Annotated in this window: 116 protein-coding genes and 1 tRNA gene (2 of these 117 only partly in view); 56 read left to right on the plus strand and 61 right to left on the minus strand. The window is 37.6% G+C overall.

What is annotated here, in order from left to right:
* Positions 1–142 carry the final stretch of a sulfite exporter TauE/SafE family protein gene (locus ACMAYS_RS02850; protein WP_146037819.1) on the plus strand. 572 nt of this gene lie to the left of the window's left edge, so 142 of the gene's 714 nt are visible here — the last part of the coding sequence; its start codon lies off the left edge, out of view; the stop codon is at positions 140–142.
* Entirely contained in the window at positions 133–264 is a 132-nt protein-coding gene (locus ACMAYS_RS02855) for a hypothetical protein (protein ID WP_255407611.1), read from the plus strand. Before ACMAYS_RS02850 ends, ACMAYS_RS02855 begins: the two co-directional genes overlap by 10 nt.
* Before the next feature lie 22 nt (positions 265–286).
* Here ACMAYS_RS02855 and ACMAYS_RS02860 read toward each other — a convergent pair whose 3' ends face one another.
* Entirely contained in the window at positions 287–7,906 is a 7,620-nt protein-coding gene (locus ACMAYS_RS02860; RefSeq protein ID WP_412462699.1) for a beta strand repeat-containing protein, read from the minus strand.
* 228 nt (positions 7,907–8,134) lie between these two features.
* The gene (locus ACMAYS_RS02865) at positions 8,135–8,602 is read right to left on the minus strand and encodes a hypothetical protein (protein ID WP_103217473.1); all 468 of its coding nucleotides are present in this window, start codon (positions 8,600–8,602) and stop codon (positions 8,135–8,137) included.
* A 157-nt stretch (positions 8,603–8,759) separates the two neighbouring features.
* On the opposite strand from ACMAYS_RS02865, the gene ACMAYS_RS02870 reads away from it, so the two are divergent.
* Together ACMAYS_RS02870 and ACMAYS_RS02875 are read left to right on the plus strand one after the other, a co-directional pair.
* Positions 8,760–10,085 (plus strand): cation:proton antiporter, encoded by a 1,326-nt coding sequence (locus ACMAYS_RS02870; protein WP_412462700.1) that lies wholly within the window; start codon positions 8,760–8,762, stop codon positions 10,083–10,085.
* Positions 10,086–10,122: 37 nt separating this feature from the next.
* Positions 10,123–10,839, plus strand: coding sequence for a diacylglycerol/polyprenol kinase family protein (locus tag ACMAYS_RS02875; protein ID WP_412462701.1), 717 nt, complete (start codon positions 10,123–10,125; stop codon positions 10,837–10,839).
* Positions 10,840–10,858: 19 nt separating this feature from the next.
* Here ACMAYS_RS02875 and ACMAYS_RS02880 read toward each other — a convergent pair whose 3' ends face one another.
* The gene (locus ACMAYS_RS02880) at positions 10,859–11,146 is read right to left on the minus strand and encodes a hypothetical protein (RefSeq protein ID WP_146037820.1); all 288 of its coding nucleotides are present in this window, start codon (positions 11,144–11,146) and stop codon (positions 10,859–10,861) included.
* 36 nt (positions 11,147–11,182) lie between these two features.
* Here ACMAYS_RS02880 and ACMAYS_RS02885 point away from each other — a divergent pair, with 36 nt between their 5' ends.
* Complete coding sequence (locus tag ACMAYS_RS02885; protein WP_412462702.1) at positions 11,183–11,851, plus strand: acyl-CoA thioester hydrolase/BAAT C-terminal domain-containing protein; 669 nt, start codon at positions 11,183–11,185, stop codon at positions 11,849–11,851.
* Here ACMAYS_RS02885 and ACMAYS_RS02890 read toward each other — a convergent pair.
* Positions 11,837–12,880 carry a metal-dependent hydrolase gene (locus ACMAYS_RS02890; protein ID WP_412462703.1) on the minus strand — a complete coding sequence of 348 codons (1,044 nt, stop codon included), beginning with the start codon at positions 12,878–12,880 and terminating at the stop codon, positions 11,837–11,839. The two genes, ACMAYS_RS02885 and ACMAYS_RS02890, sit on opposite strands and share 15 nt — an antisense overlap.
* Positions 12,881–12,928: 48 nt before the next feature.
* Between ACMAYS_RS02890 and ACMAYS_RS02895 the strand changes: the two genes are divergently transcribed.
* The 3 genes from ACMAYS_RS02895 to ACMAYS_RS02905 all read left to right on the plus strand — a co-directional run bounded on the left by ACMAYS_RS02895 (position 12,929) and on the right by ACMAYS_RS02905 (position 14,405).
* A complete protein-coding gene (locus ACMAYS_RS02895) occupies positions 12,929–13,666 on the plus strand; it encodes an NAD-dependent deacylase (protein ID WP_392991645.1) in 738 nt (245 codons plus the stop codon).
* Positions 13,667–13,754: 88 nt separating this feature from the next.
* Entirely contained in the window at positions 13,755–14,111 is a 357-nt protein-coding gene (locus ACMAYS_RS02900) for a hypothetical protein (protein ID WP_412462704.1), read from the plus strand.
* 18 nt (positions 14,112–14,129) lie between these two features.
* Positions 14,130–14,405: a hypothetical protein gene (locus ACMAYS_RS02905; protein WP_021266765.1), complete on the plus strand. Its 276-nt coding sequence runs from the start codon at positions 14,130–14,132 to the stop codon at positions 14,403–14,405.
* Positions 14,406–14,464: 59 nt separating this feature from the next.
* On the opposite strand, the gene ACMAYS_RS02910 is transcribed toward ACMAYS_RS02905, so the two are convergent.
* The 5 genes from ACMAYS_RS02910 to ACMAYS_RS02930 are packed head-to-tail and all read right to left on the minus strand — an operon-like array spanning position 14,465 to position 19,098.
* Positions 14,465–15,736, minus strand: coding sequence for an acetyl-CoA C-acetyltransferase (locus ACMAYS_RS02910; RefSeq protein WP_412462705.1), 1,272 nt, complete (start codon positions 15,734–15,736; stop codon positions 14,465–14,467).
* Positions 15,737–15,764: 28 nt separating this feature from the next.
* Positions 15,765–17,123, minus strand: a complete 1,359-nt coding sequence (locus ACMAYS_RS02915; protein ID WP_412462706.1) for a hypothetical protein — start codon at positions 17,121–17,123, stop codon at positions 15,765–15,767.
* Positions 17,123–17,947 carry an ABC transporter permease subunit gene (locus ACMAYS_RS02920; RefSeq protein WP_103217484.1) on the minus strand — a complete coding sequence of 275 codons (825 nt, stop codon included), beginning with the start codon at positions 17,945–17,947 and terminating at the stop codon, positions 17,123–17,125. Before ACMAYS_RS02920 ends, ACMAYS_RS02915 begins: the two co-directional genes overlap by 1 nt.
* A complete protein-coding gene (locus tag ACMAYS_RS02925; RefSeq protein WP_158246834.1) occupies positions 17,940–18,677 on the minus strand; it encodes an ABC transporter ATP-binding protein in 738 nt (245 codons plus the stop codon). The genes ACMAYS_RS02920 and ACMAYS_RS02925 overlap by 8 nt, the downstream gene beginning before the upstream one ends.
* A gap of 10 nt (positions 18,678–18,687) precedes the next feature.
* Complete coding sequence (locus ACMAYS_RS02930) at positions 18,688–19,098, minus strand: acyl-CoA thioesterase (RefSeq protein WP_103217486.1); 411 nt, start codon at positions 19,096–19,098, stop codon at positions 18,688–18,690.
* Positions 19,099–19,167: 69 nt separating this feature from the next.
* Between ACMAYS_RS02930 and ACMAYS_RS02935 the strand changes: the two genes are divergently transcribed.
* The 5 genes from ACMAYS_RS02935 to ACMAYS_RS02955 all read left to right on the plus strand — a co-directional run bounded on the left by ACMAYS_RS02935 (position 19,168) and on the right by ACMAYS_RS02955 (position 23,800).
* Positions 19,168–19,923, plus strand: coding sequence for a MotA/TolQ/ExbB proton channel family protein (locus ACMAYS_RS02935; RefSeq protein ID WP_103217487.1), 756 nt, complete (start codon positions 19,168–19,170; stop codon positions 19,921–19,923).
* An 11-nt stretch (positions 19,924–19,934) separates the two neighbouring features.
* A complete protein-coding gene (locus ACMAYS_RS02940) occupies positions 19,935–20,786 on the plus strand; it encodes a VWA domain-containing protein (RefSeq protein ID WP_103217488.1) in 852 nt (283 codons plus the stop codon).
* 127 nt (positions 20,787–20,913) lie between these two features.
* Positions 20,914–22,131, plus strand: a complete 1,218-nt coding sequence (locus tag ACMAYS_RS02945; protein WP_103217489.1) for a transglycosylase SLT domain-containing protein — start codon at positions 20,914–20,916, stop codon at positions 22,129–22,131.
* Positions 22,106–22,873 (plus strand): PilZ domain-containing protein, encoded by a 768-nt coding sequence (locus tag ACMAYS_RS02950; protein WP_158246835.1) that lies wholly within the window; start codon positions 22,106–22,108, stop codon positions 22,871–22,873. The genes ACMAYS_RS02945 and ACMAYS_RS02950 overlap by 26 nt, the downstream gene beginning before the upstream one ends.
* A gap of 186 nt (positions 22,874–23,059) precedes the next feature.
* Positions 23,060–23,800 (plus strand): endonuclease I family protein, encoded by a 741-nt coding sequence (locus ACMAYS_RS02955; protein WP_158246836.1) that lies wholly within the window; start codon positions 23,060–23,062, stop codon positions 23,798–23,800.
* A gap of 4 nt (positions 23,801–23,804) precedes the next feature.
* Here ACMAYS_RS02955 and ACMAYS_RS02960 read toward each other — a convergent pair whose 3' ends face one another.
* From ACMAYS_RS02960 to ACMAYS_RS02970, 3 genes are all read right to left on the minus strand, one after another.
* Positions 23,805–24,635: a thioredoxin domain-containing protein gene (locus ACMAYS_RS02960; RefSeq protein WP_412462707.1), complete on the minus strand. Its 831-nt coding sequence runs from the start codon at positions 24,633–24,635 to the stop codon at positions 23,805–23,807.
* 138 nt (positions 24,636–24,773) lie between these two features.
* Positions 24,774–25,463 (minus strand): response regulator transcription factor, encoded by a 690-nt coding sequence (locus ACMAYS_RS02965; protein WP_103217493.1) that lies wholly within the window; start codon positions 25,461–25,463, stop codon positions 24,774–24,776.
* 2 nt (positions 25,464–25,465) lie between these two features.
* The gene (locus ACMAYS_RS02970; protein ID WP_103217494.1) at positions 25,466–27,034 is read right to left on the minus strand and encodes a sensor histidine kinase; all 1,569 of its coding nucleotides are present in this window, start codon (positions 27,032–27,034) and stop codon (positions 25,466–25,468) included.
* A 120-nt stretch (positions 27,035–27,154) separates the two neighbouring features.
* On the opposite strand from ACMAYS_RS02970, the gene ACMAYS_RS02975 reads away from it, so the two are divergent.
* Both ACMAYS_RS02975 and ACMAYS_RS02980 read left to right on the plus strand, forming a co-directional pair.
* Positions 27,155–27,925 carry a 3'-5' exonuclease gene (locus tag ACMAYS_RS02975; RefSeq protein ID WP_103217495.1) on the plus strand — a complete coding sequence of 257 codons (771 nt, stop codon included), beginning with the start codon at positions 27,155–27,157 and terminating at the stop codon, positions 27,923–27,925.
* Positions 27,926–28,002: 77 nt separating this feature from the next.
* On the plus strand, positions 28,003–28,401 hold the full coding sequence (locus tag ACMAYS_RS02980; RefSeq protein WP_412462708.1) for a DUF309 domain-containing protein: 399 nt from the start codon (positions 28,003–28,005) through the stop codon (positions 28,399–28,401).
* Here the strand turns inward: ACMAYS_RS02980 and ACMAYS_RS02985 are convergent.
* Both ACMAYS_RS02985 and ACMAYS_RS02990 read right to left on the minus strand, forming a co-directional pair.
* On the minus strand, positions 28,324–28,743 hold the full coding sequence (locus ACMAYS_RS02985; RefSeq protein WP_199177527.1) for a group II truncated hemoglobin: 420 nt from the start codon (positions 28,741–28,743) through the stop codon (positions 28,324–28,326). The genes ACMAYS_RS02980 and ACMAYS_RS02985 overlap by 78 nt on opposite strands.
* A gap of 49 nt (positions 28,744–28,792) precedes the next feature.
* Positions 28,793–30,058, minus strand: a complete 1,266-nt coding sequence (locus ACMAYS_RS02990; protein ID WP_412462709.1) for a S8 family peptidase — start codon at positions 30,056–30,058, stop codon at positions 28,793–28,795.
* Between the two features lie 197 nt (positions 30,059–30,255).
* Between ACMAYS_RS02990 and ACMAYS_RS02995 the strand changes: the two genes are divergently transcribed.
* From ACMAYS_RS02995 to ACMAYS_RS03010, 4 genes are all read left to right on the plus strand, one after another.
* Positions 30,256–30,963, plus strand: coding sequence for a VC0807 family protein (locus tag ACMAYS_RS02995; RefSeq protein WP_392991627.1), 708 nt, complete (start codon positions 30,256–30,258; stop codon positions 30,961–30,963).
* Positions 30,964–30,982: 19 nt separating this feature from the next.
* The gene (locus tag ACMAYS_RS03000; protein WP_412462710.1) at positions 30,983–32,035 is read left to right on the plus strand and encodes an NADP(H)-dependent aldo-keto reductase; all 1,053 of its coding nucleotides are present in this window, start codon (positions 30,983–30,985) and stop codon (positions 32,033–32,035) included.
* 90 nt (positions 32,036–32,125) lie between these two features.
* A complete protein-coding gene (locus ACMAYS_RS03005; protein ID WP_392991623.1) occupies positions 32,126–32,734 on the plus strand; it encodes a hypothetical protein in 609 nt (202 codons plus the stop codon).
* A 95-nt stretch (positions 32,735–32,829) separates the two neighbouring features.
* Positions 32,830–33,387 (plus strand): hypothetical protein, encoded by a 558-nt coding sequence (locus ACMAYS_RS03010; RefSeq protein ID WP_103217501.1) that lies wholly within the window; start codon positions 32,830–32,832, stop codon positions 33,385–33,387.
* Positions 33,388–33,425: 38 nt separating this feature from the next.
* Here ACMAYS_RS03010 and ACMAYS_RS03015 read toward each other — a convergent pair whose 3' ends face one another.
* The 4 genes from ACMAYS_RS03015 to soxR all read right to left on the minus strand — a co-directional run bounded on the left by ACMAYS_RS03015 (position 33,426) and on the right by soxR (position 36,055).
* Complete coding sequence (locus ACMAYS_RS03015; protein ID WP_412462711.1) at positions 33,426–33,764, minus strand: cyclophilin-like fold protein; 339 nt, start codon at positions 33,762–33,764, stop codon at positions 33,426–33,428.
* A gap of 1 nt (position 33,765) precedes the next feature.
* Entirely contained in the window at positions 33,766–34,290 is a 525-nt protein-coding gene (locus ACMAYS_RS03020) for a cupin domain-containing protein (RefSeq protein WP_412462712.1), read from the minus strand.
* 18 nt (positions 34,291–34,308) lie between these two features.
* Positions 34,309–35,505 (minus strand): MFS transporter, encoded by a 1,197-nt coding sequence (locus tag ACMAYS_RS03025; protein ID WP_412462713.1) that lies wholly within the window; start codon positions 35,503–35,505, stop codon positions 34,309–34,311.
* A gap of 103 nt (positions 35,506–35,608) precedes the next feature.
* Positions 35,609–36,055: a redox-sensitive transcriptional activator SoxR gene (soxR, locus tag ACMAYS_RS03030; RefSeq protein ID WP_393090599.1), complete on the minus strand. Its 447-nt coding sequence runs from the start codon at positions 36,053–36,055 to the stop codon at positions 35,609–35,611.
* An 84-nt stretch (positions 36,056–36,139) separates the two neighbouring features.
* Between soxR and ACMAYS_RS03035 the strand changes: the two genes are divergently transcribed.
* Entirely contained in the window at positions 36,140–36,877 is a 738-nt protein-coding gene (locus ACMAYS_RS03035; protein WP_412462714.1) for an SDR family NAD(P)-dependent oxidoreductase, read from the plus strand.
* Between the two features lie 43 nt (positions 36,878–36,920).
* On the opposite strand, the gene ACMAYS_RS03040 is transcribed toward ACMAYS_RS03035, so the two are convergent.
* A complete protein-coding gene (locus ACMAYS_RS03040) occupies positions 36,921–37,496 on the minus strand; it encodes a superoxide dismutase (protein ID WP_412462715.1) in 576 nt (191 codons plus the stop codon).
* Between the two features lie 82 nt (positions 37,497–37,578).
* Positions 37,579–38,646, minus strand: coding sequence for an alpha/beta hydrolase (locus ACMAYS_RS03045; protein WP_412462716.1), 1,068 nt, complete (start codon positions 38,644–38,646; stop codon positions 37,579–37,581).
* 95 nt (positions 38,647–38,741) lie between these two features.
* Here ACMAYS_RS03045 and ACMAYS_RS03050 point away from each other — a divergent pair, with 95 nt between their 5' ends.
* Positions 38,742–39,647 carry a LysR substrate-binding domain-containing protein gene (locus ACMAYS_RS03050; RefSeq protein ID WP_412462717.1) on the plus strand — a complete coding sequence of 302 codons (906 nt, stop codon included), beginning with the start codon at positions 38,742–38,744 and terminating at the stop codon, positions 39,645–39,647.
* 58 nt (positions 39,648–39,705) lie between these two features.
* On the opposite strand, the gene ACMAYS_RS03055 is transcribed toward ACMAYS_RS03050, so the two are convergent.
* Positions 39,706–40,725, minus strand: a complete 1,020-nt coding sequence (locus ACMAYS_RS03055; RefSeq protein ID WP_412462718.1) for a 3-oxoacyl-ACP synthase III family protein — start codon at positions 40,723–40,725, stop codon at positions 39,706–39,708.
* A 218-nt stretch (positions 40,726–40,943) separates the two neighbouring features.
* On the opposite strand from ACMAYS_RS03055, the gene ACMAYS_RS03060 reads away from it, so the two are divergent.
* Both ACMAYS_RS03060 and ACMAYS_RS03065 read left to right on the plus strand, forming a co-directional pair.
* Positions 40,944–41,840 (plus strand): endonuclease I family protein, encoded by an 897-nt coding sequence (locus tag ACMAYS_RS03060; RefSeq protein ID WP_103217508.1) that lies wholly within the window; start codon positions 40,944–40,946, stop codon positions 41,838–41,840.
* On the plus strand, positions 41,821–42,249 hold the full coding sequence (locus ACMAYS_RS03065; protein ID WP_412462719.1) for a hypothetical protein: 429 nt from the start codon (positions 41,821–41,823) through the stop codon (positions 42,247–42,249). Before ACMAYS_RS03060 ends, ACMAYS_RS03065 begins: the two co-directional genes overlap by 20 nt.
* Before the next feature lie 146 nt (positions 42,250–42,395).
* Here the strand turns inward: ACMAYS_RS03065 and ACMAYS_RS03070 are convergent, their stop codons facing one another.
* Positions 42,396–42,557 carry a hypothetical protein gene (locus tag ACMAYS_RS03070; RefSeq protein WP_158246838.1) on the minus strand — a complete coding sequence of 54 codons (162 nt, stop codon included), beginning with the start codon at positions 42,555–42,557 and terminating at the stop codon, positions 42,396–42,398.
* A 196-nt stretch (positions 42,558–42,753) separates the two neighbouring features.
* Here ACMAYS_RS03070 and ACMAYS_RS03075 point away from each other — a divergent pair, with 196 nt between their 5' ends.
* The 3 genes from ACMAYS_RS03075 to ACMAYS_RS03085 are packed head-to-tail and all read left to right on the plus strand — an operon-like array spanning position 42,754 to position 44,526.
* Positions 42,754–43,209, plus strand: a complete 456-nt coding sequence (locus ACMAYS_RS03075) for a hypothetical protein (RefSeq protein WP_103217510.1) — start codon at positions 42,754–42,756, stop codon at positions 43,207–43,209.
* A gap of 3 nt (positions 43,210–43,212) precedes the next feature.
* Positions 43,213–43,800 carry a tRNA-uridine aminocarboxypropyltransferase gene (locus ACMAYS_RS03080; RefSeq protein WP_392991612.1) on the plus strand — a complete coding sequence of 196 codons (588 nt, stop codon included), beginning with the start codon at positions 43,213–43,215 and terminating at the stop codon, positions 43,798–43,800.
* 15 nt (positions 43,801–43,815) lie between these two features.
* The gene (locus ACMAYS_RS03085) at positions 43,816–44,526 is read left to right on the plus strand and encodes an arginyltransferase (protein ID WP_412462720.1); all 711 of its coding nucleotides are present in this window, start codon (positions 43,816–43,818) and stop codon (positions 44,524–44,526) included.
* On the opposite strand, the gene ACMAYS_RS03090 is transcribed toward ACMAYS_RS03085, so the two are convergent.
* Together ACMAYS_RS03090 and ACMAYS_RS03095 are read right to left on the minus strand one after the other, a co-directional pair.
* Complete coding sequence (locus tag ACMAYS_RS03090) at positions 44,523–45,137, minus strand: alpha-ketoglutarate-dependent dioxygenase AlkB family protein (protein WP_412462721.1); 615 nt, start codon at positions 45,135–45,137, stop codon at positions 44,523–44,525. The genes ACMAYS_RS03085 and ACMAYS_RS03090 overlap by 4 nt on opposite strands.
* 37 nt (positions 45,138–45,174) lie before the next feature.
* On the minus strand, positions 45,175–45,981 hold the full coding sequence (locus ACMAYS_RS03095; protein WP_392991608.1) for a hypothetical protein: 807 nt from the start codon (positions 45,979–45,981) through the stop codon (positions 45,175–45,177).
* A 288-nt stretch (positions 45,982–46,269) separates the two neighbouring features.
* Here ACMAYS_RS03095 and ACMAYS_RS03100 point away from each other — a divergent pair, with 288 nt between their 5' ends.
* Positions 46,270–48,036: a hypothetical protein gene (locus ACMAYS_RS03100; RefSeq protein WP_412462722.1), complete on the plus strand. Its 1,767-nt coding sequence runs from the start codon at positions 46,270–46,272 to the stop codon at positions 48,034–48,036.
* 4 nt (positions 48,037–48,040) lie between these two features.
* Here ACMAYS_RS03100 and ACMAYS_RS03105 read toward each other — a convergent pair whose 3' ends face one another.
* The 4 genes from ACMAYS_RS03105 to trmFO are packed head-to-tail and all read right to left on the minus strand — an operon-like array spanning position 48,041 to position 52,409.
* Positions 48,041–49,117, minus strand: coding sequence for a hypothetical protein (locus ACMAYS_RS03105; RefSeq protein WP_392991606.1), 1,077 nt, complete (start codon positions 49,115–49,117; stop codon positions 48,041–48,043).
* Between the two features lie 15 nt (positions 49,118–49,132).
* On the minus strand, positions 49,133–50,098 hold the full coding sequence (locus ACMAYS_RS03110) for an NAD-dependent epimerase/dehydratase family protein (protein WP_103217517.1): 966 nt from the start codon (positions 50,096–50,098) through the stop codon (positions 49,133–49,135).
* Between the two features lie 17 nt (positions 50,099–50,115).
* Positions 50,116–51,042, minus strand: coding sequence for a DMT family transporter (locus ACMAYS_RS03115; RefSeq protein ID WP_103217518.1), 927 nt, complete (start codon positions 51,040–51,042; stop codon positions 50,116–50,118).
* A complete protein-coding gene (gene trmFO, locus ACMAYS_RS03120) occupies positions 51,039–52,409 on the minus strand; it encodes a methylenetetrahydrofolate--tRNA-(uracil(54)-C(5))-methyltransferase (FADH(2)-oxidizing) TrmFO (RefSeq protein ID WP_199177528.1) in 1,371 nt (456 codons plus the stop codon). The genes ACMAYS_RS03115 and trmFO overlap by 4 nt, the downstream gene beginning before the upstream one ends.
* Positions 52,410–52,523: 114 nt before the next feature.
* On the opposite strand from trmFO, the gene ACMAYS_RS03125 reads away from it, so the two are divergent.
* From ACMAYS_RS03125 to ACMAYS_RS03140, 4 genes are all read left to right on the plus strand, one after another.
* Positions 52,524–54,278 (plus strand): NAD+ synthase, encoded by a 1,755-nt coding sequence (locus ACMAYS_RS03125; protein ID WP_412462723.1) that lies wholly within the window; start codon positions 52,524–52,526, stop codon positions 54,276–54,278.
* 23 nt (positions 54,279–54,301) lie between these two features.
* The gene (locus tag ACMAYS_RS03130; protein WP_103217520.1) at positions 54,302–54,901 is read left to right on the plus strand and encodes an outer membrane integrity protein; all 600 of its coding nucleotides are present in this window, start codon (positions 54,302–54,304) and stop codon (positions 54,899–54,901) included.
* A 58-nt stretch (positions 54,902–54,959) separates the two neighbouring features.
* Positions 54,960–55,229, plus strand: coding sequence for a hypothetical protein (locus tag ACMAYS_RS03135; protein ID WP_103217521.1), 270 nt, complete (start codon positions 54,960–54,962; stop codon positions 55,227–55,229).
* Between the two features lie 81 nt (positions 55,230–55,310).
* The gene (locus ACMAYS_RS03140; RefSeq protein ID WP_392991601.1) at positions 55,311–57,476 is read left to right on the plus strand and encodes an amino acid permease; all 2,166 of its coding nucleotides are present in this window, start codon (positions 55,311–55,313) and stop codon (positions 57,474–57,476) included.
* Here the strand turns inward: ACMAYS_RS03140 and ACMAYS_RS03145 are convergent.
* From ACMAYS_RS03145 to ACMAYS_RS03160, 4 genes are all read right to left on the minus strand, one after another.
* Positions 57,473–58,927, minus strand: coding sequence for an ATP-binding protein (locus ACMAYS_RS03145; protein WP_412462724.1), 1,455 nt, complete (start codon positions 58,925–58,927; stop codon positions 57,473–57,475). The genes ACMAYS_RS03140 and ACMAYS_RS03145 overlap by 4 nt on opposite strands.
* A gap of 18 nt (positions 58,928–58,945) precedes the next feature.
* Entirely contained in the window at positions 58,946–60,211 is a 1,266-nt protein-coding gene (gene tyrS / locus ACMAYS_RS03150; protein WP_392991597.1) for a tyrosine--tRNA ligase, read from the minus strand.
* The gene (gene gltX, locus ACMAYS_RS03155; RefSeq protein WP_412462725.1) at positions 60,211–61,635 is read right to left on the minus strand and encodes a glutamate--tRNA ligase; all 1,425 of its coding nucleotides are present in this window, start codon (positions 61,633–61,635) and stop codon (positions 60,211–60,213) included. The genes tyrS and gltX overlap by 1 nt, the downstream gene beginning before the upstream one ends.
* A gap of 118 nt (positions 61,636–61,753) precedes the next feature.
* Positions 61,754–62,113, minus strand: a complete 360-nt coding sequence (locus ACMAYS_RS03160; RefSeq protein ID WP_146037823.1) for a hypothetical protein — start codon at positions 62,111–62,113, stop codon at positions 61,754–61,756.
* Positions 62,114–62,157: 44 nt separating this feature from the next.
* Between ACMAYS_RS03160 and ACMAYS_RS03165 the strand changes: the two genes are divergently transcribed.
* Positions 62,158–62,436, plus strand: coding sequence for a barstar family protein (locus ACMAYS_RS03165; RefSeq protein ID WP_103217527.1), 279 nt, complete (start codon positions 62,158–62,160; stop codon positions 62,434–62,436).
* Here the strand turns inward: ACMAYS_RS03165 and ACMAYS_RS03170 are convergent.
* The 3 genes from ACMAYS_RS03170 to ACMAYS_RS03180 form a co-directional block, all read right to left on the minus strand.
* Positions 62,426–63,526, minus strand: a complete 1,101-nt coding sequence (locus tag ACMAYS_RS03170) for an esterase/lipase family protein (RefSeq protein ID WP_412462726.1) — start codon at positions 63,524–63,526, stop codon at positions 62,426–62,428. The two genes, ACMAYS_RS03165 and ACMAYS_RS03170, sit on opposite strands and share 11 nt — an antisense overlap.
* A 1-nt stretch (position 63,527) precedes the next feature.
* The gene (locus ACMAYS_RS03175; RefSeq protein ID WP_412462727.1) at positions 63,528–64,643 is read right to left on the minus strand and encodes a hypothetical protein; all 1,116 of its coding nucleotides are present in this window, start codon (positions 64,641–64,643) and stop codon (positions 63,528–63,530) included.
* A 165-nt stretch (positions 64,644–64,808) separates the two neighbouring features.
* On the minus strand, positions 64,809–64,949 hold the full coding sequence (locus ACMAYS_RS03180; RefSeq protein WP_158246840.1) for a hypothetical protein: 141 nt from the start codon (positions 64,947–64,949) through the stop codon (positions 64,809–64,811).
* A gap of 161 nt (positions 64,950–65,110) precedes the next feature.
* Here ACMAYS_RS03180 and fliL point away from each other — a divergent pair, with 161 nt between their 5' ends.
* Positions 65,111–65,581: a flagellar basal body-associated protein FliL gene (fliL, locus tag ACMAYS_RS03185; RefSeq protein ID WP_103217530.1), complete on the plus strand. Its 471-nt coding sequence runs from the start codon at positions 65,111–65,113 to the stop codon at positions 65,579–65,581.
* 164 nt (positions 65,582–65,745) lie between these two features.
* Positions 65,746–66,024 (plus strand): hypothetical protein, encoded by a 279-nt coding sequence (locus tag ACMAYS_RS03190; protein ID WP_412462728.1) that lies wholly within the window; start codon positions 65,746–65,748, stop codon positions 66,022–66,024.
* Between the two features lie 80 nt (positions 66,025–66,104).
* Here the strand turns inward: ACMAYS_RS03190 and ACMAYS_RS03195 are convergent, their stop codons facing one another.
* A complete protein-coding gene (locus ACMAYS_RS03195; RefSeq protein WP_103217532.1) occupies positions 66,105–66,527 on the minus strand; it encodes a hypothetical protein in 423 nt (140 codons plus the stop codon).
* 158 nt (positions 66,528–66,685) lie between these two features.
* Here ACMAYS_RS03195 and ACMAYS_RS03200 point away from each other — a divergent pair, with 158 nt between their 5' ends.
* Positions 66,686–67,588 (plus strand): LysR family transcriptional regulator, encoded by a 903-nt coding sequence (locus ACMAYS_RS03200; protein WP_412462729.1) that lies wholly within the window; start codon positions 66,686–66,688, stop codon positions 67,586–67,588.
* Positions 67,589–67,642: 54 nt separating this feature from the next.
* Here the strand turns inward: ACMAYS_RS03200 and ACMAYS_RS03205 are convergent, their stop codons facing one another.
* From ACMAYS_RS03205 to ACMAYS_RS03230, 6 genes are all read right to left on the minus strand, one after another.
* On the minus strand, positions 67,643–67,819 hold the full coding sequence (locus tag ACMAYS_RS03205) for a hypothetical protein (protein WP_158246841.1): 177 nt from the start codon (positions 67,817–67,819) through the stop codon (positions 67,643–67,645).
* Between the two features lie 110 nt (positions 67,820–67,929).
* Positions 67,930–68,673 (minus strand): rhomboid family intramembrane serine protease, encoded by a 744-nt coding sequence (locus tag ACMAYS_RS03210; RefSeq protein WP_103217534.1) that lies wholly within the window; start codon positions 68,671–68,673, stop codon positions 67,930–67,932.
* Positions 68,674–68,682: 9 nt separating this feature from the next.
* A complete protein-coding gene (mce, locus tag ACMAYS_RS03215; protein WP_103217535.1) occupies positions 68,683–69,093 on the minus strand; it encodes a methylmalonyl-CoA epimerase in 411 nt (136 codons plus the stop codon).
* An 87-nt stretch (positions 69,094–69,180) separates the two neighbouring features.
* Entirely contained in the window at positions 69,181–71,061 is a 1,881-nt protein-coding gene (locus ACMAYS_RS03220; protein WP_103217536.1) for a hypothetical protein, read from the minus strand.
* 189 nt (positions 71,062–71,250) lie between these two features.
* Positions 71,251–71,919 carry a hypothetical protein gene (locus ACMAYS_RS03225; protein WP_103217537.1) on the minus strand — a complete coding sequence of 223 codons (669 nt, stop codon included), beginning with the start codon at positions 71,917–71,919 and terminating at the stop codon, positions 71,251–71,253.
* Positions 71,920–71,937: 18 nt separating this feature from the next.
* Positions 71,938–72,471: an asparaginase domain-containing protein gene (locus tag ACMAYS_RS03230; RefSeq protein WP_392991584.1), complete on the minus strand. Its 534-nt coding sequence runs from the start codon at positions 72,469–72,471 to the stop codon at positions 71,938–71,940.
* A 167-nt stretch (positions 72,472–72,638) separates the two neighbouring features.
* Here ACMAYS_RS03230 and htpG point away from each other — a divergent pair, with 167 nt between their 5' ends.
* The 3 genes from htpG to ACMAYS_RS03245 all read left to right on the plus strand — a co-directional run bounded on the left by htpG (position 72,639) and on the right by ACMAYS_RS03245 (position 75,521).
* Positions 72,639–74,534 carry a molecular chaperone HtpG gene (gene htpG / locus ACMAYS_RS03235; protein ID WP_103217539.1) on the plus strand — a complete coding sequence of 632 codons (1,896 nt, stop codon included), beginning with the start codon at positions 72,639–72,641 and terminating at the stop codon, positions 74,532–74,534.
* Positions 74,535–74,686: 152 nt separating this feature from the next.
* On the plus strand, positions 74,687–75,115 hold the full coding sequence (locus tag ACMAYS_RS03240) for a hypothetical protein (RefSeq protein WP_103217540.1): 429 nt from the start codon (positions 74,687–74,689) through the stop codon (positions 75,113–75,115).
* Positions 75,116–75,128: 13 nt separating this feature from the next.
* Positions 75,129–75,521 carry a hypothetical protein gene (locus ACMAYS_RS03245; RefSeq protein WP_103217541.1) on the plus strand — a complete coding sequence of 131 codons (393 nt, stop codon included), beginning with the start codon at positions 75,129–75,131 and terminating at the stop codon, positions 75,519–75,521.
* A 70-nt stretch (positions 75,522–75,591) separates the two neighbouring features.
* Here the strand turns inward: ACMAYS_RS03245 and ACMAYS_RS03250 are convergent, their stop codons facing one another.
* From ACMAYS_RS03250 to tatC, 5 genes are all read right to left on the minus strand, one after another.
* Entirely contained in the window at positions 75,592–76,095 is a 504-nt protein-coding gene (locus ACMAYS_RS03250) for a TraR/DksA family transcriptional regulator (RefSeq protein WP_103217542.1), read from the minus strand.
* Between the two features lie 245 nt (positions 76,096–76,340).
* The gene (locus tag ACMAYS_RS03255; protein ID WP_412462730.1) at positions 76,341–76,769 is read right to left on the minus strand and encodes a FliG C-terminal domain-containing protein; all 429 of its coding nucleotides are present in this window, start codon (positions 76,767–76,769) and stop codon (positions 76,341–76,343) included.
* Complete coding sequence (gene rfaD, locus ACMAYS_RS03260) at positions 76,753–77,739, minus strand: ADP-glyceromanno-heptose 6-epimerase (protein WP_103217544.1); 987 nt, start codon at positions 77,737–77,739, stop codon at positions 76,753–76,755. The genes ACMAYS_RS03255 and rfaD overlap by 17 nt, the downstream gene beginning before the upstream one ends.
* The gene (locus tag ACMAYS_RS03265; protein ID WP_392991576.1) at positions 77,736–78,248 is read right to left on the minus strand and encodes a DUF4149 domain-containing protein; all 513 of its coding nucleotides are present in this window, start codon (positions 78,246–78,248) and stop codon (positions 77,736–77,738) included. Before ACMAYS_RS03265 ends, rfaD begins: the two co-directional genes overlap by 4 nt.
* Before the next feature lie 16 nt (positions 78,249–78,264).
* Complete coding sequence (tatC, locus tag ACMAYS_RS03270; protein WP_233189707.1) at positions 78,265–78,996, minus strand: twin-arginine translocase subunit TatC; 732 nt, start codon at positions 78,994–78,996, stop codon at positions 78,265–78,267.
* An 82-nt stretch (positions 78,997–79,078) separates the two neighbouring features.
* Between tatC and ACMAYS_RS03275 the strand changes: the two genes are divergently transcribed.
* A complete protein-coding gene (locus ACMAYS_RS03275) occupies positions 79,079–79,678 on the plus strand; it encodes a hypothetical protein (RefSeq protein ID WP_412462731.1) in 600 nt (199 codons plus the stop codon).
* Here the strand turns inward: ACMAYS_RS03275 and ACMAYS_RS03280 are convergent.
* Both ACMAYS_RS03280 and map read right to left on the minus strand, forming a co-directional pair.
* The gene (locus ACMAYS_RS03280; protein ID WP_103217548.1) at positions 79,671–80,369 is read right to left on the minus strand and encodes a (2Fe-2S)-binding protein; all 699 of its coding nucleotides are present in this window, start codon (positions 80,367–80,369) and stop codon (positions 79,671–79,673) included. The genes ACMAYS_RS03275 and ACMAYS_RS03280 overlap by 8 nt on opposite strands.
* 2 nt (positions 80,370–80,371) lie before the next feature.
* A complete protein-coding gene (gene map / locus ACMAYS_RS03285) occupies positions 80,372–81,139 on the minus strand; it encodes a type I methionyl aminopeptidase (RefSeq protein WP_103217549.1) in 768 nt (255 codons plus the stop codon).
* A 162-nt stretch (positions 81,140–81,301) separates the two neighbouring features.
* Here map and ACMAYS_RS03290 point away from each other — a divergent pair, with 162 nt between their 5' ends.
* Genes ACMAYS_RS03290 through aat form a run of 4 tightly spaced genes read left to right on the plus strand, consistent with a single transcriptional unit; the run spans position 81,302 to position 85,721 of the window.
* Positions 81,302–82,930 carry a YiiX/YebB-like N1pC/P60 family cysteine hydrolase gene (locus tag ACMAYS_RS03290; RefSeq protein ID WP_103217550.1) on the plus strand — a complete coding sequence of 543 codons (1,629 nt, stop codon included), beginning with the start codon at positions 81,302–81,304 and terminating at the stop codon, positions 82,928–82,930.
* Positions 82,931–82,962: 32 nt separating this feature from the next.
* Positions 82,963–83,916: an NAD(P)-dependent oxidoreductase gene (locus ACMAYS_RS03295; protein WP_412462732.1), complete on the plus strand. Its 954-nt coding sequence runs from the start codon at positions 82,963–82,965 to the stop codon at positions 83,914–83,916.
* 16 nt (positions 83,917–83,932) lie between these two features.
* The gene (locus ACMAYS_RS03300; RefSeq protein ID WP_412462733.1) at positions 83,933–85,036 is read left to right on the plus strand and encodes an arginase family protein; all 1,104 of its coding nucleotides are present in this window, start codon (positions 83,933–83,935) and stop codon (positions 85,034–85,036) included.
* Positions 85,023–85,721, plus strand: a complete 699-nt coding sequence (gene aat, locus ACMAYS_RS03305; protein ID WP_412462734.1) for a leucyl/phenylalanyl-tRNA--protein transferase — start codon at positions 85,023–85,025, stop codon at positions 85,719–85,721. The genes ACMAYS_RS03300 and aat overlap by 14 nt, the downstream gene beginning before the upstream one ends.
* A 74-nt stretch (positions 85,722–85,795) precedes the next feature.
* On the opposite strand, the gene ACMAYS_RS03310 is transcribed toward aat, so the two are convergent.
* Positions 85,796–87,328 (minus strand): hypothetical protein, encoded by a 1,533-nt coding sequence (locus ACMAYS_RS03310; protein WP_412462735.1) that lies wholly within the window; start codon positions 87,326–87,328, stop codon positions 85,796–85,798.
* 16 nt (positions 87,329–87,344) lie between these two features.
* Positions 87,345–88,694, minus strand: coding sequence for a hypothetical protein (locus ACMAYS_RS03315; RefSeq protein ID WP_103217555.1), 1,350 nt, complete (start codon positions 88,692–88,694; stop codon positions 87,345–87,347).
* A gap of 32 nt (positions 88,695–88,726) precedes the next feature.
* On the opposite strand from ACMAYS_RS03315, the gene ACMAYS_RS03320 reads away from it, so the two are divergent.
* Positions 88,727–88,813 (plus strand) — tRNA-Leu (locus ACMAYS_RS03320).
* 94 nt (positions 88,814–88,907) lie between these two features.
* Here the strand turns inward: ACMAYS_RS03320 and ACMAYS_RS03325 are convergent.
* Positions 88,908–90,491, minus strand: coding sequence for a PilZ domain-containing protein (locus ACMAYS_RS03325; protein WP_412462736.1), 1,584 nt, complete (start codon positions 90,489–90,491; stop codon positions 88,908–88,910).
* Positions 90,492–90,657: 166 nt separating this feature from the next.
* Here ACMAYS_RS03325 and ACMAYS_RS03330 point away from each other — a divergent pair, with 166 nt between their 5' ends.
* Positions 90,658–91,572: a hypothetical protein gene (locus ACMAYS_RS03330; RefSeq protein WP_412462737.1), complete on the plus strand. Its 915-nt coding sequence runs from the start codon at positions 90,658–90,660 to the stop codon at positions 91,570–91,572.
* Between the two features lie 20 nt (positions 91,573–91,592).
* Here the strand turns inward: ACMAYS_RS03330 and lpdA are convergent, their stop codons facing one another.
* Genes lpdA through ACMAYS_RS03345 form a run of 3 tightly spaced genes read right to left on the minus strand, consistent with a single transcriptional unit; the run spans position 91,593 to position 97,019 of the window.
* Entirely contained in the window at positions 91,593–92,996 is a 1,404-nt protein-coding gene (gene lpdA / locus ACMAYS_RS03335; protein WP_103216934.1) for a dihydrolipoyl dehydrogenase, read from the minus strand.
* A 31-nt stretch (positions 92,997–93,027) separates the two neighbouring features.
* Positions 93,028–94,260: a 2-oxoglutarate dehydrogenase complex dihydrolipoyllysine-residue succinyltransferase gene (gene odhB, locus ACMAYS_RS03340; RefSeq protein WP_103216933.1), complete on the minus strand. Its 1,233-nt coding sequence runs from the start codon at positions 94,258–94,260 to the stop codon at positions 93,028–93,030.
* Positions 94,261–94,274: 14 nt separating this feature from the next.
* Positions 94,275–97,019: a 2-oxoglutarate dehydrogenase E1 component gene (locus ACMAYS_RS03345; protein ID WP_392991556.1), complete on the minus strand. Its 2,745-nt coding sequence runs from the start codon at positions 97,017–97,019 to the stop codon at positions 94,275–94,277.
* A gap of 163 nt (positions 97,020–97,182) precedes the next feature.
* Between ACMAYS_RS03345 and ACMAYS_RS03350 the strand changes: the two genes are divergently transcribed.
* The 4 genes from ACMAYS_RS03350 to ACMAYS_RS03365 all read left to right on the plus strand — a co-directional run bounded on the left by ACMAYS_RS03350 (position 97,183) and on the right by ACMAYS_RS03365 (position 99,436).
* Entirely contained in the window at positions 97,183–97,575 is a 393-nt protein-coding gene (locus ACMAYS_RS03350; RefSeq protein WP_103216932.1) for a nucleoside triphosphate pyrophosphohydrolase family protein, read from the plus strand.
* Complete coding sequence (locus tag ACMAYS_RS03355; RefSeq protein WP_412462738.1) at positions 97,575–98,594, plus strand: FAD:protein FMN transferase; 1,020 nt, start codon at positions 97,575–97,577, stop codon at positions 98,592–98,594. The genes ACMAYS_RS03350 and ACMAYS_RS03355 overlap by 1 nt, the downstream gene beginning before the upstream one ends.
* 32 nt (positions 98,595–98,626) lie before the next feature.
* Positions 98,627–98,839: a (Na+)-NQR maturation NqrM gene (nqrM, locus tag ACMAYS_RS03360; protein ID WP_103216930.1), complete on the plus strand. Its 213-nt coding sequence runs from the start codon at positions 98,627–98,629 to the stop codon at positions 98,837–98,839.
* Between the two features lie 237 nt (positions 98,840–99,076).
* The gene (locus ACMAYS_RS03365) at positions 99,077–99,436 is read left to right on the plus strand and encodes a hypothetical protein (protein WP_146037773.1); all 360 of its coding nucleotides are present in this window, start codon (positions 99,077–99,079) and stop codon (positions 99,434–99,436) included.
* Between the two features lie 25 nt (positions 99,437–99,461).
* On the opposite strand, the gene ACMAYS_RS03370 is transcribed toward ACMAYS_RS03365, so the two are convergent.
* Both ACMAYS_RS03370 and ACMAYS_RS03375 read right to left on the minus strand, forming a co-directional pair.
* Positions 99,462–100,085 carry a class I SAM-dependent methyltransferase gene (locus ACMAYS_RS03370; protein WP_158246789.1) on the minus strand — a complete coding sequence of 208 codons (624 nt, stop codon included), beginning with the start codon at positions 100,083–100,085 and terminating at the stop codon, positions 99,462–99,464.
* Positions 100,086–100,088: 3 nt separating this feature from the next.
* Complete coding sequence (locus ACMAYS_RS03375) at positions 100,089–100,694, minus strand: YiiX/YebB-like N1pC/P60 family cysteine hydrolase (RefSeq protein ID WP_158246788.1); 606 nt, start codon at positions 100,692–100,694, stop codon at positions 100,089–100,091.
* Positions 100,695–100,824: 130 nt separating this feature from the next.
* On the opposite strand from ACMAYS_RS03375, the gene ACMAYS_RS03380 reads away from it, so the two are divergent.
* Together ACMAYS_RS03380 and ACMAYS_RS03385 are read left to right on the plus strand one after the other, a co-directional pair.
* Positions 100,825–102,744 (plus strand): hypothetical protein, encoded by a 1,920-nt coding sequence (locus tag ACMAYS_RS03380; RefSeq protein WP_103216926.1) that lies wholly within the window; start codon positions 100,825–100,827, stop codon positions 102,742–102,744.
* A 14-nt stretch (positions 102,745–102,758) separates the two neighbouring features.
* Positions 102,759–103,454: a M15 family metallopeptidase gene (locus tag ACMAYS_RS03385; protein ID WP_412462739.1), complete on the plus strand. Its 696-nt coding sequence runs from the start codon at positions 102,759–102,761 to the stop codon at positions 103,452–103,454.
* Here ACMAYS_RS03385 and ACMAYS_RS03390 read toward each other — a convergent pair.
* Positions 103,438–103,890, minus strand: coding sequence for an acyl-CoA thioesterase (locus ACMAYS_RS03390; protein WP_103216924.1), 453 nt, complete (start codon positions 103,888–103,890; stop codon positions 103,438–103,440). The genes ACMAYS_RS03385 and ACMAYS_RS03390 overlap by 17 nt on opposite strands.
* Before the next feature lie 238 nt (positions 103,891–104,128).
* Here ACMAYS_RS03390 and ACMAYS_RS03395 point away from each other — a divergent pair, with 238 nt between their 5' ends.
* The 3 genes from ACMAYS_RS03395 (at position 104,129) to ACMAYS_RS03405 (ending at position 108,458) form a co-directional block, all read left to right on the plus strand.
* Positions 104,129–106,216, plus strand: coding sequence for a hypothetical protein (locus ACMAYS_RS03395; protein ID WP_412462740.1), 2,088 nt, complete (start codon positions 104,129–104,131; stop codon positions 106,214–106,216).
* A 241-nt stretch (positions 106,217–106,457) separates the two neighbouring features.
* On the plus strand, positions 106,458–107,657 hold the full coding sequence (locus ACMAYS_RS03400; RefSeq protein ID WP_158246787.1) for a tetratricopeptide repeat protein: 1,200 nt from the start codon (positions 106,458–106,460) through the stop codon (positions 107,655–107,657).
* Between the two features lie 24 nt (positions 107,658–107,681).
* Entirely contained in the window at positions 107,682–108,458 is a 777-nt protein-coding gene (locus ACMAYS_RS03405; RefSeq protein WP_412462741.1) for a Nif3-like dinuclear metal center hexameric protein, read from the plus strand.
* Positions 108,459–108,579: 121 nt separating this feature from the next.
* Here ACMAYS_RS03405 and ACMAYS_RS03410 read toward each other — a convergent pair whose 3' ends face one another.
* From ACMAYS_RS03410 to ACMAYS_RS03420, 3 genes are read right to left on the minus strand one after another with little or no spacing between them, the layout of a single operon-like run.
* Positions 108,580–109,071 (minus strand): PaaI family thioesterase, encoded by a 492-nt coding sequence (locus ACMAYS_RS03410; protein WP_103216920.1) that lies wholly within the window; start codon positions 109,069–109,071, stop codon positions 108,580–108,582.
* Complete coding sequence (locus ACMAYS_RS03415) at positions 109,071–109,877, minus strand: pyrroline-5-carboxylate reductase family protein (RefSeq protein WP_103216919.1); 807 nt, start codon at positions 109,875–109,877, stop codon at positions 109,071–109,073. The genes ACMAYS_RS03410 and ACMAYS_RS03415 overlap by 1 nt, the downstream gene beginning before the upstream one ends.
* Positions 109,877–113,983, minus strand: coding sequence for a proline dehydrogenase family protein (locus ACMAYS_RS03420; RefSeq protein WP_392991542.1), 4,107 nt, complete (start codon positions 113,981–113,983; stop codon positions 109,877–109,879). Before ACMAYS_RS03420 ends, ACMAYS_RS03415 begins: the two co-directional genes overlap by 1 nt.
* 180 nt (positions 113,984–114,163) lie before the next feature.
* On the opposite strand from ACMAYS_RS03420, the gene ACMAYS_RS03425 reads away from it, so the two are divergent.
* Together ACMAYS_RS03425 and ACMAYS_RS03430 are read left to right on the plus strand one after the other, a co-directional pair.
* On the plus strand, positions 114,164–114,523 hold the full coding sequence (locus ACMAYS_RS03425; RefSeq protein WP_103216917.1) for a response regulator: 360 nt from the start codon (positions 114,164–114,166) through the stop codon (positions 114,521–114,523).
* On the plus strand, positions 114,524–115,343 hold the 5' portion of the coding sequence (locus ACMAYS_RS03430; protein ID WP_412462742.1) for a hypothetical protein. Its footprint extends 308 nt past the window's final position; 820 of the gene's 1,128 nt are visible here — the first part of the coding sequence; its start codon is at positions 114,524–114,526; its stop codon lies beyond the right edge, outside the window. It abuts the gene before it with no gap.

Consider the following 115,343-nt stretch of genomic DNA (forward strand, 5'->3'; position numbering starts at 1 on the left):
AAGTGCGATTAGGAAAATAAAATTTCCAACTCGTATTCAAGCTGGAGTCCCTTACTTATTTTTAATTATTGGAACTGCCACAATTGTCTATCGTGTGTATATGATGTGGAGTCCAGCGGCAGGAGCGCCAACATGTCACTAAAAAAAATGATCACAAAATTCTTTCAAGACCCAGAATACTATGCATTTAACTTTCTGATCTTTACAGTCATCATCTTATTTCCATGTCTACTAGTTGCTTTAACTATTAAATACTGGTCTTAGTAAACGTATCCAATACATATATTTATGGAATGACTGTATAGTCAATGCTACCGACTCCACCATTACGACTAGCATCGGCACCAAGACCACCTGATGCGTCAGCTAAACCGAGCCAATTATTCGTTCCACAATTTACATGGATGCGACCACCACCGCCACCTGAACCGCGGAAGCCAGTCGTATTTGATCCACCAATTGTTGATATATTTCCACTACCATCACAAGTAAGGCCCTTTACATAAACCGAACCACCAGCACCAGAGCCACCTGTTGCACCAGAGAGATTTCCGTTAACACCATTTGAATCGACTGCAGCAGAGATATTTACATTAGCATCTGAAACTAACCAGATGACACCACCACCAGCACCACCACTGTAATCTCCCGAGTCATCACTTCCACCACCAGAGCCCGGAGTATTTGGCTCAGTTGCACTACCATATGTAATTCCACTATTGGTACAATAACCATCACCACCGGCACCAGCGTGTCCTCCCGCTCCGGCCGGATTATTTCCACTAGAACAGGCAAGTCCACCTGCCACTCCATATCCATTATGACCAATTCGGCCAGGAAGCTCCCCTTTACCAAGAGAAGAAATAGAAGCATTCACATTAATATCACCAACAGCGTAGACATCAGGAAGACCAGCTTCAACAGCTCCATCAAAAGTGACAACACCACCTGAATGGATTTGAGAAATATCCTTACTTGCAGAAATTAAACTAGAAGTTGCTGTTGAGAAATTCCCACTAATATCAAAACCTACATCAGTATTATTTCCATAAACTCTAAGAGTCATCGCTGTATCAAGAATAAAGTTTCCGGCACCAGTAAAGCTTTGTACACCACCTAGAGTTAGGTCGTTACTAACGGTACAAGTTGAGGCAAAGTCACCTGTTGTACAAATTGAGTCCTGATCCATTAATGATACATAGAATGAACCTTCATCAATTCCACGATCATTATTTTTCATATCAATTGTTCCACCATATTGATAGACACCACTAATGTCTGTCATCGTAATAGCAATTCGACCCGCGCCACCATGTCCACTTGAAGATCCACTTGCAGAACCACCTTGAGCGGCCATTGATCCATTTCCAGTAATTGAACCAGTATTGATCCAAATTGAACCACCAGAACCACCTGAACCATAGTTTCCTGATATATAAGTACCATTTCCACCATTAGATAAAATAGCGCCCGTAAAATTTGTTAAGTTTGAAATAGAAAACTTAACGGCACCACCACCGTCACCACCGGCAGCATGAGCATGACGTCCACCACCAGAACCGAAATCAGTTGGTGCAGTTTCATCTCCATAAAGACTACCCCAAGTGTTGGCACTATAACCTTGGCCACCAATACTTCCGTAACTAGCAGCACCGCCATGATTATTTCCACCACTAGAGTCTTTACCTCCACCAGGTCCAGATGTACTCGTATAACCTCTTTGTGAAACATCAACTGTTCCTGCAAGATCGAGATTTGTTGCAATAAAATCTGCAAGGTTAACCTTCATCGTGGCACCGGCTTCAAGCGTTGCATTTCCAGAAATATCAAAAGTGTACTTGTCACGATTTTGAGATTGAATCGTTGCACCAGATTTTACAAGCAGATCTCCAGTAACGTTAATATTTGTAGCGCTATCATAGAGATAAATATCATTATTTATAGTTAAGTTACCTGCAAAGAGATCACTCGGTAGCCATTTGGCATTGTTAATTTCACAAGTCGTTCCACTTGTTCCAACATCACAGAATTGGTCTAATGTTGTATAAGCTAAATATAAAGTTCCAAAATCACCTGGATGAGTTGAAGTACCAGGCCCATAGTTGAATATTCCAGAAAATGTATTACTTGAAGTAGTGATATCAACTGATAAGCGACCACCTGATCCTGAACCAGCACCACGTCCACCAGAGTTACCACCTTTGGCCTGAATATCTCCTGTACCAGTAAAGCTTGTGTTAGCAGTAATCCAAACGGAACCACCCGCACCACCACCACCAGCGTAAATACTTGCACCTGCACCAGCATTTCCATCGGCCTTAATCTCACCATCGACATTAACAGTATCAGCAATAATTTTGATGGCACCACCACCATTACCACCTCGGTAATTTCCAGATGAACCTCCACCTGAACCAAAAGTGATGGGAGCAGTTAAGCTACCATATGGACTATTACCACCAGCAGTTGATGTTGCGTTTTCACCATTACCACCATTTCCACCGTGCGCCCCGCCCCCAGCTTCATCATTACTATTTGTGAGTCCAGGCGATGGCCCAAAACCTTCTTCAAGGCGATTTCTAGAACCATAGTAACCGAGTCCAACAGCACTTATTAGGCCACCAGATTGAAGATCAAAAGCAGATGTTTCAAGAAGAGATAGGTTCGCATTAATTGATGATCCATTCGCAATTGTTATGGCCGTGTCGGCCGCAATTGAAATCGATCGAAGATATTCTGTATAAGAAATACTTGAACCAGCTTGAAGGCTTAGACTTCCAGTTAAATCGATTGAGAAATTTCCATTATGGCCTTGAATTGCAAGCCCTGCACTTGGAGATAGAATAAGATTCGCACCAGTAAGAGAAATATTATTTCCTAATGGCTTAGTTGCAGCAATTGTACAAGTAGTTGCAAAATTACCACTATCACAAATAGCATCATTAGTTGAAAGTCCTAAGTGAAATGTTCCAGGGCCTCCGTGCTTACTACTAGAGCCACCATTAGTATTAACAACACCTGTTAGGTTATAGTTGCCACCTGCAAGTTCAATTGAAAGCCTTCCACCAGAACCACTACCACTTCCGTAGTAATACAATTTACCTTCGCCACCAGAAACAAGAATATTTCCACTACCAATGATTGAATTGGCCGCTTGAATCCAAACAGAACCTCCGGCACCACCACCTGAAGCATAAATAGAAGTAGTTGCTCCGTCATTTCCTTGTGCCAGGATATTACCATTTAGAATAATATCGTTGGCCACAATCTTAATGGCCCCACCACCATTACCACCAGAAATATTCTTAGAAGCTCCACCACCTGAACCATAGTCAACAGGATTAGTTTCACTACCATATGGAGATTGTCCACCTAGCGTTGCTGCGCCTTCTCCGTTTCCACCAACAGAGGCGTGAGCACCACCACCAGCTTCATCTGTATTATTTGAAAGTCCAGGAGAGATCCCAAATCCTTCTTGATAACCAAGACCGGCACCACGATAACCAAGCCCTTTTGCATTGAGGCTTGATCCTGCTTGAAGTTCAAGTGTTTGGGCCTCAAGATTTGTGAGATTAGCTAGAACCATTGCATTTGCTTCTAATGTCACATTTCCATCTGCAAGCAGTTCAATACCACGAGCATTGGCAATATATGTAATACGAGAATTTGGCTTAAGAGTTAAGTTACCAGTTAGATCAACTGCGATACCAGGGTTAAGGCCATCAACAGAAAGCGAGACACTATCTGCGATCTCTAAGTTATTTGCAGTAATCGTATAGTTTGCACCAATCGTCTTATTTTCAATTATATAACAAGTTGAAACCAGATCACCACTATCACAAATTGAAGAAGGATTTCCTAGAGCTAAATAAAATGTTCCATCTCCGGCCCTTTTCTTTCCAAGGCCACCTGACGTAAAAACATTTCCAGAGAAGTCATAAGAAGAACCATTATACTCAATGGCAATTCGGCCACCAGAACCACTTCCTGCACCAAAGCTATAAACCTTACCAGCACCACCAGCAGCAGTAATCATCCCCGATCCAGTAAAAGAATTGCTTACTTGAAGCCAGATTGAACCACCAGCTCCACCACCTGCCGCATAGATTGAGCCAGAAGCACCGTCTGTACCATTGGCCGTTAATGAGCCGTTAACCGTTAGATTATCTGTAATAATTTTAATGGCACCACCACCATCTCCACCATCGTAACCATTTGATGCCCCAGCACTAGAACCATATTCAATTGGAGCACTAGCTACACCGTAGATAACGCTACCACCAGCTGTTGAAGCATTCTCTCCGTTTTCTCCAACAGAAGCGTGGCCTCCACCACCTGATTCGTCAGTACCATTGCCTAAACCTGCAGATGGCCCCTTCCCATCAGCACCACCATCACGTCCACCAGTGTATCCTCGACCATCTAGATTAATCGCACCACCAGTTTGGATATCAATAGATGTGGCCGTAAGTTCTGTTATGTTGGCCGCAAGTGTTGCGCCAGATTCAATCACAAGATTACTTCCAATATTAAGTTCAATACTTGTAGCATCAGGAGTTTGAACAAGAGCACCACTTTGAAGAGTTAAATTTCCTAAAATCGTATAAGTTACATTGGCCATGAGTGTTTGAGTATCATTGATATAACACGTTGTTAGAACATCACCGCCACCACTACAATTTGGATAAATATTTGGGATATTTACATAGGCCGTTCCCTCTGCAACTCCACGTCCAGCAAGGTGGCTAACATTTGCATTAACAGTTGCCTGATTTGCAATAATTGAAATTCGTCCTCCAGCACCATTGGCAGCGGAGTTGGTATGACCAGAAGTTCCACCAGTAGCCGTTAGTGTTGCAGCTAAAATTAAGTTATCAGCAGTTAGCCAAATTGAACCACCAGCACCACCACCTGAGATATCACTATTTTCTTGGCCATTGCCACCATTAGCAGAAATTGTTCCAGAAATTTCTAAAGTATTTGTAACGCTTAACTTAACGGCACCACCACCGCTTCCACCAATACGTGAACCACCAGCACCTCCACCTGAACCATAATCGACAGGAGCACTAATTGAACCATATGCAGGAGCACCGGCCGTCCCTGCGTTACCATTGAAACCATCTGTAGCATGACCACCGCCACCACCATTATCATCTGTTCCAATACCGCCAGCAGGTCCTCCACCATTGCCCATAGCACGACCACCAAAGTAGCCTTTACTATTTACATTAATGGTACCAGTGATCGTTGCATTAGAAATAGTTGAATCTGAAATATTAGCGTTTAGCGTTCCGGCCATATTAAAATTATTAGCAACAATATTACTAATGGCCGTCATTGCATCCATTGATAAAAGCCCACCAGTAGCAATTGTGAAATCTCCGCCAGCATTATTAAAAGTGAAGTCAGAGTCAAGGCCCTTAACACTTACGTTTCCGGTTGTATCAATTGTTAAATTTCCGCTTGTGAGATTTATGTCACCACCGATAACTTTAGAAGTATTGATAATACATGTTGAAGAAAAATTTCCACTATCACAAAGTTGATCATTGCTTGTAAGACCTAAATAGAAGCTACCATCTGATGCGCGAGTACCGACACTTCCGCCAGAAACACCAATGGTTCCATTAAATGTATAAACACCAGTGTTTTGATAAATTGCTAATCGTCCAGCTGCTCCAGCACCTGTCCCTTGTGCACCATCGATTGCACCAGCAGATCCACCATTAACAGAAACACTACCGCCACCAGTAATTGTATTTTGAGAAATAATCCATAGCGACCCACCAGAGCCACCAGCTCCTTGGTCACAACAAGTTTGAACACCTGCTCCACCTTGAGCAAGTATATTTCCATCAATATTTAAATTTGTTGTTATTATTTTTACGACACCACCACCGGCACCACCAGACTGATCATCACCAGCACCACCGCCAGAACCGAAATCAACAGGTTCAGTTCTTGAACCATAAACAGTTGTCCCACCACTTGAGCGGCCATCTCCACCAGCTCCAGCGTGTCCAGCACCACCTGGATCAGCACTTGTATTAGAATGTCCGAGACCACCTGATGGCCCACTTCCATTTGCAGCACCACTTGCTCCACCAGCATAACCTTTACTTGAAACATCAATACTTGCACCTGCCTGGATATCAAGAGTAGTTGTACTTAAAAGAGTAAGGTTTGCAGAAATTTTTCCACCAGATTCAATTGTGACATTTCCATCAACTTGCATAATTATTTTTTCAAGAGCATTTGAAGAGATGTCTCCTCCACTTTGAATCACAAGATTTCCTGGAATATAAATAACTGTTGAATCCGCCATTGTTTGTAGATCATTTACATAACAAGTTGTGTTTACATCTCCTCCACCTGAACAAACAAGGCCAGTTCCAGATGAAGCGATTGCTGCTGTTGTGAATGTCTGGGCCTGCTGCCCGATCGTATTATTTGAAGTATCAATATAACAAACCGTTAAACTATATTGAGTCGAAGGATTAAGTGACGATATATTTTGAGTTAAGTTTGTATTACCAAAGTCAATCCCCGCAGAACAATCACTAGGGGCAATTGCTCCCGTCACAAGGTGATACTTATATGTTTGTAGATTTGTTGTATTGATAACAGCGTAGCTTAAAGCAATATCATAACTATTAATTGTATCGAGATTTAGTGAGTGTAAGTAGCTGGAAGTTTTTGAGAAGTTTTTAGATTCAGCACTTGAGGTATTTCCAGCACTATCAGTAACTGTTGCACTTACGGTTACAGCTCCATCTGCTTGAGAGCTAAAATCAAAGGTATCGCTCCAATTGCCTCCTGTACATGCAGTTGACTTGGTTACGACATTTCCACTTAAAGTCACGCTACCATCTTCTGTACACGTTCCTGATAATGTAGCACTTGGGCCAAAGACTTCACCTGCTGTGTTTGTAATAGTCACACTTGGAATTGAAGTATCATAATTTATTGTCGCACTAATGGGATTATCATTAATATACTCACCAGTTGTAGCGGTCCAAATATAAACAGTTCTTGATCCATCTGCTCCTGCTGAAAAGGTAAAATCAGTAGGCTCAGTCGTCACCCAACTACCGCCACTACAAGTAGAAGTATCCGCTGGCTTTGTAGACTGTGATTCAGATAAACACCACATCGTTGCATAAGTATCATTACCAATGCTAAGGCCTACTGTTAAATCATTTGAGTCACTCGTTGCCATCGTGATTGTAGGATCTGGCATCGAAACATTTTTTGTCAGAGTAATCGTTTCTTGAGCAGAGGAGTTTCCAGCGCTATCAGTATAGACAACATCAAAATCGAGACTGCCATTAGGGATTGCTGATGTATCGACATCAACGCTCCAACTCCCACCAGAACAAGTAGTTGTTGCTGTTATTGCATTTGATAAATGAACTTCACCACCATCTTCACTACAAGTTCCCGCTAAAGTAAAATTCGTTTGATTCGTTTCATCAATAACAGTAGCGGGAGGAGTTGTGATTGCAGTAGATGGTGCTACGGTATCAACTTCAATGGTTCCAATAATAGGATCTTCTGAAACTTCATCACCACTATTTGCTGTCCAAACATACAGGTCGCGACTACCTTCTCCAGGAGAAAATGTATAAGTCGCAGGAGGGGCAGGTGTCCACGCTCCTCCGTTACAAGTTAGTGTATCTGTAGGCTGAGTTGTCTGAGATTCTGAAACACAATACTTTGTAGCGCCACTTGTGTTGGTGATATTAAGCCCAACAGTTAAGTCATTACTAATTTCGGGGCTACTAGAGTCTGAATCCAATAAAGAAACTGTCGGAATTGTGATTGCTCCATCACCAACGATAGAGTACTTAATTTTCGAACAGGAGCTAAAAGCTATTGCTAATAGAAGGAGAAAAACGTGCATCGATATCAAACCTGTTAAATAATTTTACTTACTCAAACAAGTTTATCGACATAAAGTTAATTTTCTTAACAATTTTTAGTATTTAGCAGAATAAACTCAAGAAGCCATTCATAAAGTCCTGTAATATTAAGCTCTTACAAAACTACTCTATTGAAAAGTGAAATTCTTGCCATGGCCTTGATTTGACATGGCGTAATTCCAAACTGCCAACTTCGAAGGCCAGCTAAACTACTTACACTCTCGCATGCGCTGAAGTAGTTCACTATCCTGTTCTTGAATTCGAGGTCTTAAATACTCAACAATTGAAGAGTTTTCTTGAAGGATACGAACTAAGCGACATAGAAAGACATTATCTTCTGGGCTCTCAACAATTGACCAGCCATCAACGACATTATTTGTTTCATAGAAAAATTTAAAAAAGAGTTCTTTGTACTCAAGTTTTACATTCTTTCCGGCCTGAGCAATTAATTGTTCGCCAAGCGCTTTATCATGAACAGAAAATCCCCACGTCAGTCGATCACCACTTCCAAGATCTAGCGTTCCTTCATAAGTTTTAAAGAAGACACCTTTCTTTGTGATTCGCACTAATTTACCCGAGCGAGTCCCATCAGACTTTGGATAATTTAAAATTCCCCAACCTAGAAGACCTGCAATAATTGCGAGAATAAAAAGTGTGAAATAGATTTTCTTCTTCAAATGAACAACCTCGTTAAATAATTGATAGCTCTATTGTAGCCATTTACATCCTTAGTTGTAAAAAACTTAATATTATTAACGCATCTTTATACCTCTTAAGTTTGATCTAGCGTCTGTGTGCGTTAAATTTCAACAAAGCCAATGAGCGAGGTTAAATGTGTTCGACTTCATCGATTTAACAGATACCCAGGCCGTTATTCCAATTCTAGGCCTGTGCCTTCTGTTATGTCTTGTGGTAGCACGTTTTACTAAATTTATAGGAATCCCTAAGGTCAGTGGTTTTATTATGCTAGGGATTATTCTAGGGCCATATGTCACAGGCCTAATCACTCACGAATTTCTTGAAAAAACTAATTATCTTTCTGACCTTGCTCTAGGCCTTATTCTCTTTAATATTGGCGGGGAATTTAATAAGTATCTCTTAAGGCGCTTAAGCAATGAAATCATTAAGGAAACTCACCTTAAAGTTTTTCTGATGTTCTTGATTAGCAGTATTCTCTTTGCCACTTGTCTTGCTATCTTTACCGGACTCTCCTTTACAAATATTTTTATAATATCCTCAATGCTTGGAATTATAAGTATCGAAGCGGCTCCCCCTACAACGGTACTAGTAATGAAAGAATACAACACACATGGCCCAATTACTGATGCTATCATGATTCACTTGGCCGTTGTCACTGGACTAACAATTGTAGGGAGTTTATTTTTGACTTCAATTTTTGAAGCAACAGACCTGTGGCCTTCTTCTGCCTCTGCTTATCAGTCACTACTTTCCATGGCCAAAGAAGTGATCGGATCAATTGCAGTAGGAGTTGTACTGGGACTTCTTCTTACTTGGCTTGAAAATTTTGAGAATAAGATTGGTAACTTTCTCTTTTCCATCATAACAATGATTCTCTTTGCTCAAACACTCGCTTATTTCTTAAAGTTGAATGTTCTCTTAATATCGCTAGTTTTAGGTTTTACTGTCACCCAAGCTTCTTCAAAAGGTCGCCTCATTCATACGACAGTTAGAGATATTGGAAGTTCACTCTATGCCATTTTCTTTGTCTTTGCTGGCACCCATATCAATATTGCAGGGCTTATATCTGATGACGCACTCTTTGTGATCATGTACATCGTCATTCGAACACTATCTATTTTTGTGGCCCATCGCTTCTTTGCAAAGCGAGTAAAAAGCAATGATTACAGTATGTTAGGTCATTGCCTCTATTCACATGCTGGTACGGCCATAGCTATTGCCATGACTATTCAAAGAATCCCCCATATCACAAGTAGTATAATCTTTCAGACCATCATTTCCAGTATATTCATCTTTGAAATTGCAGGGCCACTTATCCTCAAAGAGGCCCTTAAACGCAGTGGAGAGGTCTCTTTAGAGTCCCTGAGTGATGGGCAGTATAGTTATGGACAGGATCGCCGATCAATCTTCAAAATCACCAAAGATTTTATCTCGAACAGTCTGTCAGGACTAAAAAAATAGTTTTGTCAGGATTAACAACCTGAGTTAAGATGCACATATGGATACGACAATTGCAAATAATGAAAAAAACGATGTGGAAACATCGACTAAAGATATAGCTGAACAAGTTTCACAAGAAGAAAACGATACAAAAGAAGAGATAACGAAAACAAGAAAAGACCTACATATGCCACGTAGGATTTTTCACTTTTCGATGGGCCTTATAGCGGGAATGATCTATAAGCATTTTCTTACTCACGCCCAAGCTGTTCACATCCTTGGTATTGCTACATGTGTATTCTATATTCTTGAACAGATAAGAATTAACTATCCAGAAAATAAATTAATGAAGCTAGGTAGCCGCTACCTTTTACGTGCAGAGGAACAACTTAAAGAGTCAGCTTCCATGCCGTATCTTATGGGCCTACTTCTTACAATCTTAACTTTTCCAAAAACGATTTCACTAGTGGCCGTCTTCACTCTTGCTGTTTGTGACCCATTAAGCGCAATCATTGGAATTCGTTTTGGTAAAACTAAATTAAAAGCGAATCGCTCCCTTGAGGGAACTTTGGCCTTCTTAATTGCCACACTTGCCATTCACCTAATGGTGCTTATAAATGTCTATGAGTTTAATATAAAGATAGCACTCGTTTCAATCTTCAGCTCCCTTGTGGTAACAGCAGTAGACTTTATGGATTTTAAAATTGATGACAACCTAACGATTCCACTTTCAACAGCTGGAGCGCTTTGGTTATTTATGGCAATTTTTCTTTAGAAAGATAAGTAGAAAGCTACTAGAAGAACTTTAAAAATTTCTTCTTCTTTATTTGCACGCGACGATAGAAAGCTTCATTCTTAGCCTCATGCTTCACTTCCACTAGTCCTTCTCTAATAAACTCATTGAGATAGGCTTCGAGGACTTCCATATTTACATCATCAAGAAGGCTTAGATCTTCACTCTTTATTGAAATGAGAAGATTTTCCATATTCATCCATTCAAAGAATGATATATTCTCCAGAATAATCTCTTTTGCTAAATCGATTTCATCGTCCTTGAATGTATGCTGCATTTTAGAATTCACTTTTAAATTCTCCTCGCTCCATCTATTATAAAACATATGGAAAATAATACTAGTCGAACAAATGTTGGTACAAATCTCCCGATTGATTCTATTGAAGTCGGCAATCCTAAAGCGCAAAAAACTCTTTTAGTCCTACATGGTTTTGCCCAAAACAATGAACAAATAAAAGAAAATATTGTCGATAAATTTTCATCAGAGATTATACAGAACTTTCGTATTCTTATTCCAAATGGGATTTTTCCAATCCCTAAGATTAGACCTAAAGAAATTACTTATCGCTATAGTTGGTATTTCTACGACCACACAAGACAGAAATATTATATTGATATGAGTACACCAATCCAGGCCCTTGGAAACTATCTTAAGGCCAACGCAATTGACTTTAAGGATGTCATAATTATTGGATACTCTCAGGGAGGCTACCTTGCGCCAATTATGGCAAGCTACCTACCCGGAATAAAAGCTTCAATTGCAATTAATGCAAATACAAGAGTTGATAAGCTTGGAGAAAACCTAAGCTTTGATCATCTTTCAATACATAATGAAGGTGACCCCGTTGTTGAATTTCAAAACTCTCATAATAGCTTTATTGAGCTTAAAAAGAAGATTTCTAATGCTCAATATGTAAGCTTTAAAATTAACTCTCACGAAATTGCGCCTGAGAATATTAGAACTATTGAGACCTTCTTATTAGAAATCAAATAGTAACTTTAAGAACTCTTTTCGTGAATTGATATCAACGGCACGAGATGTATTGAAGACAACGTGTCCTTCTCCCTTATGAAATTTAATATCCCACATGGCCTGTGATGAATAAGGAAGAATACTGTAGCGTGAATCCACAATTGTATTATCTTGGCCCCAATGTAGATAACCGCTAGTGAAGCTTCTAAACCTCTCATAGTCATAAGGAAACTTCTGAGACTTATAGTGCTTTAAAAGGTTTTTAATCTCATTTTCTTTAACAATCGATGCACTCTCACTTTTTGGATAAAGCTTAATCTTACCAAAAGGAATACTTTTAACAGCATAAAACTTTGCTTGATCTTGATCGACGACAATTCCTCGCCATATGACATTATTAAAAATTGTCGGCTTAATCATCTGCCTTTGTGTTTGTTCATTAATAAGGCCCTTAGACGTTAGGAAATTAGTAACTCGCTCACGTTGATAAAAACCAAGTGACATAAAAGCAATGACATAAATAATGGCGGCATCATTAAATTTTAAATTCTTTGTTCGAAGACAAAGAATAACAAGAATAACGAGCGGGATAGTACAAAGTGGATCAATGACAGCAACGGTATTTAGCGCCACTCTTGTTGAAGAAAGTGGCCAAAAAAGCTGAGTTCCATAATTTGTGAATGAATCAAGAAGCCCATGGGTTGCATAAGCACAAAACGTATAAAGGTAACTTCTTTTCACTGGCACACGAAATAGTTTAAGAAATAAACTAACGATTAAGGCCCCTATTGGTATAAAGAAGAGAGAGTGAGTGAAATGCCTGTGAAACTGAACATGAAATAGAGGATCAGAGGATGAACGAATTAAGACATCTAGGTCAGCGGCCATCCCAGCAAGAGCACCCCATAGAGCTATCACCTTTAAACTAGGCATTTCTTTAGATTCATTAGAGTCACTACTATCTTTTGTTTTTTGACGCATTTTTGCTTTAACTTTGGCCGCTCCAAGAGATGCCATCGAACCGAGCACTGCCTGTGATAATGGGTCCACTAAAATCCTCACTTTATGTATTCACCAAGAGTATGTTACCATAAATTAATGAAATTTTTAAAAGACCAAGCACTCCTTGCTGGCATAAAAAATATTTGTATACTAACAGGCGCTGGCATCTCTAAGGAGTCGGGATTAAAGACTTTTCGTGACCAAAATGGGCTCTGGGAAAACCACGACATCTACGAGGTAGCCTCCCCCTTGGCCTTTAACAATAACCCCAATTTAGTTCACGAATTCTACAACCAAAGAAGACGACAGTTACAGTCAGGTGAAGTACACCCAAATGATGCTCACATAGCACTTGCGGAGCTTGAAAAGACAGGAAGTTTTCATACAACGGTTATCACTCAAAACGTCGACAATCTTCATGAAAGGGCCGGCTCAAAGAATATCTTTCATATGCATGGCCAACTTCTAAAAATTCGCTGCAAGAAAACCAAGAAAATCTATGAATGGACTAAAGACCTTACCATCGAAGATCGCTGCCAATGTTGTCATACCAAAGGAAATCTTAGGCCACATATCGTTTGGTTTGGTGAAGTCCCGCTTTTCTTAGATGAAATTCAACAGGCACTACTCAATTGCGATCTATTTGTCTCAATAGGTACTTCAGGGCTAGTCTACCCGGCCGCAAACTTTGTTGCTATTGCAAAAAGCGCTGGTGCTCATTGTTTAGAGATTAATCCACATCCGACAAATAATGCTGAGCTCTTTGATGAAACAATCGCAGAAGTTGCAACGCAGGGCGTACGTCACTTCGTGGAATCCATGCTTGCCATCTAGCATGCAGAAATTACATATCTCATAAAATCACTTTAATTTTCGTTTTCCCTTGGCTATAAGTGGGCACTCAATGCTATTGGAGAGATAAATGAAATCAGTGATTTTAACACTAGCGATGCTGTTTGCAGTTACATCAAACGCACAAGCTTCAAGTAATATTAGAGAAATTTGCGAAAATGCTTACTATGCCACTGGCTATACTAAGCTTCATCAATATAATCTCATCGTCAACTGGGCCCGTATTTCGGATCACGCCCTAGTTGATCTTGAGAATATTATCTACTCAGACTACTTCAAAGTTCTAGCTGAGAAAGATCTAGGTAATAACAAATCAAAATATACTTTAAAAGAAAATGGAAAACTAAATTCATATCAATATGAAGCGGCCCTTAGTGAACTTGCAAAGATCACAGGAAATAAAGCTTCATGTGTTTATGATCTTTAATCATTAGAGGGAAAAAATATGAAAAAACTATTACTAGCAGCAACTCTTTTTATTTCAGTAAATGCAAGCGCAAACCAAATCAAAATTTGTGCAATGGAAGCTCAAGAAACTTGTAAAGAGTTAACAAACAAAGAAGACTTCTACACATGTTTCAATTCAGTACGTGACTACTGTATTGATAACTACATGTACCAATCAGGTAACAAGTCAATGCCATGGTGTTTTGATGAGTGTGCTCTTGTTCAAGACGAAGCTCAAAGAAACCTTTGCTACGAAACTTGTACTGAAAAATAATTCATACAATAAAGTATAAATAAAGAAGGCACCCAATGGGTGCCTTTTTTTATTCAATTTTATCTTTCAACGATAGCAACAACGCCCATCCCACCTGCTGTACAGATTGAGATTAGTCCACGTCCGCCGCCTTTTTCTTGAAGCATTTTAGCAAGGCCTGCAACAATTCTTGCACCAGTTGCACCAAATGGGTGACCAAGAGCAAGAGAGCCACCTTTAACGTTTAGCTTTGAGCGGTCAATTGACCCAAGAGCTGAATCTAGGCCAAGCTTTGTTTTACAGAACTCTTCATCTTCCCAAGCTTTCAGTGTACAAAGAACTTGAGCAGCAAAGGCTTCGTGAATTTCATAGAAATCAAAATCTTGAAGAGTAAGTCCTGCACGCTTTAAGAGCTTAGGAACGGCATAAACAGGGGCCATTAAAAGACCTTCTTCTTCGATGAAATCAACTGCTGCCGACTGACAAGTAGTAAAGTATGCTGAAACCTCAAGGTTATGCTCTTTTGCATATTCTTCTGAACATAGGAAAACACAAGAAGCACCGTCTGTTAAAGGAGTTGAGTTGGCCGCAGTAAGAGTTGCCTTCTCAGACTTTTCAAATGCAGTCCTAAGAGATCCCATCTTTTCGACAGTAGTGTTAGCTCTAAGAATTCCATCGCGCTCTAGGCCTTTAAAAGGCACAACAAGATCATTATAGAAACCTTCATTGTATGCACGCTCAGCATTTTGATGAGACTCCCACGCAAGTTGGTCTTGGTCCTTACGAGCAATATGCCAACGCTGGGCCATAAGCTCACAACTTTGTCCCATTGAAAGACCTGTGCGAGGCTCCTTAACCGCAGGGAAAGATGGTTTTAGATCGGCCGGGCGAATACTTAGTAAAGCCTTCACGCGCTCACCTGTTGAGCGAGCATAATTTGCACGGCTCATAGCATCTGAGAATTTTTTTGAAAACTCAACGGGGATATCACTATTCGTATCAACACCACCAGCAATTCCACACTCAATTTGTCCTGTAGCAATTTTCATTGCAATAATATTTGATGCCTCAAGTGATAGGCCACACGCTTTTTGAATATCAGTTGCAGGAGTGTGAAAAGAAAGTCCTGACTCAATTGTACACTCACGTGCAAGAGAGAAATCATAAGCATGCTTACTAACAGCTCCAAGAACGACCTCACCTACTTCTTGGCCTTTTAGGTTCATCTTATCTACTAAACCTTTAAGAGCAGCTGTCATAAGTTCTTTGTTAGATACACCTTGATATGTCGTTCCAGACCTTGCAAATGGAATACGTGATCCCGTGATAATACAAACTTTTCTTTGTTCCATTAGTTTTCCTTTTTATAAATTTGCCTTTTCAATTTATTAGGCTTTTTAGTTCGAAAATTATTTTACGATAACTGCTCAAATGAAAAAATTCATCAAGCTCTAGGAGTATCGAATTCAATTTAAGTTTTTCTTTTGCCTCAATAGACTTGAGGATCTCAACAACATACTTTTCAATGACTATAAAACATATCGCTAGAGGAGATAAATTTGATGTGTACACATCAGGAAATCCTACACCATTTAAAGAACCATGGTGCTGGCGAACAATAACATCAATTCCAGTTGGAATCCCTGAAATCTCCTGCAAGAGAGTTGTCGTCATATTAGCGTGCTCTAACACAAGCTTCTTTTCTTCATTTGTTAAATCAACGAAGGCCATATCATCAAGAGAGTGGATCTTTAAAAGCTTCTCTTCACGTAGAAGGATGTCGTGGAAAAAACAAATATAACAAACTTTATCCATCGTTTGCTTTAGTTGTTCTCCTCGCCCCCATCCTAGATTTGGAATGATTTGATAAAAGAACAAACTAGTTAGATAGTTTCTTTTAAACGCATAAGTCGTTTCATTCTCTAAAAGAGAGCGAAGAAGTGTTGAAAGTTTCTTAGAGCCGCTTACAGTCTTTGTCATAGCTACAATAGAAGTCTTAGCAAGCTTTACTGTTTGTGGAGTGATTCCAATTTCATTTAGAAGGTTTTGTGAAATTTCAAAAGTATCACTACTAATTTCCATGATTTTCTTATCTTCTTTAAAGGCCTTCACAACCTTTGTTAAAGACTGAGATAAGATTTGTCCCATTAATTTCTCGAAATCTTCTTTTTGTACAAAGAAGTGCGAAAGATTATTATTTTCATAACGTCTTACGATATCTTTATCAAGAACGTCATTGGCATAGATTCTTTTAACAAAATGATCCACACCAGTTTTTGTCATTTTAATATAGATATCACAGCATGGATTTGAGAGCTGATAGAAATTTGCAATTTCAACACTAACAAAATCAGGCATCTTTAAATGTCTTAACTCCTCATCTGTAATATTTAAACTCTTAATTAGTTGAAGACTAATATCTCTGAGAGAAAACCTCGATGGTAGAGAGACAAAGCTCCCATAATCAATTTCCATCTCACCTAAGATAACAACAGGCTTTTTTATCGAGTGATCAATGATAAAATTTATCAAATTTTGAGCGCCAACAATATTACGTCCTTCGCTATCGACATAGCGATTCTCACAAACGATCCCGTCATAAGTTGCTAATTCATCCGCATTCGTAATTAGTGATGAGTTAGCAAGACAATCAATTTCAAAAGAGTACTCATTTGTTAAGTACTCTCTCACACTTGATTGGATGCGCTCATCTGAATGGATAATTAGCAATTTTCTCATTAAAATGATCTTCTTTTAAAAATAAAGTTAAAGATTAGTCCCCAAATCCCAAGAGTTGCCACTAAGTGAACAAAACCGAAGACAAAGCTTTTTACAATTTCTAAATTAAGTTCGGCCCCAAGCGATAGCATATCAGCAAGGCCTGAGATTTCACCAATTCTTGGAAGCATCCAATAAAAGATAAAACCGAATATTGAAGAAAGGTTTAGCCCCGAAAGAGCTGGATTTCCCGCCTTGATATAAGTATAAACACCAACAGATGCCAGAACATAAAAACAAGTTAGTAGAAGTGTTCCAATTTTATTAAAGAATAAACTGAAGAAACAACTCACAAACATAATAATCAAAATCTGTAAGAAGTGAGGAATTAGTGAAGCAACCATCTTCACCATTGAGAAATCCACACCCTTTGGCACAAGATCATTTGATAGAAGAATAACAACCCCAATTATCAAAATGAAGATCAGATAAAGGAAACTTAAAACGGCTCCACCAAGCATACGATTGATAACATATGAAGAGCGCTTAATTGGCAGTGCTAAGATTTGAGAAATTACTCCACTTTCTAAATCACTACGAAAGATATTTGCCGAAATAAGAGCTGCGACAAGCTTTGCACTAAGACTGATAATCCAAATAACAACTGTCATACTTGCGGTTGCTAGATATGTACTAAAACCAGATTCTTGAATTTCAATTTGAAGGGTATTACTTAGCACTCCTCCTAGATACATTACAATAACAGTCATAATGAATAGAAAGATTACTGATTTATTTCGAACTTCTTTTTCAATTGTATTTTTAATAAGCGTTAAATTAAACATGAACTTCCCCACTTTCCTCTTTAGTCCCTTTAATAAGAGTATAAAAACGATCCTCTAGAGACATACCACCACGTACTTCATCAATAGGCCCCTGGGCCTTAACTTGACCGTGATTTAAGATAATCACCTTCTTTGCAAATTTCTCAACTTCAGAAAGGATATGAGAGTTAATTAAGATCGTCTTACCTTTGCTCGAAAGCTCAAGGCAGATATCCTTCACATCTTTGATACCGATTGGATCAAGCCCAGAGAATGGCTCGTCTAAGATAATCAAATCTTTATCAGCAACAATAGCAATACATAAGCCTACTCGCTGCATTTGGCCTTTTGATAATTCACTAAGCTTTTTCTTGCCTAACTCTCCAATTGATAGTTTTCCTAAAGCTTCTTGAATTCTTTCTTTTACAAGAGACTTTTCAACTTGGTGAAACTCAGCAAAGAACTTAAGAGTTTCTTCAACAGTGAAGTAGCTATAGAAAGTAAATTTTTCAGGTAAGTAAACTAGACGAGATCGAGACATAGGATCATTTGAATCAATATCATAAATCGAAATATTGCCACTATCTGCACTTATAAGATTAAGCATACACTTTACAAAAGTTGTTTTTCCAGCACCATTTGGCCCTAAAAGAGCAACGACATCTCCATGTTCTACAGTAAGAGAGAAGTCCGATAATGCCTTTTGGTCTCTATAACTTTTAGAGACATTCTCAACGTTAATTACGCTCATATAGAAATCCTTATTTTTCGAGAATTGTTTTTGAGTTAATACTTCTTGGCCTTTTATTTTCATCAATGGCCACGTATGTGAAAATTCCATCCGTCACTCTAACTCTTTCTGTTTCAAACTTGCGAATAACCCAAGCTTCAACTTTAACAGCAAGAGATGTATTTCCTTCTCTTACAGTTGAGCAGTAACAGCATAAGATATCCCCAACTCCTACTGGTTGGATGAATTTCATTGCTTCAATTGCGATAGTTGCCGTACGGCCATTACAGCGCTTTCCAGAATAGATTGCACCGGCGATATCCATTTGCGAAAGAACCCAACCTCCAAAGATATCACCATTGTGATTTGTATCACAAGGCATCGTTAGCGTGCGAACACATAGTTCTCCTACTGGTTCATTTTCACTATTTTTTCCCACCATTTATATCCTTTTAAAGTCAGTTATAATAATTAAAAATATATCTATAATTTTAGAGTAAAAGGTCATTCAATGCTAGAAAAGAAAGAATTGCAACTCATTGGACAAGCTGTTGTTATAAGCAGTGTTATTGTGGCGGTATTAAACGGAGCGTATCTGTCTGGTATTTTCCCACAAGATGGAATGGTTTCAAGATTGCTAATTCTCTTAGGCGGAAATTTCATCAAAGGTGGCTACATTCAGTGGCTAACTTACATGGCATTCTTCTGGTCAATTTCAGAAATAAAAGAACTAAAGGCCCAAATTAAAGCTGAAAAGTCTTATTTTAAGGCCAATCTCCTTCCTACTGATGAAAAACATTTACTCATGTCTGACGATGTCATTCAAATAGGACAAAAAGTTAAGGACTTTGAAAAGAAGTATTCGAAAACTTTACTCACACAGCTCATTAAAAATTCTTGTGCTAAGTTTCGATCAACGAAAAATATTTCCGAAGTTCTAGAGGTCATTAATATTATAACTGACCTACATCGAGACAACTCAGAAACTGAACAGTCTAATATTCGCTATCTCCTATGGGCCATTCCTTCTCTTGGCTTTATTGGTACTGTACTTGGTATCTCAAGTGCTTTAATGTTAGCAAACTCCAAAGACATGCAACTGATTACTTCAACTCTTGGTGTTGCCTTTGATACAACACTTGTTGCACTAATCCTAAGTATCATTCTTATGTGGCTCTTTCACGATTTGCAAAAAGCAACTGATCAATTTCATATGAAAACAAAAGAATATGTAATTGAAAACTTAGTTAATAAGATTGAGATGTAGGAAAGCAAATAATGCGCCAAAGAAAGTCCATAGACGTTTTTAATATTTCATTTCTTGATTTACTTTCAGGAGCACTTGGAGCGGTGATTATCCTCTTCATCGTTGTTCCAAAGAATGAAGCACCTACAACAGTAGAAACTCCAAAAGAAGTTTGCGTTGATAATTCACAGGCACTTTCTCAATGTGAAAAGCTTGCTCAGGATCAAAAGAAAGTGATTAAAGAGCTAACAGCTCAAATTACCCCACCGCAGGCCAAGCCAGAACCAAAACCAGAACCAAAACCGACTCCAGCTCCAACGGTTAAGAATGCTGATGTAGGTTTTAATTTCAAAGGCAAGAGAGTGGCCTTTCTCATTGATGTTTCAGGATCAATGGCAACAGATGATCGTATTGGCCAAGTTAAGGCAGGCCTTAAGATGCTTATTGCTTCAATGGGAAAGGACTACTACGTCGATATCATCTACTTTCCAGGAAAGAATCGCAGTTCTCAGTATGCCCTATGGGGCGTTCTCCAAGATCTTAGAGATTTAAAAATCAAAGAAGAAGTCTATGAATTTCTAGCAGGACTTAGGCCACTTGGCGCTACCCCGACAAGAGCGGCCCTAAAATATGTTATCGACCAATATCCACAACTTACAGATATTGTCTTATTAAGTGATGGCTCTCCAACAAAGTCAGGCCGAACAACTTCACCTGATAGTATTGAAGATATTGTTAGGGATATCACCGACAAAAATAGACTTCGAAAAGTCCAAATTAACGCTATTGGTGTGGGGGCCACTAACTTCAGTAAGTCCTCAAATTTATATAAATTCTTAAAGAATTTAACAGATGCCAATAACGGTTTTTTCTATGGCTTCTAAAGTTGGCAAAAATTGCTAATTTTGCTAACCATAGATTTTATCGGATTTTTTAGCTAAGTAGTTGATATAAAAAGATTAACTACCTAGCAACTTCAGCTACTTACCCAAAATTGTCATAATAGTGTCAATGAACATGGCACTTAAACCAACATTTCGTCAGCACATTGTCAGAGTCTTGTTAAGAGCAAGCTTTTCGGCACTCTTTTTTGGAGCGACTCTCCTGTTCACTTCATGTGCTGGGCCAATGAACCCATTCGGAAGTGACACTCTTTCAATAATTAATGATGGGGATACATTCGAAAATCTCGAGGCCTTTACTAATATCTTAGATAACCATTTAAATTTTGATAATGTTGGAACAAGTACAATTGGAATTGAGTTCTTTCCTAAAAAGCAAAATCGTCATGCTGTTTATGATCTTTATATTAAGATAAATTCTACTCGTGGAAAATTGAATCCAGAAAATATCGTTATCTTTTGGAATGGAAGAAATATTACTTCAAGCTTTAAAAATAATAATAAAGTTATCTATGAAGACGATCAAAATATCATCTATAAAATCAATCGCCTGAGTCTTCCAGCAAGACTTGAAACTGATATTAAAATTGGTTACCAATATCGTGGAGAGATTCGCTCTCTATACCGTTATGAAGAACCATCATGTAAGCAATTTACAACAGCAAATAACAACACAACAATTACAACAACAGATCCATTCAATGTTAAGGATAGCTTCATTGATCTTGTAAAAAATGAAGCTAAAAAAGTTCATACAAACCCTTCAATGCTACTTGGAATTATTGCCCAAGAATCAGGGTTTAACTATCGTTCAGTAAGTTCTGCAAAAGCAATTGGGCTTACACAAGTAACAGATGCAGCAAGCCAGCACGTTGTTAAGAAATACGATAAGTGGAAGGTTGATAAGAGAATTGAAAAGCTTCCATATGGACTTGTAAAATTCATGGTTAGGTCAGGAAAGATTAATCAAAGAAATGACTGGCGACTTAATCGTAAGAAGTCAGTTATTGGTGGCCTTGAGTATATTGAATATTTAAAGAAGTACTGGCGTGGAAATATCGATCTTGTACAAAAGTCATATCCAAAAATCAAAGACCTTAAATCATTTGAGAAAAGCCAACTTTTCACAGACCTAATTCTTGCCAGCTATAACTCTGGCCCATTTAGAGTTAAGTCACAACTAATCAAATTAGAAACAAATTGGCGTAACTCTGATCGCCTACAAGAAGCAAAGAATTATATTAATCGCGTAAATAGTTATTGTTATCACTTTACTCAAAATGACACACAAGGAGTCATCAATGAAGATCAAGCCATTAATCTTTAATATTTATGCATTTGTATTTATTGCAATTGCAGTTAGTATCCCAATTCAGGTCATGTTCCTTTATGGTCATGGTGCAACTGATATTGGTGCCATCTGGTCGAAAATGACAGTCTTTAACTTTATGGTTATGGCCTCTTGTTTTCTAAATGCGTACTTTTCATTTACAGCGCAAGATGACATCAAGTGGAGCTTTCCATTATCGATTGGCTTTGTTTGTTTAAATAACTCGATTGTCCTAGTTTATGGAAATGACTTTGAAGCAGCTTCAGTTATTCTATCAACTTTTGCATATATCCTAATGACTTCATATTTTATTCTTAGTCATGAAACGAATGTTATTAATTCTCCTGCTGCTCAGTGGTGGAAAACAGCAATTCGTTACCAAGCACCACTACCAACAAAGGTATCATCAACTGATATTCCAATTAATCTTGGAGAAACTTTTGATATCTCAAGAACAGGTGCTTATATTTCGTATAATACGCCAACTCAAAAAGATATCTTCAATTGTGGAGACACTTTTACTTTTAATATCGGAACAGATTTAGAACTAAAGGCCAAGGTCGTTAGAAAATCGAATGCTGTTGGACGCTACCCAGAAGGAATGGGGGTACAATTTGTTGAGCTTGGAGTTAGCGAAAGACTTCAATTAGAGAAGCTTTTAACAAGCCTTAGACAAAGTGTAGATGAAGAAAATATGGATAGTGATAACGATTACGAAGAGTATAATAAGGCCGCTTAGTCGTCCCCTAAGTAGCTAAAATAACGAGCTTGATTTTTAAATTGGCAGGACCTCACCGAGGTCCTGTTTTTTTATTGGGACTATATTTCGGGTAAATTCTACAATCTCCTACCATCTGTTCATAAATTACCGTAAAAGCTAATTATGTTACGTACCACTCTAATAATTTTAGCAACATCACTCACTATGGCCCAGGCAATAAACCTCAAAGGCCACGGTGATACGAAAACACAAATCGATCAAGCAAAATTCAGAAAGCGTCTTTCTGATTTGATGAAAAAAGGAAAGAGAACTCTTTATTATAAAGAAGCACGTCTTTACCTTTTTAATAATATCTACGCCTATAATAAATCTGGATCCGATAATAAGTTTCTAAAAGACCTTTACTGCGGAAATGAGTACGAAAATAATGTCGATATTCAATTAGACTCTGAAAACCTACCTGATGGTAATATCATCAACACTGAGCATACATGGCCGAAGTCTCGATTCTTTGACTATGGTGAAACTGTTGAACACGGTAAGAACGAATACGATGATATGGTTGCGGATATGCACCACCTTTTCCCAACAGACTCTTTTGTTAATAGTATGAGGGCCTCATATCACTACGGTGAAGTTGACGACAATAAACTTCAAGACTGTGGTGAATCTAAATTTGGAAAGAATAAGAAGTATCCAAATATGCCGCTTTTTGAACCACCTAATGAAGTAAAGGGTGATATCGCTCGTGGGCTATTCTACTTTGCAGTAATGTATGAGCTTCCAATTGATGATCGTGAAGAAGCATTCTTGAGAGCTTGGGACAAGTTAGATCCTATCGATGAATTTGAGAAGTTTAGAAATGATGAAGTTGAGAAGTATCAGGGCAACCGAAATCCATTTATCGATTACCCTGAATTAATTGAACTACTGACGGACATTTAATTTCTTACTTGATCTTCGCTGCCATCTCGCTAGCAGGATCCTTAGAGTTTCCATTTAAACGACGATCTAAGATCATTTTGAAATGAGAATATGGGTATGCGCCTTTAACAGGGACACCGGCCACAACAAAACCAGGAGTGCCACTAAAGCCCAATTTATTTGCACTTGCTACGTCCGCAGCAATCTTATTCTCGACACGTTTTGAGTTTACTAATTCCCTAATTTTCCCAATATCTAATTTCATTTCTTTAATTAAACTAAGGAAATATTTTTCACCATGACGAATCTTATTTTGATTCTTTAAAATTGTTTCATGAAAGTCGAAGGCCTTTTGGCCATATTCAATTCTAATTGCTTCATAGTATTTTGCGGCCAATCTTGCATTTGGATGAATTGAATCAATTGGCAGGTGGCGATAGACAAAGGCCACATCATCTTTATACTCATCAAGAACTTGTTTTACTGTCTCAAGGGCACGATAACAGAATGGACACTGAAAATCAGAGTATTCATAAATAACCACTTTCGCATTAGGATTACCAATGATTAAATCTTCACTATGCTTTTCGACTTCAATAGGGTCTTTAAATGCGGCCTCTAAGATTTCCTGTTCTTTCTTATTGCGATCTTCAAGGGCCTTCTCTCTCATTTGAGATGCCATCTTCTGAAGTGTTTCCATAAACAATTGCGGGTTCTTCTTCATCACTTCAGTTAAAATCTGCGGATTTTCCTCAAGAGTTTTTTGCAGATCGCTCGCCGATTGCTTCGACTGACATGACGCTAAAAAAAGTGCCACGCAGGCAAAGAGAAGTGGAATGGTTATACGCTTAGACATAATGGCCCCTTAGTAGTTGTTCATATTAACTAACCTTTCGTTATATTATGGCCAAGCTTTATTCAATCTTCGTTAGAGTTATGTCAATTCTTTGAAAAAAAAAGGGCCTTTGAAAGGCCCTTAAATCATTTTTTATTCTTATTGAGCAAATTGTGGACGCAGCTTATAGCCGATACCTCGAACCGTTTCAATTAAATTTTCATTAAATTTCTGACGTAATTGAAGAACGTGTGTATCTACGGTACGAGTTGATGGATAACACTCATAACCCCAAACCTTATTTAAAATCTCATCACGAGATAGAGCGCGATTTGGATTTTCCACAAGAAGCTTTAGGAAATCAAACTCCATTTTAGTTAGTTCGACTAAGTTTCCATCCCAAGTAACTTCTCTTGTATCATTATCAATCTTAAGTTTTCCAAGAGTTAAAACACCTTTAGTATCAAGATCCTTAGCTGTAGCTCCTTGATCTCCAATACGAAGTTGCACACGAATACGAGCAAGTAGTTCACGAGACTCAAATGGTTTAGTCATATAGTCGTTTGCCCCTGACTCAAGGCCAACAACTTTATCAATCAGATCAGTCTTAGCAGTAAGAATAATCATAGGTGTATTATTATTGTTAGAACGAATCTCTTTTAGAAAATCAATCCCCTGTCCATCTGGAAGCATCCAATCTTGGATAATAAGATTAAAACCTTTTAAATCAATCTTTCTTGCTTCTTCTAAAGTTTGTGCCCACGTCGTATCAAAGCCTTCCATTTTAAGAAAATCAAGAATTCCCTTACCTAGTGAAACATCATCTTCAACTAATAGAATCTTATCCATAATTACTTCCTTTTAGGTAGAGTGATAATAAACTTCGTCGGCTTCTTAACCAACTCAATTTTTCCACCCCATTCATCAACTATATTTTTAATAATATTTAAACCTAAGCCTGTACCTGAACTTTTAGAACCTTTAACAAACTCACTTGTTAGAGTATCAAGGTCTCTTGTAATCTCTCCACCATCACCGACTTCAACAACAAAGAATTTATCTTTTTCATAAATCTTTAAATAGTGCTCTGGCGCACCATGAATAAAAGAGTTCTCAACGAGATTTTTAATGAGAATTTGAAACCAATAATAATCGACAAAGATCGTATCTTTCACATCAATCGATAATTCAATTTCCTTATCATAAGTTTCCTTAATAGGAATAATTGTATCATAGATAAGATCTTCTAAGTGCTCTAGCTTTTCATAACTAAAAGTTAACATCCCTGAGGCATTAGAGCCTTGCAGGTAGTGCTTAGACTTTTCTGTTAGACGTTGAAGGCGATATACTTCTCCAGCAATTCGAAGAAGATCTTCTTGCTGTTCTTCATCCAATTTATCAATTGAGCGGTTCATTTTTTCAACAATTAAAAGAAGAGAACTAACAGGAGTTCTAAACTCGTGTGTCAAAACTTGAAGTGCCATTTTCTTACGACTCTCCTCAACCTTATCATCCTTGATCTTACTGAATAGTAGCCAAAGAATAATGAAGAAGATAACCATGATCCCGGTAAATGATGTCAAAGTCGAAGTAGAGACAGTCTGTAAGAGATGTCTTGTGTTCTGTCGCCAACAAATTGGACCGTCGTTGTAGACACACCACTTACCTGCACGTGCTCTTGATATTTGATAAGGCGTTTGATCGAGAAATCTTTCAATGGAATCATTTGAGTAAAAGCGATACTCGAGAACATTGTATTGGCGTGGATACTTTATTCGTGCCAATAAAAAGTTCTTTGCTAGAATAGTTCCTTCCTCATTAATAATATCTTGTAGAGTTTCCTGAGAAAGACTTGCAAGTAGACCGTAGATTCCACCGAGTGGCCCGATTTCACGTTGAAGTTGTGCAAGTTCTGAAACATGGAAGTAAGAAAGTCTACGCCTTACCCATGACGTCTGAGACGCCTGGCCTGTGGCCAATTGATATTGAAACAAGAGGTATGCGTAACTAACACCAGATTCATGAATATAAGGTGGAGATTTCACAAACCAGTTAGGAATATTTCGAATTCTTCCACAGCGGATTTGTTCCCAGACACCTTTTTTACGTGTTCCCGTAAGCTGAGATTGAAGAATCTCGATATTTGAACAACCTTTTGAACTTGAAAGTAGAGATGCATCAAATTCTTCAATAGCAAGTGAAGGATTAAGTAACTGGAACTGCTCATCTGAGTAATACAATGATGAGAAGTTAACGATGGCGTATGGTGTAATTGTAGTTTGCATCTTAACTTTTAGCTCATTGATCTCATCAATTTGATACTGACTAGCAAATCGAGGAGCGAAAGTTTTTAAAACAAAACTTCCTGAAAAGAAGGCAACAATTAACGCCGTGAATATAAGTACAATATAAGGTTTCATTAAATCTAAGTAATCCCAGCATTTACAATATTAAACGTATCGTTAATAATTGTCCTAAATAAGTCAGAATATTGTCAATTAATCTTATGGCACACAGCAAGACCAACAAAAGGACGTCAAATGCTCATTCTTGGAGTTGATTTAGAAGGTATTAACGAAAATCTAACGCAAAAAGGTGTAAACCTTGAAGTTGACCGCGTTACGGAAATTGGAGCAGTCCTTTGGGATACACGCATCAACTCTCCAGTAAGAATTTTCTCAGAACTAATTGACGAGAAAGACCGTCTAAAGCTTACAGAAGAAGTCATTGAGCTAACTGGCATTGATGAGCAATTACTTGCTGAATGGGGCCGCAAGGGTGATGAAATCAAGATGGCCCTTGAAAGAATCGCACTTCTGATGAAGAAGGCCGACTATATGATGGCCCATAATGGTGCAAAGTACGACAAGCCAATGCTTACGGCCATGTTTAAAAGACATGGTATTGAGATGCCAAATAAAGTTTGGATTGATACTCAAGAAGACGTTGAGTACCCAAGAAAAATTACTCATAAATCAATGGCGCTTCTTGAGCACTCACATGGATTTATTAATCCATTCCCTCACCGCGCCGTAACTGATGTTCTAGCGATGCTAAAGATTGCTTCTCACTACGATTATGCACGTATGGCAAAGCTTGCTAGTGCACCTAAAGTTAGAATCGTAGCGGAACTTAAGGCGCCGAATTGGAAGAATCGTCAAGAAGTTGAAAAATTCAATACGATCAAGCACAAGGTTGCTCGTGCAAGATTCCAGTGGGATCCAAATGAAAAAGTTTGGTCAAAGATAGTTTCTCAAGTTCATATTGATGAAGGAAAACTTCTGTACGACTTTGATTGGAGACTTTCATAAGATATTCCACTCGAGCACTACCACCATATAAATTTCGACCGGGAGTGAATCCACATCCCTTGAAGTCTGGTGGCCATATGGAAGAAAGCGGCGAGCCTCAAACAGCTCGCCTAAGCTCTAGTGAAGCTTTTAAAGATAGTGAAGATTATCTGTATGCCATTGACTTGGTAAACCGAGGATATTTCTGGGAGGCCCATGCCTACTTAGAATCCTTATGGAATGAGCATAATCGAACTGATGACTTTGCCATTTTATTTAAGGCCATCATTAAAATAGCAGCAGGGCTATTAAAATTAGAAATGAAGCAAGAAAGTGCATTTAAAACTCACTTTGAGCGCTGCCTTGAGCTACTTAATGAATTAAATTACGAAGTTTTTTGCGGAATAGAAATCGAAGATCTAAAAGTCTTGGTTTCTCATATGCTCGGCGAATCTTTCGAAAGCACCCCAGAGTTCTTTATCAAACTCAGGCTTTAAATTCTTCATATCCATGGCCTTTCTCATGCAATAGAGCCACTCATCTCGCTCAGCAAAACCAATCTTAAATGGAAAATGACGCTTTCTCATACGAGGATGGCCGTACTTTTCAATATAAAGACTAGGGCCACCTAACCAGCCAGATAGAAACATAAAAAGTTTCTTATTAGCACTTTCAAGTGAGCTTGCGTGAATAGCGCGACACTTGGAAGCCTTTGGGTCAGTATCCATGATCTCATAGAAGTTATTAACAAGTTCTTGAACGCCCTCGGCGCCACCTAATTTATGATAAGGAGTCATTTTTAATTTTCGAATAAGGAATTCTGGTAGTTTGATTTTCATAAATAAAAAAGGGAGTCGCTAATACGAAGACTCCCCTCTTTATATATCACTAGTTTTGGATATTGTTAAGTAGGCGATAAGCTTCAATACGTCCAGACTTAGCTTTTGTGATAAGTCCTGCATTTGGTACTGAAGTTGAATAAATTCTTTCTTTAATTTGAGAGAAAGTTAGCCCTTCTTCTTTTGATAGTAGAAGTCCAAGTACCCCAGAAACCATTGGCGTTGCCATTGAAGTTCCAGACATCTTCTTATAACGATCACCTGGTACAGTTGAAAGAATATTTGAACCTGGTGCAAATACGTGAACTGTATCTTGTCCGTAGTTAGAAAAAGATGAACGGTTACCTTTACCATCCATTGCACCAACAGTGATTACGTTTTCAACATCGTAATTTGCTGGGTAAGTTGGTCTTGCATCGTTGTCAGCTGAAGAGTTACCAGCAGCAGCTACGAAAAGAACACCTTTATCACGTGCATTTTGAATCGACTCTTTAAGTGCTTCAGAGTACTCTCCTCCACCCCAAGAGTTTGAAAGAATTTTTGCACCATTTGCAACAGCGTAGTCAATTGAAGAGATTGCATCAATTGTTTCCCCTGAACCACTGTCACTTAGGAATTTAATCGACATAATTTTAACATTTGCCATAACACCCATGATACCAGTTCCATTGTGACGAGCACCAATTACACCAGCACAGTGAGTACCATGAGAGTGACCGTCCATTGGATCACCGTCTTTATTTGCAAAATCGTATCCATAAACATCATCAACAAATCCGTTTCCATCATCATCAATTCCGTTTCCAGCGATTTCACCTTCATTCTTCCAAGTGTTAGCTTTTAGATCAGCGTGAGTATAATCAACACCTGTATCAATAACTGCAACAACTAGATCGCGATCACCTGTTTCAACATTCCATGCAGCAGTTGCATTGATGTCTTCACCAGCTTTTCCTCTTGAGAACCAACCACTAGAGTTGCGTCCGTCATTCATTAATCCCCATTGCTTAGAAAATTGCTCATCGCGATTTTCTGTTAATGAAGCATCATCATGTTGAGGAGCTGAAAAATCATTTAAGTTAATGATCCAGTTCTTCTCAACATACTCAACTGCTGGGTCTTGAACAAGGCCTTCAAAACTTTGCTTAACAACAGCAAAAGTACCAAAGCTTAGTTTTCTAACCTGAGCATCTGCCATATTCGTGTTAACAAGAGACTCGAAACCTGGCTTTAGTTTTACAATGTAACCATTGAAGTTTTGAGCTGAAGCGCTCAGCGCACATGTCATACCAAGTGCAAGAAATAATTTTTTCATGAGTTATCCTTATGTTCATCCGTGATCAAAAGTAATTCGGTAAAAAAAATGATTTCATTTTAATTTTCTTAAGACAAGTTCAGATTACAGGGTGTAAGAAGTTGTTACAATACCCGACTTTTCACATTGGTCTTTTAAACCTTTTCCTACTTTATTGATTTAGGTATTATGAAGGGCAAATTATAAAAGGATTATAAATGTCAGATTCGACTGAAACGAATAACGTTCAAAATAAAAATGAAAACCCGTTCATCAACATTCTCTGTAATGTTGTTATTCCATCGGTGATACTTACAAAATTTTCAGGGCCTGAAAAACTAGGTCAAGTAAATGCTCTGATCATCGCCCTTGCCTTTCCTCTTTTATATGGAGCATGGGACTTTATCTCTAAAAGAAAGTTTAACTGGATTGCGGCCATTGGTCTTGTGAGCGTTCTTCTAACAGGAGGAATCGGTTTATTGGAATTAGATCGCACATGGATGATTGTAAAAGAAACTGCTGTTCCACTTGTAATTGGTCTTTTTGTACTTGCTTCTCAATTCACAAAGAAGCCACTTATTAGAACTTTATTTGAACAAATTTTTGATATGGAAAAAATCCACATGGCCTTTGAAGCAAGAGGATTACACGACGACTTCAAACAAAAGATTCACATTGCAGGATTCTACTTTTCTTCAACATTCTTTCTATCAGCATTTTTAAATTATGTTCTTGCGGCCATCGTCCTTAAAGGAGCACCAGGTACAGTTGAGTTTAATGAGAGCTTAGGAAGAATGACAGCACTTAGCTTTCCAGTGATCTCTGTTCCAACTTTAATTGTAACAGTTATTATTATTTTTACTCTAGTAAATTACATCAAGAAACAAACACAGCTTCCATTAGAAGAAATGGTAAAGCAGCAATAATAAATATAAATGAGGGATTATGAAATTTAATCAACTTGGAAATACAAATATAAAAGTTAGTGAAATTTGTCTTGGAACAATGACATGGGGTGAACAAAATACCATTGAAGAGGCCCATGAACAACTTGATCTAGCGCTCGACTATGGAGTTAACTTTATTGATACAGCTGAAATGTATCCAGTTCCTGGTCAACAAAGTACATACACAAAGACAGAACAATTCATTGGAAAATGGGATAAGATGCAAACTCATAGAGACAAGTTTATTCTTGCTTCTAAAGTTGCAGGCCCTGGATCAATGGATAGCTATATTAGAAATAGTGACATTAGAAAGATCGCCTTTTCAAAAAGCGATATTAAAACAGCTTGTGAGGCTTCTCTAAAAAGACTTAACACTGAATACTTAGACCTCTACCAAATTCACTGGCCATCGCGTGTGACAAATTTCTTTGGACGTCTAAATTATGAGCATATCACTCCTGAGATTGAAGTGAGCTTCAATGAGAGAGTCGAGGCCATGGATGAACTTATCAAAGAAGGCAAGATTCGCCACTGGGGACTATCAAATGAATCACCATGGGGAGTTATGAAGTATCTTGAAGCGGCCAAAGAAACAAATATTGCACGCCCAGTTTCAATTCAAAATCCATACTCTCTACTTAATCGCTCATTTGAAGTTGGTCTTGCAGAAATGGCAATTCGTGAGAAGGTTGGATTACTTGCTTATTCACCTCTTGCTTTTGGCGCACTCTCTGGAAAGTATCTAGATGGAAAGAGACCTGCAAACTCTCGCCTAACTAAATACGGTGAATACTTCACTCGCTACTCTTCAGAACATGCACAAAATGCAATCAGAGCTTATGTCGAACTTGCTAACGATGTTGGACTCTCACCTGCAACTCTTGCACTAGCTTTTGTGAACAAGCGTGAATTTAATACATCAAATATCATCGGTGCTACGACAATGGAGCAATTAAGAGAGAACCTTGCCACAAGTGAAGTGACTCTTGATAGCGACACTCTGAATCGCATCGAGGAAATACACAAGGTGTTTACTATACCTTGCCCATAAGACTGGCACTTTCTGCCACTCACTCCACATAAGTTCTTGATTTAATTTAATTTGATAAAATCTAGAACAAGAACTTATGTGGAGGCGTTCATGTTTTCAAAATTTAAGCAAAAGAGTGAATTCGATCTTGGCAAACAGGAGCTTGCAAAAATCTTCTTTGAATTAGAAGAGTTTGAAGATGCACCTCTTAAGATGGCCCTTGCTAGTTATGAAAACTTAAAAGCAGGAACAAAATCCACAGAAGACTTCTTCTACTACCTAATTGAAGACTCAATTTTTACTTCCCTATACGCTACATTCTATGAACGCATTTTCATGGCCATCAATCAGTATCCGGAACGTGCACTTGAATTAGTTGAGAGCTTTAGTGCAGACGCAGATGAGAGGGAGCAAGTTATTGCAACTCAAACTCAGCAGCACCTGGCCTTTGTTGAAAACTACGGAATGTGCAGCGGATGCGGTTCATGTGAATACCACCAAGACGTTGCCGAATTAATCGCCTATTATCAAAAGGGTGATATCGACTTCTTTACTGAGTTATATATCGGCATGCAAACAATCCAATTTGCCATGGAATACTTTCTTTACGATTATATTCCAAGTGATCCTAAACTTGTTAAGCTTACGGCCCCTGCCCTAATGCAAAACTGGCGTGAATTGATCTACAATTACGCTAAACTTAAGGCGCGTGAGCTTTAGGCCATAAACTTACAAGTTCTATCTTTAAGCTAGATAAAATTGCATAAACTAAAACTCCTTAATATCATTAATAGGATTATAAAAAGGAGTTTATAATGAAAGTACTAATTAGTTTACTAATGCTTCTGCCTGCTTTCGGTGCAGGACTTCAAATTGGAAATGATCTAGCTTCCAACCCTGTTGAAGGGAGTATCCGCTTAACATGTAATGACAGAAATCAGCACCAAATTCGCTACGTAAATTGTAGTGCAAATTACTTAAGCCCATCTGAGTTTTCAAGCTTTGTTCTAGACGAAGGTGAAAGAGTTGATGCAGATGAAGTAACTCTATACTACAAGGACCACAAGGGACGCAAAAAATCGAAGTCATCTTCATTTGATGCTGAAAAAGGTGAAAGTTCAAAGAAGTTCAATCTTTGGATCTACACTCTACTTCAAAGGCCACTACTTAACTACTACGGTGAAAATGAAATCGAGTACAAGCTAGAAAAAAATGGACGCGAAGTTGCTACTGGAAAGTTCATTGTTAATGTTGAAAAACAAGACACAAAGTACTGTCAAAGCGCAAGCTACTGGTCAAGCAATATGGATGACTGTCGCTTCCCACAAAACTTCTGTGCTCGCTACTTCCGCGACTACAACTACTGCCAATAAAAAAGCAAAATACAAAGCCTCCAGTCCGGAGGCTTTTTTTATTCTATAATTTCAATTTTAAGTTTTGAGTTTTTAATATTCTTAATCTTATCGACATTCTCAGTAATCTCCCCCAGCTTTATGAGGCCAGTAGAGTAAGAAAAATCTTTATAAAATATCGCAACATTCCCCCATGGAGAATAGTAGCAGATATCCCCAACACGAGGCTTATACCCCGCAGGCTCATCTTCCATAGAAAGCTTTTTTGTAAGATAGAAGATCTTCTCATTAGAAGCATAGTCTTCAACATCGACTTCAAGAGGTAGTTGATTAACTACTTTAGTGTTTTCAAGAATACCTTCAAATTCAAGGTCATCCACTTTGATTCGTATCTTCACTTTACTTCTTACTCCTAATGCTCCTAAGCCCATCCTTATATTGCTTATCACTAACTTTTTCCATCCAAATGACATTTTTACCATTCTTCTTTTCTTGTAAAGCCAAGTGAGTGACTGTATTTTTATTATCGGCTCCATGCCAATGCTTAACTCCTGCTGGAGTCCATACAATATCACCGGCCTTCATGACTCGCGCTTTTTCACCCCATTGCTGAACAACTCCCTGTCCCTTTGTGACAACAAGAAGTTGTCCTTTCGGGTGTGTATGCCATGCGGATCTTGCATTTTTTGAAAAAGTCACTTCACCACCAGTTAAATCTGAAGTGTCATGAGTTTCAAAAAGAGGTCTAAGAAGTACATTACCAGTAAAGACAGGAGAGCTACTATCAAACTTAATGGTCTTATTAGTTGGTGTGATTTCCATAAGTTTCTTTTCGCCTTGAGCTTCACCATTGGCATTTGTAATACCTGAACAGCTCATAAGCCCTAGAGACAAAATTAAAGTTAAAACAAATCCATTTTTCATGACTAACCTCCAAGATTATTATGCGATGACATTTTCAACAACTTCATCTTCATTTTTATTAAAAACGGTTTTTACAAATAAGAAAGTAAGTATTGCAGAGACAAACCAGAACAAACTGCTCATTGAAAAGACTGCAAATGAACCACTTTTATCGTAAAGAATTCCTCCAGCAAAAGCTCCTATTCCAGCAGCTGTTTGCACTGAGGCAACATAAAGACCACCGATTGATTCCGTATCATCAGGTGCAATCTTTGTCCCCCATGTCGACCAACCGACAGGAATGGGAGCAAAAGAAATCCCCAATAAGAAAATTAATACTCCGGCCTCGATAGCACTCGTTTCATTAAATGCGAGTGCAAGTGAAGCGAGAGCAAGTAATAATGGAAAAACACTTAATGCAAAAGTTAAACTTCTTTTTACTATTTCAGCGGCAATAAATGTTCCAATAAAATAGGCAGCATCAAAGAGAAGGAAGACTAACGATATCCCCTTTACATCAAGGCCTATCGTACTTTCAAGATAGGGTCTCATATATGTGATCGTTGCAAATCGTCCACAAAAAGTTAAAGCGACAGCAAGTAAACCGACTTTGACCGAAGGCCTTGATAAAGTTTTAAAAATTGTTTTGAACTTAACCTTAGAATTTGCCGCTAGAGTTGGCATACTATTAAAAAGCCAAATCATTGAGATAATTGCTATTAATGAATCAATGAGAAAAATCGTACGCCAGTGCAAGTATTGGCCAAGAAAGCTTCCAAGTGGTGCGGCCAGCATCGTTGAGAATGAAGCTCCTCCAAAAATAATTGAAAGGGCCTTAGGAAGATTATCCTTGGAAACAAGACGTGTTGCAAGGGCAGCGGCCATTGACCATATTCCACCGAGAGAAATCCCTAAAAGTCCTCTACCGATAAGAAGAATCACAAGATTAGGGGAAAGAGAAACGATAGCAGATGAAATAGCAACTAGTGCTGATAAGCTTATCAGTAAGTTTTTACGGCCAACCTTTCTAGTCACATAAGATATCGTTAAACTCGTTAAAACTGCAAAAATGGAAGTAACAGTAATGGTTTGCCCAGCAAAACCTTCACTTATAGCAAGATCCTTGGCCATAGGAGTTAAGAGGCCTACAGGTAGAAATTCTGCAATCATGACACTTGAGATCCCAAGAGTCATGGCCCAGATAGCTCCCCATGAATTTTTATTTTGATTTAACACGAATAATTGATCTCCACATTGAATTATTATTTAAATCAATTATGGGATAAATTATTGTTTCAATAAATGACACTATAGTTTATGAATCATTAACTATCACTTACTAATCTTTCATTAGAAGACGTGGCCCAGTACCTTCCTGACCAAGTTCATCATCAGGGTTACGTAAAGGACAATCTTTTAAAGACAAACAACCACATCCTATACAATATCCAAGCTGTGACTTTGTTCTTTCAATTAATTGAAGACGTTCATCCAAAACCTTTTGCCAACTACGGCCAAGTTTCTTCCAATCACTAGCAGTGAGATTCTCTTTATTCTCAATGCTTTTAAATGCTTCTCTTATCTCTTCTAGACTTAGACCAATACGTTGTGCAACCTTTAGATAACTAAGAATACGAAGTTCACGACGATGGAAACGCCTTTGATTACCTTTATTACGATGGCATCTTAGTAAGTTCTTTGACTCGTAAAAGTGAATCGCAGAAATAGAAACTCCACTTCTTTTACTGAGTTCTCCAACAGATAAATATTCATTTAACTCGGCCATAAAATCTCCTATTGACCTCAAGCTAACTTGAGGTTTTAGAATATTAACACAATTAAACGTCAATATGAAATAAAAGGAGATTGAATGAAGAACGCACTAGTAACAGGTGGAGCTCGCGGGATCGGAGCAGCGACTGTAAGAGCTTTAGCTGCTGATGGACACAGAGTATTTATCAATTATGTAAATAGCGAAAAGATCGCGCAAGAGCTTGCAAATGAAATCATTTCTAAAGGTGGCGAAGCTTACCCAATTCAAGCTGACGTACGTGATGAAACACAAATACAGGCCATGTTTGATAAAATTGAAAAGGATCATGGACCGGTTTCAATTCTTGTATCAAATGCAAATATGAACTTTACAGCAAAGCCATTTCTTGAACAAAGCTGGGATGAATTTTCTCAAAAGCTTAATGATGAAATGCGTGCTTCATATATCACTGCAAAAATTGCAGCAGCACAAATGAAAAAGAATCGCTTTGGACGCTTGATCTTTATTTCAAGTACTCTTTCTGAATCACCTATGCCTGCATTTATTGCACATGGTTCAGCAAAAGGAGCACTTGATAGCTTTAGTAAATATCTAGCACAAGAGCTTGGGCCTCATAAGATTACATCTAATATTGTAGCTCCAGGTTTTGTTGAGACTGAAGCGACAAAAGATGCACCAAGTGACTTTAAAGACTATCTAGCTTCTTTAACGCCGACACAAAGAAATGCTCAGCCCGAAGATGTTGCAAACACTGTTGCTTTTCTAGCGAGTGAGAAAAGCTCACACATAAATGGTACATACCAACCTGTTTGTGGTGGCGCATACCTACCATAACTTCCAAATAAAAAGGCCCTTGCTATAAGGGCCTTCATTTTAATTAAAGATTAGAATTTACAAAATCCCAATTAACGAGATTCCAGAACGCATCAATATATGATGGCCTTGCATTTCTGTAGTCCACATAATAAGCATGTTCCCATACATCAATTGTAAGAAGAGCTTTTAGACCTGAAGTCATAGGAGTCTCAGCATCATCTGTATTTACGATTTCAAGTTCTCCACTCTTGTTCTTCACTAACCATGTCCAACCAGAGCCAAAATTGGTTGCAGCAGTGTTAGAAAATTCTTCTTTAAATTTATCAAATGAACCCCATTTTGCATTAATCGCTTCTGCAACAGCACCACTTGCTTCTCCGCCAGCATTTGGCGCAAGACAATTCCAGTAGAATGAGTGATTCCAAACTTGAGCTGCATTATTGAATAGTCCACCTTTAGAGTTCATAATGATTTCTTCAAGTGACATATTTTCAAACTCAGTTCCAGGGATGGCCGCATTAAGTTTTGTTACATATGCGTTGTGATGTTTGCCGTAATGAAAATCAATTGTTTCGGCCGAGATATGAGGTGCTAGTGCATCTTTTGACCATGGTAATTCAGGTAACTTATGTTCCATTTTAACTTCTCCTTGATAATGTACGTTTAAGCATACGTCATAATAAGACCTCAACCTAGGTTGAGGTCAAGAAGTCTGGAGACTATTTTAAATTATCCTGAAAGAATTTTGTGATTTTTTCAAACGGGATAATATCTTTTTTGTCATAAAGATCAACGTGGTTCACACCAGGCATAACCATAAGCTCTTTAGGCTCGGCCGCTGCCGCATACGCATCCTTACTGAAATAAAGAGAGTGTGCTTCTTCTCCTGCAATAATGAGAATTGGACGAGGTGAAATCTCATTAACATAAGTTAGCAAAGGAAAGTTCATAAATGAAAGTGGTGAAGTTGCTGACCAACCAGTTGTCGAGTTAATCGATCTTTCGTGGAAGCCACGATCAGTACGATAGTAATCAAAAAATCTTTTTATAACGATATTGTCATCTTCAGAAAGAGTCTCCGGCAGATTACGTGGCCCAACACTTGGTGCATCTTTTTCAAAGTCAGCATATCTTTGATTGCTTAAGGCCTCTAGTGCCTGAGTGCGAGTTTCTTTTGTTAAAGTATTCCCAACTCCATTTGCCATGGCCGCCGACATATCATACATACTTGTTGTTACAACCGCTTTAATTCTCTTATCAACGGCCGCAGCACTTAATCCGAAACCACCAAAGCCACAAATTCCTATCACACCTATTTTTTCACGATCGACGAATTCTCGCGTACCAAGAAAATCAACAGCTGCACTAAAGTCTTCTGTGTTAATTTCTGCTGATGCTAAATTACGTGGTTCACCACCACTCTCCCCTGTATATGAAGGATCAAATGCAAGAGTGACAAAACCCTTCTCGGCCATCTCTTGAGCATAAAGTCCAGAGGACTGTTCTTTGACAGCACCGAATGGGCCACTAACAGCAAGTGCTGGTAACTTTTGAATTTTAGTATTCTTTGGAATATAGAGGTCTCCAACAAGTTCAATATTATAGCGATTTTTAAAAATCACCTTCTTATGTTCCACAAGTTCACTCTTTTTAAAGGTCTTATCCCATTCTTTAATTAAGTTCATTTTATCTCCTTTCTTAATTTTTTGGTTTGAGCACGCCGCCAAGAAGGCCAAGCTGCCAATAACCATAAACTTCGATACATTCTTTAGATTCAAGACTTCCATCATCAAGCTCCTTTTGTTTATAAATGGATTTTAGGCTAGAAAATTGTTTCGATAAATGGCACAATACTTAAAGAATCATTAACTAAGGGTTACTAATGAATAAGGACCAATTTGACGGGCTCATTGCTCTAAAAGTCGTTGCTGAAAAGAGAAGCTTTAGTGCGGCCGCTGAAGAACTACAAGTTTCTCCCCCAGCAATTAGTAAAATGATTTCAAGTTTGGAAGAAAAAATGGGAGTAACACTTCTTACTCGAACAACAAGAAGTGTTAGTTTATCTCAAGCGGGGCGAATATTTCTTGATCAAGCAGGGCCAGCGATGGAGCAGATTATTACTGCCCAAGAAAATGCAAAGAGCTTTGGTAAGTCGACAACTGGTACACTTAAGTTAAATATGCCTGGAGTTTTTTATCCTTATTACATTTCTAAACATATAAGTAGCTTCTTAAAAAAATATCCTGATGTCACAATTGATATCTTCTCAGATGATCAGGCCACAAATATATTCGATGAAGGTTTTGATGCAGGAATTCGCATTGATGATATCTTAGCTAAAGACCTAATTGCTTTAAAACTTTTTGGGCCAATTGAGTTTGTCGCCGTCGCTTCACCAAAGTACTTAAAAGAAAATGGAACTCCGAAGCACCCTAAAGATCTTTTAGAACATAATTGTGTTCGCCACCGTTTTGGAAGTGGAAATAGTATTTATGAGCGTTGGGAGTTTGAAGAAAAGAATAAAGAATTTAGTGTAAAAATAAATGGGAATATTATTTTAAACAACTCGGAAAATATTAGAGAAGCGGCACTTTCAGATGTGGGAATTATCTACACTGAGCGCGGTAATGTTCAAGATTATATCAATAAAGGAAAGCTTGTTTTACTTCTTGAAAAATATATCGCAACAAGCTCTGGCTACTACCTCTACTATCCACATAGAAAGCATATGTCCCCGACCCTTCGTGCATTCATTGACCATATGAAAGAATTAAAAAATAAGAAATAAAAAAGCCTCCAGTACGGAGGCTTTTTAACAGTTGCGAAACCAAAGGTGCATGGCACCCTTAGACGCGATAAAGAGAAGCGGCCCAAGTAAACCCAGCACCGAATGCAGCACTTGCCACAAGCATCCCTGGCTTTAGAACACCTTCTTTCATCGCATCGTGCATTCCCAAAGGAATTGTCGCAGCAGTTGTATTTCCATATTTTTGAATTGTATTGAAAACTTTCTCTTCAGGAATTCCCATCACCTCTGCAACTTTAGAATTAATTCTTAAGTTTGCTTGGTGGAATAAGAAAACATCAACGTCATCAACGCTTACACCATTCTTGGCCATAAGTTTTGAAAGTGCTTCTGTCATTCTTTTTACAGCGTGAACAAAAACAGTCTTCCCATTCATTTGTGGGTAGTGAAGTTTTTCATCAAACATTTCTTGAGAAAGTCTTTCTGTTGAATCAAAACCAGTTCCCGCAGCAGGAAGCCAAAGCTCCTTAGCATACTTTCCTTCACTGTGAAGAGAAGCATCGATAAAACAAGGCTCAGTCTTCTTATCATTAACTTCTGTTGCACTCATAACAATTGCACCAGCACCATCACCAAAAAGAACAGAAACATTACGTCCATCTGGAGTTTGGTCTAAACCTTTTGAATGCACTTCTGCACCAACAACAAGAATATTCTTATTTGATCCACTAACGATAAATTTATCAGCAACAGTCATGGCATAAAGAAAACCAGAACACTGTTGACGAATATCGATAGCAGGGATTTCTGAAAGACCTAGCTTATCTTGTAGAAAACAACCTGTTCCTGGAAAGTCAAAGTCAGGAGATAAAGTTGCTAAAATGATCATGTCGATATCTTCTTTTTTGATGCCAGCATTTGCGATGGCCTCTTCACTTGCCTTAAGTGCAAGATCTGAAGTTGAAGTCTTTGCATCAACCCAGTGACGTTGTTCAATTCCCGTTCGCTGAACGATCCATTCATTTGAAGTATTCATCATCTCTTCGATATCTGAATTTTTAAAAACTTGTGGTGGTACGTAAGAACCCACTCCAATAATTTTACTTGCCAATACAGCCATAGTATTTCCTTTTCATAAATTTTCTTACATCTGAACTGGTGAATGATATCTTTTCAATTTAACACAAGATTCGCATATGCGATAGAGAGCAGACTTACAATTTTATTTTTCTTAAATTGCCCCGATACAATTTTTATGGGCCAATTCTTGCTCGGTTTTTTTATTGGCCAAGATATGTTTTCTTGTTAACATAGAACTATTCCAAGGAAGGAATTAAAATGACTAAGCTTAGTCACCTTATGGTGTTTATTTACATTCAAATGAGTTTTAGCGCATCTGCTGCATACAACTCAACCCAACTGACGAATCACTCTTACTACCCAGAGGATACAGCGCAGTTCATCTCTAATACTCTTAAAAAAGCCAACAAGAACAGTTTAAATACTTCTCTTAAGATAAAAGAAAAGCTTAGAGAAATATTGGTTTCTGCTCATATTAGAACACCAAATAAAAATGACTTACTTGCAGCTGATTGCTCAGGTAAGAAAAATTGTTATCTTCAAAGAACGCCAAGAAATTACAAAGAAGCTAGAAAGTATCTTTTTGGTGATATCTATTTACAGACTTCATCAAGAGGTCTCTATGTAAAAGATGTTTACTGTAACCAAGATGTCACAGAAAGAGATGGTGTTGGAAAAATGCAAATTCCAAATCATCAAGTAATCAACTGTGAACACAGCTGGCCACAATCAAGATTTAATCCAAGAGAAGATAAGAATACTCAAAGAAATGATTTGCACCACCTTTTTCCAGCAAACTCACGTGCTAACTCTTCTCGCAGCAATCACCCATTCGGTGAAGTAATTGGTAGAGTTGTTAATTCAAATTGTCAGGATTCTCACATTGGAGAAGTAAACTACGAGAATGAGACAACGACTTCATTTGAACCACCAGAAGAAATCAGAGGTAATATTGCAAGAGCACTATTCTACTTCTCAACTCGCTATAATCTTCCAATTGATGAGGCCCAAGAATTCTATTTAAGAAAATGGCACAAGGAAGACCCTGTTGATACTTTTGAAGAAAGTATTAATAACAGAATCTATGAAATTCAAAATAGTCGCAATCCATTTATTGACGACGAAAACCTAGTTGATGCAATTAAAGATTTTTAAATTTTCCATTATCGCATTAGTACTCACTTCATGTGCTACGAAGCAAAAACCAGTGAAGCCTCTCACTCAAAGAGAGAGGCAGCTACTCTATTATAAGAAACTTCGTGCGGCAAAATGGGAAGAAATCACTAAAAAGCGCAAACAGCAAGAGCGCAGCTATCACAGAGACACTAAAATCACGATTAAAACGAAAAGGCAGAAACCTGCTCCTAAAAAAGTTTCACCAGTAATTCCTGTTGATCCTAATGAGCAGAGAATCGAGATTGAACAACTAATTTCATTCCATTGTATTAAAGAGAGAATGGATAATTGTGATGAATTATCGACTAAAATTTATGAGAATTGCCTCCAAGAGTTTAACCCTGGAGACAAGAGACTTACATACTGTGTAACAAAAGCACTAAAGTAGAGATTAGTTACCTACCTTCTTATCAGAATTATCTCCAGACTTTTCAAATTCTTCTAACTCTTTTTCTGCTTTCTTTCTAAGTTCTTCTTGTTTTTTCTTTAAGGCCTCTTTCTGCTTACGTCTCTCCGCGAGATCTCGAACTACATTTACTCGTTCAGCACTAGGCCCACCTGCTTTCCCAGCTTTTCCTCATCATCCTCATTTGTCTTTTCTGTTTTCTTTGGCTTTGGCCTTGAAAAATGCCAATAAGCCTTCACAAGCTCCTTGGCCTCTTTTTCTTCTAGCTTTAGTCTTTCTTTTAAATTCATTATTACTCCTTGCCAAAATATTTTGGTAGTCATCAGTACTTATATTTGGCCATATGAATCAATTCACATCAACTTAAGTTAGTTATAGATTTCCAAACTCAGTTAAAATTAACTTTGTGTTAAGTTTTTCAATTATTTTTAAACATTAGAGTCTGCTTATTGAGTAAAATAAAGATCAGATGTATAATTCTAGAACATGAAGAGTTTAGTTATAAATACCATTGTAAATGCGAGTGTCGATGAAATTCTGAATAATTTCAATGCAGATACTATGCAAGAAGCAACACCTCCATTTATCAATTTGGAAGTCCCACGCTTTGATGGTAATTCAGTTTCTGATCAGACTCATCTAATTACTTCGATCCTTGGCCACTACCAATCTTGGGTAATCGAAGTCACTCAAAAGAAAGAAACTTCTGATGGGATCATTATTCGAACAGAGGCCATCGAAACTCCATTTCCTTTCACAATGTGGATTCATACTTATCATATTCGCGATATTGGAAATGGGAAAACTAAGATCACTGATAATATCAAATATAAAACAGAAAATTTTGCATTTGATTTACTCATTTACCCAATTATCTATTTCATTATGTACTACAGAAAGCCAATCTTAATGGATAAGTACAATAAAGAACTAAATATCTAAACTATGGCCAAGAGAAATCATTGTCAAAAATGCCAACGTCCACAAGGGCTGTGTCTATGTCACACAATTGAAAATGTGACATTAAAAAATAAATTGATTATTTTCCAAGATGAAAAAGAGGCCCTTCATCCGTTCAATACAGCGAGGTTGGCCAAGCTAGTTGCACCTGATATTGAACTTGTCTCAAGTGAAAATATCACAGAAGAACGAATCCAAGAAATAAGAGAGACAAGGCCATTTCTACTTTTTAAAAATGAAAATTCAATCCCATTAAATGCTGAAAATATTCACTTACTTCAGAGCAAGAATATCGTCGTTCTTGACGGTACGTGGAAGAAGGCCAGAAAAATCTATCATACTTGGCCGGCCCTAAGTGAGCTACCATGCTATCACCTCGAGCTAGATGACCAGAAAACAATCTATCAAAGTATTCGAAAGTCATGTGGTGAAACTCACCTCTCTACACTTGAGGCCATCGCTGTAACTCTTGAAGTCCTTGGTGAAATAAATGAAGTACAAGTTAAACAATTTTTAGCGCCATTAAAAGAGCTTATAAAACAGCAAGAAGCCTTCCATCAAAGACCTAATTAATGCTATCATGATTCAATGAAAATGATTCTAAGCCCTCGAATTAGCGATCTTGATCAATGTCCATATTTAAAAGAAGAGATGGAACAACATGAGTTCTTCTTTAGTTCAGAGTTAAGTGATACCGAACTAGACTTTCTACTTGAGCGCGGCTGGCGTAAATTTGGTCAATTCATCTTTAGACCTTTATGCCCAAATTGTCAGAAATGTATTCCAATACGAGTCGAGTTAAAAAAATTTTCCCTCACAAAAAACCAGTCAAAATTTTTAAAGAGAAATCATAACAAAGGTTTACAGGTTAAGTTTTCGCCGCTGCTATATAGACAAAAGCATTTTGAAATCTATCGTCTGCATGGACAAAACCGCTTTGTCGACAGTATCGATGCTACAATTATTGATAACGAACTACTATTTAAGGAAACGTTTTATCGCTTTACAGGAACTCAACTTCTTAGCGAAATATTTTTCGAAAATAAACTCATCGCTTTTGGAATTTTGGAGCAATCCCAAAATGCTTTAAGTAGCGTTTACTTTTGTTACGATCCGAGTTTTGAAAAAATGAGTCTTGGGCATCTAGGCGCCCTTGCTGAAATTATCCATGCAAAGAATATGGGACTTGAATATTACTATCTCGGTTACTGGATTGAAGAAAACGAATTTATGAAATACAAGTCTCGCTACACACCTTACCAGCTCTATGATTGGAGCTCAAAGAGGTGGGAGAGCTAGTCGACGATATAGCGAAAAGTTAAATTAATTCTTTCATCAACTTGCTTTGCCGTTTTATTGAGTTGATGTTTCCAATTATGTTGAAGTGCTCCTTTCATAATCAAAAGACTTTTATCTTCCAAATTAATTTCAACCTTTTCTATAGACTTATCAAAGCGATGCTTTAAAACAAACTTACGAGACTCTCCGAAAGATGCCGATGCAATCACAGGATTGCGCCCGAGGCTTGCCTCATCGTCACTATGCCAAGCTGCATAGTCGGATCCATCTCGATAAAGGTTACAGAGACACCCATTGAATTGATGCTTCGTTATCTTTTCGATCTCTTCTTTCAAAACACTAAGTTTGTCATTCCAGTCGATACGGGGAAGCTTTACACCAGAATAACTATATTCCTTATCATCACTATACCAAGCATGGAGCCTTGGTATTGCATGTGTTTTTCCATATAGTGTGATTTCACCTTCTTGCCATTTAATTGAATTTCTCAAGTCATCAAATTCAATCTTAGTCTTTGCAAAGAAATTAGGATAGTAAATCGCAGTACCACCTTTTAGATCGTAAACGACTTCTTCATTTTCATTTGTACCAAAGAGATCAAATTGATTCATCTATTTCCTAAAATTACCTAAAATTCACTAGAACTCACTAGAACTCAAAGTTAAGCAACCCTAAGTACGCCGTGGCCGCATCAAACTTATACCCATCAATATTATATAAAGAATAGCCTAATGTTAAGTATGGGTTCCATGCTGCAATCTTAAAATCCATTCTCACACCAAGATCACTAATTGTTGTATCTAAATTATAGCATTGGCCACCATCACAAAAATCAGTCTCTCCATAGTTGAACGAAGAATAAGCACCAAGACCAAACCCACGAGTAAGCATATATGTATAAGATAAATTCACTCCTGCACCCGAATATTCAATCTCATTTAAAATATCATAATCAAAACCATCTTCTAATGTAATAGAATCTGCTTCCATTGTACGGATTGAAAGGCCAATACGAAATTTATGATTATTTATTTTTTTAACGCCACTAACAGCAAGCTCACTACCAACTAAGTGTAAATCTGCGCCATAATAATCAACAGTCGAAGAAATAGCACTAATTCCTAGTTGAACCTTTAGGTTATCTTTACTGCTTTCAAGCTCAGGGGCAATCATCACTTTAGTACTATTTATATCATTATGTAGCTGTTGAGTTGTTGCATCTAACTCCTGCTTTGGTGCTTCGACAACTACTTCTTGTACCTGCACTTCCTCTTTTTTAGGACTGAGTGATTTTGCGATTTCCTTTGCAAGCTCTTGCTTTACAAGCGAACGCATCTGTTCATCTTTGATTGTCGCATTGATTTTTTCAACTTGAGTATTATACTCTTCTAAAGATAGGCCAAATGTTTGAGTAGATAATGCCAAAATAAATATTAAAGATAAAACTCTCTTCACTTCTTCCCCCATGCTCTTATTTCCATATATATAAGCAACCTAGAGGCCAAAAAATTTCATACAATTCTAGCAACTTAGAAATAAGCATTGCACATTTTCTAAACAAAAAGACTAATCTTAGAACAATTTTAAATATTGAGAGCGAAAAGGTTCTAAACGCCACGAAAAAGACACGGCCAAAAAAGCGTAAAAGATGCCTAAGTATCTAAAATTGCAATAAATCTTATATAATACTAAGGGTATGAACTTAATTTCGATAAAATACTCTTATAAGCTGAGGAGATCGCTATGAAAATGGCAAGCGGACATTTTATAACTATAAAGAAGTTAATTATAACTCTTGTATCATGGTCGATGCTTTTGACTCCGATGGCCTATGCGCAAGAACAAACTGAAGTAAACACACAGGCCCAGTCACAAGAACAAGTCCAAACTCAAGCTGAACAAGAAGACGGCCGCACAGAAGTTCAAAAAAAATCTGACCCGAATTACTGTTATCACGATGGTACAAATCAGAAGTGTGATGGAGGTAATGTTTATAATTGTCACCTTGAACAATGTGTAAGCGCTAATGATAATAAGAACTACAATATGGAATACCAAAATTGTGGGATCGATGAAAAATGTCAGGAAGATCTAAAAGCTGATGCAAAGCTTTTTACAAATCATAAGACAAGTGGACCAAAAGGAGCATCTGATACGATGAGCTACCTTGCTGCCGCTGCACAAGTAGGTCAAGGATGTGTTCTGCTTTTTGGTGGAATGTGCCAGTCAGATGGAATTGGGGCCATGCTTTCAGGTGCAATAATTCTTGCGGTAGCTCTCATGTCGGCCATGGGTGATGGTTATAAGAAAAAATTTAAAAGTTATAAAGATGCTCTTGCTAAACTTGATGAGAACGATGAAAAAGCATGGAACCACCAAACACAAAGAGTTGCTCTAGAAACAGAAGTTCAACTTTTAAAAGATATGGAAAAGGCGGCCCAGGATAAAATGAAGCATCATAAGAGAATTATGATGATGATTACAATCTCAACAGCGATTGCGGCCATCTGTGCTGCACTTACAATTTTTGGCTGTCCAGCTTCAAATCCGTGTACCTACTGGGTACTAGGGCTAGGAGCAGTGGCCCTTATGCTAGAAAACCAGGCCCTATCGACAGCAAAGAAGGCCCACAAAAGTGCAAAGAGCGCCAGAGAAAAGACAGAGGTTGTTCTTAAGAAGCTTATGGCCCGCTATAATAACCAATACAACCCTGCTTCAAGCCAGAAGACATCAGTTGCTAGTGCTATGGCCACACCAGGTGCTCAAGGACTTGGAATGAATAATAACCAAGAAACATTTGATGTTGATGAAGTGAAGTCAGAAAAACTTAAAACAATTCCAAAGCTTGATATTAAAATGGGATCTCTTGGAACGACTGGTGAAACTTTTGCAAATACAATTGGACTTAGTGAAGTACAAGGCGGATACAACAAAACAAAGAAGACTGGAAATTCTAAATATGTAAATGAGGCCCTTGATAATAATGCCGCTAAAATTAATAAAGCAGCTAATCGCGTCCTAAAAGCACTGGCAAAATCAGACAAGACAAACGATAAGGCCAAGAAGGCAATCAACGCGATTCTTAATCCAGCAGCGAATAAAAGATATCTTGCCGATACTCTTGCTGGCCACGTATCCCCTGTTCAAATGGCACTGAATTACAGAAGGGCCGGTGGGACAAATGCATCAAGAGATATTGCAAAGAACTCTCAAGAGCTTGAAAAAGGAACAGGAGAAGGACTTGCTGTAGCTTATGACCCAGCCTCTAAAGACTATCTAAATAAACTTAAAAATCAATTAAATGGTTTTGAGAACTTACTTGATAGTGATGATGGTGTTATGGCGCTTTCTAATTATGACCCTACAGTAAATGAAGACGCTGTTGAACAATTAAATGACGACGAGATCATTGAAGATAAAGGAACAATCCACAAGGACTCAAAGCTGTCCCTGTGGAAAATTATTTCAAATCGTTACAATGTAATTAAATTAAAAAAGACACTAGAATAATTGATTAGGCTTCACAGCAGCTGTCATCTCTTAGAGACTGTTGTGAAGCTTTACTAGCTTCTATCTCATCACTTATCCTCTTAAATTCCTTCAAAAAGATATGCTTAAATTTTACCATTTCGTAATTAGCTGAAACCCCATGGCGCTTTTTAGGATCTTCATCAGGAATCCCTACTTGTACAGGGTATCTAAGTGATAAGTAATCAGCAGGAAGCTCATGAACACCTACACCAAATGGTAAAAACTTATTTCCATTTGTAAGAACAGGTCTTCCACAACTTAACGCTTTCAAAGAGAAGTGAGGAAATTTATCTGTTGTATCGATCAGATACTTAGTACCTGCTAAAAGAGGAGCTAACTCACCTGAACAACGATCTCCAAAGAAAAGCTCCGGATGCTTTTGCGCATACATCCCTAAGTGATCATGCTTTCCGATAAATTTAAACTTCTTATCACCGTAAATATCGATGATCTTATAAACTTCAGAGCTCGTCAGAGGCTCACAGTTAATTAGAAAGTAGTCTCGATTAAACATTCCTTCAGGAAGGATCTTGTAATCTTTTAATGCAATTGCCGGTGTAACCTGAGTAGCATTTGGAAACTCTTCTAAAATAGCTTCTTCATTAGACCAAAGAGTATTGGCCCTTTTTAAATACTTTCTCTGCTTAGTACGAGTGAAGGCCTTAAAGAAGAATTCCTTGAATGAAGACTTCTTTTTGATTGAATTGATATCTTCAACAAAATAAGTGAATAAATAAGTGTCATCACACATTTTGATTTCTTGAGAAAACCCACGAGAAAGGTTAACTACTAGATCAACACTACATGGAATAAAAAGTCCTCTTGCAGCTCCGTGAACAAGGTGAGATTTATCAACTAAATCTTCCCAAGACTTAACAAAGCGATTTAAGAATGTTGAATGAATCTTTCTTTGTTCAACAGGTCCTAGAACTTGACCTTGTCTATGAACAAGAGTGTAGAGCTCAACGTTATCACCGATAACACCCATGATGGTTTCTAGACACTCAATATAATAATCTCTTTCAATGACAGCATCACAGCTAACAACAACTTTTAACATATATTTTCTCTATACCTATTTTTTAATATCTCTAAAGTATTTTGCAGTTTCTTCAATCCCTTGCGCAAAAGTAACTTTTGGCAAGTATCCTAGTTTCATAACACGATTAATATCTGGTCTTCTACGTTTTGGATCATCTTTTGGTAATTCTTGATAAGTAAGTTTTGAAGAAGACTCAAGTGCATCAACGATTAACTCTCCAGTTTCCTTAATTGTATACTCATCAGGGTTTCCAATATTATATGGCATGTGATCCCCAAGCATTAGAACGTGATCGATTGCATTTGCAAGATCAGTTACATAACAGAAAGAGCGAGTTTGACTTCCATCACCATAAACAGTGATATCTTCTCCTTCAAGCGCTTGGTTAATAAAGTTTGGAATAACACGACCATCATCTGGGCGCATACGAGGTCCATATGTATTAAAGATACGAATGATTCGAGTATCGACTTCGTACTTTCTGTAATAAGTCATAGTTAAGGCTTCAGCGTAGCGTTTTGCTTCATCATAACAGCTTCTTGGCCCAATTGGATTAACATGACCAACATAGTCTTCAACTTGTGGGTGAATCTCAGGATCACCGTAGACTTCAGAAGTTGACGCTTCAAGAAATCTTGCACCATGATCCTTAGCTAGCTCTAATAAGTGCTGAGTTCCAATAGAGTTAACCATCATAATTTCAAGAGGTATAACTTTAAAGTCTATTGGAGAAGCAGGAGAAGCCAGAGATAGGATATAATCAAATTTCACATCACCAAAGTCAGGAAGACCCTTGATAATATCGCATTCTGTGAAGTGAAAGTTTTCATACTTAGATAGAAGCTCAATATTTGACTTTGAACCAGTAATAAAATTATCTAACCCATAAACAGTTGCACCTTTTTCAAGATAAAGCTGAGCGACAGTTGAAGGAACAAAGCCAGCAGCACCTGCGATTAAAAAATTCTTCCCCTTATGGTCCATTGGTAATTGGTTCATCTAAACTCCTGATATATTTAATTTACTTGTACATTTAATTCGTGTTTTCTATTGGCCAATTGTAGCATCGTCGATCCGAGCAGTAAAAATGCTCCACCCAAAAGCTGAACGACAGTAAGTCTTTGATCAAGGGCTACCCAGTTGATTATGACTGCAAAAAATGGAAATGACATCTCTGCAATTGTACAAACCTTAGCTGAAACTTGGCCAAGCCCTTTGTAGTAGAAATACATTCCAAAGATCCCCGAGATCAGGGCCAAGATACTAACTTTTCCCCATAGCTCAATTGGAAAATTGAGCCCTGTGCCACTTGCTATCATAAAAGGAATAATTGCCATTAATCCTACGACAAAGCGCAAAGACATAACTTCTTTTTCAATCCAATTGCTCTTCATAAGATACTTGCCAAAGACAGTCGCACTCCCCCAACTAATAACAGAGACGAGGGCAAGACAAAGTCCATACAGAGACGAGCGATCAAAACTAACCTGGCCAGCTTTAATTAAATTAATGGCACTATTAATGTCTTGATAACTAATAAGTATCGCACCAAATAAAGAGACAGCTGCCCATAATAGAAAACGCTTTGTGATGCGCTCTTTTAAAATAAGATAAGCAAGACTTATCGCTATAAATGGTTGAAGTTTTTGTAATAGAATAACAAGCGATGGATTTAAAAGAGCAAATGACTTTGTAAAAGTTAGTGTTGCGATTGCCGAGCCCATGGCACCAATCATAAAAAAGCAAAGCATTTCAAATGGCTTCATTTTCATGATCTTCTTTCTGGCCATATAAAGTGTTGGCAAGAAGAGGATTGTTAAGAAAAGGTGCTCACCAAATACAATGATCTCACTACTATTGTACTTATAAAGCAGTGGATAACGAATAAGCGTATCCAGCGCCCAAATAAAGCAAGCAATGAGAATAAAAACTAAACCTTTCACTTCGTAAAGTACCCACTCATGAATTCATCAAAAACTAATTTTGCGCGATCTGCGGCCAATTGCTTCTTAACTTTCTTGCGGTTTTTTCGATCACGTCTTTGTTCCTTTGTTAAAGTAACAGGAGGAAGAAGTCCAAAGTTAATATTTGAAGGCGTAGGTTTTGGTACAGTCATAATATAATTAACTAAGGCACCTAATCCAGTCTCAACAGGAAATTGTTTAACTTCCTCACCTCTTAACTTCTTTAGTAATTGAAGTGCCACATACTGTCCCATTGATGCAGATTCAGTATAGCCCTCAACACCAGTGATTTGACCAGCAAAGTAGATATTTGGGATTTTCTTAACACTTAAATCAAAATCAAGCAGCGTTCTTGAGTTGATAAATGAATTTCTATGAACAGAACCTAGGTGCAGGAAACTTGCATTTTCAAAACCAGGAATCTTTCTAAATACTCTTGTTTGCTCAGGGTATTTTAGACGAGTTTGGAATCCAACCATATTAAAGGCCGATCCAAGAAGATTCTCACGTCTAAGCTGAACACATGCATATGGAAGAGATCCATCTGGAAGCTCAAGTCCAATAGGCTTCATACATGAGAAGCGTGCTGTATCAACTCCACGCTCTGCCATGATATCAACAGGCAGGCATGATTCGAAGAATTTATAATCTTCAAAATTTTGGGCAGGAACTTTTTCAGCAGCAACAAGCTCAGCAACGAATGCTTCATACTGCTCTTTATTCATTGGTGCGTTTAAGTAATCAGCTTCCTCTCCTTCTTCCTCACTAACCGGCTTGTGGCGGTCTTTGTAGTAAAGTTTTGAATAATCGAGGCTGTCTCCGTCAACAACAGGTGCAATAGCATCGTAGAAGTAGAAATCATCATTTGAAATATTCTTTACAATCCAATTAGAAAGACCTTCTGTTGTCAGAGGTCCTGAAGCGATAATACACGCATCAGCTTGATATTCGGCCATAAGGGCCTGTGGATCAGAAGCATCTTGAGCTACAATAGTTATTTTCTCATTTGCGTGAAGACGCTCAGTTACTTCGGCCGAAAAACCTTCACGATCTACTGCAAGAGCATCTCCAGCAGGCACGGCGTGCTTTCTTGCAGAATCAAGAATGATTGAACCAAGGGCATCCATTTCATATTTTAGAAGTCCATGACCTGAAGCTGGACTCATTGATTTAAGTGAGTTTGTACAAACTAATTCGGCAAAAGAATCAATTTTTTGTGCTGGGTTTTTCTGGATCGTCTTGTTTTCAACAAGAATAACTTCAACCCCATGACTAGCTAAAAAGTTAGCAGATTCACTACCTGCCATACCCGCACCAATAACAATTACTTTATGTGAATTAGACAATTTCAACCTCTTTAATATACTTAAATGATGATATAGACCTTATATATGCAAACATGCTATAAAGTCCATTAATTACCAGTATTTAACTAATATTATTAACATAGAGACGACGCAATGCAAATAGTCATTCATCAAACTGATCACACCATTGGCAACTTTACACAAATTTACAAATACATAGAGAATCTCGTTCATTCTCAGGACTTTCAAAACAAAATTCACATCTTCCCAGAAACGTATTTAACAGGCTATCCGCTTCAAGATTTAGTTCTACAAAAAACATTTATTCGCGAATATCACGAATTACTTGATGCCCTTAAGCAATTATTTTCTAAGATCAAATTTGAGGATCAAACAGCTCTTCTAATTGGCGGAATTCGCTATGACTTTGATGAAAAAACACAGATCCCTTCACATATCTACAATGTGATATTTGAGGTCACAAAAGATGCCAACCTGAATGATATTTATAAGAAATGTCTTCTGCCAGCGTACGATATTTTTGACGAAACAAAATACTATACACCTGGAGACTCTGCGACAATTTGGAGTCTTGGTGACTATAACTTTGGTCTATTAATCTGTGAGGATATGTGGCACTCGAAACAGTATTCGATAGACCCACTTCAACTCCTTATGGATAAAGCTCAAGGTAAATTTCTAAATGGTGTTATCAACTTAAGTGCTTCACCTTGGAATATTCATAAGGAGCAAAAGCGCCTAAAGCGTGCAAGCGAGATATCGAAAGTCTTCAATGTGCCTTTTTACTATGTCAATAAAGTTGGAGCAGAAGATGAGATCATCTTTGATGGTGCTAGTTTTGTTGTTAATGAAACGACTGTTGTGGCCAAGGCAAAGTCTTTTGTTTCGGATGTGATGGAAGTTGAAGTAGGGCCAGCAGTAGAAATGAAAAATCTTGGAGATGCACCTCAAGGTGCCCACTCTTGGGAGTCTCTATTTGGTCCTCAGATAGAAGAAACTGCAAATGGAGCAAGGCTAAGACCTCTTACAGAAGAAAATTTAGATGCTATTTTAGGAGCAATTAATTTAGGTCTTCAGGACTATGCCAGAAAGTGTGGTATGAATAAATTCCTAGTGGCCCTTTCTGGAGGGATTGACTCTGCACTTGTTCTAACACTAGTGAAATTATTCCTTCGCCCAGGTCAAGAAGTTGAGGCCATTTACATGCCTTCTAAGTTCTCAGCAGGACTTAGCTGGGAAATCAGTGAGGAGCTATGTAAGAATCTTGGTGTGAAGCTTCACAATGTACCAATCAAGTTTCTTCACTCATCAGTGCAAAATTTATTTCAAGACTCTCTAGACCCTTTAACAGGGCTAGCTGATGAAAATATACAGTCTCGTTTAAGAGGGGCACTACTCTATGCTCGCTCAAATCAGACAGGAGCAATGGTAATCAATACTTCTAATAAATCAGAAATTGCTGTTGGCTACTCGACTCTATATGGTGACTCAGTAGGTGCCTTAAGCATTCTTGGGGATCTGTATAAAAGTGAAGTATTTGCTCTTTCAAGACATATTAATAAAAACTTTAATAATATCATTCCAGCGGCTGTAATCGAACGCCCTCCAAGTGCGGAGCTTAGGGAAGAACAAAAAGATGAAGATTCTTTACCTCCATACGATACCCTCGATATGATATTGGAATCATACCTTTCTTATCGCTACGATATGGAAGATCTTCTTAAGCTTGGGTTAAACAAAACTGAAGTTGAAAGAGTCATCAAACTAATATTAAATAGTGAGTATAAAAGGCAGCAGTTCTGTCCTATTTTGAAACTTAAAGATAAAAGCTTTGGTTTTGGGAGACGCGTGCCGATATGTAAGAAGGTTGATTTTAATTTAGTCTAATAGGTTTAGGGAGATAAGAGAAAATGAATAAGACTTTTGAAAAGGTAATGAGTTCTTTCGACGATGTAAAAGCAATGGTTGATAATGTTATTACAAATAAATCGGTAAAAGAAGTGGAAAAAAATGTGATGAACTTTATTGGTCAAGTTGAGAAAGAAGCTCGCAACGTTGTTGATAAAGACGTTAGAAAAGTTGTTCTCACACTTCAGAAAGAAAAGAAAAAAGTTGAAAAATTTGTGGACACAACAATTCAAAAAGAAGTTAAGGCCGCAAAGAAATATCTCGATGGACACATCAAAGATGTTCAAAAGCTTCAAAAGAGCCTTGATAAATATCTAAAAGATGAAATGAAAAAGGCCAAGAAGACGGCAACTAAAAAAGTGAAAGAAGCCGAGGCAACAATTAAGAAGAAGGCCAAAACGGCCAAGAAAGTAGTTAAGAAAAATGTTGCTGCTAAAACAGCGGCGGCAAAGAAAGCTACAACAAAAAAGGCAACGACAAAGAAAGCTGCTCCTAAGAAAGCCGCTGCAAAAAAAGCTGCCCCAAAGAAAGCCGCTCCTAAAAAAGCAGCTGCAAAAAAAGCGGCCCCAAAGAAAACGGCCAAGAAAGCTACACGTAAATAGCACTCGACACTTATGAGGGAGCCTAATGTTCCCTCACATAGCCCACAAGGTGGATGTCATGGAAAAGAGTCTCAATTCTCATATTCAAAAACTACTTCCGAAGTTTAAGGCATCTAAAAAAACTGAAATTGACTACCTCTTGCCAAAAATTGCAACGATGCAAGAAAATGAACTCCGTCAGGTCCTTCACAAGATGGCCGGAAGCTTCTCTTGCTATAATTTCCTTAAAATTGGTGCTTCTTTAAAGGCTTTTGAGCTAGACCAAGATCTTGACTCAAAGCGCGACCTTGTAAAGAAAGCTCTTGAAGAGATCCTAGCTGAACTATAGTCCAAATACCTATTTTTATTAACAATCCCTTTCTTTTTTGTGATAATGCCCAAATACTAAAATTTGAATAAGGGAATTTAATTGAAGAAACTTGAAAGAAACTTAGGACTCTCGTCAGTTATCTCTATCAGTATTGCCTCAATGCTTGGATCAGGGATCTTTGTTCTTCCAGGACTCGCATTTGAAGTAACAGGCCCATATGTTTGGATCTCATACTTACTAGCTGGACTTTGCGTTCTTCCGGCCGCTCTATCTAAGTCTGAACTTGCCACGGCCATGCCAGCTTCAGGTGGTACATATATCTATATAGAAAGAACATTTGGCCCTATGGCCGGAACAATTGCAGGACTTGGCCTTTGGATCTCGCTGCTTCTTAAAGCAGCTTTCGCATTAATGGGTTTTGGTGCCTATCTAGGGGCCATTAGCTCAGGGTTTGACTTAAAAAACTTTGCCCTTATTCTAACGGCCATCATCACGCTCCTTAATATTGTTGGTGTTGGTAAAGTCAGTGGATTACTGATTGCCGTCGTCATTCTTTCGACAATAGGCTTAACAGTTTTAAATATTGGAACCCTTTCAACGGCCCAGGTTATTACAGGGATTCCATTTTCGTTTACACATATTGATACGATCTTAGCAGCAGCTGGTCTTGTTTTCATTTCATACGCGGGTGTAACTAAAGTTGCAGCAATTGCGGAAGAGATAAAGACGCCAGAAAAGAATCTCCCAAGAGGTATTCTTCTGTCACTTTTAATTGTGACACTTCTTTACTGTGTTACAACACTTGCCCTAGCTAAATACTTACCACTAGAGCAACTCAAAAATAATTTAAGACCAATCTATACCCTAGCATATGAATTTGGTGGGAAAAATTTCGGTCTGGTTATGGCGATTTTGGCCATTCTAACGATGACTTCAATGGCAAACGCAGGCCTTTTAGCAGCTTCTCGTTTCCCTTTTGCCATGAGCCGTGATCACCTTATCCCAAGGCTATTTGGACATCTTCATCGAAAATTTCTTACACCAGTATGGAGTATTTTGGCCTCAGGACTTGTCATCGCCTGTGCCATCTACTTTTTAAATATTGCTAAGATCGCAAAGCTTGCTTCAGCATTCATTCTAACAATTTACATGATTGAAAATATTGCTGTTATCGCTCTAAGAGAAACACATATCCAGTGGTATAAACCGACTTACAAATCACCACTATATCCGTACGTCCAAATTTTCGGAATTCTTTCAACTCTATACTTACTTGTAATGATGAAAGACTTGGCCGTGATTGGGCTGGTTTCAATTTCAGTTCCAGGAATTTTGATTTATCTCTTCTACGCTAAAGGACGTGTTAACCGAAAAGGAGTTCTTGGTATCAGAGGAAAGAGAACGGACCTAGTAAATGAGGCCCAATTTCCTGCTCCAGCAATGTCGGAAAAATTAAGTCTTGATCAAGACGCTAATGTTGTCGTGGCCCTCATTGGAAATGAGCGATCACCAGAGATGCTCATTGATATGGGGACATCACTTGCGGGTGGAGAAAATATTGAAGTTGCTCACCTGACAGAGGCACCTGAGCAAACTGATCTTAATGACTTTACTGATGAAGACCCAAAACTTAGGTCTTTAAGACGTCGAGTTATTGCCATGGCCATTGAGAAGACAACACCAATTAACTTTGATCCAATTGTTACCCACGATCTATCAAAATCAATCTTTGAAATTGGCCAAAGACTACACTGTAATTGGCTATTCATGGAGTGGAAAGGACGCCTACGTGATACATTCACAACACAAAGTCCCGTAGCATGGCTAAGGTCTCATTTAAATTGTCACCTCGTTATCTTTAGAGACAATGGTGTGAGGTATATGAGAAAGATTATGGTTTTAATTGACCAAAACTCAAATGATGTCACACTAATTCAGGCGGCCCAACAAATTGCAGAGGCCCATAAAGCAGAGATCACATTTATCTACTTAACCGACAAAGACCTTACAATTGAAGAGACCTCACAAGTTGAGAAGTATATTCGCCTTATTAGTGGTGATATGAATGTTAGAACAACTGGACACATTATAAAGTATCACGACAAAGTCGATACTCTAGAAACGATTACAGTTGAATATGACCTGCTCGTTTTCAACTCAAATAAGAAGCATCGTTGGTTTCATGTCTTTGGTACAGAAGATGACCAAATTATGGCAAAGGCTTCATGTTCAGTTCTTGGGATTCATACAGGAAACGCGAATTAAAGTAGCTCAGACTTTGGAAGGCTTATAGAGAAAGTCGTATATTCAGAGTCTGGGTCATACGTTAAACTTCCACCGTGATCCATAATAATTTCACGGCTAATATTTAGGCCAAGACCTGTTCCCTTTTCTTTACTTTTAGTTGTATAGAAACGATTAAAGATTTTTTGAGCTATATCTTTTTCAATCCCTTGCCCACTATCTAATACCTCAAGGATAACGTGTTGAGCATCATCTAGAAGATTAATTTCAATCCATTGCTCTTTAAGTCCAGCAATCGCATCGTGAGAGTTGTTAAATAAGTTGATTAAAACTTGAATAATCTCTGATGAGTTAATATTCACGAGATCCGAATCAGCATCATTTGAAAAAACGATGCGAAGACTTTCGTCAACAAGCCCTGTTTTAAATAATGCAATAGAGTCGTGAACAATCGAAGACAAGCTTGTCATCTCACGCATTGAGCGATCATCTTGAGAATAAATATTGAGAGAGCTAACAATATTTGCAATTCGATTTTTTTGCTCACCAATTGAGCGAATTTTCTCTAATAATTGCTCTGAACTAATCGTTTCACCACGTCGCTCAATGGCCTGAACCTGCAGTTCGATGATTGCTAATGGATTATTCACTTCATGAGCTATATTGGCGGCCATTTGTCCGAGGGCCGTCCACTTACTCATTTTATCAATTGTTGCTTTTTGAGAATCAATTTCGCGGTTACGACGGAAGCGTTCAGTAACATCGGCCGTACGATCAAGAAAGTAGTGACCTAGCTGATTGAAGTCATGATACTCCATTGAGCATTCAAAAACTGACTCCTCATCATCTCCCATTTCCATAAAAACAGTATCAGTGATAATTTCACCGACAGATTCTTTTGCTCGATCAGCACGTTGATAGAATTTCTTAAGATTTTTTCCACTTACAACATCTTTAATATTTAGCCCAACGAGAGGCTTTCCATTCCAAGTCGCATCCGCTTTTGAAACGTAGACAAAGTTATAATCCTTATCAAAGACAGTGAAAATATCAGAACTTTGCTCAACCATTTCTCTAATAAAGAAATTTGTCGAGCTAGTAGTAAGATTAACTTCATGCGGGCGAATCTTAGATAAAACTCTCTTATTGCCTTCATCGTCAATAAAAGGATTAAATTCGACATCCCAAGTAATAGCATCTCGATTAAGTCGATTCGTAAGTATAATCTGCTCTCGGCCAAACTCTCCGTTTAGCGCTCTTGCAAAACAATTCTTAACTTTTAAAACTTCAGATTCGCTTAAGTGACCTTTGTAGTAATCATAAACACTCATTCCAAGATAATCTTCAGAGAATCCAAAAAGAGTTGTTGAAACAAAGAGGAAACAAGCATTTTCATCAAACACAGCAACTCGAACATTTTGCTCTTCAAAATTTCCAAGCTTTAATAAATCGATCAGTTGCTGTGTGTTCATATAGTTTCTGTTTGTTATCTAAACGAATTTTACCACACAATAATTTTTCTTCCCCTTCTTTAGAATTAAGCAAGACTCACTTGCCAAATCTGAGGTAGTTATCACGTGATCAACATTAGCATTCTTAATGTTATTGATGGCAACACCGTTTTGAGTGACCATTTTTCTTGCCTCTCCCTTTGATTTAAACAAAGGAGTTGCAGCAAGCATATCTAAGTAAGTAATTTCACCTAATTGCGATTTTTCAAGCTCAATCGAAGGAACATCATCAAAAATACCCGCTAACTCTGCATCAGTCGTATTTTCAATAACCTTACCAAAGAAGAAGTCTGTTGCTTTCTGTGCCGCTTCGATCCCTTCTTTACCGTGAACTAAGCTTACGATCTCTTCGGCCAGTCTTTTTTGTGCTGCTCTTAAATGAGGCTCTGTTTCAACTAACTTCTCGTATTCAGCAATTTCTTCTAAAGTTAAAAACGTTAAAGTTTTTAGATATCTAATTACTGAAGAATCATCTGAATTAAGTAGGAATTGGTACATCTTGTATGGAGATGTCATTGTTGGGTCAAGATAGATTGCTCCACCTTCAGACTTACCAAACTTCTTTCCATTGGAATCAGTTAGAAGTGGAATTGTCATACAAAATGCAGGCTTCTGGTGCATCTTACGAGTAAGATCCATTCCTGCAGTCATATTCCCCCACTGATCTGCTCCACCAATTTGTAAGCTTACATCATATTCTTTATTCAGGTGAGCAAAGTCATAACCTTGAATAACTTGGTATGTGAACTCAGTATAGCTAATTCCAGCTTCTGAGCTAATTCTCGACTTTACAGAGTCCTTTGCAAGCATTTCACCAACACGAAATCTCTTACCAACATCTCTTAGAAACTCGAGGAATGAAAACTTTCCAATCCAGTCAATATTGTTAACCATTGTGGCCGCATTCTCACCTTCAAAATCTAATAGCTTTTGAAGCTGTGCCTTTTGACCTTCAAGGTTTTGAAGAACTTGATCTTCTGATTGAAGATTTCTCTCATCACTTTTCCCAGAAGGATCACCAATCATTCCTGTTGCACCACCAACTAGAACGTAAGGCTTGTGACCTTGTCTTTGAAGACGCATCATTGTAACAACTGCAAACAAATTCCCTAATTGAAGAGATCTTGCCGTTGGATCGTAACCACAATAGAATGAAATTTTCTTATCATTTAAAATTTCTTTCAACTCTTCGTGTGAGTATTGATTAACAATTCCTCTTGCTTCTAATTCTTCAAAAAAATTCATTACGCTAGTCTCTCTTTAATAATTGATACTGGAGTAAGTGCCACAACAGTCTTTAAATCTGGCCCATGAGCTCTACCTGTTAGGCATACTCTCGTTCCCATAAAAAGTGGCTTCCCTTTAATTTTTAATTCTTTCTTTAAGTAATCCATCCACTCACCAACTTGCTCTTCAGTAACGTTAGTCGTTTGATCTGCTAGTTGTGCCTTTAGGTATTCCTTAATCTGTGGAGTTGTCTCCCACGAAATCGCTTCTTCATATTGTGGATCTGCATCGACACCAGCATCAAAGAAAATTGGCAGGTGCTCATTAATATTGCTAAATAGCTGGACCTTGTCTTTCATAAGTCCTGCAAACTTAATCTTCCAAGCTTCATCTTGCTTGTGATATTCACTTCCTGCAGGAACAAAGCGATCAAATCCAGCTGCAATATCTTTGTCATCTAATTTTCTAAGCCACTGCTCGTTAAAGAAGTTTAGCTTTTGAATGTCATACATTGCTGAAGACTTAGAAAATCTTTCGTAACCAAATTTATTACCAAGTTCATTTACATCAAAAATATCTGTCTCTTCAGGATGTGACCAACCAAGTAGACATAGATAGTTTGCAAGCGCTGTTGGAAGATAACCTTGATCCTTATACTGAGTAACCGAAGTTGCCCCATGGCGCTTCGAAAGCTTTTGACGATCGTGACCAATAAGTAGTGAGACGTGACCAAACTGAGGAGGTGTCACACCCATTGCATCGTAGATCATAAGCTGGCGACATGTATTGTTTAAGTGCTCTTCTGCACGGAATACGTGAGTCATCTCCATCTTTGCATCATCAACAACACAACAGAAGTTATAAACAGGCATTCCATTTGCTCTTAAGATAACGAAGTCCCCTACCATATTTTCTGGAAATTTAACGTGACCCTTTACAAGATCAGTGAACTCCCAAGTTTTTCCAGGGTTCTTAAAACGAATTACATATTCTTCACCCGCATCAATTCTCGCCTTAGCTTGGGCCGGGTCAAGATCACGATATTGTCCGTGATAAGCATGTGGGTCTTTATTTTCACTTGCTGCTTTTTCAGTTAATCGCTCTAATTCAATACTTGTTAAGAAACATGGATAAGCTAATCCACGATTAATAAAGTCCCAAGCAATGTCTTTATAAATATCAAGTCTTTCAGACTGACGGTATGGACCAAAGTCTCCACCCTTATCAGGACCTTCATCATGCTCGATTCCCATCCATTTAAGGTCAGCAATTTGCGCTTCTTCATACTCACGCTTTGATCTTTCAAGGTCAGTATCTTCAATTCTTAAGATATATTTTCCACCATTTGCCTTAGCAAAAAGGTAGCTGTAAAGAGCAGTACGAGCGCCACCGATGTGAAGGTAGCCAGTTGGAGAAGGTGCAAAACGAACACGAACAGTCATGTAAATTCCTTTGGGTAATTAAATGTATTTTAAATTAATGTAGTTGAGCGATATTATAGCTTTTTAAATAGGAAAAGACACTTTCAAAGTCGCACTTTTTGGGGAAAAACACTTGATATTATAGACTATTTAGAATCGAGTCCACGTGGTCAACATTCTTTAAACGCTTGGACATGGAACGTGACACGATGCAATTCTCGCCATAACAAGTATTCGTAATATTTTTGAAGCAAGAACTAAGTAGTTGAAAGTAACGTGGCGTTCCAACAACAATACGGCCAGAGCCATCTTCCTTGGAAACGATCTTATCCGCATGAAGCTTAAGACACTCATCGACACCGAAAGTTGTATACTCAAGCAAATATTGTTTACGTGCCTTTAGGTATTTATTCGCAAGCTCAACTTTGGGATGTGAAGCATAGGAGCTTAGTCCAAAGAGCAATTGACAGGATACGAATAAACTCATTAACTTAGTCATAAATTGATTCTAACAATATATTTTCCTTTAGCAATGAGAAATAAATGCGCAGAGAAATTGAATTAAATTCCAACGGACTTGATACACTTGATGATTACTTAGTTGAGTGCGGCCGCTTATTTGATTTCCCAAGTTTCTATACGAATAATATCGACGAACTCTACGAATTTATCCAAACTTATACTGATAAAAACTTAAGTTTATATTGGTCAAATACAAAAGATGCGCAAAATAAATTAGGCCAAGATTTCTATCGTTTAAAAGAAGTTTTTGACTTGATTAGTTCACAATATAGCGAATTTCGATTTTATGTTAATGAGTAAGATAACTCGTTTGTCCTGAATTAACTTCTATCACTGAAGTCCTATTTCCATGTGAAACAATAAGCTCAGCGCTTGTATCACCATCTATTAAATAGCCTTTATAAAAGTATAGGTCATCTCTAATATGGATAAAGCTCAAACGTAAACCACGCTGAATATTATTTGAATGAACCCAAAAAGGGCCTTTTTCTTTAGTTCTTAAATAAACTGCAAACGTATTAATATCTTTTGCATAATTAATTTTTACTTTCTGATTACCTAGAAATTCTTTTTCAAAAATCGCCAAACTTGAGTTTTCACAACGAGCAGGTGAAATAAGACAGTACTTTGATACAAGGGTTGTAGCAGGTGTTCCAAAAAGGCGAAATCTTAAATGAACACCGTCGATATTATAATGAGTCGAAACCTCTTGTTCATTTTTTATATTTGGATTTGAACTAAAAGGGGCCACGGCAAAATCCCCTTCAATATCAAATATACTCGGTGCCAGCGTCGCTGAAATCGTGACAAAGTTTTTATCAGAAATAATATCCTTAAAATGAGAACTCTTGAAGAACTCCAATGTTTCAACAACTTTCTTAGAGCCAATTTTCATATTTTTTAATTCTTTCTTACCAAGAATTGGCAACACAAATGTCCCTAAGGAATAGCCTAGGTTTGCAATAATCGCTCCATAATAAGGTGTCGCCATTGTCATGATATTCTTTACTCGATGACGAATCGGATCTTGGGCCTCATCCATACTCTTAAGCCAAAACATCGTAATAAGGCCACCTTGGGAGTGGGCAACGATTGTAATTTTTGAATTACTATGTTCAAAATTCTTATGCATGTAGGAATCAAAACTTTGGATAAAGTCTTCAAGATTTAATTTATTATTTCCTGTGTCGTATTCAAAAAAATGAGAGTTGATACACTCATTGGGGTGATATTTTTTTAAGTACTCGGCCCAATGGCCAAAAGCACCCTTATTGCTTGCGATCCCATGGATAAAGACCACATCGTGACTTTTATGAGAGTCACTAGTGCTACAAGTAGCACTAGCATTAATTGAAAATAGAAATAAAAAAGATAATACTAAAAATCTCAATTTACTCCATACCTTCTGGGTAGATCTGAATTGCATGATTTAGAGTCGTTTGTACCCAAGCATATTCTCTTGCAATAAGTGGTGCATTTAAGAAATCTTCTTCACCTTCTTTCACAAGATCATAGTCATATTTTGGCATATTTTCATTTGGATAAATTGAATCACGAACGTAGAATACACCTTTTGAAGCGCATCCAACTTCCTCGTAACGTTTTTGAACAGCATCTCCCTTTTCCATCACTTTTTCAGCATTGGCCAAGTACTTAGCACGCCAAGAATCAGATTTTGTTTTCTCGGCCTTCTCTAACCAGTAGTCACGCTTCTCTTCCATAAAAGGTTTAAAAGATGAAACAAATGGACATCCCTTTGTATCAGCATTGTCATTGTAGCCAAAAATATAATTAGCGTGCCAGAAACCCTTATGGTTATAAATGACAAGAACTGGAGCATTTCTTTTATGAAGAGCTTTTTTAATTCTTTCAACAATATCTGCTGGAGCTTTTGCAACAGACCACTGGTCTTTATCAGCATCAACATGAAGGACTTCTCTTTTAAACTTTGGAAGCTTGTACTCAACAGCATTTTTCCCAATAGTATCTGTTAAATCAATCCAATTAAATTGTGTCCCATAAGATCCATCTTCATCATTTACATCTGTTACAACACGCTTGCCATCAACTTTCTTAAAGTTACCTTTTGTAAAACGGTAATCCTTATTTGAGAACATCACAGAACTTTTATTAATTCTTCTGATATTATCCGTTCTCCAGTTATCAATTTCGTCTTGATTAGTTTTATTAGTCTTTAAAGACATATAGTAACGTTCAGCAAAATCAACTTTATTATCACCTTCAAGATTATTTAGGCGGTTGTACCACCACTCAACAACACCAGTATGTGACATATATAGACATGAGCCAGCATCCTCTTGTGAAGGTGCAGCAACAACATATTTCATTAATTCGTTAAAACCACCAGCAGTCACTTCATCTTCAATGAAAGAATTAGGATTAATTGTACCTACATAATCCTTTGGAAGTGATTGATAAGTTGAGATTTCGGCCTGAGCTGACAATGTAGAAATGGCCGCAGCAATTGCGAGTAAAGTTTTAAACATATTCCCTCTTTTAAATTTAACTTTTTTCATGTGTGAAGAGTGAAATGCTAGCAAACTTGAATCATAATCACAAAAATTAAGACGAAATGAAGCGATGCGCATGCATTAGCTGCGCATCAAGTATTGAATATTTTGTTTTAATATTTTTTAATCGCTTGCTTGCTACTATGAAAGATAAATAACAACGGATGCACCAATTGCAGTGACCGCTATAAGAATCCAAGTGTTCATAGCAGAGCTTCTCTTCACTTCTTTACGATTCGTTACATACTTCTTATTGCGTTTATTCTTATTAGACTTACCCATTACATCCTCCATAAATAATCACAGGCAAAGTATTTTATACAAATTTTATAGCGTTAGCATAGACCGAGTGCTCCACTCGGAGAACAACACTTTAAAAAAGTATTTTCTACCTAGCGACAAAGCGAGTTAAATCACCAAAATAACTATGATAATATAGTTCTATGACGGGAAGAAAATTACTTGATCAACTTATTATTGCATTCTTGCTACTGACAACGATGGCCACAGTTGGCGTCTTCGTTTACACCAATGTTATCTACAAAAAAGAGCTACCAAATAGTGCTACAGAAATGCAGGCGCTTAAAGATGACTTCAAACAAATCAATTTCCCAACAACTTATGTTCTAGATAAGATTACAGTCAACCTAGACTCGGCAACTCGCCGTCTTAGATTTCTTGATGTACAAATCAACCTTGTCCTCTTCACTCAAGACGACTCTCAAATACTCGATACGATCAAACCACAAATTTATGACATCATTATTGATGTCGCAGCATCAATTGAACCTGATGAACTAAACTCTCTTTCAGGGAAATTAATCTTTGAAGGACGAATCAAGAAACGTATCAATCAATTAGCAAAAAAGAGCGTCGTTAAAGAAGTATTTTATTCAAAATTCGTTGTTCAATAACCACGAATTATTTTTCTATGCTATAGTGTAAAAATCATGAATCTATAATCACTTAGAAATCCATTTCTTTATTTCAATCGACTAACCGAGGTGATTATCGTGAACACTTCTCACATTTAAAATTCATTTTTTTCATTCACAAATTTTTAAATTGAGAGGTCTCCATGCGATCTTATCTACTACTATTCTACCTAGGATTAGGACTTCCTGCATTTGAAGTACGATTTCTAGCGAGAAGAAAAAATATCGAAAATGTATCAACAGAATATGACTTAGCTGAACGTAAGCAAAAACTTAAAAAGAAAACACGACTTTATAAGAAAGGTAAACGTCGAAATAATCAACACTACCGTCAAAAGCATTTTGCGCTTAAAGGCAGCCATTCGAAGGATGCACGTTATAGTAATGGAAATAAATTAAGAAGAATGTTTATTAATATGTAGCTCTAAAATGTTATAAGGCCCGCGAGGGAAGCGGGCCTTAAGACAACAACACATGGGAATTTAAAAAAGGAATTTTTAAATTACTCGCAACGGCCTTCATTTACATAAATGGCCTTTGCACGATATAGTTCACACGAATTTGGAAAGCTAATAAACGCATCACCGTCGATACCGCTAATGGCACCACAAACAGGAGCGAAGATTTCAGGGCATACGTTAAGCTGTCTAGGCTCATCTACCCAATTCTTACAGTTAAGAACTGCTTCAAGCTTGTACTTACCTAGTCCAGCTTGCTTAAGAGCAAATTGTCCATCTTCACAGCTTTGAGCTTCAAAGTACTCATTTACTAATTCGATTTCTTCATTTTGCTCAGTGATAATAACTTTGAAGATTCTTCCTCGAAATGATTGAGAATCAATAAGATCACCATTAAGAATAATTTCTTTTGCACTTACATTCATTGCTAATACTGCAAGAAAAATAATTGAAACTAATTTACTCATAATCCTACTCCCTAAACCTTCTAAAAAAAATTCAAAGTCTTATCTTGTGAAAGGAGTTATAGAACAAAGAATAAATTAGTAGAAATTATATATAATAATCATTATCCATAATTATATGTTATACTTGATCCTATAGAACCACCTAAGGTACTGAAATTATGAACATAGACTATATTTCTATTCCTACACTGCGTGTTTTCATCGAAGTTTATGAGACAATGAATATGTCTCAAACAGCAAAAAATCTTGCGATGACCCAACCTGGGGTGTCTCAGCACATCAAATCCCTTGAGGGACTACTGCAAATCTCCCTTTTTGATCGTATTAATAAGAAGGTCTTACCAACGGAGCAGGCCCACAGGCTCTATACGGAGTGTCGCCAAATTCTTGAGAATCTTGAGAGCGCCCTCGCAGACGTTTCGGCCAAAAAGAATGTTTTAAAAGGTACTTTACATATTGGGATGCCAATTGAGTTTGGTAATAACAGACTTATTCCAATCATTGCTGAATGGCTTAAGTTACATCCTGAAGTCTCCTTGCAAATTAACTATGACCACGCCGCTAGACAAAGCCAGCTTCTTTTAAATGGTGGCCTAGACTTTGCAATCACAGACAGTTTCAACTTTCCAAAACAAATTGCGACACGAAACCTATCAAGTGAAAGACTTATTCTTTGCTGCTCAAAAGAGTATGCGAGCTCTCATGGCCTAAGCGAGAATACGAAATTTAAAAGGGCCGATGAATTAGACTTTATTGCTTACCTAGAAGGCTCACCTGTTATCACAAGCTGGTTTAAATACCACCTTAACAAGAACTTTAACAAACATCCAAAAGCGCAATTAATGGACGTTCAAGGTGTTCTGCGCCTAACTCTTGCGGGAGTAGGAATTTCCGTTCTTCCCCTACACGTTATTGAACGCTCAGATAATAAATCAAAGCTCATGCTCTTTAAGGGAACAAAAGATCACATGATTAACGAGCTAAACCTTGCCTTTTTAAATGCTAGAAAATTAGGGCCAGTGGCCTCAAGTTTGTTTGAATTCTTAACGGAGAATATTTAGGAATAAAAAAAGGCCGCTAAAAAGCGGCCTTGATATAAAAAATTTTGGTTTGAATTATTGATTCATTCCTGGAGCTGTAGACTCGTCAGTAGTCGTAACGTTTGACTCTTCGTCTTTTAATCCATTTAGGTATTCTTCAACCTGAGCCTTAGTTACTTTACCCTCAGCGATAAGCTTATCTCTTAATCTTAGGTCTAAAATTTTCTCTTGTAACGCTCTTGAAAGTCTCATTGAATTTCCTTATTTAAAAAATTAACGATTGATATATTTATAATAATGTAGCTTTATATCATGTGTTATTTGCTTTGGAAACCCCTAAAAATATCAGGGACTTAAAAAGCTTATTGCCAAAACCTTGGTTCATCTGGATTTGGACGCTCCTCATCATCAACTAATCTTAGGTGACTCTTCTTTTTCTTGCTTGTCGATTTCCCACCTTGCTTAGTTGCAATACGAGAGCCTTGAGAGCGTACGTAATGACCTAGGGCCCTAAAACCTAAAACAAATACAGCACCGAAAATCATAGAAGCAATATTTGCAAAGGCCTGTGCACCACCTGGAGTGAAAAAGCCTTGGTACACATTCATCCCCGCAAGGATTAAACAGAAGTACTTGGCCTTTACCGGAATGATCATAAAGAATTGAAAAATACGATCAGGGTAAATACAGGCGTAACTCACACACATTGCTGATGATAAGAATGCCATTCCATGAAATGGATAATTTATCGTTGCACCACCCATAAAGAGTGCAAAAATAGTGTATGCAAAAGCGTTAACAAGAGCAGCAATCACAAGATACTGTAGGTACCTCTTTGCTCCCCAACGCATCTCAAGATCACTTCCAAGAAACCAAAATAGAAGCCCTGTAAAGACAACATTAAAAAGACCAGTATTCACAAAAGGATATGTAAATAACTTATAAATGAGACCGGCCTTTAGCGCTGAAACGTTGAGCCCTAAAGTATTAACTAATGAGATATTAAGAAATTGTGCAAAGACTGCGCTTATAAGAAAGGATGCGACAATGATCCCGATGAGATACTTGTTTACCTTTGTTAATGGCGGCAGATAAATATTTTGCATTCTTTCTCCTTACATTTTTTGAGCAATCTCGATGAGAACTCCACCAGTTGATTTTGGATGAATAAAGTTCACTAAACAATTATTCGCTCCAGGGCGTGGCGCTTCATAGAGAAGATTATAACCTAAGTCCCTAAGCTCTTGTGACTTTTTTGCAACATCAGGAACGCGGTAACACATATGGTGAATCCCTGGACCTTTTTTCTCAAGATACTTGGCAATTGGGCCTTGACCATCAATCGGCTCAAGTAATTCAATATGAGCATTTTCATCAATATGAGCAAAAGAAGTCGTCACTTGCTGATCTTCAACCACTTCTCGGTGGTTAAATTCTAAACCTAAGTCACGATAAATTTTTTCGGCATTATCTAGATTCTCAACTGCGATCGCAATGTGATCTAGGAAACAATCTTTATTAAACATGATTTCTCCACTTTTCTTACTTAGTAATTTTCAAGCATTATAGAAAAGTCCGAAGGCTTGAGCAACCTTACAAGTTACCATTAATAACTAAAGATCGCTCAAGTTAAATGGTGGTGAATCCAGAACATCCTCACCTGAACAGTCTGCAGGAGTCGTTGGAGTAGCTGGCTCTTGAGGTGTAATTGGTGGCTTACAAAGACCGTTTACACAATCACCAAAAGTTGGAACTGAATAACATCTCTTCTCACAAGAAAGAGCATTATTCGGGTCGTTGACACGAATGAGGTAACACTGTCTAACGTATTCGATACGACAGAACTCTTTCGAGACACAACTTTGATTTGGAACCTTTGAACAAAGAACTTGTTCGAAGTCATTATTAATATGATCACGACATGTATTAGTCGTTCCATCACAACAAAGTGACGCACAATCAAAATCTGAATTACAACTATTTCCAGTAGGAAGATTTCCAGTTGAATCGAAATCATCACTACACTGCCCTACAATTGAGCGAGAAAAACAACGATTATTAAAACAACACTCTCCTGAACCACATTCACGATTTGCACTACATGACTTTAGAGAATTAAAATCATAACCATCTTTAGCACCAAGGCCTGTCTTTAGTAATTGAAGCTTAATCTCTTTTGTTTCAGCAATTTGAACTTCAAAACCATCTTCCATTGTAAACAGCTCAATTGTCCCTGTTACGTTACAACTTGAAACCGTCTCACCAGTTGATGCGTTATAATTCTTAGCTCTAATATTACAACCATCCATATAGTACGTATCACCAGCAGCATTTAGAGTTTGAACAGAACGGTTAGAAAATGGAGATTGAGAACCTAAGTATTGAATCCCAGTTGTTTGATAATTAATCTTTCCTGCACGTGGGAACAGGTATGCCTGAGTTCCTGAAGCAATATTTGTAAAATCTGCAGCACCAGAAAGTGGTGCTTTAAAAATTGCACTTGGAGTCGTTCCCGACTGATAAACAGCTGCACCTTTAATTTCCCACTCATCTTCGTTATGAATACGATATGGGCCACGGTAATCATAAGCTCCCCCACCTAAAGCAAGAGCAGTGCCTACGGCCGCAGGATGATTCACACCAAAAAGGCTTTGAAACATCGCTGAGTCTTTCTTATCAGGAAGACACTTATATAAATTAGTCTCTAAAGATTCATTTGCAAGAAGATTACCTTCAATATCAATTTGCTCAAATACAGGTGTATTTGTTTTAGAAACTGTTTCAGCATTTACGATTTCATCGTACCAAAGAGTTTGATCCTTAATTTTTGCATATGAGTAAAGGCACACATCCCCTGCTTGATTACAGTAAGGATGACTAATAGAAGATGTAAAAGTTGGATCGTCTTCTAAACGTAGACCACGACAGTAAAGACCTGCATTAGTTGCATCACCTTCAACATCTTCGGCCGTATCATTATCATAATCATTGTAGTCAAATAGATCATAAAGAAGTCTGATGTCGTTAAACTTCTTATCTGCTAAATCAAATGTAATAACATTAATAGTTGAAAACTCAGTAATCCCTGAACCAGGAACTTGACCAACAACACCATCTAAAACAATTGGTGTTCTCTCTCGTCCAAAATAGAAGCGTCCTTTCACAACACGATTTTTAAGGGATGAAATATTTAAACCAGTAAGGTGGAGCTTCCCTCTAAAATCTTTAGGAATTGAAACTTTCTTTTTAAAAGATCCAGTATTTGGGTCAATGATTTGAGTAATTTCAACGGCAGTTGTATTAGGAATACTTGTGATAGTCTCATTATCTCCATCTGTTGCATTATTTCCACCAGATGATCCACCACTTCCGTTATCTCCACTTCCAACTTCTTCAGATGGATTCTCTACAATGTCACGCACAGAACGTGGCTGCTCCATACAAGAAACAAAAAGTGAAAGTGTGAATAGGTAGACTAAGACATTCTTCATCATTAATTTGGCCTTAAGTTAATAATCTTCACTCTACTTATCGAAATCAGAGAAAATTAAGTTAACCCTAAGTAAATATTAACCTCGAACTTGAAAAATCTGCCGATAAAGCGCTAAGGAGCTGAATTTACGAATAAACTCGTAAATCAGCTGCCTTAAATATGTGCAATTTGGAATTAGATAATGAAGAATCTAGGCTTTTCTAAACAAGGAAACAAGAACCCCTGTTAGCACGTCTTGAATCAGAGTTAATAACAGACAAATTATATAAATTAATTCAATCGCTATCCCCGTCCCTGGCGCGTAATTAGTAACGACTTGAGCAATCCCTGCAATGATAAATGAAATCACCAGAAACCCTAAATAAGTGCCGCCAAGAGTTGAAACTTTCTTTTTTGTGATAGCAAAATTCGATTCACCTTCTTTATCAAAAAGAATCGATGTCATGGCAACAAAACTATAGAAATAGGCTACATAAAAAAATGGGATCACAAAAAAAGCGACTCCAAGAATCATCAGTAGCGAAGTAAGAAAGCCGTAGAACATATACGTAGGAATATCCCACAGAACTTTTGAAACTCGATAAGGTAATTTTTCGAAAGCAAAGAAGAAGAAATTAAGAATAAAAACCGACTGAATAATTGTACCAAAAACATTTACCGCGGCCACCGTAATTACCGTCATGTCATCTTGAGCATTAAAATATGCTAGGCCATAGGCCTTTAATGCGAATGATAAAAAGAATAGTGGTAAATAATGAGGAAGATTCCCCTTCATTGCGCTTACTGCTTCATACATTGAATCAATAAAAGAAAGGTCCTTACTATCTTCGTTAGTGACTTCTTCATGATGCATATCCATTTGCATCCTCCCTATAAGTTAGTCTTGAATATATTCAAACGTACGCTTTGCATGATTCTTTCTCACACCAGGAACTTTAAAAAGTTGCCCGTGAAAAGAAATATACACACCTGCTTCTACTATTTTAGCAGCATATAGACTTTCTGTAACATTTTGAAAGGCATCACTATCAACAAAGCCCATAGGCTTCATCGCTCCAGTGAAAATGATTGGAACTTGCAAGTCTTTTGCGCCGTCAAGAGCGTCATAAACAAATTGTGCAGACTTTGCCATGGTATCAGTTCCATGCAACACGATTAGAGGAATATTTTTCTCCAACTGCGCCTTTATTGTCTTAAGCAAAACCTGACGATCATAATCAGTGAAATACAGCGAGTCTTTATTGATAATATTCATTATGTGAAGCTTCGTATAAGGAAGCCTTAGACGGTCAATGATAGTCTGGCGAATAAAAGAATCTCGATTCTTTAATGAACCATCGCTCTCGCTATAGGACTTCTCTATTGTTCCACCTGTTGAAATTAATTGAATATCTTGAACATGGTTTTCCATGTACTTCCCTCGCTATAAAAATGAATTCCTATCTTATACCTAATTTTTTCAATGATTTTAAGAATTTAAGTAATTTTTTTACTCTTAACCCTTGACGCTCATCATTTTGCTCCCATCTTTGGGTCGTAAGAACAATTATCTACTTGATTATATATGAAGGAGTATCAATGACTAATCGCACAGGACAAATCTCTGTTGCAACAAGCGACATTTTTCCAATTATTAAGAAATGGCTTTATTCAGAACACGATATCTTCATCCGCGAGCTGATTGCCAACGCAAGTGATGCCATCACAAAGCGCGCCACACTTGCACGTCAAACGGGAGATGAGCTTCCTACTGGAAGAATTTCTGTAAAAGTAAATAAAGACGCTAAAACAATCACGGTTACTGATAACGGGATTGGAATGAGCGAAGAAGAAGTTGAAAAATACATTGCTCAACTGGCTTTTTCTGGAGCTGAAGAGTTCGTAAAGAAAATGGAAGAAGTTGGCGGCGAATCAGATAATGATATTATCGGTAAATTCGGACTTGGTTTCTATTCAGCATTTATGGTTGCAAAAAAAGTTGAAGTTGACTCTCTTTCAATGACTAAAGGCTCAACAGCAACAAAATGGTCTTGCGAAGGTGATACAGAATACACTTTCTCTGACTCTGATAAAAAAGAAGTTGGTACAACGATTACACTTCACATTGCTGAAGACTCTGAAGAGTTTCTAAACAAGTGGAAACTAAATGAGACTCTATCTAACCACTGTGATTTTATGCCATATGAAATTGCATTATTAGATGAAGCAAATAAAGAAGATACTGAAACAATTGTAAATGACACAAAACCTATCTGGAAGCGTGATCCTAAGGAATTAACTGATGAGGACTACAAAGGTCTCTATCGTAAATTATTTCCAATGGACGGAGAGCCCCTATTTTGGATTCACCTAAATGTTGATCACCCATTTACATTAAACGGGATTTTATTCTTCCCAAAATACAACCCAATGAAGCCAGTTGGTGATAAGAATATTCGTCTATACTGTCGCCAAGTATTCGTTTCTGATAACGTAAAAAATATTATTCCAGAGTTCTTAGGACTTCTTAAAGGTGCTATTGACTCTCATGACATCCCACTTAACGTATCAAGATCATCTCTACAAGGTGATCCAAATATTAGAAAGATTTCAAATTATATTGTTAAGAAAGTTGCAGAGGCCCTAAAACTTCTTAATAAGAAAGATAGAGCAAAGTATGAAAGCATCTGGAATGATATTGGGCTATTTGTAAAATACGGTTGTGTTTCTGATGAGAAATTTGATGATTTAATGCGTGAGCGAGTACTATTTAAAACTAATGAAGGACAATTTGTTACACTAAACGAATACCTTGAATCAGTACCTGCTGACTACGCTGAGAAAATGGCCGGAAAAATTCTCTACTTTGAAAAAGATGCGGCCAACCAATCTCTTCTAGCTCAACTTAAAGAAGCTGGAATTAAGGCCTTAGAGACAGATAATCATATCGATCCACACTTCATCCAACACTCGGAAATGAAGAAATTCAAAAAGGGTGAAGAAGAAGTTGAAATCAAATTTGTAAGTGTTGATTCTGAAATAGAAAACCTACTTGCAAGTGAAGCAACTTCTGAAAACGACATTAAAGTTAAAGAGATGTTTGCGAAATTCCTTGGTATTAAACTAGAAGAAAAAGAAGGTGAAGCACCGGCAAGTAAGGGACTTGAAATTGGCCGCATGGCAAATGCTCAAACTCCTGCATATTTTAAAGTTGATGAGTCGATGAAACGCTTTGCTCAAATGACTCAGTCAATGGGTGGCGATCACCAATTCCCTATTAAGAAAACACTTGTCGTTAATACGACAAATCCACTAGTTCAAAGTGCATTCAAGATCCACACAAGTGGTAAGAATGAAGACCTAGCAAAGAAACTTTGTCAGCATGTTGAAGACCTAGCGGGTATCTCAAGTGAAGGACTAAAACCAGAAGAGCGCGATCTATTCGTAAAGCGTTCTCAAGATCTTATTAGCGAATTATCAAATCACATAAACTAAAAGTACACGCCACCTTTTCGAGATATTAAGAAGTTAAGAGCTTAATATTTAGAAAAGGTGGCCTTTCGCTCTATATAATTTTCAAAACTTGCCCTATCCAGACTCTTTTCGTTTATAGTCGGCCAGACAAAATAATAAAAGAGGATGACGAAATGAAGAGATTACTTCTTACAACGATCACTTTTGCAACAATTGTAAATAGTGCACAAGCAATGCCAAGTCTAATGAATGAAGATATGCCATCAACATCTGTTGCGACAGCTTTCACAGTGGCGCCAATCGGACTAGCAATTCAAGCAGTAGGTTCAGTAACTCATGCTACATTTTTAGCATCACTTGCGGTTTTTAATCCGTCAGAAGCAGTACAAATGACTAAAGAATCTTTAGGAATTTATAACAGAGAAGAAATCGAGCGTGCTATTGAAAGAAATGACCTTGATATCATCGACTCTTTGAGAGAGATGGTAAGAGAGGACCTAAAAGCTGGTGGACAAATTGAAAGCCTTGATCAACTTTCAGATAGAGATGTTGATCAACTTATTAATGTAGCACTATATATACCAAACGAATCTGAAGAATAATTTGAGGAAAGCAATGAAGAAACTAACTTTATCAATTCTAATGGCATTAACAATCTCTAATCCGGCCAATGCCCTGGAAACAACAAGAGATTTTCTAGACACAAGCTCAATGGTAACAACTGGTTGGGTTTATGCAGCAGGTTTATATACTGAAATGACTGCAACATTAGGTTTTCAAACTTCTTTTGCAGCAAGTGTATCTTCTCTACAGGTTACAGCAAGAGCGATTAATAATCTTAATCGTGAAGAAGTTGAAAGAGCAATTGAAAGAGATGATCAAGATACGCTTGATTCAATTAGAGATCTAATTAGATATGAATTAGAAGAAGCTGGTGAAATCTCTTCTGGAGATGAACTAAGTAATGAAGAAGCAGACATTCTTCTTTATGTTGTTTTAACAAAATAAAATTTCAAATAAAAAAAGGCCAGTTCGAAACTGGCCTTTTTTCTATCTATCCTCTGCTTTAAGTTATCTTTTAAAATGCTGCATTCTTCTCATCAAAGCTTCTTGCAAAAGTTTCAATTGAAACAACATTTGTACTTTCATCCATACCGTCTGCATGTTTAAATGCTACGTTCTTATTATGTGCACTCATTGCATTTCCGTTTGTATGTGATCTCTTTTCATATGTACGAGAATTTTCTTCTCTTTCAAGCTCTTCTTTACAAGAGATACAACAAGTAGCGATTGGTCTAGCATGTAATCTTTTGATAGAGATTTCTTCTCCACACTCTTCACACTCTCCAAAAGTACCGCTTGCAATTTTTTCTAGAGCACGATTAACTTTGTTAAGTAGGAATTTATCTCTTCCCATAAGCTTTAGCTTTAGTTGAGCATCTCTCTCATTAGAAGTTTGGTCGATAATGTCACCGCTAGTCTCGTTAGTTAATACTTGCTCGACACTTCCTGTAGTACTGACCAGCTGATTTTTAAGATTAATGAATAAGTTTTTGAAGTGTTCTTTTTGTTCAATGTTCATAGTATCTCCATTCAATCTAAAAATAAGTAGTCCATTACGTCTTACCTAAAGTTTTCTTCCTGATAACTTTAGAGAGATTCCTTTCTCTGCTTATTATAAAGCAATGAGCGTGCCAATTTTGAAGGCCTTAATTCGGATAAATTTTATGGAATTTGTGGTGTAAAAATGAATTTTGGGGCCAGACTGACTTTTTAAGGCCAGTATTGGCACCGTCAGAACGCACCAGTCCTCAATTTTAGTTGAGTTTAAACGAGTTTATCGTCTCGAGAGATAATCAAGCGTTCATCATCGATCATCTTTGAATAGATTATCATGACTTCCTGGTGTGCTTCTAGGGCCTGAGACTTTGGAACTTTTTTCTGGATAAAGAAAAGAATATCTTCTCGGATGCTTTTAGGAAGTTTTGCAAGAATCCCCTGTCGGTCTTCTTCCCTTTCTAGCTTTAAGGCATTTCCTAAGCTTTCAACTTTTACTTCTCTTAAGAACTCGCTCATCATCTGTGGTGTGATAAATTGCAGATCTTTTAAACGATACATACTCGCACGTAATTTATCTGCTAATTCAAAGTCCATCTTTGTGATATTAGAAATAAGAGTTTCCTTCTCTTCTTTATTCATTAAAGAGATGGCCTCAAGAATTGCTTCAAAGCCCGACTCTTTAGAACCTTTCGACATATGGATTATCCTTCATTAAATGATTCTTTACATAGTCGGCTACACCATCATCTACGATACGAAATTCGAAGTTTGGAAGTATTCTTCTAAACTTATCCATATCTGCTTGAGTGTAGTATTGATATTGATTACGAAGATGCATAGGCATATCGATAAATTCAACGTTTGGCTCACGTCCCATTGCAATGAACGTTTGATTCACGAGATTAAGAAAGCTATCGGCTCGACCTGTTCCAATATTATAAATACCAGAGTGCTTCGCCATCTCCTTCTCAGATAGCTCAATCATGGCATTAACAACATCTTTAACATAAACAAAGTCACGAAGCTGCTTACCATCCTCATACCCTTCTTTGTGCGACTTAAAGAGCTTAACCTTTCCAACTTCATTTATCTGTTCGTATGCTTTATGGACAAGAGAGCGCATCTCTTCCTTATGATACTCATTAGGGCCATAGACATTAAAAAATTTAAGGCCAAACCAATGTTTTGGACGATCAGTTTGATTTAGAACCCACTCATCAAATAATTGCTTAGAGTAACCATAAGGATTTAGAGGGCGAAGCTTTCCAAGCTCCTCCTCTTTGTCTTCATAGCCAAGCTCACCGTCACCATAAGTGGCCGCAGAAGATGCATAGATATATGGAATATTTAAATCACATGCCAGGTCAAAATAGAACTTTGAATGACCAACATTATTAGTCATCAGATAATCCATATCCATCTCAGTTGTGGATGAGCAAGCACCCATGTGATAGATACAAGAAATCTGCTTATGAACTTCTTCTAATTGAATGTCGATAAACTCATCAGCATGAAAATATTCAGCATATTTAACGCCTTTTAAATTCTTCCACTTCTGATCATGATCAAAGCGGTCGACAATAATGATATCATCACGTCCGAGTTCGTTAAGCTTTGCAACAAGAACACTTCCAATAAATCCAGCGCCACCTGTAACTAAGATCACGCCTCACCTTCTTTGCTCTCTAAACGCATTAGACTCGTTAGTGAAATTCCGCACATTGTAAGAAGAGCTAGAAGTTTATAACTATCAAGTCGTACATAGAGTTTATGATAACCTCTAAGCTTCTCTTCAAACACCTGATACTCTTCATCAGTGTGAGTGTAATTTGATTTTGCAATCTGAGAGTCGCGAATACCTGGTGATAGTTTAGTTGTATAAACGATGGCCAAGACAAGTGTTGTTAGGGCAATAAACTTCATCACCATTGAAGCCTTCCCTTTTTTCTTATAAAGAAAAGCTGCGATGATCAAAAGAATAGCAAAAATCATTTCAATAATATTGAACGATGTGAAGATAATTCCACCAAGAGTTCCTGCTTCTTTTAGAGAGCTAACATTTCTAAAAATACTTGGAGCTGCAATGAAGTCGATAAAGACGGTTGCAAAAAACCATGAAAGGCAGACGCCAAAAATTAAACTTAATAATACGTGTTTCTTTAGTAGTGATTTCATAAAGAAATCATACCGTCTATTTCATGTGATGACGAGAAAGATATGGGTGAACAATTAACGCAACAGCTAAAATACCCAGTTCAAAAAGTACGACTAACGGCAGCCAAAGTCCCATCATTGTAATGACATCAGGAGGAGTTAACATAGCAGAAACGACAGCGAAGCCAACATAAACATAACGTCTCATATTAGCTAGGGACTGCTTTGTTACTAGGCCCATAAAGCCTAAAATAAGAAGTACATTTGGTAGTTGAAAAATAAGGCCAAGGAAAACAAGAACCTTACTTGAAAGAACGAGGTAATCTTTTAGACCGATTGTTGCTTCAACATTTTGTACACCAAAGCCCATGAGGGTTTGAAATGTTAGTGGAAAAACGATGAAGTAACCAAAGCTTACGCCAATAGCAAACAGGAAGAGCCCAATAATAAGAAATGGCCTAACGGCCTTTTTTTCATGATCATAGAGACCTGGAGAGATAAATTTCCAAACCTGATAAAACCAAAGAGGACAAGAAAGAATAACACTTGAGTAAAATGCTACTTGAAATTGAGAAAGAACCTTATCAAGTAGTCCAAGATAGACAACCTTTCCCCCTCCAAAATCACCAAGAGCATCTCGCAGAGGCTTCAAAAGAACTTCCTGGATGAGGTCACCATAGGCGTAGCAGGCCACGAAAGATATCAAAATTATGATTAATATCTTTATAAGTGCAGAGCGTAACTCTTCTAAATGGTCAATTAAACCCATCTCTTTCAAAACTTACCCTAGTTTTCCATCCATACTTAAAGTAAAATAAATTAATACTAATAATTTAACACAGTTAGAACGAATGAAATACCCATTATTAATTTTTATTGTTAATTTTATGATAGCTCTTCCAACACAGGCAAAGACGATCTTGCTCTGTCTTGGACAAGAAGAAAGTTACTATGCCAAAAGGTTTGAGACAGGGCCCCGCTATCACTTAAATCAAATTATGATTAATGAGATTTCATCAGTTGGTAATCCGCAATTTTCTAAAGGTTACTACAATAAGTTTTGTTCTGATCCGAGTAAATCACCGACGCTTAAATTACTTAAGGCCATGACAACTGGCCAAAGAAATATTTTCGACTTCAAAGAAGAAGACGGTGGAATTGGTGTTAAGTATTCGATGTCGACTTATAATGAGTTTCGTCTAAAGTCGATTAAGATCCTAATGGATTATCTCGCAAAGATTCAAATCCAAGCAAGTAGTGCCGATTGCCTTGAGTCTAATATTCCTGGCCTAAAAGAGTTCTATGCTCGCTATCGCTATCTTGAAGGAGAAGTAAGCTTAGAGACTTTAAAAGGATCTAAAGAATCTCTTTTAAAGATTTATGATGCTTTAGAGAATGTCGATGCTATCTTAAAGAAATGCCAAAAACCTAAGCAAACTCAAACTAAATAAAGAATACACTAAGCTGAGAATCTAGCGAAGAGACTTTACTAATGAAATCTTGCGCCTCAGGAGTTTGTTCATCACCAATGACATAGAGGTGGTGACCAATTAGGCCTTCGACAGATATCTTTCCGAGTTTTTCAACCATTGGATAAATATCCTCTAAAAGAAATTGATATGGTCTTTTTCCAGCAATCTTATCTTTTTTGAAACCATTAAAGGTAACTGCAGGAATAACCTTTTCCTCACGATTTGATTTAAACATCGGAACAATATCAGCCAGGCACGAACCACAGCCACCAGCGGCCTTTGACAGGTTTGTAATCGTAAGAGGATCACTTGCTCCCCTTTCAATTAAAGCTGCGACTTCTTGGCGACTAACACCAAAACAGCGACAAAGTGTATTTGTCGTATCAATGGCCATAAGTTGATTAGGAGAGAAATAATTTAAAACTTCTTTGAAGAAGCTAAATAGCTCAAGAGAATGACTCGAATTTTCACTTAGAGCTTTTTCGATTTCAAGTATTAGTTGTGACTTTGTATTCTTCGTCTTTTCAAGAATCGTCATGATGACATCTTTTAGTGCACTATCATCACTTTCAACAAAGTACTCTCTTACTTCATTGAGCTTAGAAAACCTAAGCTCAACTCGACAAGGATCATTAATTTTTAAATCTGGTGCAATTAGGCTTGTATTCACAATTAAGGATGAACCTCGTAACTTCTAAGAGTAAGAATCTCAAAGCCACCTTCAGTAACTAAGATTGTGTGTTCAAATTGGGCAGACCATTTCTTATCTCTAGTCAGAACTGTCCAACCATCTTTAAGAACTTTACAATCCTTTGTTCCAAGGTTGATCATTGGCTCAATTGTAAAAGTCATACCAGGCTTCATTTCTGCGCCCTTACCTCTTTTTCCAACGTGAACAACTTGTGGATCTTCATGGAATTCTCGTCCAATACCGTGTCCACAATAATCTTCAACAATACCGTATCCGTGATCGTGTGCGATCTCCATAATTGAAGCACCGATATCACCAATATGGCCACCTGGACGAACTTGCTTAATTCCTTCCATCATACATTGGTAAGTTACATCAACAAGTTTCTTCACTTCATCAGAAACATTACCAACTAAGAAAGTCTTATTAGTATCACCGTGGAATTTATTTAAGTATGTTGTCACGTCGATATTTAATATATCACCGTCTTTTAAAACATCTTTTGTACTTGGAATTCCGTGGCAAACGACTTCATTAAGTGAAGTACATACCGACTTTGGAAAACCGTGATAATTTAATGGCGAAGGATACGCACCATTTTTAATAATATACTCGTGACAAAGATTATTAAGCTCTTCAGTGCTTACACCTGGCTTTACGAATGGTTCAATATACTCAAGAGTAGAAGCCGCTAATTTCGACGTTGCTCTCATTAATTCAATTTCGCGTTTCGACTTGATCGATATCATGGTTTTTCCTTTCGCTTATTCTAAGTACTTAAATATACATTCCTTTTAACATAGTTTGACCCACTAAAGAATAGACAAAGTTAAAAATTTTACAATTTACAACACGCTAAGTACCTAAAATGGCATAATGACGCGAAAGAATTCAGAAATTAGGACTAATAAATGAAACAAATTATCGCCATTTTCCTCTTAACTGTGAACGTATTCTACGCTCATGCCCAGAGCAAAGAAGACAATAGGTTGTTCCATTCTACAATGACTCAAATCAATGAGATTCAAGAAAGAATAAACGATACTGACTATGACCCACAAAAGCTTGGGTACAATATTCGTGAGCTAGAAAAATTAATTAATGCAAGTAGTGATCTCGTAAATGTGACTATCGATTATAGCAAACTCATTTATCGACAATCAATTGATCATAAGCCAATAAAAGGTTCTGATTTATCAATCATTGGTAATCTAATGAATACAGTCGCACTCATTATGGAGAAATCGAGTCTTTATACTGTAAAAGACCTTTCTAATAAACGCTCGTATTCTGAACTTGAGTATGCACAAATCAAGGTGACAAACCTACTTGCAAAACTAAACTACGTGAACCTCTACTTAGTAACTCACAATATTTTTTATGAAATCAAAACAATCAAAAAAGTTACGAAAGAGATTATTAAGATTCTCGACAATGAAAAACAAGTTGAGATTCTTAAGCAATTTACAAAAATTGCAAAGAGTGAGAAATTCCATGAGGAGTTACAAGAAGACCTTAGAAACTTTCTTGATTATCACTACTACTATCTAAAACTTTTAAATCCTGACCTAACAAGAGGTGTTGTTCTTGTAGAGAAGTTTGAGATCGAAAAACATTTACTTGGAAAGAGACTCCCTGCAATTGAATTTAGCAGTATTGGCGATTGGTTTATTGAAATCTTTAATCGTACGACAAACTTTATCTCAGGGCTATTTGGTAACCTTGTTGGAAAACTGCGTTTTCGCCATGGTCATATGTATGCTAACGAACGAGCACTTGATTACCTAGAGACGGTACTAAAGCCGCTAGATATTATTGCAGAAAAAACACCTTTTGCTGCAACAGACTTTTTTATTCCAGGACACTTTGGTCATATTGCCATTTATCTTGGTACAGAACAAAAGCTTAAACTAGCAGGACTATGGAATACACCATTTATTAAAAAGTATCATAATGATATTCGCAAAGGAAAAACAATTGTTGAGTCGATTCGACCAGGAAGTCGCCTTGTTTCCCTTGAAGACTTTTTAGAAATTGATGAAATCACAATTATTCGTGAAAAAGGAATTCTAGAAAATAAGTGGGCAAGAGAGATGGTGTCAAAGGTTGCACTAGAGCAACTTAATAAGAAGTATGATTTTAATTTCGATGTCACAACTCTTGATAAGGTCGTATGCTCAGAGGTTCCATACCATGCTTATGGACACAAGAGATGGCCAACAAGTTATATCTTAGGAAGAAATACTATTTCTCCAGATGAAATTATCGAAAATGCTTATCGTAAAGGATCGGGTATTGAATTTGTTGCCTCAATTAAGGCCAATAAGAAACATCAGCTATTTAGCATTACTAAAAAAGAAATGGGAGATAATCTTGGTTTTATCTACGATGAATCAAGAGATATGTTCAGAAAGAAGATAAAGTCATGTCAGTTAATTAAAGTTGTTGATCATGATCAGCGCTCAACGATAAATGGCCGTTATCGCACTTATAAGAAGTGTAAAACGATCAAGAAAGACTTAATTTACAGCGGATTCTAGCAAAGCAAAGAAAAAGTTGATAGATTAAGGGTATGAACTATTACTTTTATCGACCAGAAATTTCGAGCTATCAAGGTGAGGCCTTTCGCGTTAAAGAAAGGCAGTCACTAGGCCAACTTGGTATCAAGTGCGTGGACACACCTATTGAGATCCCAGAGGGCGAAAGCGTCATTGTTATCTCAACGAGCTATACGAATAATGAGAGTATTGTTAAATCACTAGAGCACGCCAATATTGTCCTCTGGATTCATCCAAACTCGGGCTATGATAACTTCTCACTTGAGTTTGTGAAAAGAGCAAAATTCCCAATTGTTTTAGGAAATGAGATTAGAGCAAATGCAGTAGCGCAATTCTACCTTCAAGCATTACTCAATCATCAAGGACAAATTCCTTACAGACGCCAATGGGATGAAGCACGAAGCTATAATCGAGAACTCTTGCACACAAAGAAAACTCTAATCATCGGACGTGGACCAATTGGTGCAAGACTTGGCAATGCTCTTGAAACATTGAATGTAAAAGTTAGCTATTACGATCCATACCAAAATAAGCAGCAAAATAACAAATACCTAAAAGAAGAACTGACAAAGTCAGATATCATCATCATGGCATGTTCATTGAATAAGACTTCTTACCATATTCTTAATGAAGAGATGTTTGCTTTATTAAAAAAAGACACTCTCATTATGAATGCGGCCAGAGGAAAATTAATTGAGCAACAGGCCTTAATAAACTTTCTAAGTAATAATAAAGATGCTCATGCAATTATCGACGTCTTTGAGAAAGAGCCAATAGACTTTAATCAATTTAAGCAACTTTCAAATATAACTCTAAGTTCCCATATTGCAGGAGTGTACAAGGGAATTAACGATGCTATTATAAAGTTTGAAAAGCGTGTGATTCGTGATTACCTACACGATCAAGACCTTGACCTTTACAAGACAGCACTACTAAGCTCTCGTGTAAAAGGCGATTTTTTAATTTAAATTTAAGGGAATATATATGAGTGACAAGAATGAAACATTATTAAATGACTACCTTTGCCCTCCAGGCTTTGGTGTATTCACAGTTAACACAGCAAAAGAGAGAAAAGATAAGCTAACTCAAGTGCTTTATAAAACGACTGAAGATGCCGCAATCAGATCGGCATGGAGTAATGAACTTAACAAACTTTCTAACGTAAAAGGTTGTGCAATTCTTGGTGTCGCATCCGACTGTGGAGGAGGGATCCAAAGAGGTGCAAACTGGGGACCTTTATTCTTAAGAAACACATTAATCGAAGACCATTTAGATACTTATAAGCAATGTTTTGACCTAGGTGATATTAGAGTTATTCCTCACCTTCTGCATGACAAGTACTTAAATGATGAAACAATAAAGAGTGCACAAAATGCATTGTACGGTGGAAAGAACTTAAGTGTCTCTCCACTAAGTATTGCCAAAGCAAGTGTTGATGAAGTCTTTAAACATAATAAGGATTTAAAAATCTTCAGTATCGGTGGAGATCACTCAGTAAGTTTTCCACTAGTAAAATCATGGATCAACAATAGAAGATCACTTGGAAAGAAAGTAGGCCTTATTCACTTTGATGCGCATACTGACCTGTTAAGAGAAAGACTTGGTATTGATTATTGTTTTGGTTCTTGGCTAACTCATGTTCTGGATGATCTTGAAACACCAAAGCATTGCTATCAATTTGGCATTCGTTCAACTGGAAAATCAAAAGAACACTGGGAAAGTGAATTTGGACTCAATCAGTATTGGGCAAAAGACGTTAAGGAAATAGGAGCAAAAGAATTAGCACTTAAAACAGTAGCAGAACTTAAGGCCCAAGGAATTGAAGAAATTTATATTAGCTTTGATATTGATGCCCTCGATGAAAGTGTTGCCAGCGCAACAGGCACACCTGAACCAGAGGGACTGATGCCACACGAATGTGCTATAATGATAAAAGAGTTTACTAATGCCTTTTACCTAACTGGTGCAGACATGGTTGAAATTGCTCCACTTGTAGGCTTAAGCGAAGAAGGCTCTCGAACAACACTTGAAGTAGGGGCCGCAATGAGTGCTCTTATGATGGAGGCCATGATTAGTGCCAATAATTGAATTCCCACCAGTCGAAGTCGCAGATGAGCAAGGGCTACTAGCTATTGGTGGAGATCTCCACCATGACTCCCTTTTATTGGCGTATCAAAATGGAATCTTTCCATGGCCAATATCTCAAGAGTATCCCCTAGCTTGGTTTTCCCCTCCACAAAGAGGAGTTATTCGCCTTGAAGACATTCAAATAAGTCGTTCTCTTATTAAGTTTATAAAAAAGTGTGACTGGACTGTTACCTTTAACAAAGACTTTCTATCTGTGATCAGAAACTGTCAGCAGATTCACTCAGACTCCATTGAAGGAACTTGGATTACTGATGAAATCGTCGAAGGCTACTTTAATCTTTTTCATCAAAATCTTGCTTATAGTGTCGAGGTATGGAATCAAGAAAAAGACCTAATTGGAGGACTCTACGGCGTAAGCATGGGACACTTCTTAAGTGGTGAATCAATGTTCTACAAGGAATCAAATGCTTCAAAAATTGCTTTACTAGCAATTCTTTCTGTCATCAAGCAATACGCAATTCCATTCTTAGATACTCAGATGGTGACTCCAATTACAAAGTCCTTTGGTGCAATCGAACAAGACCGAAGTCTATTTATCAATCAAATAGCTCCGCTATTTGCACAAACACCACTTGTCTTTTCAGAAAATGAAATTTTAGTACGTGACCTACTGAAGTCTTTTTAACTTTATATACAGAGCAACTCTTTTGATAAAAATTGCAAGGCGCCATCTATTTCTATAAATATTTTTTGAAAGAATCATTTTATAATTTCCTCTTCACTAATTCCTAAAGCATTCCACTCACAAGCAATTTGTGAAAGTGCAAATTTCTTTAATCTTTTAGAGAAGTATTTTAAGTTTGCCATTGTTGGTGACATTAAGTGAAATCGATCTAACATACCATCTTCTTTAATATACGATAGGATTGAAACTTCACCAGATGAAACCTGAGTTGTAGCAAGAAAAATTCCAGATTTAGTTATATTTGTATCAGTATCACTTTCATTTCTAATAATAGGATACTCTTCACAAATTTTTATAATATTTGAATATGTATTTTTTAGTTCTTTTAATCGAATTAAAAGTAATTCGTAAGTTGTTCCCTTTAGGGCCAAGAATTCCGCTTTTGCCAGATCATTGTACTCATAGAAAGGCTCATACTTTTTGATATTGTATTGATAACCATAACTTTGTAGTGGCATAGACTTAAGAGAGAAGCCTAAAGCAGCAAGATTAGAATTAAAATAATTATCTAAATTGAGAAAGAATTTATTCCCCTCAACTGTCGCTAAAATATCAGTAACGACATCTTGATAGTCATGAATACGATCTCTAACATCATAAACCCATTTGCGATCTTCAGTATTAATAAGTTTTACAAGATCATCTTTCGTTTTAATATCAGTTATATTAATTAAGCCTGAAAGAGTTTCAACTTGATGATTTAGGATCTGATAAACTTCATTGAAAGAAGATCGATTAAATACTCTTTCTAAACATTTTAAGTTTTCAAGTGCACAAAAAATTTCATAAATAAACATGCGATGAATTTTCACAGCACTACTATTAACTTTGCTTGTAATGTACTCGTTGAGTTCGAGAGCAAGAAGAGATGTAATATTCTTTAGAGGAAGATCAGAATCTAATAAAAGCGAAATAGCCTCATCAACTCCCTTACCTTCGATATTCTTTTCTATTGATTTTGATTTATTAAAATCAAAGTCAAACGCAACATCATCGATATGATCTTCATCTATATTAAAACGAATTTTAGAATCTGAAATTGACGAGTCAAATTTTCGAATAGGAACTTCAATTTCTTCCCCTGTAACACTTAAAGGCGCAAAGTAATCAGAGCAAAGTTCGAGCTGAGATTCATCTAGAAGATGATTATCCTTCTCTAAATAGTACATTGCTTTAGGAGAGACAATCTCATATTGTATGCGATCTGTTTTGCGATAAAAATGTACACCATAGTTACGACTAACTTCTGCTTCAAACCAAGTCATTGACTCAAATAAGTGTCCAAAAGATTGTGCCGTTTGCCCATAACTTAAAGCTAGTGCATAAAAAATTCGTTTATGATCATTTAGATTTTGAAATTGATAAATCAATAAGAAACGAGAATTTAAAAGATTATATTTATCCTTTAAGTCGTTAGCATTTAGAAGATCTATACAAGATAGGCCAGTAAAGACAATATGCTGATCATCAAAGTGTGCCAGCATTAACATTGAAAGCTCGGCCTTTGACTTAACTTGAACTATATCTGTTACTTCAAAAATATTCATCTATTTAGTTTTCCAATTACTCTAAAGTGAATCTTACATCATAAGGAAAAATCGGCGCTGAATTCTCTTCTTTAGGAGCACAGCTTTGTTTCTTTCCATTTGACCACACCCAATTATATATCTTTTGATTGAATGTGTCTGCCCCACTATCATATTCAATATAACGATAGTATGGTGCTCCCGAATTGGATGCACTAGATAATAATGTTATCGCTGCAGGAAATGAAGCAGCAATTTCATTATCTCGACAACCTCCAATTAATTTTCTTTGATCCACAACGAATTTACCTTTACTATTTCTCACGTTGCGAACCCATGTCTTTAAGCGACAATCAAAATAGTAACCTGTATGAACAGCATTTTCAAAAGCAGTTAAGAACTCAAGTTTCCAATGTTTATCTTTCTCTTTTTGTATATTGAAAGGTCGAACATATTTACGACATAGACTGAATCGATCAAGGTGATTACGATAAAAGTCGATAAAGCGTTTCGAAAGCCCTTCTTCTTTTTGAAAAATATCAAGAGCATCATCATAAACTTTTCGGCAAGATGTTTTTAGTGTTTGAAGTTCATCATTAGAAAATAGATGACCAGAGTTTATAACATACTTCAGGGCGCGATTTGGAAGAATTGGAGACTCAAGACGATAAGCACCCTTTAATTTTCGGCCGACATCATTTCTTCCCATTGAGTTTTCAATAAATGCTTTGGCATATCCCCAATCCACATATTTTTTTAGAGTATTTAGGCCCTGTACTTCTTGAAGAGACTCATCAAGCATACTTTTTGCAACAAGTATAACTTCAGACTCCCAGTCATCATTTAGGTCGCATAGTCCTGTTAAACAAGACTTCAAGATATACCCTCCGATTATTTGTACCTGAACAGTTTCTTCTCGTGGAAAACTTCCATCAACAAGGTATTTTAGATCACCAAAAACAGCTACACGTTGAGGTTTTCCATTACGCCCAAGAAGTCTTGGAATCACGGCCCAAGAAAAATTTGGAGTATGAACTTTAGAAGTATAATCATTCCAGATGTCTTTTTCTTTACATAATTTTCTTTCTTTAAAAATTCGTCCACTAACTAAATCGAGCTCAAAGTTAACTTCACTATCACGGGGCGTCGTAATAAAAACGTCTACAAGTTTAGTACGCATATCCATACGAGGTGCAAAGTCGAAGAATAAGTGAGGAACAACTCTACCTTCATAAGTTAGATAATTAAAATTCCCCTCTCCTGCAAACCAAGTAGGCTTAACTTGCGATGTGGGAAGGACAATTTTTTTTGTTGCACAACCTACAATAAAAATTGCAAGTAAAAGAAAAATGAATTTAGTAGTTTTTTTGAATTGACAAATATACACGTTATAGTCCAAAATCGTTAAACACAAATAGCGGTTCGGTGTTGGAATTGGTAGACAATCTGGATTTAAAATCCAGTGGGGGCAACCCCGTGCGGGTTCAAGTCCCGCCCGAACCACCATTTCCTTTTCTTAATTATCAACGGATACATTTATTTTTTCAAGAACTTAGACTGATCTAGTCTGTTTTTTTAATGTGCATTGCGAAATAGTTGATTAAGCTGCTTTTTTTGCTTCTTCATTATCGTTGAGAATATCAATCATACACTCTCCGATAACTTCCATAATTGCGTCTGAAACAGACTCAAAACGAAGACCAAAGCCTCTTGGACGATTCTTAGATGCCCTCATGATTGTGAAGTCAATAGCGACAGCGCGGCCAAAAATCCCCTCTGAGATATAAATCGTTCCACGAGTATTTTTGTCAAATTCTTTCTCAAACTTAGTCACTTCAACAAAGCCACCACTTAGTGATAAGTTAGTAAGGTATCCCTTATACTCTTTTTGAACACCAACAAGCGAGAATGAAACTAGTTCTTGTAATTCGACACGATACTCAGTTCTTTCGATTTGATACTTATTATTTTCAGGATTTTCTTTATCTTCAAATATTAGTTGTGCTTGTGTATTAAGCTCAAGACAGTCTTTTGCTGCAACCCAAGGTGCACCTGCCTTCTTTTTAACAAGAGTGGAAGACGTAACAATCTTCTTTTCAAAATCAACAAGCATTTCATCAAAACGTAAAGGACCGACAACGCCAGCTCCTGTATCGTATTGCCATGTTTTCTTATTTGAAATTTCAAACGACTTACCGTTCTTAAGGCCTTCTATATTCAAGCGATCAAGTTCTTCATCATCAGCTTGTGCACGTGTTGCAATTTCAAGCCCTCCACTAGAGATATCAAACTCACCAGTGGCCTCTTCACTAAGATCAATTTCAACCGTACGATCTTCGTCTTCTAGTACAAGAGAGTCACGAGGAATGAGGTTAATCCTTGGAGTACTTGGAGTGTTATCTTCGCTAACAACTTCTTCAATTTCAACTGAATCATTTACGGCCGAAATTCCAATCTTGCTATCTGTGTATGATTTAAAATTTGCTAACTCTTGTTCAGCGACTTCTAACTTAGCATTTAAGGCCTTGGCCTTAGCAATAACCTTTGAAAGATTCTTTCTTGCTAATTTATTTTCAACTGCAAGATTTTTATATTTTATTTTAAGAGCATTAAACTTTGATTGATATTCTTGAGTATTAGTATTTCCATCCTCAAGTTCACGCGTTGTTGATAGAACTTTTGTAATCTTACGATTTACATCGCTAATTAAACTTGTTTCATCTAACACAGACTCTAATTTTGTAAGAATGGCCTCACTACGATCACCACTCGAAGAGCCAACAAGTTGCGTGATATCACCGATTCTCTCTTCTACAGAGGAAATTTTCTCACTAAACTCTTCTCGAAGTTGTACACCAATTGCAGAAACTTCTTCTTTTACAATTTTTGAAATTGCATCTAATAGATCATTATTATGATTATTCTTAATTTCTAATTCTTCCAATTTAATAATGTATCCATTTGGTGCCGAAGCTGGTTTTTCAAATGTCTCAGGAGCTTGCTTAAGAGCATCTGTAATTACACGAGGTAAACTCATCTTAGACAACTCAACCCATTGAGACTTTTTAACGTCAAAACCAAATTGGTTTGAAAAAACGATTCCAGAAAGCGCTTCAATATAGAGATCATTAAGATCGATCTCTCTAAAAGTTGTGAATGTGTCTGCAATGAAAAGTTTCTTCAATACTTCCTCTACTATTCTTTCTAGTATATCGGTAAGATTTAAACTAAAATTTAATAATATTAGCTATTTACTCTGTTTTTGTTTACAAACTTCTATTTGAAACCAAATAAGGTATTGATTTTTGGATAATTACAATAAAAACCACTTACAAAAAAAAGAAGAAAAATTGGCCGATTTAATAGGCTTTCAAACAGAAGTTATTGAAATCACCGAAGAGATTTTAAATAAGAATAATTTAAAATCTTCCGAAGAACTCTACCTATGTGGCCTAAAAGAAGAGGCCATTAATACCTCACTCTTAGACTTTTATGAAATTCTACAAAAGCTAAATGAATTAGAGAATTATAAAGAACTCACAGTATGTGATATTGGCGCATCCTATGCAAAGATGGCATTCGTGGCCAATCACTTCTTTCCAAATATTAAAGTCATTAGTATTGAACCAGTCAAAGAGCGCATCGAATATGGCCTCGACAAACTCAAAGACACAAAACATATTTTTATCAACGATGTCTTTAAAGAGGAATTAATTAAAAACCATAAAATTGATTACTTCTTTCTCTATTTTCCAGTTGGTAAAATTCTTGATGATATTATCACCCAACTTAATGCTCCTGTCGTTGCTATTGAGTCGCATGGCGAACTTCTAAACCGTTTAGGACATAGCTTTTCTCAAAAAGAAGTCCTAACAAAACTAAACTTTGCCCGTCACAATCCTCATAGCTATCTTTTTACAAGGCCATCAGAATCAAGCTTATATAAGGCATTTAAAGCGTTTCAAAAAAAAGAAGATGAAGTTATCATCGTCAACGATCAAAGGCCATGGTTAGCAGAATCAGAAGGCCTAGCCCACTACTTTGATGAGAAAGATAAAATTACCCTTGAACTTAAGTGTCCACCTCGAACAATTTTCTTTAATGAAGATTTAGAGACGGCCAACTCTTGTAACTTCTCAAAACCGATACAACTTCTCATTCAAAAGCGTCGAGCAAATGAAAAAGTTGATGGTTATTTAATTCGAAAAATATTTTTGGATGGGAGTTTTGAGTTGTCTTCAGGTGAAATAAAAAAGGCACCCTAAGGTGCCTTTAAAATATTTGCTTAGATGTTCAAAGGTTTTTTATCAAAAGCATCAAGAGCAGCTTCTTTGAATGCTTCAGAGTAAGTTGGGTGCGCATGACAAATGCGTCCAATATCCTCAGCAGCAGCTCTAAATTCCATTGCCACAACTGCTTCTGCAATTAAGTCAGCAGCACGAGGACCGACAATGTGTACTCCTAAAATCTCATCTGTTTCTTTACAAGCAAGTACTTTTACAAAACCAGCTGATTCGTTTGAAGCACGAGCACGTCCACTTGCTTTAAATGGAAACTTCCCTGCTTTATATGGAGTCTTATTAGCTTTTAGCTCTTGTTCTGTTACACCAACTGAAGCAACCTCTGGCCAAGTATAAACAACACCTGGAATTAGATTGTAGTTAATATGTGGTTTTTGACCAGCAATGATTTCAGCACAAACAACACCTTCTTCCTCAGCTTTGTGAGCAAGCATAGCACCTGTTGTAACATCACCAATCGCATAGATATGAGAAACGTTAGTTCTTAAATGATCGTCAGTGATAACACGCCCACGCTCATCAAGATTTACACCAGCATTTTCAAGACCAAGATTGTCAGTATATGGACGACGTCCAACTGCCATTAGACAGTAGTCACCGTCTAATTTGATTTCTTCATCGTTCTTCTTATTCTTAGCTTTTACGATTACCTTCTCGCCCTTTCTAACAACTTCAGTTACACCGTGACCAGTATAGAATTCCATACCTTGTTTCTTAAGAACTTTAGTCATCTCTTTTGCACAGTCTTTATCCATTGTCGCAAGAATTGAATCTGCATACTCGACAACAGAAACTTTAGAACCAAGTCTTAAAAATACTGAACCAAGCTCTAGACCAATAACACCACCACCAATTACGATGAAGTGCTTTGGAAGTGTTTCAAGCTTTAGGGCCTCAGTTGAAGTGATAATTCTTTCTTTATCAATTTCAATCCCAGGGATTGTCGCTGGCTTTGAACCAGTTGCAATAATGAAGTGTTTGGCCTTAAGAGTTTCCTCTTTCTCACCTGAAACTTTAAGAGTATGAGCATCAACGAAAGATCCAAACCCATGGAAAGTCTCAACTTTATTCTTACCCATTAAGTAAGTAATACCACCAGAAGTATCTGCAACAACACCAGCTACACGCTCTGCCATCTTCTTAATATCGGCCTTTACTTTACCTGTTGTGATTCCGTGTGCTTCAAATTCATGAGTTGCTTCATGAAATTTCTCACTTGAATCAAGCCATGCTTTCGATGGAATACATCCAACGTTTAAGCATGTTCCACCAAGTGTATTATATTTTTCTACGATTGCTGTCTTCATACCAAGTTGCGCGCAACGTACGGCACTGATATATCCACCAGGGCCTGAACCAATAACAACAACATCAAATTCTTTACTCATATATAATCCTTAATCTTCTTTAATATACTTATTAGATGTCCAGTAGCATTCTGGCCGGATCCTCAATCATCTCTTTAACCATCTTAAGGAATGTTACTGATTCCTTACCATCGATGATTCTGTGGTCATAAGAAAGTGCTAAGTACATTACAGGGTGAATAACAACCTGACCGTTTACAGCTACTGGTCTTTCAACAATATTGTGCATTCCTAGAATCGCTGATTGTGGAACGTTAATAATTGGAGTTGAAAGCATTGAACCGAAAACACCACCATTTGTGATAGTGAATGTACCACCAGTCATTTCATCTACTGTAAGCTTTCCATCACGCCCTTTAAGAGCAAGTCTTCTTACTTCTTTTTCAATTTGAGCAAGGCTTAAGCTTTCTGCGTTTCTAATTACTGGAACAACAAGACCTTTTGGAGTTGATACCGCGATACCAACATCTGCATAGTCGTGATAGATGATATTTTCACCATCAATTTGTGCATTAACACCTTTGATTTCCATAAGTGCTTTTGTACATGCTTTTGTGAAGAAAGACATGAAACCTAGTCCGATGTCGTGCTTGTCTTTGAAAGCATCTTTATATTTCTTACGAAGCTCCATTACATTGAACATATCAACTTCGTTAAATGTCGTAAGCATTGCAGTCGTATTCTTTGCTTCCACAAGACGCTTAGCAATTGTCTTACGAATACGCTTCATTTTTACTTCTTCTTTTGCTCTACTTGCACCACCCATTGGAGCTTGAACAGCAATTTCCTGTGCAGGAGCAGGCTTTGCAGCGGCAGCAGGAGCAGCTTTTGGAGCAGCACTTGCGTTCATTGCATCAGCCTTAGTGATACGTCCATCTTTACCTGAACCAGCAACTGAACCAGCACTAACGCCTTTTTCTGCAAGAATTTTTGCAGCAGCTGGAGATGGATAATTCTTATCCCCACCCGAAACTGGAGCACTTGCCGGTGTATTTGGAGTTTCAACTGTTGTAGGAGCATCATCACTTGAAGCTTGTGTCGGAGCTGCAGATGTATCTAACTCAGCTACAACAGCACCAATTTCAAGTTCAGCACCTTCTTCTGCGATAATTCTAATGATACCACTTTCTTCCGCAGGAAGAGGAAGTGTTGCTTTATCTGATTCAACTTCAACTAGTTCATCACCTTCACTAACATAGTCACCGTCAGCTACTAGCCACTCACCTAGAGCAACTTCTGTAATTGATTCACCAATTGGTGGAATAGTAATTTTTACGATTGCCATTTTCTTTTCCTTATTTATTTAAATGCATTCTCTACAATTGTTTCTTGTTCTTTCATGTGTACTGAAGCGTATCCTGTCGCAGGAGATGCCGAAGCTTTTCTTGAGATACAATCAATATCTCTAAAAGTATCGCGCCAGCGATTTAAGTGCATCCATGCTCCCATATTTGAAGGCTCTTCTTGTACCCAACGATGTGTTGCGTTTGGATACTTATCAAGGATCGCCTTAATTTTTTCAGTTGGAAGAGGATATAATTGTTCAAGACGAACAACTGCAACATCTTTACGATCATTTTCTTGTTGGTACTTAAGTAGATCGTAGTAAATCTTACCTGTACAAAGAACGACCTTCTTAACGTCTTTTGGGTTCACCCAAGTATCATCAAATACTTCTTCAAACTTACCAGTTGTGAAGTCTTCAACTTTTGACTGGCATAGAGGATGTCTTAAAAGTGACTTCGGAGTGAAAACAACAAGAGGCTTTCTAAACTCCCACTTAAGCTGACGTCTAAGAGCATGGAACATATTTGCTGGAGTTGTAATATTACAAACAACCATATTCTCTTCAGCACATTGCTGTAAGAACCTTTCTGGACGACAAGAAGAGTGTTCAGGTCCTGCTCCTTCATAACCGTGAGGCAGAAGCATTACTAAGTTACACATTCTTCTCCACTTACTTTCTGCTGCTGAAATGAACTGATCTATTACGATTTGAGCACCGTTAGTGAAGTCACCAAATTGTGCTTCCCAGATATTAAGAGCGTGAGGTGTTGCTTGCGAGTAACCATATTCAAATGCAAGTACCGCATACTCAGAAAGAAGTGAGTTATAGATATAGAAGTTTCCTTGACCTGTCGTTAGGTGCTCAAGGCCACAGTATGCTTTATTTGTTTTCTCATCAAAAACTTTTGCGTGACGGTGTGAGAATGTCCCACGAATAACGTCTTCACCAGAGAAGCGTACATCGTTACCTTCAGTTAGGATCGAGCCGTACGCAAATAACTCAGCAAGTGCCCAATCAATTTGACCATTTTCAAAAGAAGCCTTTCTTTGATCAAGAAGCTTTTGTGCTTTTCTTAGAGTTTTAAATCCTTCAGGAGTCTGCGTGATTGATGAAATAATATTCTCAAGTGTCTTCTTATCAACACTTGTATCAGGTGAATTAGTAAAATCCTCTAGAGTTGAAAAACGAACGTTCTTCCACTGCTGGTGAGGCCCTGGAACTTTCTTAGGAATTACATTTTGCTTAACATTGTTAAAACGATCCGAAAGAAGGTTTTTGTATTCTTCTTGCATTTCTTTTGCCACGGCCTTATCAACTGCACCGTGACTAGCAAGCTCTTCAATATACATTTCACGAGGATTCTTATGCTTTGAAATCATCCCGTATAATTCTGGTTGAGTATACTTCGGCTCATCACCTTCGTTGTGTCCGTGCTTACGGTAACAAACCATATCAACGAAAACATCGCGCTTAAATTTTTGTCTGAACTTAACTGCAAGCTCACATGCGTAAACAACGTCTTCTGGACAATCACCATTTACGTGAATAACTGGAATATTTAGCATCTTAGCAACAGATGTTGAGTAGTGTGATGAACGGGCATCTGTAAAGTCAGTAGTAAAACCAATTTGGTTATTAATAACAAAGTGAAGAGATCCACCAGTGCGGTAACCTGGAAGCTCAGACATTTGAAGTGTTTCGTAAACAATCCCTTGTCCCGCAACGGCCGCATCACCGTGAATAACAATTGGGATAATCTTGCTCTCATCTCCATCGTAAGCAATATCAATTTGAGCACGAGCATAACCAGTTGCTACTGGTGAAACTGTTTCTAAGTGTGATGGGTTTGGAAGAAGCTTTAAGTAAACTTCGCTATTATCTTCAGTCTTAGTTACTGAAGTAAATCCCATGTGATACTTAACATCACCATCACCTTGACCAGCAAGTTGCTCAAGAGAGTTTCCTTCAAATTCAGAAAAGATATACTCATAAGTTTTCCCTAGAGTATTAGCTAGAACGTTTAGACGTCCACGGTGTGCCATACCGATAATAAATTCTTTAGCACCTAGTCTTGCACCTTCGTTAATAAATGCATCAAGCCCTGGGATTGTCGACTCTCCACCTTCAAGTGAAAATCTTTTTTGTCCCGTATATTTTGTTTGAAGAAAGTTTTCAAAAACATTTGCTTCATTCAATTTGTGTAGGATTCTTTTTTTCTTATCAACATCGAAATTTTTGTTCAGGTAAGTTGTTTCAAACTCTTCTCTAAACCAACGTCTCATCTCAGTATCAGTTGAGTGCATATACTCAACACCGATCTTTCCACAGTAAAGCTTCATCATGTGGTCCATGATATTTTTTAGAGTCGTAGCACCAAGGCCAACAAACTCACCACAAGTGAATACTTCGTTTAAATCAGCATCTGTTAGATCATAGTCTTGAAGAGAGATACGTGCATGACGATCTAGTCTTGGACGAATTGGATTTGTATCCGAAAGAAGATGTCCTCTTGATCTAAAAGATTGAATTAGTCTGAATACGTTGAATTCTTTACGTAACTTCTCATCACTTACTTCACCACCGGCACTTGTGCTACCTTTACCGGCACCGAATTCAAAACCTAGAAAAAAGTTGCGCCAACTTTCTTCTACTTCCATCGGGTTTGATTCGTATTGTTCGTAGAGAGAGTCAATGTAAGAAATGTCTGAACTTGATAGTGTTGAAAAGTCGAATTTATCCATTTGATTTAAATCCATTTTACCGCTTTGCGGCTATTACAAAATTAATAATTTAGGCACGTTAATATACCTTATATCTTAACAGTTCGTGAAGTTTTCTTTTTGCACAGGCAAGCTTTGACTAGATAAAAATCAAAGTGATAAAGTTCGATCAACTACCCAACTTTTCACAGGAGAAATTATGGACTCACAAAAATATATGAGTGATGCAATTAGAACAGAATCAAGAGATTTTGATGCGATGAACACACGTCTAAATGACGATGGAATTAAGAGACTTCTTCACGCTGGAATTGGTCTTTCGACGGAAGCTGGAGAATTCCTCGATGCTCTAAAGAAGCATATATTCTATGGTAAGGAGCTTGACCGAGTAAATCTAGCAGAAGAACTTGGTGATCTTTTCTGGTACATGGCCATCGTTGGTGATGAACTTGGGATTAAATTTGAAGATGTAATGGAGCGCAATATCACAAAGCTTAAGGCGCGCTACGGCGAAAAATTTAGTGAAGAAAAGGCCGACAATAGAGACCTAGATAGCGAAAGAAAAATTCTTGAGGAACAGGCGTTTAATTAATGAGAATTAACAAAATCTTTATATTTGGAATGGGCCTTTTATTAGGCCTGTTAACTTCATGTCAAAGTGAAAAACTGCAAATTTATAGTGCCACTGGCCCGACCATGGGTACGACATACCATATCAAGTATCTTGCACCTAATGGATTCGACGAGGATTCGGTAAAAAAAGATATTGAGATAAGATTAGATGAAGTCAACAAGGCCATGAGTACTTACATCAATGACTCAGAAATTTCACTCTTTAATAAAATGTCCAAGAGTGAAAAATTCTATCCAGGCCCAGACTTTAGCAGAACTCTAAAGCACGCCCTAGACGTTGCAAAGAAGACTGATGGTACATTTGATCCAACAATCGGAACGCTTGTAAACCTTTGGGGATTTGGTCCAACTGGAAAACGCAAGATTCCTTCAAAAGAAGATATTGAAGAGGCCAAGAAGAAAGTTGGTTACGAAAAGATAATCTTTAAAGATGGCATCTTAACAAAAAGTATTGATGGTGTGTATCTTGATTTATCTGCATCGGCCAAGGGTTACGGTGTTGATGCACTTGTTGAACTTCTACAGGCCAAAGGAATTAAGAACGCTCTTGTCGAAGTTGGCGGTGAAGTTAGAACAATGGGCGAATCTCTAACACGCCCGTGGCGTATTGGTGTTGAGTCCCCTAGTAATAAAGATGGTAATCCAGTTGTGAAGGTTGTGAAAATCAAGAATGTTGCCTTAGCAACATCTGGCGACTATCGAAATTTTTTCAAAGAAGGTGGCAAGCGCTACCAGCATACAATAAATTTCAAATCAGGTTCACCTGTTGAATCTCAACTTGCTTCAGTTAGTGTTATCTCTGAGACTTGTATGGATGCGGATGCTTGGGCAACGGCCCTTATGGCCATGGGTGCAAAGAAAGCAATTGCTTACGCTAAAGAAAATAACTTGAAGGCGTTCTTCATCTATCGTTCTGACGATGGTTCAGCAAAGTATTTAGAGACATCAACGCCAGGATTTGATAAGGTGACAGAGTAATCTAATCGGATATTTTTCTATTGGAGAATTTTATGGATGCTAACATTAAACTATTCCTAATTACTTTCGCTGTTCTTGCTCTATCAATTACAGGAATGGCCGTTGGTGTAATTATTTCTAACCGTAAGCTACAAGGCTCATGTGGTGGACTTGGAAAGCTAATTGGTGAAGATTGCCAATTCTGCGACAAGAAGGATGAGTGTACAGAAAATCCAGAGCAGGCCGAAGACTGTCTAAAAGCTTAATCTAAAATACAAATCAAATATGCATAAAGGCCCCATTTTGGGGCCTTTGTTGTTCATAGATAGGGCCAAAAAGCGCCCCTTTCCCATACGACACCACCCATAAATCTCTAAGTAGCTGATTGTACGTGTTCAATTTTTGGCACAGTTCATGCTTTTACTATAGCAACAAAGCTCTTAAACAGGATGTTTAAAGCTGAAGGCTTCAGGAAGAACGAACTTAGCGGAAAAGAGGCCATTATGAAAAGTACATTAAGGAGAGCACTTTACATCACTTTAGGATTAGTTATGTTATCGATAACAATCCAAGAGAAAGTTCACGCAAGAACTATGAAGAGAATCACGCCAGAGCAGATCCAAAAACTAGATCGCGCTATGGCAATTGAGACCTTCAATGGTGAATTCCTCGACATCACAAGTGTTGCAAAAATTAAAAAGACTTTTGGGAATCTTGAAGGATTTAAAGATGGTGCACAAATCCAATTAGCAAATGGAGATGTACTAACTGCAAGAGATATTCGTTTTCTATATGTAGAAAGACTCAAGCAACAAAAGGAGAAAAGATTAGAAGTGGGGCGTACTCCACACGACGAAGAATAGTCGGAAATATTTTGGGAATCTGTAACTAATTTGCTACGTCTTCCTTAGTAGCAATGACCAGTAAGACATCCGGGTCGCTCGAAAGAGCGGCCCTTCTTTTTTTATCTGCAATAATTTTACGCCCATTTGGCAGCATCAAATAGATAATGCGAAACCCTGCTTCAGTCACGATCTTCTCATATTCAAGGTAGTCGAGAACTGTAACTGATAGGTCAGTAAGAAGCATCTCTTTGCTCTTAACCATCGCTTCAAAACAAAAAACTCCCCCACTATTCAAACGCTTAAAGACATTTCTTATATACTGAGAAATTTCATCTTTAGATTGTAAGTAATGAATTTGGTGAGCATCTAAAATAAGATCAAATGAGCGCTCGATCTGATCTAACTTGAGGCTAGATAAACACTGAAATTCGAAATTGTTAAAATTTTGGCGGGCCTTATAAATGGCCTCTTCAGAAATATCGATGCCTAATAATTGAGAGAAATTGAAATTGGCCAAATTTAGACCTTGCCCACATCCAACCTCAAGGACTTCAATTTTATCGCTCTCAAACTTTACAAGAGTGAGGGCCTTTTGAACTAAGTCAATAAGAGTCTGAGATTTGAGAAAGTGATCGCTTTCTTTATGGGCCTGATTAAATTGATTCACAATTTAATATAGCGGCCCCATATCTTTAAAGTCACCATCAAAACCAGTTGAGAAAAAGAAATCATTAGGAGAAAGCCCTAACTTTCCACTAGGAGGAAGTTTTCCACCGAAATAGATTTGCCATCCCTTAGGATTCTTATCATAGGTCATTGGAGCTGGTTTAAACTTCTCAATAGCATAAACGCTTTTAAGAAGCTTGTAGATGAACTCCGAACAATAAAGCTTATCATCATCCCAAAGATAATCGTGATCAAAGTCCATTCCAAGAAAGATTGACTTGTAATTTTCAATTAATTTTCTTTTCTTTGAGAAATTAATATGCTTTGGACGAATAACGTGTGGGACCTTATTCGAATATGCTAGAAATGATTTTAGTGGCAGGTGGTGAACGCTTCCAAGAGATTGAGCAACATAAACTTGAGAACCTAGTTTTAGAACAATTCCTGAGTGAGAAAATGGGCCACCAGTTTCATTTTCGATCAGCTCACAACTGAAACAGTCCATATCTAACAAGATCACATCACCTGTTTGCAGATCACTTAATGGCAGTGCCACAGTTTTAAGGCTTACAAAAATAGAAATTAACACCAACAAACGTCTAAAATTCACAACCAAACCCCTGTAATAACAGAAACTTAAACGATAAAACAGCAATTGCCCTACTATTAAAAACTTAGGCTTTGCTGTTATACTAAGTAAGTAACTAGATTGATAGCCTAAAAAAGCAGGAAAAGTAAAAATGAAAGGCATTATTTTAACACTCATATTTTTAAGTTTTGCACTTGGACACTTCGAAGTCTTTGCGACGACAAACTGCCCGACAGGACAGGTTTTCAACGCTAGTTTGAATCGTTGTATGTATACAGAAGGTTCAATAAAGAATCGAGATGAGTATCAGGATTGTGACTCTAAATCGAGTGAGAGTGAACGCAATGCTTGTATGAAAGCAGCGGCCGATGCCAGACAACAAAAAACAATTAATGAGCTAAATGCTGGACGAGTTTCCGATAGTGATGTTGAAAGTAAAGGTAAGGGTAATTTAATAACTGGCTTTGCAGAAGCTTGGGGGATCGTTACAGGAGTTACGGCCCTAGTAGTTCCTAAGTTCTTTAACGGAGAAGATGCTGCCAAATCAACAACAAATGAGTCGGCTCCAGTAGACCCAAAGCAACAGCAATCAAATGCCCCTGATACTAATACATCAGAAGTATCAAAAGATGAAAACCGTTCAAGCTGTAAGTCTTGTATGCTGGTTGGTGCGATCTCGGCCTATAGCTTCTATCAAACAAAAATCAACAAAGAAGACGTAAAGAAGAAAACAAAAGAGTTTAAAGAAGAATACGAAGAAATCTCAAAAGACCCTGAAACAATGAAGAATGCTCAAATTGCGGCATTTGATATGCTAGAAAAAGAACAAGAATATTTAGCAGATGTTTCTTCAAAACAGGCAAAACAATATAAAACACTGGCCCTAGGATATACAGCGGCAGCAGCTGTTGCAGTTTATGAGACATTTTCATCATTTGGGACAAGCTGTATGAACCAATCCCCAGGTGAAGCTGGTGGCGCTTCGAAGTGGAATTTCAGCGATATGGCAAATGGCTTTCGCTCGATCACTAATAATCCATGTACAGTTATTGTGGCCTCAGCAGTAACAGTCCCTGCGGCACTTACTGTTTCAAATCAAGCAAAGAAGAATAATAAAGATGCCAAATCGAATGTTGAGCAGATTAAGATTTTAAAAGAGAAGTATGTAAAGAGTGTTGCTTCATTTTGTCCAGATGGAAGAGATAGCTTAAGCAACCCTGCTTGTTACTGTTATACAGCACAAGGAAATAAGAATCCTAACCGCGAGAAATCTAAGACATGTCAGGACTACTGGAATAAGTATTCTGGATCATATGTAGCATCAGCTGACTCATCACGAGCAGCTCAAAGTACGAATCCACAAGGCTGTTTCTATGTTGATGGAAAGTTTGATCGCGAGTGTAATTGTCGTAAGCTAAAAAATAATAAGGGAGAAAATGCTTGTAAGAAGATTACGGTATCCCCTACTGCTTTAAGTTCACTTGGTGGACTTGATGTTACGGAAGCAATCAAAGCGGCCAATGCAACAACTCAGGGTAATGGTGGAACTTACAATGCTTCAACGACTGATGCACAAGCTGCCATGGCGGCCAAGGCGATGGATGCAATCAAAAAGAAGCTAGAAAATCCATTTAAGAAAAGTACAGGACTTGGACTTAGTAAGATTAGTGATGAGCTTGCAAAACAAGCGGGCCGCTATGGTGATAACAACAATGTATCAATCTTTAATGGTAACGGTGCAAGTGAAGCATTCGCTCGCTTAAGACCAACAGAGCCTTCATTTCAAGACGCAGTTGAAAATGTCTCGGCCAAGCTTCCTGCCAAGGGACTTGCAGCACCAGCAAAGAAAACTGTTAGAAAAACAACAAATAATAATACTAATCGATGGAAGTTCGATGACAACTCTAGCTCACAAGTTTTAAGTTTTGGAGCGGGAGCTGGTAATGGAGAATCGAACAAAAAATATGACTATGGTGATAACGATATTATCAAAGATAAGTCTGTTTCAATCTTTAAAGTTATCTCACATCGCTATGTTCAGTCAGGACTAAAGAAATTATTCTCTGAATAATAATTGGAAAATATATGAGCAAGGTAGACAAGGAAGTCTTATTCGGAATGACAAAAGATCATCTTATTTATGATGAGAGCATCAATCGCTACTTCCACAAAGATTCATTTGAAGACTTTAAACGTTTCAAAGAAGATGCGCTAAAAGATGGTGTCGATTTCTATGTCACAAGCTCTTTTCGATCTTTCGATGACCAACTCAGAATCTGGAATGAAAAGTGCGCCGGCAAACGCCCAATCTATGATCGCACGGGAAATGAACTAGATCACACAAAACTCTCCCCTTCAGAAATTGTAAACGCTATTATCAACTGGTCGGCACTTCCAGGAACTTCTCGTCATCACTGGGGAACAGAGCTTGATGTTGTGGATGGCAATAGCTGGCCAGAAGGTTATCACATTCAATTAATTCCAGAAGAGTTTACACAGGGTGGACCATTTGCTGATTTTAGTAAGTGGCTAAATACAAAAATTGAAAATAACGAGAGTTATTCTTATTATAGGCCATATGTAGAAGATCTTGGTGGAGTTGCTCCAGAGGCATGGCATATAAGCTACAGTAAGGTTTCATCGGAGTATCATCAAGAATACACTTACGAGCTATTTTGCGAATTATTAGAGCATGAAAAAATGAAAGAGCTTACTTTCTTAGATGAAGTAAAAGCAAGCTCTGAAAAAATTTATCATCATTTCTTTAAGCTTTTAAACTAAGCCCTACCGCTTTTAACCAATCAGGATCATGGCCCATAAGCTTTCTTTCTTTTAGATCAAACAGTCCCGCGGTCATTTTAAATTTTGTATACACCTTACCTGTATCATCAAACATCTCTTGCTCGAAAGTTAGAACCTTACTATTAACAAAGCTTGTGGCCTTTGAGCGAATCTTTACATTTTGTCTTAGACGAAGTTCAGACTTAAAAGTGATGTTGATATCTAAAACGACAGGACCTCTTTTTTCACGCATAATGCGATCCATACCCCATCCATTCTTTGTAATCATGTCCCAACGGGCCTGCTCAAAGATAGTCAAATAGGTTGCATTATTCATATGACCAAAAGTATCGAGATGCGTCTCTTGTACTTGAAATTCGTAAATTCCCTCTTCGATATTAAAGTCTTCGATTGTATGTGCTCGTTGTGAAGTCATTTATTACACCCCTTATATACTGCTAAGTTGTTAATTTCTTTTCAATGGCCACAATCATGGGCGATCGTAAAATATGATTTTACATGGCCGGCCCCTAAAAATGAACATATTTTTAAGCACTTATCTTGTGCAACACCCCTCAAATCCCTAAATCATGCTTAAATACTCAACTTTTCGAAGAATTTAACCGATTAGAACTTATAATTTAAGTAAGGCAAACCTAACTTTCGAGTCACTTATGAGCAAGAAAACAACTATTTTAAATACTTTTACCTTAACTCTTCTAGCGGCTGCGCCACTTAATATGAGCTACGCAGGCACTGTGAATGTTGATTGTCCTGATCCAAGCACTGGTCAAATGGTGCCATTTGATATGCCATCGGATGGACGACAAGAGATACCACAGGAAGAGATTGATAACTTTTGTGGCCAAAAGCTAGCAGAGTTTCAAAGAGATAAAGAACTTGCAAATGGTTTGGCCAATGACGGTTCTGAACCAAATCAGCCAACTTCTCCTCCACAAGATGAAGGTGACGTAGCAAGTGATAGCGCAAAACATAAAGACTGGAATGGCTGTTTACAAGAAATGATGGCCAAAGAAAATAAATCTAAGATCGAGGCTTTCAAAGCTTGTTCTAAATCTGTAACAACTCTTGATTTTAAAAATGTTGAACCTGACTTTATTGGTAGTAGTGGTGCAATTAAGTGTCAAAGGGCCTTTAAGGTTTCAGGAACAAATGGAAATGCGAATTGGCAAGATGTTGCTCAAGAGGTTTACCGAAGTGGTAAAGCAAATTCAATTGACTATACAAAGGCCGTAGCTGTTTTCATCTATGCTAATAATTCATCTGAGGTTGATGGCAATGTTATTTCTGCCGCAGTTAAAAATGTTACAGCATGTAACCAAATTGCCGCTGCATTTGGAGAGAACCTTGAAGAGGATCGTCAATCAGAAGATCAATACTCAAATCCAGAGAAACTTACTTCAATTGATGGACGTATCACTTGTCGCCTATCAGGACTTGAAACCATTGACTATGACGAGTGTTCTAACTTAGTTCTTGCTCATAATGCTGCACAACTTGGAAAGACTGCAAATGCAACTTTCCAACAATTTCAAGCGCAAGACTTTAGTACAAAACAGCAAAATAAACTAATGAATATGGATGCGTCGGAAAACGTGACGACAACTGCCCTTAAGTCACAAAAAGATGGTCTGGCCAAGCAACAAACAATGGCCGAAACACGTCGTACAATTGAAGTTGCAAGACTAGGAACGATCTTAACGATGACTTCTAGTATTCCGACTAGTGAAACATATTTTGAAACAAATGAACTTTGTAAGAGACCAGTTGAACAGGCACTTTCAGGAATTGCAGAATATATAATTAATGACGGTGGTGCAGGATCAATGGGCTCACCAGAACAGATTTGTAAGCTAAACTTTGGTAGTAAGAAGTTTTCAATTCTAAGAAACGGTGAAGCGAAAAGAGCTGGTAACCAAATCGCAGCTGAAGCTGGGGTTGATGTGGCGAAAGAACAAATGGCCGTAAGTCAGCTTGGTAAACAACAAAAAATGATTTCAAGTGCTATTGGTAAAATTGAAGGAATGGAGACAATGGAGCTTCCAGAGGACTTCTTTGAAAACCAAGATGTCTATATGGAGTTTTGTCAGGCCAACCCTGCACATGCACAATGTCAGTCAGGTTGGGCAAATACAGTTAATGTCCCATCATTTGGTGACTACTCGGTAGGTGGATTTGGTACAAATCAGGCATACCAACACACAGAACAAGATCAAGCGGTAGCTGCAACTGCCGCAAGTACAGATGACCCAACATCAGCAGGTGTGGATACATCAACTGTTGTGAATAAAGCTAAAACAGGCGGAGGACTAAAAGGTAATTTTGGGCCTGTTGCAACCGTATCAGAAGGTGGTCAAATCGCTCAAGGTGCCGGTGGTGGAGGTAGTTCACCAGGCGGTGGAGGCGGTGGCGGAGGTTCATCTGCTGGAGGTGCTGCGCAACCAGAAGCTCTATCTGGAGCTGGCGGAAGCGGGCTTAAAGGTATCAGCTATGTTGGAGGTCGTGGACCAAGCTTTGTTGGTGGAAGAGGAACGGCTTCAGTTAAGAAAAAGAATAATGGTAATCCATTTAGTAATATGTTTAAGAAGAACCAAGACCGTAATCTAAGTTCACTAAACTTTAAAGGTAAGTCGGCAATTGGTGCAAAGACAGATGATATCTTCCAGAGAATTTCGACGGCATACGACAAGGCCAACGACGCTGGAAATCTTCTGAAGTATGAAACAAAAACTCTTGAATAAAGAACACTTAGAAAACTCATAAAGTTACATATTCTAGACACTGGGGCCAATTTTTTGGCCCCATCTTATTTTCCTCTATTAAATTTCAGTCATTTAGAAACAATAAATTTGGCACGAAATGTGTATATGTATAAAGTAACCGGTCGACGAGATGTTGATGCGTCACAACGTAGACAAGATGAATTATAGAGTGCATATTTCAGGGACGAGATATGATTATTCAAGGGAAGAAACCACTAAAATGAATACAATTCAAGAAATTCTATTAAGCGAACTTACTCAATCAAGAAGCTACTTAGAAAGGATTCTACATGCTGTATGTGAATTGAGTGAAACACACCTCGATGCTAAGGCACGCCTTATTATTGAAGAGTTTAGTACTGAATACGATAAATTAGTAAGCGAATTACTGATTCCATCTCACTTTGGAGACCTTAGTCTTCTCCACCAGAATAATTTTCGCCAAGGTCGAGAAAACCTAAGGCTTATGAATAATTTGATCGAAAGCTTCATTGCTCTCGCTCCAAAAAATGACGATGAAGTTGTTGGTGTGATCACTCGCCTAATCAATCTTTCATATAAATACACTAGAGAACTACACCTTATCTTAATTGAGCGCTCGTCACTTGATGTCGCCACACCTCGTATGGGGCTTTTAAAAGCAATTGATATAAAAGAGAAGAAAGAAATCATTGTTGCAAAAGAGATTATTAAAAAAGGTCCTTTCACACTTATTGAAGGTGGAAGAATCGATGAAGATGATGATGAAATGGAGCTTGAAGAAGACTTCACTCCACCACTATACTTTCTAGAATCACTTGAGATTCTAAATCTTGCCCACTCTAAAACTGCACCAATTCTTGGAATGAATGCTAAAAGAGAAGAGAAATACGAACAGTATATTACTGAAGCACATGTCTTAGTTTCTAAAAAAGATCTCGCTGGTGCTCTTGAGTTATTCGATAAGGCCCGTGGTCACAAAGAAACTGCGGAAGTACTGACTCTTATGGGTTGGGTAACTTCTCAAATGGGAAATATTGAAGATGCGAAATCACTTTGTCTAAAAGCAATTGAAATCGATCCAGAATATGGTGCTCCTTATAACGATCTAGGAACACTTCTATTAAATGAAGGTCATATCAATGAATCAATCAAATGGTATGAACTAGCAAAAAAAGCACCAAAGTACACAAATCGCGAATATCCATATATCAATGCAGGGCGTGCTTACATGCAGCTAAATAACTTTGATAAGGCAATGGAAGAATTCGAGGTTGCTCTAAAGCTAGTTCCAGAAAATCAGGAACTGCGTCATACAGTAAGCAAAATTCGCTCTAGTGTAACGAAACAAGAAAATGTCGAAAAGAGTCACGGTTTTGAAAAGTTCAAAGTTGATTTCTCTGGCCGCCAAGGGGATAATGATAACCAACCAACACAATAATTTTTAACGGTATGGATATCACTTATGGCAACAGTTTCAGCAAAAGAGCTTGGAAAATTCTTAGCAAAACACCTTAATACTTATGAGTATAACGACTATGGCCCAAATGGCCTACAAATCGAAGGTCGCTCAGAGATTTCCAAAATAGCATTTGCTGTTTCGGCCCAAAGAGATTCAATTGCAAAGGCCTGTGAATTTGGTGCAGATGCAATGATTGTTCACCATGGATTATTTTGGAAATTTCATGGCGTCAGAACTATTACAGGAAGTTTCGCAAAAAGAGTAAAGCCTCTTATTCAAAACGATATCAATCTATTTGGCTACCACTTACCTCTTGATGCTCATCTCGAAGATGGAAATGCAGCAGGTATCGCCAAAGCAATCGGACTTAAAGACTTAGGTCCATACGGTGACTACAAAGGCATGCCTACAGGTGTTCAAGGTAAATTCGAAAAACCATTAAAACCAAACGAACTAAAAGAACTATTAAAGAAAGTTCTTAATCACGATATCATTCACAGTGAGCCTAATGATGATGATGATGATGAGATTTCATCAATGGGAATAATTACAGGTGGAGCAAACTCTGACTGGCGCTACTGCGTGCGCGAAGGGCTTGATGCTTATCTTACAGGTGAGATGAGCGAGCACGACTGGCACGAATCACGTGAAGAAGGAATTCACTTCTTCGCTGGAGGCCATAATGCGACAGAAAGATTTGGTGTAATTGCTCTTAAGAAATTAATTGAAGAAACATATGGGCTAGAGTGTATTTTTATTGACTCCCCTAACCCTGCTTAAGCATCCGCGAAATTGTTTGCCCAAAGGCAAACTATAGTTCGCGGTGCTAGCTCCCCACTCTTTAGCTGAAAAACTAATCGAGAGCGAGGGTCCACGCCCGAGCGGTTCGCCTCAGGAGCAATTATTTTCTCTTTAAACTTAAAGTAATCGTAAACTTTGCAACTGGCTCATCACCTGAAACATCAGGACAAGTTGCAATAATATCTAGTGGTAGATTGTGACGCTCTTCACTTGCTAATACTTTTTCAACAAAAGCATCAATTTCTTTTCCCTGAGAACAAGTAAAGACCGTATCCCCTTCTGCTCTTTTTAAGAACTCTGCATGGAACTCTTTGAAAGCAAGTGACACTCTCTTTCCCTTATCCATCGTCTTCTTCATTGCTGCAAAACCGCCAGCAAGGTCTGCCCCACAAGCAAGGGCACCAAAGTACATACTATTTAAATGATTCTTAGAGCGACGAGAAAGAGGAATCTTGATTGCTGTAACTTCATCACTAAGCTCAAGTACTGTTGGTCTTAGCCAAAAAATCATTGGTACTTTTGTTAAACCAAAGAGTCTAACAAATGCAGTATTTCTTAAACCTTCAGGTAATTTATCTAAAACCTTTTTCATTACTTATTTCCTTTTAATTCAAGTGTTCTCTGGTAAGCACGCTCTATTGCACGATTAAACATCTCCTCCATTCCCGATTCTTTAAAAGATTCAAGGGCCTCATAAGTCACACCATTTTTTGATGTGACATTATTGCGAAGAGTTTGCGCATCATTGTTTTGTGAAAGCATTCGACCAGCACCTTCTATTGTACCCGCAATCATTCTATGTGCAAGCTCGCCGTCAATTCCACGTGCCTTCATATCCTCAATTAAGATACGTGCAATTTCAAAGAAGTATGCAGGGCCAGAGCCAGAAAAAGGAGTAATCGTATCGATATCGTCTTCATTGTCGAAAACGGTGTTAATCCCACTAGAGTTAAAGGCCTGCCAGAAAGCATTCCACTTATCTTGATGAACACTCTTTGACTTATAAAGTGCATTTACCCCAAGACCCACTTGGGCAGGAGTATTTGGCATAATTCGAATAATTTGATCAGATAACAAATTTTCAGTTAGGGCCTGAGAATCACTTCCCGCTAGGAGTGAGACAATCGTTAGATACGGATGTGTTAAGAAGTCAATTTCAAGGGCCACTTGCTTAAGTTGTTGAGGCTTAAAACAGGCCCAAAGATAATCAATATGAGTATTTCGTAACTCCTCTAGGTCTTTTATCCAAGTAGCACCAAAATCCAGTGCAAAGCTCTTTGCCTTATCACCACTTGGTGTAAAAACAAGGAATTCACAATCATCAGAATTCTCGATGAAACCAGGGATTAGAGCGCGGGCCATATTACCCGCTCCCAAAATTAAGTGACGATACTTCATTACGAGTCTAACTCCATCGGTGCTCCATGCCTCATGATATTTACAGCGTAGCTTCTTTCACATGAGAATAGATGGAAAAGATCAAAATATGATCCATTAACATAATCCTCAAGTGGTGAAATAAAAGATGTCATAACAAATTGACCATTTTTTTCACCAACAGCAGAGTTAAACTCTTTAATTGATTCAAGATCACCGTCGCAAATAACAACATCAAAATTTTCATTTAGAAGAGTGTGCATCTTTTCTTTGCTAACGTGATAACAATCAATATTCTTTTTAGAGAAACGATTCTTCTTAAGAATATCTATTAGATAATTCCACCAACGATAAGCTTCAGCATTTGAACAAAGAATTGTTACACCTGTACCAGTTGTTAAAGACATAAGAACAGCAAAGAATGTTTGCATATTAATTTCTTCATTTAAACTCAAATAAAGTGCACGGTCTTTATTACAATCAAATACAGAGTAATTGATTTGTCCTGGAATATAACGGTTATCGCGTCCCTTATTTAAGAAATCAAGATAGTCAACTTCAAGCCATTTCTTAAGATCTTTAAGAGCATGTCTCTGTTCTCCAAACGTCCCAGGAAATAATGGACCAAAATTACTAATGATTTCGTCTAGTGCTGAAAGCATTTTTTCACGTCTAACAAAGTGGTCAGAAGAAGAGCTACGAGATACAACTGGTTCGTAATCACTTCCGTTATCAAAAGTAGAAGTCTTAAGTTCTTCAGAGTTACTTCTTACAAAAAGACTTCTTAGGTAATCAACACCACCGGCCTTTGGCCCTGTCCCCGACATCTTGAAACCACCAAAAGGCTCAATAGCAACGCGAGCACCTGTAATAGGTCTATTAATATAGTTATTTCCGATAAGCATTCGCTTTGTTAGGAAATCAATATCATCTTGTGATTGAGAGAAAACACCACCTGTTAGGCCATACTCAACACTATTAAAGATATTTAACGCGTCTTCGTAATCATCGTATGCAACGACATGGATAACTGGAGCAAATAACTCACGAGAAGCAAAACTATCTTTTTCTAAAGCACGTGACTTTGGAAGTTCGATAATTGTTGGGCCTACACAGTAACCTGGAAGATTTTCTTCTGAGCGGTTAACGTGGACAACTCCACCGTATTTATTTGCCTCTTCACTTGCTTCTTTGACTTGAGCAATGAGACGATCTTTTTCTTCTTGGCTCACTAGTGGATTAATGAAACTTGCAAAGTCCGTTGCTGGCCCAACGTAAATATCGTTAGCAGCTTGCTTAAGGCGAGCAACTAATTTGTCTTTTACTTCTTTATGAACAAGAACACGTGAAGCAGCAGAACATTTCTGACCAGCGTGCGCAAAGGCAGAATAAAGAATACCTGATACTGTCTCATCGAGTTCAGCATTATTTGTTACAATAACAGCGTTCTTACCACCCATTTCAGTGATAACACGAACTGGATAGCTCTTGCCTGTGTTGCGATTCTCATAAAGTCTTTTTGCACAAGTCTTTGCAATATGAACACCGACAGGTTTTGAACCAGTAAAGATAACACCTGCAATACGCTTATCCTCAATTAGTTTCTGACCAACAGTCTCACCAACTCCAGGAAGATGAATTAGGGCATCTTTAGGAACACCCGCTTCATGAAATAGTGCCACAAGCTCACAAGTGATAAGAGGAGTTTGCTCTGCTGGTTTTAAGATAACAGTTGATCCAGTTAGCAAGGCCGAAGCTGTCATCCCGCACGGAATTGCTAGAGGGAAGTTCCATGGAGCAATAATTGCAAATGGGCCACGGGCCTTAAACTCTTCATTATCTCCTACTTCAGCTAGCCTTCTAATATAGAAGTTTAAAAAGTCGATTGCTTCATCGACGTCAGCTAATGCTTCACCGATAGCCTTACCTGATTCGTGCATAATTAGTGCAGAATAGTAATTGCGACGCAGATACATCATCTCTGCAGCTCTTGCCATGACGGCCGCTCTTTCTTGCCAAGAGGCCTTTGACCATTCACCTTCGTAGAAAGAATTATCAATTGTATCGATTGCTCTTTCAGTATCGTCTAAATTGGCAAAAGTAATTTTACCAACGACACTCTTTCCATCAGATGGAGAAAGAACAGATTCAGACTCTCCACTTAGAGCAAAGTCTGTTGCATAGTCTTTACCTAGTTCAAACTTTTCAAATTCACTTCTAAAATACTTCAGTTCTTTTTCAAGGTAAGTTTTTAGAGGTGGACAGTTACTAAATTGCCCATGAACCTGAGTTAGAGTTGAGTCTAAGTTTAGAAGACCTTCATTCTGGTGCTTTTTAAAGATATCATTTGGCGCCATAAGCTTTGCATTCTTCTTATGACTTCTCATGATTGTTAAAACTCCTACTTGTGAAGAGTTTTCCATAATACGACGAACAAGGTAGGCCATCCCTACGATAAGTGAACCAATTGGAACATAATTTCTTACGGCCCATCCCATCTTTGCCATAGCTGTCGAAAGTGCTTCATAAGTCATGTGAAGACATTGGTGCTCAATTTCATCAATTTCTTTAAACTTAATTTCTCTTAAAGCTTCAGCGTATGAGTGATCCGCAAAGTTGTGAGAAGCAATACAAAGCTTGATATGTGGGAAAGCTTTGTAAATCTCATAAATCATCTGTCTAAAATTAATATCTGTTTCTTCTTTGTTTAAGAACTCTGGAGCATTATGTCCATGGGCCTCGGCCTCTACAGTTTCAGCATCCCAGTATGCACCCTTAACAAGGCGGATTGGCATAATCATGCCACGCTCTTTTGCAAGCTCAACAACGTCTTGAAGATGGTCATAACAATCACGAAGATACGCTTGAACAACAATCCCTGTATCTGCATAATCTTTAAGCTCTTCAGTCTCAAGGAGAGCTTTCTTATAAATTTCAAAAACGATATCACGATAGTGATAATGTTCAGCATCGATATTAATAAATACCTGTTGCTCTTTAGCCGTCTTTAAAATTTTAATAAGCCTTGGGGCAACTAAGTTATAAGTGTAATCAAAAGCTTCAGGTTTGAAGTCTGAGCAAAGGGCAGAAACCTTAATTGAAACGTGTGCTCTTAAGATACCTGCTTTATTGCGACTACCTGGAGTAATGTGCATGCTAAAACCATTAACAAGATTTAAAACCTCATTCATATAGTTATCAGCTTCTGATTCAGAAACAACTAACTCTCCGAGTTGGTCTAGAGTTACATCTCTTCCCGTATTAAAGATTGCTGCAAAATTCTTTTGTGCGCTTTCAATTGTCTCACCAGCAATAAATCTCTTTGCCATAAAGCGAACTTTGAAACGTACAATATTGGCCAGCGCCTTGGCCGGAAAAATGCGAACGGCCAGAAGAACAAAATAAAATAGAACCACTAACTGTGGAGGAAGAGGTTGGCGATCCCCCTTCAAGTCTAATCTTTTTGCTTTCTTAGAATCAAGAATAAGTCTTCTCAGAGACTCTCTTAGAATTCGCTTTACCTCTTTTCCTTCTTTATCATGATCTAGAGAAGGAAGAATTGCTAAGAACTTAAGCAGGTGAATTCTAAGAAGTGCATAATTTGCAGTAAGACCAAGAGCGAAGTCAGAAATCTTTTCAAAGAAAACGGGTTTGTAATCATTAAGAAAAGAAAGAAGCTTCTTAGTGATCGTATCTGACATTTCAGAAACAGGCTTATCTTCAATCTCACTTAGTTTAGTTAGTCCATAACGGTGAGTTATAATATTACTTACACCTGGAAAATCAGCAATTTTAACACTCATCACTTTTGTAACGTGTGCTTTAAACTTTTTATACTCCTCACTCTCTTCACCAACAAAGTTATCGAGTAAAAATATCTCATTTGCTAATTTAATATTACATAGACGAAGTACTTTTTCGTCCTTATCAATTCCCAATAAGAATTGAACTCCTTCAAGACCAATTTGAAACTTGAATGAAGAATCAAACTCTGTCCAAAATAGTAAATCTTTCTTAATCGATTCTTTGATTTGTTGGCCATCCAGTATAAGAGGCCCAAAATGATCATAATAGTCTAAGCGAAATGTATCATTTAATTGTGTGCTTTTAACCACAGGTAGCTTCACATTAACTCCAAATTAAAGTGTGTTTCTTAACGAAAAGTTGATTTCTTTTGTCATTTAATTATCAGCGGGTATAATAAACTAAAGTAAAGGTTTAAAAAACAAAATTCACACATTTAACCCATAGCAATAAATTACTAAAAATTACTTTTGAAATGACCTTAAATTTGGGAAAATAAATATATGAATGAAGAGATCTTATTTATCGATGACGATGAGAATATTGCTGAGCTCTTTGCTCTTACCCTAAGCCAAGGTGGCCATGAAACTTTAGCACTAAGCGGCGAAGTTGACGTAGAGCACTACTTTGAAAATATTAGCGACAATCTTAAAATCGTCATTGCGGACAAGAATATGCCAGTAATTAATGGTGCAGAAGTTGTGCGTCGTTTTGAAAGCAGTCCGAAGGCCGGTACTTTAAAGTATATTATCATCTCTGGTGATGAAGAACTGGATAATGACGAACTTCAAGGTAAGGTTCACTTCATTAAAAAGCCCTTTAAAAAAGAAACTCTATTCTCAGTAATCGAGGACATTATTTAAATGCGCAATTTGATTTGTTTATTAATCACACTTCTTTCTGTAAAGGTATCTGCCGTCACTTATACGATGGATGACCTACGTGTGCTTTATAAAGACAAGTCTCACCGTGAATACATGAAGCACTTCTTAGACGTAAGGCCGTCTCAAAGAGATTTTGAGTGGAAGAAGATGACACGTGAAATGGCAACTTCTTACGTTGAAGACTTAATAACAAAGAATGAAGTTAATAGTACTCAGTTCAAAATTATTACTAAATATATCGAGAATAAAAACTTAAAGGCCTATGCCTTTTTCACTCTGGCCTATTCAAAGTATGCCAGACTTTATTTTCAAAAGTGTAATGACTGCCAAAAGGATTTAGATACATATATATCTCACTCTGCACGTTATCCTGATATTGATTTTGATATCTATAAAACACTCTCAAACTCTTTACAGAGTAAATACGATAACCTCGTTAAGGCACCCTTAAAAAGTAACGATTCAATTTATTACTGTCGAGAGGATCAAGGTCAAAAGGCATTCTTACAAATTATTGTTAAAGAGATTTCACGAACAGATACAAAGGCTTCAATTATTGAGAAGGCAAAGGATATCTTTAATCCGGACTGCTTGAATGGATTCGCAAAGAGTGATTTAGAATCTCTACTTAAACCTAGTGACTACAATAGTGAAATCATCTTTCTTACATTCAATGCATTCGACAAAATTGATGAGCAGCTAAAATCTGTTTTTCTAACAAACTATCTTCTAACAAATCCAATTCCTGGCCCGGTGATGAATATGGCCTGGAACAAAATGGAAGAGCTATCGGCCAATT

The organism is Halobacteriovorax sp. RT-2-6 (assembly GCF_047085025.1).
Classification (GTDB): Bacteria; Bdellovibrionota; Bacteriovoracia; order Bacteriovoracales; family Bacteriovoracaceae; genus Halobacteriovorax_A.

Bases quoted from the DNA above. Each gene is read 5' to 3' on its own strand.
- ACMAYS_RS02855 (WP_255407611.1), top strand. From the start codon at position 133: ATGTCACTAAAAAAAATGATCACAAAATTCTTTCAAGACCCAGAATAC.
- ACMAYS_RS02860 (WP_412462699.1), bottom strand. From the start codon at position 7,906: ATGCACGTTTTTCTCCTTCTATTAGCAATAGCTTTTAGCTCCTGTTCG.
- ACMAYS_RS02875 (WP_412462701.1), top strand. From the start codon at position 10,123: ATGGATACGACAATTGCAAATAATGAAAAAAACGATGTGGAAACATCG.
- ACMAYS_RS02885 (WP_412462702.1), top strand. From the start codon at position 11,183: ATGGAAAATAATACTAGTCGAACAAATGTTGGTACAAATCTCCCGATT.
- ACMAYS_RS02895 (WP_392991645.1), top strand. From the start codon at position 12,929: ATGAAATTTTTAAAAGACCAAGCACTCCTTGCTGGCATAAAAAATATT.
- ACMAYS_RS02900 (WP_412462704.1), top strand. From the start codon at position 13,755: ATGAAATCAGTGATTTTAACACTAGCGATGCTGTTTGCAGTTACATCA.
- ACMAYS_RS02905 (WP_021266765.1), top strand. From the start codon at position 14,130: ATGAAAAAACTATTACTAGCAGCAACTCTTTTTATTTCAGTAAATGCA.
- ACMAYS_RS02910 (WP_412462705.1), bottom strand. From the start codon at position 15,736: ATGGAACAAAGAAAAGTTTGTATTATCACGGGATCACGTATTCCATTT.
- ACMAYS_RS02915 (WP_412462706.1), bottom strand. From the start codon at position 17,123: ATGAGAAAATTGCTAATTATCCATTCAGATGAGCGCATCCAATCAAGT.
- ACMAYS_RS02920 (WP_103217484.1), bottom strand. From the start codon at position 17,947: ATGTTTAATTTAACGCTTATTAAAAATACAATTGAAAAAGAAGTTCGA.
- ACMAYS_RS02925 (WP_158246834.1), bottom strand. From the start codon at position 18,677: ATGAGCGTAATTAACGTTGAGAATGTCTCTAAAAGTTATAGAGACCAA.
- ACMAYS_RS02930 (WP_103217486.1), bottom strand. From the start codon at position 19,098: ATGGTGGGAAAAAATAGTGAAAATGAACCAGTAGGAGAACTATGTGTT.
- ACMAYS_RS02935 (WP_103217487.1), top strand. From the start codon at position 19,168: ATGCTAGAAAAGAAAGAATTGCAACTCATTGGACAAGCTGTTGTTATA.
- ACMAYS_RS02940 (WP_103217488.1), top strand. From the start codon at position 19,935: ATGCGCCAAAGAAAGTCCATAGACGTTTTTAATATTTCATTTCTTGAT.
- ACMAYS_RS02945 (WP_103217489.1), top strand. From the start codon at position 20,914: ATGAACATGGCACTTAAACCAACATTTCGTCAGCACATTGTCAGAGTC.
- ACMAYS_RS02950 (WP_158246835.1), top strand. From the start codon at position 22,106: ATGAAGATCAAGCCATTAATCTTTAATATTTATGCATTTGTATTTATT.
- ACMAYS_RS02955 (WP_158246836.1), top strand. From the start codon at position 23,060: ATGGCCCAGGCAATAAACCTCAAAGGCCACGGTGATACGAAAACACAA.
- ACMAYS_RS02960 (WP_412462707.1), bottom strand. From the start codon at position 24,635: ATGTCTAAGCGTATAACCATTCCACTTCTCTTTGCCTGCGTGGCACTT.
- ACMAYS_RS02965 (WP_103217493.1), bottom strand. From the start codon at position 25,463: ATGGATAAGATTCTATTAGTTGAAGATGATGTTTCACTAGGTAAGGGA.
- ACMAYS_RS02970 (WP_103217494.1), bottom strand. From the start codon at position 27,034: ATGAAACCTTATATTGTACTTATATTCACGGCGTTAATTGTTGCCTTC.
- ACMAYS_RS02975 (WP_103217495.1), top strand. From the start codon at position 27,155: ATGCTCATTCTTGGAGTTGATTTAGAAGGTATTAACGAAAATCTAACG.
- ACMAYS_RS02980 (WP_412462708.1), top strand. From the start codon at position 28,003: ATGGAAGAAAGCGGCGAGCCTCAAACAGCTCGCCTAAGCTCTAGTGAA.
- ACMAYS_RS02985 (WP_199177527.1), bottom strand. From the start codon at position 28,743: ATGAAAATCAAACTACCAGAATTCCTTATTCGAAAATTAAAAATGACT.
- ACMAYS_RS02990 (WP_412462709.1), bottom strand. From the start codon at position 30,058: ATGAAAAAATTATTTCTTGCACTTGGTATGACATGTGCGCTGAGCGCT.
- ACMAYS_RS02995 (WP_392991627.1), top strand. From the start codon at position 30,256: ATGTCAGATTCGACTGAAACGAATAACGTTCAAAATAAAAATGAAAAC.
- ACMAYS_RS03000 (WP_412462710.1), top strand. From the start codon at position 30,983: ATGAAATTTAATCAACTTGGAAATACAAATATAAAAGTTAGTGAAATT.
- ACMAYS_RS03005 (WP_392991623.1), top strand. From the start codon at position 32,126: ATGTTTTCAAAATTTAAGCAAAAGAGTGAATTCGATCTTGGCAAACAG.
- ACMAYS_RS03010 (WP_103217501.1), top strand. From the start codon at position 32,830: ATGAAAGTACTAATTAGTTTACTAATGCTTCTGCCTGCTTTCGGTGCA.
- ACMAYS_RS03020 (WP_412462712.1), bottom strand. From the start codon at position 34,290: ATGAAAAATGGATTTGTTTTAACTTTAATTTTGTCTCTAGGGCTTATG.
- soxR (WP_393090599.1), bottom strand. From the start codon at position 36,055: ATGGCCGAGTTAAATGAATATTTATCTGTTGGAGAACTCAGTAAAAGA.
- ACMAYS_RS03035 (WP_412462714.1), top strand. From the start codon at position 36,140: ATGAAGAACGCACTAGTAACAGGTGGAGCTCGCGGGATCGGAGCAGCG.
- ACMAYS_RS03040 (WP_412462715.1), bottom strand. From the start codon at position 37,496: ATGGAACATAAGTTACCTGAATTACCATGGTCAAAAGATGCACTAGCA.
- ACMAYS_RS03045 (WP_412462716.1), bottom strand. From the start codon at position 38,646: ATGGAAGTCTTGAATCTAAAGAATGTATCGAAGTTTATGGTTATTGGC.
- ACMAYS_RS03050 (WP_412462717.1), top strand. From the start codon at position 38,742: ATGAATAAGGACCAATTTGACGGGCTCATTGCTCTAAAAGTCGTTGCT.
- ACMAYS_RS03055 (WP_412462718.1), bottom strand. From the start codon at position 40,725: ATGGCTGTATTGGCAAGTAAAATTATTGGAGTGGGTTCTTACGTACCA.
- ACMAYS_RS03060 (WP_103217508.1), top strand. From the start codon at position 40,944: ATGACTAAGCTTAGTCACCTTATGGTGTTTATTTACATTCAAATGAGT.
- ACMAYS_RS03065 (WP_412462719.1), top strand. From the start codon at position 41,821: ATGCAATTAAAGATTTTTAAATTTTCCATTATCGCATTAGTACTCACT.
- ACMAYS_RS03070 (WP_158246838.1), bottom strand. From the start codon at position 42,557: ATGAATTTAAAAGAAAGACTAAAGCTAGAAGAAAAAGAGGCCAAGGAG.
- ACMAYS_RS03075 (WP_103217510.1), top strand. From the start codon at position 42,754: ATGAAGAGTTTAGTTATAAATACCATTGTAAATGCGAGTGTCGATGAA.
- ACMAYS_RS03080 (WP_392991612.1), top strand. From the start codon at position 43,213: ATGGCCAAGAGAAATCATTGTCAAAAATGCCAACGTCCACAAGGGCTG.
- ACMAYS_RS03085 (WP_412462720.1), top strand. From the start codon at position 43,816: ATGAAAATGATTCTAAGCCCTCGAATTAGCGATCTTGATCAATGTCCA.
- ACMAYS_RS03090 (WP_412462721.1), bottom strand. From the start codon at position 45,137: ATGAATCAATTTGATCTCTTTGGTACAAATGAAAATGAAGAAGTCGTT.
- ACMAYS_RS03100 (WP_412462722.1), top strand. From the start codon at position 46,270: ATGAAAATGGCAAGCGGACATTTTATAACTATAAAGAAGTTAATTATA.
- ACMAYS_RS03105 (WP_392991606.1), bottom strand. From the start codon at position 49,117: ATGTTAAAAGTTGTTGTTAGCTGTGATGCTGTCATTGAAAGAGATTAT.
- ACMAYS_RS03110 (WP_103217517.1), bottom strand. From the start codon at position 50,098: ATGAACCAATTACCAATGGACCATAAGGGGAAGAATTTTTTAATCGCA.
- ACMAYS_RS03125 (WP_412462723.1), top strand. From the start codon at position 52,524: ATGCAAATAGTCATTCATCAAACTGATCACACCATTGGCAACTTTACA.
- ACMAYS_RS03130 (WP_103217520.1), top strand. From the start codon at position 54,302: ATGAATAAGACTTTTGAAAAGGTAATGAGTTCTTTCGACGATGTAAAA.
- ACMAYS_RS03135 (WP_103217521.1), top strand. From the start codon at position 54,960: ATGGAAAAGAGTCTCAATTCTCATATTCAAAAACTACTTCCGAAGTTT.
- ACMAYS_RS03145 (WP_412462724.1), bottom strand. From the start codon at position 58,927: ATGAACACACAGCAACTGATCGATTTATTAAAGCTTGGAAATTTTGAA.
- tyrS (WP_392991597.1), bottom strand. From the start codon at position 60,211: ATGAATTTTTTTGAAGAATTAGAAGCAAGAGGAATTGTTAATCAATAC.
- gltX (WP_412462725.1), bottom strand. From the start codon at position 61,635: ATGACTGTTCGTGTTCGTTTTGCACCTTCTCCAACTGGCTACCTTCAC.
- ACMAYS_RS03160 (WP_146037823.1), bottom strand. From the start codon at position 62,113: ATGACTAAGTTAATGAGTTTATTCGTATCCTGTCAATTGCTCTTTGGA.
- ACMAYS_RS03165 (WP_103217527.1), top strand. From the start codon at position 62,158: ATGCGCAGAGAAATTGAATTAAATTCCAACGGACTTGATACACTTGAT.
- ACMAYS_RS03175 (WP_412462727.1), bottom strand. From the start codon at position 64,643: ATGTTTAAAACTTTACTCGCAATTGCTGCGGCCATTTCTACATTGTCA.
- ACMAYS_RS03180 (WP_158246840.1), bottom strand. From the start codon at position 64,949: ATGGGTAAGTCTAATAAGAATAAACGCAATAAGAAGTATGTAACGAAT.
- fliL (WP_103217530.1), top strand. From the start codon at position 65,111: ATGACGGGAAGAAAATTACTTGATCAACTTATTATTGCATTCTTGCTA.
- ACMAYS_RS03190 (WP_412462728.1), top strand. From the start codon at position 65,746: ATGCGATCTTATCTACTACTATTCTACCTAGGATTAGGACTTCCTGCA.
- ACMAYS_RS03195 (WP_103217532.1), bottom strand. From the start codon at position 66,527: ATGAGTAAATTAGTTTCAATTATTTTTCTTGCAGTATTAGCAATGAAT.
- ACMAYS_RS03200 (WP_412462729.1), top strand. From the start codon at position 66,686: ATGAACATAGACTATATTTCTATTCCTACACTGCGTGTTTTCATCGAA.
- ACMAYS_RS03205 (WP_158246841.1), bottom strand. From the start codon at position 67,819: ATGAGACTTTCAAGAGCGTTACAAGAGAAAATTTTAGACCTAAGATTA.
- ACMAYS_RS03210 (WP_103217534.1), bottom strand. From the start codon at position 68,673: ATGCAAAATATTTATCTGCCGCCATTAACAAAGGTAAACAAGTATCTC.
- mce (WP_103217535.1), bottom strand. From the start codon at position 69,093: ATGTTTAATAAAGATTGTTTCCTAGATCACATTGCGATCGCAGTTGAG.
- ACMAYS_RS03220 (WP_103217536.1), bottom strand. From the start codon at position 71,061: ATGATGAAGAATGTCTTAGTCTACCTATTCACACTTTCACTTTTTGTT.
- ACMAYS_RS03225 (WP_103217537.1), bottom strand. From the start codon at position 71,919: ATGGATATGCATCATGAAGAAGTCACTAACGAAGATAGTAAGGACCTT.
- ACMAYS_RS03230 (WP_392991584.1), bottom strand. From the start codon at position 72,471: ATGGAAAACCATGTTCAAGATATTCAATTAATTTCAACAGGTGGAACA.
- htpG (WP_103217539.1), top strand. From the start codon at position 72,639: ATGACTAATCGCACAGGACAAATCTCTGTTGCAACAAGCGACATTTTT.
- ACMAYS_RS03240 (WP_103217540.1), top strand. From the start codon at position 74,687: ATGAAGAGATTACTTCTTACAACGATCACTTTTGCAACAATTGTAAAT.
- ACMAYS_RS03245 (WP_103217541.1), top strand. From the start codon at position 75,129: ATGAAGAAACTAACTTTATCAATTCTAATGGCATTAACAATCTCTAAT.
- ACMAYS_RS03250 (WP_103217542.1), bottom strand. From the start codon at position 76,095: ATGAACATTGAACAAAAAGAACACTTCAAAAACTTATTCATTAATCTT.
- ACMAYS_RS03255 (WP_412462730.1), bottom strand. From the start codon at position 76,769: ATGTCGAAAGGTTCTAAAGAGTCGGGCTTTGAAGCAATTCTTGAGGCC.
- ACMAYS_RS03265 (WP_392991576.1), bottom strand. From the start codon at position 78,248: ATGAAATCACTACTAAAGAAACACGTATTATTAAGTTTAATTTTTGGC.
- tatC (WP_233189707.1), bottom strand. From the start codon at position 78,996: ATGGGTTTAATTGACCATTTAGAAGAGTTACGCTCTGCACTTATAAAG.
- ACMAYS_RS03275 (WP_412462731.1), top strand. From the start codon at position 79,079: ATGAAATACCCATTATTAATTTTTATTGTTAATTTTATGATAGCTCTT.
- map (WP_103217549.1), bottom strand. From the start codon at position 81,139: ATGATATCGATCAAGTCGAAACGCGAAATTGAATTAATGAGAGCAACG.
- ACMAYS_RS03290 (WP_103217550.1), top strand. From the start codon at position 81,302: ATGAAACAAATTATCGCCATTTTCCTCTTAACTGTGAACGTATTCTAC.
- ACMAYS_RS03295 (WP_412462732.1), top strand. From the start codon at position 82,963: ATGAACTATTACTTTTATCGACCAGAAATTTCGAGCTATCAAGGTGAG.
- ACMAYS_RS03300 (WP_412462733.1), top strand. From the start codon at position 83,933: ATGAGTGACAAGAATGAAACATTATTAAATGACTACCTTTGCCCTCCA.
- ACMAYS_RS03310 (WP_412462735.1), bottom strand. From the start codon at position 87,328: ATGAATATTTTTGAAGTAACAGATATAGTTCAAGTTAAGTCAAAGGCC.
- lpdA (WP_103216934.1), bottom strand. From the start codon at position 92,996: ATGAGTAAAGAATTTGATGTTGTTGTTATTGGTTCAGGCCCTGGTGGA.
- odhB (WP_103216933.1), bottom strand. From the start codon at position 94,260: ATGGCAATCGTAAAAATTACTATTCCACCAATTGGTGAATCAATTACA.
- ACMAYS_RS03345 (WP_392991556.1), bottom strand. From the start codon at position 97,019: ATGGATTTAAATCAAATGGATAAATTCGACTTTTCAACACTATCAAGT.
- ACMAYS_RS03350 (WP_103216932.1), top strand. From the start codon at position 97,183: ATGGACTCACAAAAATATATGAGTGATGCAATTAGAACAGAATCAAGA.
- ACMAYS_RS03355 (WP_412462738.1), top strand. From the start codon at position 97,575: ATGAGAATTAACAAAATCTTTATATTTGGAATGGGCCTTTTATTAGGC.
- nqrM (WP_103216930.1), top strand. From the start codon at position 98,627: ATGGATGCTAACATTAAACTATTCCTAATTACTTTCGCTGTTCTTGCT.
- ACMAYS_RS03365 (WP_146037773.1), top strand. From the start codon at position 99,077: ATGAAAAGTACATTAAGGAGAGCACTTTACATCACTTTAGGATTAGTT.
- ACMAYS_RS03380 (WP_103216926.1), top strand. From the start codon at position 100,825: ATGAAAGGCATTATTTTAACACTCATATTTTTAAGTTTTGCACTTGGA.
- ACMAYS_RS03385 (WP_412462739.1), top strand. From the start codon at position 102,759: ATGAGCAAGGTAGACAAGGAAGTCTTATTCGGAATGACAAAAGATCAT.
- ACMAYS_RS03390 (WP_103216924.1), bottom strand. From the start codon at position 103,890: ATGACTTCACAACGAGCACATACAATCGAAGACTTTAATATCGAAGAG.
- ACMAYS_RS03395 (WP_412462740.1), top strand. From the start codon at position 104,129: ATGAGCAAGAAAACAACTATTTTAAATACTTTTACCTTAACTCTTCTA.
- ACMAYS_RS03400 (WP_158246787.1), top strand. From the start codon at position 106,458: ATGAATACAATTCAAGAAATTCTATTAAGCGAACTTACTCAATCAAGA.
- ACMAYS_RS03405 (WP_412462741.1), top strand. From the start codon at position 107,682: ATGGCAACAGTTTCAGCAAAAGAGCTTGGAAAATTCTTAGCAAAACAC.
- ACMAYS_RS03410 (WP_103216920.1), bottom strand. From the start codon at position 109,071: ATGAAAAAGGTTTTAGATAAATTACCTGAAGGTTTAAGAAATACTGCA.
- ACMAYS_RS03415 (WP_103216919.1), bottom strand. From the start codon at position 109,877: ATGAAGTATCGTCACTTAATTTTGGGAGCGGGTAATATGGCCCGCGCT.
- ACMAYS_RS03425 (WP_103216917.1), top strand. From the start codon at position 114,164: ATGAATGAAGAGATCTTATTTATCGATGACGATGAGAATATTGCTGAG.